108 protein-coding genes, 1 other RNA gene and 1 pseudogene (2 of these 110 cut by a window edge) are annotated in these 111,862 nt (G+C 68.3%); 57 read left to right on the forward strand and 53 right to left on the reverse strand.

The window, feature by feature from the left end; all coding sequences use genetic code 11:
• The 5 genes from ACZ6YV_RS23485 to ACZ6YV_RS23505 form a co-directional block, all read right to left on the reverse strand.
• Positions 1-1,151 carry the 5' portion of an acyltransferase family protein gene (locus ACZ6YV_RS23485; protein ID WP_465511651.1) on the reverse strand. The gene continues 175 nt to the left of window position 1, outside the view, so 1,151 of the gene's 1,326 nt are visible here — the first part of the coding sequence; its start codon is at positions 1,149-1,151; its stop codon lies off the left edge, out of view.
• Positions 1,152-1,244: 93 nt separating this feature from the next.
• Positions 1,245-1,496 (reverse strand): hypothetical protein, encoded by a 252-nt coding sequence (locus ACZ6YV_RS23490; RefSeq protein WP_465511652.1) that lies wholly within the window; start codon positions 1,494-1,496, stop codon positions 1,245-1,247.
• 81 nt (positions 1,497-1,577) lie between these two features.
• The gene (locus ACZ6YV_RS23495) at positions 1,578-2,219 is read right to left on the reverse strand and encodes a response regulator transcription factor (protein WP_378237523.1); all 642 of its coding nucleotides are present in this window, start codon (positions 2,217-2,219) and stop codon (positions 1,578-1,580) included.
• A 52-nt stretch (positions 2,220-2,271) separates the two neighbouring features.
• The gene (locus tag ACZ6YV_RS23500; RefSeq protein ID WP_465511653.1) at positions 2,272-3,411 is read right to left on the reverse strand and encodes a sensor histidine kinase; all 1,140 of its coding nucleotides are present in this window, start codon (positions 3,409-3,411) and stop codon (positions 2,272-2,274) included.
• On the reverse strand, positions 3,408-4,103 hold the full coding sequence (locus ACZ6YV_RS23505) for a sensor domain-containing protein (RefSeq protein ID WP_465511654.1): 696 nt from the start codon (positions 4,101-4,103) through the stop codon (positions 3,408-3,410). The genes ACZ6YV_RS23500 and ACZ6YV_RS23505 overlap by 4 nt, the downstream gene beginning before the upstream one ends.
• Positions 4,104-4,259: 156 nt before the next feature.
• On the opposite strand from ACZ6YV_RS23505, the gene ssrA reads away from it, so the two are divergent.
• From ssrA to ACZ6YV_RS23525, 4 genes are all read left to right on the forward strand, one after another.
• Positions 4,260-4,632: a transfer-messenger RNA gene (gene ssrA, locus ACZ6YV_RS23510) on the forward strand.
• A 123-nt stretch (positions 4,633-4,755) separates the two neighbouring features.
• On the forward strand, positions 4,756-5,781 hold the full coding sequence (locus ACZ6YV_RS23515; protein WP_465511655.1) for a type IV toxin-antitoxin system AbiEi family antitoxin: 1,026 nt from the start codon (positions 4,756-4,758) through the stop codon (positions 5,779-5,781).
• Positions 5,750-6,547: a nucleotidyl transferase AbiEii/AbiGii toxin family protein gene (locus tag ACZ6YV_RS23520; protein ID WP_465511656.1), complete on the forward strand. Its 798-nt coding sequence runs from the start codon at positions 5,750-5,752 to the stop codon at positions 6,545-6,547. The genes ACZ6YV_RS23515 and ACZ6YV_RS23520 overlap by 32 nt, the downstream gene beginning before the upstream one ends.
• 532 nt (positions 6,548-7,079) lie before the next feature.
• Positions 7,080-7,295 carry a hypothetical protein gene (locus ACZ6YV_RS23525; protein ID WP_093936178.1) on the forward strand — a complete coding sequence of 72 codons (216 nt, stop codon included), beginning with the start codon at positions 7,080-7,082 and terminating at the stop codon, positions 7,293-7,295.
• Here the strand turns inward: ACZ6YV_RS23525 and ACZ6YV_RS23530 are convergent.
• Positions 7,283-8,068 carry an IclR family transcriptional regulator gene (locus tag ACZ6YV_RS23530; protein ID WP_378237519.1) on the reverse strand — a complete coding sequence of 262 codons (786 nt, stop codon included), beginning with the start codon at positions 8,066-8,068 and terminating at the stop codon, positions 7,283-7,285. The genes ACZ6YV_RS23525 and ACZ6YV_RS23530 overlap by 13 nt on opposite strands.
• A gap of 348 nt (positions 8,069-8,416) precedes the next feature.
• On the opposite strand from ACZ6YV_RS23530, the gene hutH reads away from it, so the two are divergent.
• From hutH to hutI, 5 genes are read left to right on the forward strand one after another with little or no spacing between them, the layout of a single operon-like run.
• Entirely contained in the window at positions 8,417-9,943 is a 1,527-nt protein-coding gene (hutH, locus tag ACZ6YV_RS23535) for a histidine ammonia-lyase (protein ID WP_465511657.1), read from the forward strand.
• 4 nt (positions 9,944-9,947) lie between these two features.
• Positions 9,948-11,600 (forward strand): urocanate hydratase, encoded by a 1,653-nt coding sequence (hutU, locus tag ACZ6YV_RS23540; RefSeq protein ID WP_378237517.1) that lies wholly within the window; start codon positions 9,948-9,950, stop codon positions 11,598-11,600.
• Positions 11,597-12,793, forward strand: coding sequence for an allantoate amidohydrolase (locus ACZ6YV_RS23545; protein ID WP_465511658.1), 1,197 nt, complete (start codon positions 11,597-11,599; stop codon positions 12,791-12,793). Before hutU ends, ACZ6YV_RS23545 begins: the two co-directional genes overlap by 4 nt.
• Positions 12,790-14,094: a formimidoylglutamate deiminase gene (locus ACZ6YV_RS23550; RefSeq protein WP_465511659.1), complete on the forward strand. Its 1,305-nt coding sequence runs from the start codon at positions 12,790-12,792 to the stop codon at positions 14,092-14,094. Before ACZ6YV_RS23545 ends, ACZ6YV_RS23550 begins: the two co-directional genes overlap by 4 nt.
• A complete protein-coding gene (gene hutI, locus ACZ6YV_RS23555) occupies positions 14,082-15,248 on the forward strand; it encodes an imidazolonepropionase (RefSeq protein WP_465511660.1) in 1,167 nt (388 codons plus the stop codon). Before ACZ6YV_RS23550 ends, hutI begins: the two co-directional genes overlap by 13 nt.
• A 25-nt stretch (positions 15,249-15,273) precedes the next feature.
• Here hutI and ACZ6YV_RS23560 read toward each other — a convergent pair whose 3' ends face one another.
• Together ACZ6YV_RS23560 and ACZ6YV_RS23565 are read right to left on the reverse strand one after the other, a co-directional pair.
• The gene (locus ACZ6YV_RS23560) at positions 15,274-16,032 is read right to left on the reverse strand and encodes a hypothetical protein (protein WP_465511661.1); all 759 of its coding nucleotides are present in this window, start codon (positions 16,030-16,032) and stop codon (positions 15,274-15,276) included.
• Positions 16,029-16,238, reverse strand: coding sequence for a hypothetical protein (locus ACZ6YV_RS23565; protein ID WP_378237511.1), 210 nt, complete (start codon positions 16,236-16,238; stop codon positions 16,029-16,031). Before ACZ6YV_RS23565 ends, ACZ6YV_RS23560 begins: the two co-directional genes overlap by 4 nt.
• Positions 16,239-16,345: 107 nt before the next feature.
• Between ACZ6YV_RS23565 and ACZ6YV_RS23570 the strand changes: the two are divergent.
• Positions 16,346-17,967, forward strand: a pseudogene (locus tag ACZ6YV_RS23570) (sensor histidine kinase).
• Positions 17,942-18,616 (forward strand): response regulator transcription factor, encoded by a 675-nt coding sequence (locus ACZ6YV_RS23575; protein WP_465511662.1) that lies wholly within the window; start codon positions 17,942-17,944, stop codon positions 18,614-18,616. Before ACZ6YV_RS23570 ends, ACZ6YV_RS23575 begins: the two are co-directional and overlap by 26 nt.
• Here the strand turns inward: ACZ6YV_RS23575 and ACZ6YV_RS23580 are convergent.
• Positions 18,561-19,682, reverse strand: a complete 1,122-nt coding sequence (locus ACZ6YV_RS23580; RefSeq protein WP_465511663.1) for an FAD-dependent monooxygenase — start codon at positions 19,680-19,682, stop codon at positions 18,561-18,563. The genes ACZ6YV_RS23575 and ACZ6YV_RS23580 overlap by 56 nt on opposite strands.
• Positions 19,683-19,725: 43 nt before the next feature.
• On the opposite strand from ACZ6YV_RS23580, the gene ACZ6YV_RS23585 reads away from it, so the two are divergent.
• On the forward strand, positions 19,726-20,271 hold the full coding sequence (locus ACZ6YV_RS23585) for a TetR/AcrR family transcriptional regulator (RefSeq protein WP_465511664.1): 546 nt from the start codon (positions 19,726-19,728) through the stop codon (positions 20,269-20,271).
• Positions 20,272-20,609: 338 nt separating this feature from the next.
• Here ACZ6YV_RS23585 and ACZ6YV_RS23590 read toward each other — a convergent pair whose 3' ends face one another.
• From ACZ6YV_RS23590 to ACZ6YV_RS23600, 3 genes are read right to left on the reverse strand one after another with little or no spacing between them, the layout of a single operon-like run.
• On the reverse strand, positions 20,610-21,356 hold the full coding sequence (locus ACZ6YV_RS23590) for an ABC transporter permease (protein WP_465511665.1): 747 nt from the start codon (positions 21,354-21,356) through the stop codon (positions 20,610-20,612).
• On the reverse strand, positions 21,353-22,396 hold the full coding sequence (locus ACZ6YV_RS23595) for an alpha/beta hydrolase family protein (protein WP_465511666.1): 1,044 nt from the start codon (positions 22,394-22,396) through the stop codon (positions 21,353-21,355). The genes ACZ6YV_RS23590 and ACZ6YV_RS23595 overlap by 4 nt, the downstream gene beginning before the upstream one ends.
• The gene (locus tag ACZ6YV_RS23600; RefSeq protein WP_465511667.1) at positions 22,393-23,310 is read right to left on the reverse strand and encodes an ABC transporter ATP-binding protein; all 918 of its coding nucleotides are present in this window, start codon (positions 23,308-23,310) and stop codon (positions 22,393-22,395) included. Before ACZ6YV_RS23600 ends, ACZ6YV_RS23595 begins: the two co-directional genes overlap by 4 nt.
• A gap of 136 nt (positions 23,311-23,446) precedes the next feature.
• On the opposite strand from ACZ6YV_RS23600, the gene ACZ6YV_RS23605 reads away from it, so the two are divergent.
• A complete protein-coding gene (locus ACZ6YV_RS23605) occupies positions 23,447-24,235 on the forward strand; it encodes an ion transporter (RefSeq protein WP_465511668.1) in 789 nt (262 codons plus the stop codon).
• Between the two features lie 4 nt (positions 24,236-24,239).
• Here the strand turns inward: ACZ6YV_RS23605 and hrpB are convergent, their stop codons facing one another.
• A complete protein-coding gene (gene hrpB, locus ACZ6YV_RS23610) occupies positions 24,240-26,630 on the reverse strand; it encodes an ATP-dependent helicase HrpB (RefSeq protein WP_465511669.1) in 2,391 nt (796 codons plus the stop codon).
• The gene (locus ACZ6YV_RS23615; RefSeq protein ID WP_465511670.1) at positions 26,627-27,454 is read right to left on the reverse strand and encodes a glutamate ABC transporter substrate-binding protein; all 828 of its coding nucleotides are present in this window, start codon (positions 27,452-27,454) and stop codon (positions 26,627-26,629) included. Before ACZ6YV_RS23615 ends, hrpB begins: the two co-directional genes overlap by 4 nt.
• Before the next feature lie 91 nt (positions 27,455-27,545).
• Here ACZ6YV_RS23615 and ACZ6YV_RS23620 point away from each other — a divergent pair, with 91 nt between their 5' ends.
• Both ACZ6YV_RS23620 and ACZ6YV_RS23625 read left to right on the forward strand, forming a co-directional pair.
• Positions 27,546-28,034 carry a MauE/DoxX family redox-associated membrane protein gene (locus ACZ6YV_RS23620; RefSeq protein ID WP_465511851.1) on the forward strand — a complete coding sequence of 163 codons (489 nt, stop codon included), beginning with the start codon at positions 27,546-27,548 and terminating at the stop codon, positions 28,032-28,034.
• Positions 28,035-28,036: 2 nt separating this feature from the next.
• A complete protein-coding gene (locus ACZ6YV_RS23625; RefSeq protein ID WP_465511671.1) occupies positions 28,037-28,831 on the forward strand; it encodes a DsbA family protein in 795 nt (264 codons plus the stop codon).
• 322 nt (positions 28,832-29,153) lie between these two features.
• Here ACZ6YV_RS23625 and ACZ6YV_RS23630 read toward each other — a convergent pair whose 3' ends face one another.
• Positions 29,154-30,038, reverse strand: a complete 885-nt coding sequence (locus ACZ6YV_RS23630) for a LysR family transcriptional regulator (protein ID WP_465511672.1) — start codon at positions 30,036-30,038, stop codon at positions 29,154-29,156.
• A gap of 131 nt (positions 30,039-30,169) precedes the next feature.
• Here ACZ6YV_RS23630 and ACZ6YV_RS23635 point away from each other — a divergent pair, with 131 nt between their 5' ends.
• Both ACZ6YV_RS23635 and ACZ6YV_RS23640 read left to right on the forward strand, forming a co-directional pair.
• Complete coding sequence (locus ACZ6YV_RS23635; RefSeq protein WP_465511673.1) at positions 30,170-31,999, forward strand: glycoside hydrolase family 3 protein; 1,830 nt, start codon at positions 30,170-30,172, stop codon at positions 31,997-31,999.
• 3 nt (positions 32,000-32,002) lie between these two features.
• A complete protein-coding gene (locus tag ACZ6YV_RS23640; protein ID WP_465511674.1) occupies positions 32,003-32,824 on the forward strand; it encodes a ThuA domain-containing protein in 822 nt (273 codons plus the stop codon).
• On the opposite strand, the gene ACZ6YV_RS23645 is transcribed toward ACZ6YV_RS23640, so the two are convergent.
• From ACZ6YV_RS23645 to ACZ6YV_RS23655, 3 genes are all read right to left on the reverse strand, one after another.
• Positions 32,775-33,050, reverse strand: a complete 276-nt coding sequence (locus tag ACZ6YV_RS23645; protein ID WP_465511675.1) for an anthrone oxygenase family protein — start codon at positions 33,048-33,050, stop codon at positions 32,775-32,777. The genes ACZ6YV_RS23640 and ACZ6YV_RS23645 overlap by 50 nt on opposite strands.
• 139 nt (positions 33,051-33,189) lie before the next feature.
• Positions 33,190-33,888 carry an RraA family protein gene (locus ACZ6YV_RS23650; protein ID WP_465511676.1) on the reverse strand — a complete coding sequence of 233 codons (699 nt, stop codon included), beginning with the start codon at positions 33,886-33,888 and terminating at the stop codon, positions 33,190-33,192.
• A gap of 9 nt (positions 33,889-33,897) precedes the next feature.
• Positions 33,898-34,851 carry a hypothetical protein gene (locus ACZ6YV_RS23655; RefSeq protein WP_465511677.1) on the reverse strand — a complete coding sequence of 318 codons (954 nt, stop codon included), beginning with the start codon at positions 34,849-34,851 and terminating at the stop codon, positions 33,898-33,900.
• A gap of 181 nt (positions 34,852-35,032) precedes the next feature.
• On the opposite strand from ACZ6YV_RS23655, the gene ACZ6YV_RS23660 reads away from it, so the two are divergent.
• From ACZ6YV_RS23660 to ACZ6YV_RS23680, 5 genes are read left to right on the forward strand one after another with little or no spacing between them, the layout of a single operon-like run.
• Positions 35,033-36,226 (forward strand): lipid-transfer protein, encoded by a 1,194-nt coding sequence (locus tag ACZ6YV_RS23660; RefSeq protein WP_465511678.1) that lies wholly within the window; start codon positions 35,033-35,035, stop codon positions 36,224-36,226.
• A gap of 20 nt (positions 36,227-36,246) precedes the next feature.
• Complete coding sequence (locus ACZ6YV_RS23665; RefSeq protein WP_465511679.1) at positions 36,247-36,678, forward strand: type II toxin-antitoxin system Rv0910 family toxin; 432 nt, start codon at positions 36,247-36,249, stop codon at positions 36,676-36,678.
• Positions 36,675-37,520 (forward strand): MaoC/PaaZ C-terminal domain-containing protein, encoded by an 846-nt coding sequence (locus tag ACZ6YV_RS23670; protein ID WP_465511680.1) that lies wholly within the window; start codon positions 36,675-36,677, stop codon positions 37,518-37,520. The genes ACZ6YV_RS23665 and ACZ6YV_RS23670 overlap by 4 nt, the downstream gene beginning before the upstream one ends.
• A 10-nt stretch (positions 37,521-37,530) precedes the next feature.
• Entirely contained in the window at positions 37,531-38,400 is an 870-nt protein-coding gene (locus tag ACZ6YV_RS23675; RefSeq protein ID WP_465511681.1) for an SDR family oxidoreductase, read from the forward strand.
• The gene (locus ACZ6YV_RS23680) at positions 38,397-39,617 is read left to right on the forward strand and encodes an acyl-CoA dehydrogenase family protein (RefSeq protein WP_465511682.1); all 1,221 of its coding nucleotides are present in this window, start codon (positions 38,397-38,399) and stop codon (positions 39,615-39,617) included. Before ACZ6YV_RS23675 ends, ACZ6YV_RS23680 begins: the two co-directional genes overlap by 4 nt.
• Before the next feature lie 254 nt (positions 39,618-39,871).
• Here the strand turns inward: ACZ6YV_RS23680 and ACZ6YV_RS23685 are convergent, their stop codons facing one another.
• A complete protein-coding gene (locus ACZ6YV_RS23685; protein ID WP_465511683.1) occupies positions 39,872-42,358 on the reverse strand; it encodes a DNA gyrase/topoisomerase IV subunit A in 2,487 nt (828 codons plus the stop codon).
• Between the two features lie 29 nt (positions 42,359-42,387).
• The gene (locus tag ACZ6YV_RS23690) at positions 42,388-44,439 is read right to left on the reverse strand and encodes a DNA gyrase/topoisomerase IV subunit B (protein ID WP_465511684.1); all 2,052 of its coding nucleotides are present in this window, start codon (positions 44,437-44,439) and stop codon (positions 42,388-42,390) included.
• A gap of 278 nt (positions 44,440-44,717) precedes the next feature.
• Between ACZ6YV_RS23690 and ACZ6YV_RS23695 the strand changes: the two genes are divergently transcribed.
• Positions 44,718-45,611, forward strand: a complete 894-nt coding sequence (locus ACZ6YV_RS23695) for a hypothetical protein (protein ID WP_465511685.1) — start codon at positions 44,718-44,720, stop codon at positions 45,609-45,611.
• On the opposite strand, the gene ACZ6YV_RS23700 is transcribed toward ACZ6YV_RS23695, so the two are convergent.
• Entirely contained in the window at positions 45,595-47,019 is a 1,425-nt protein-coding gene (locus ACZ6YV_RS23700) for a glycoside hydrolase family 76 protein (protein ID WP_465511686.1), read from the reverse strand. The two genes, ACZ6YV_RS23695 and ACZ6YV_RS23700, sit on opposite strands and share 17 nt — an antisense overlap.
• A gap of 135 nt (positions 47,020-47,154) precedes the next feature.
• On the opposite strand from ACZ6YV_RS23700, the gene ACZ6YV_RS23705 reads away from it, so the two are divergent.
• Both ACZ6YV_RS23705 and ACZ6YV_RS23710 read left to right on the forward strand, forming a co-directional pair.
• Positions 47,155-48,252: an LLM class flavin-dependent oxidoreductase gene (locus tag ACZ6YV_RS23705; RefSeq protein WP_465511687.1), complete on the forward strand. Its 1,098-nt coding sequence runs from the start codon at positions 47,155-47,157 to the stop codon at positions 48,250-48,252.
• Positions 48,249-48,827 carry an FMN reductase gene (locus ACZ6YV_RS23710; protein ID WP_465511688.1) on the forward strand — a complete coding sequence of 193 codons (579 nt, stop codon included), beginning with the start codon at positions 48,249-48,251 and terminating at the stop codon, positions 48,825-48,827. Before ACZ6YV_RS23705 ends, ACZ6YV_RS23710 begins: the two co-directional genes overlap by 4 nt.
• A 268-nt stretch (positions 48,828-49,095) precedes the next feature.
• On the opposite strand, the gene ACZ6YV_RS23715 is transcribed toward ACZ6YV_RS23710, so the two are convergent.
• Complete coding sequence (locus ACZ6YV_RS23715) at positions 49,096-49,437, reverse strand: YciI family protein (protein ID WP_378237485.1); 342 nt, start codon at positions 49,435-49,437, stop codon at positions 49,096-49,098.
• Positions 49,437-50,666 carry an MFS transporter gene (locus tag ACZ6YV_RS23720; protein ID WP_465511689.1) on the reverse strand — a complete coding sequence of 410 codons (1,230 nt, stop codon included), beginning with the start codon at positions 50,664-50,666 and terminating at the stop codon, positions 49,437-49,439. Before ACZ6YV_RS23720 ends, ACZ6YV_RS23715 begins: the two co-directional genes overlap by 1 nt.
• 146 nt (positions 50,667-50,812) lie before the next feature.
• On the opposite strand from ACZ6YV_RS23720, the gene ACZ6YV_RS23725 reads away from it, so the two are divergent.
• The 3 genes from ACZ6YV_RS23725 (at position 50,813) to ACZ6YV_RS23735 (ending at position 52,868) form a co-directional block, all read left to right on the forward strand.
• Positions 50,813-51,226 (forward strand): PGPGW domain-containing protein, encoded by a 414-nt coding sequence (locus ACZ6YV_RS23725; RefSeq protein ID WP_465511690.1) that lies wholly within the window; start codon positions 50,813-50,815, stop codon positions 51,224-51,226.
• Positions 51,227-51,246: 20 nt separating this feature from the next.
• Positions 51,247-51,924 (forward strand): TetR/AcrR family transcriptional regulator, encoded by a 678-nt coding sequence (locus ACZ6YV_RS23730; protein WP_465511691.1) that lies wholly within the window; start codon positions 51,247-51,249, stop codon positions 51,922-51,924.
• 86 nt (positions 51,925-52,010) lie between these two features.
• Positions 52,011-52,868 (forward strand): oxidoreductase, encoded by an 858-nt coding sequence (locus ACZ6YV_RS23735; protein WP_465511692.1) that lies wholly within the window; start codon positions 52,011-52,013, stop codon positions 52,866-52,868.
• A 59-nt stretch (positions 52,869-52,927) separates the two neighbouring features.
• On the opposite strand, the gene ACZ6YV_RS23740 is transcribed toward ACZ6YV_RS23735, so the two are convergent.
• Together ACZ6YV_RS23740 and ACZ6YV_RS23745 are read right to left on the reverse strand one after the other, a co-directional pair.
• Positions 52,928-53,752 (reverse strand): ABC transporter permease, encoded by an 825-nt coding sequence (locus ACZ6YV_RS23740; protein WP_465511693.1) that lies wholly within the window; start codon positions 53,750-53,752, stop codon positions 52,928-52,930.
• On the reverse strand, positions 53,742-54,638 hold the full coding sequence (locus tag ACZ6YV_RS23745) for an ABC transporter ATP-binding protein (protein ID WP_465511694.1): 897 nt from the start codon (positions 54,636-54,638) through the stop codon (positions 53,742-53,744). The genes ACZ6YV_RS23740 and ACZ6YV_RS23745 overlap by 11 nt, the downstream gene beginning before the upstream one ends.
• 155 nt (positions 54,639-54,793) lie before the next feature.
• Here ACZ6YV_RS23745 and ACZ6YV_RS23750 point away from each other — a divergent pair, with 155 nt between their 5' ends.
• Positions 54,794-55,252: a hypothetical protein gene (locus ACZ6YV_RS23750; protein ID WP_465511695.1), complete on the forward strand. Its 459-nt coding sequence runs from the start codon at positions 54,794-54,796 to the stop codon at positions 55,250-55,252.
• A gap of 7 nt (positions 55,253-55,259) precedes the next feature.
• Here ACZ6YV_RS23750 and ACZ6YV_RS23755 read toward each other — a convergent pair whose 3' ends face one another.
• Positions 55,260-55,568, reverse strand: a complete 309-nt coding sequence (locus tag ACZ6YV_RS23755; protein WP_465511696.1) for a hypothetical protein — start codon at positions 55,566-55,568, stop codon at positions 55,260-55,262.
• Positions 55,558-56,181 (reverse strand): hypothetical protein, encoded by a 624-nt coding sequence (locus ACZ6YV_RS23760; RefSeq protein ID WP_465511697.1) that lies wholly within the window; start codon positions 56,179-56,181, stop codon positions 55,558-55,560. Before ACZ6YV_RS23760 ends, ACZ6YV_RS23755 begins: the two co-directional genes overlap by 11 nt.
• A gap of 641 nt (positions 56,182-56,822) precedes the next feature.
• Here ACZ6YV_RS23760 and ACZ6YV_RS23765 point away from each other — a divergent pair.
• The 3 genes from ACZ6YV_RS23765 to ACZ6YV_RS23775 all read left to right on the forward strand — a co-directional run bounded on the left by ACZ6YV_RS23765 (position 56,823) and on the right by ACZ6YV_RS23775 (position 61,244).
• Entirely contained in the window at positions 56,823-59,435 is a 2,613-nt protein-coding gene (locus tag ACZ6YV_RS23765) for a CHAT domain-containing protein (RefSeq protein ID WP_465511698.1), read from the forward strand.
• A gap of 236 nt (positions 59,436-59,671) precedes the next feature.
• Positions 59,672-60,187 carry a lytic polysaccharide monooxygenase auxiliary activity family 9 protein gene (locus ACZ6YV_RS23770; RefSeq protein ID WP_465511699.1) on the forward strand — a complete coding sequence of 172 codons (516 nt, stop codon included), beginning with the start codon at positions 59,672-59,674 and terminating at the stop codon, positions 60,185-60,187.
• A gap of 109 nt (positions 60,188-60,296) precedes the next feature.
• The gene (locus ACZ6YV_RS23775) at positions 60,297-61,244 is read left to right on the forward strand and encodes a DNA polymerase domain-containing protein (RefSeq protein WP_465511700.1); all 948 of its coding nucleotides are present in this window, start codon (positions 60,297-60,299) and stop codon (positions 61,242-61,244) included.
• Here ACZ6YV_RS23775 and ACZ6YV_RS23780 read toward each other — a convergent pair.
• From ACZ6YV_RS23780 to ACZ6YV_RS23790, 3 genes are all read right to left on the reverse strand, one after another.
• Complete coding sequence (locus ACZ6YV_RS23780; RefSeq protein ID WP_465511701.1) at positions 61,241-61,834, reverse strand: AAA family ATPase; 594 nt, start codon at positions 61,832-61,834, stop codon at positions 61,241-61,243. The genes ACZ6YV_RS23775 and ACZ6YV_RS23780 overlap by 4 nt on opposite strands.
• Positions 61,835-61,900: 66 nt before the next feature.
• Positions 61,901-62,566: a DUF998 domain-containing protein gene (locus ACZ6YV_RS23785; RefSeq protein WP_465511702.1), complete on the reverse strand. Its 666-nt coding sequence runs from the start codon at positions 62,564-62,566 to the stop codon at positions 61,901-61,903.
• Positions 62,567-62,676: 110 nt separating this feature from the next.
• Entirely contained in the window at positions 62,677-63,828 is a 1,152-nt protein-coding gene (locus ACZ6YV_RS23790) for a beta-ketoacyl synthase N-terminal-like domain-containing protein (RefSeq protein WP_465511703.1), read from the reverse strand.
• A 389-nt stretch (positions 63,829-64,217) separates the two neighbouring features.
• Between ACZ6YV_RS23790 and ACZ6YV_RS23795 the strand changes: the two genes are divergently transcribed.
• The 3 genes from ACZ6YV_RS23795 (at position 64,218) to ACZ6YV_RS23805 (ending at position 68,874) form a co-directional block, all read left to right on the forward strand.
• Positions 64,218-66,539 (forward strand): putative bifunctional diguanylate cyclase/phosphodiesterase, encoded by a 2,322-nt coding sequence (locus ACZ6YV_RS23795; protein ID WP_465511704.1) that lies wholly within the window; start codon positions 64,218-64,220, stop codon positions 66,537-66,539.
• A gap of 130 nt (positions 66,540-66,669) precedes the next feature.
• The gene (locus ACZ6YV_RS23800) at positions 66,670-67,251 is read left to right on the forward strand and encodes an Rv1733c family protein (protein ID WP_465511705.1); all 582 of its coding nucleotides are present in this window, start codon (positions 66,670-66,672) and stop codon (positions 67,249-67,251) included.
• An 84-nt stretch (positions 67,252-67,335) separates the two neighbouring features.
• Complete coding sequence (locus tag ACZ6YV_RS23805) at positions 67,336-68,874, forward strand: recombinase family protein (protein WP_465511706.1); 1,539 nt, start codon at positions 67,336-67,338, stop codon at positions 68,872-68,874.
• A 34-nt stretch (positions 68,875-68,908) separates the two neighbouring features.
• Here the strand turns inward: ACZ6YV_RS23805 and ACZ6YV_RS23810 are convergent, their stop codons facing one another.
• Entirely contained in the window at positions 68,909-70,909 is a 2,001-nt protein-coding gene (locus tag ACZ6YV_RS23810) for an ATP-binding protein (RefSeq protein ID WP_465511707.1), read from the reverse strand.
• A 279-nt stretch (positions 70,910-71,188) separates the two neighbouring features.
• On the opposite strand from ACZ6YV_RS23810, the gene ACZ6YV_RS23815 reads away from it, so the two are divergent.
• On the forward strand, positions 71,189-71,419 hold the full coding sequence (locus tag ACZ6YV_RS23815) for a hypothetical protein (RefSeq protein ID WP_465511708.1): 231 nt from the start codon (positions 71,189-71,191) through the stop codon (positions 71,417-71,419).
• Positions 71,420-71,628: 209 nt separating this feature from the next.
• On the opposite strand, the gene ACZ6YV_RS23820 is transcribed toward ACZ6YV_RS23815, so the two are convergent.
• The 4 genes from ACZ6YV_RS23820 to ACZ6YV_RS23835 are packed head-to-tail and all read right to left on the reverse strand — an operon-like array spanning position 71,629 to position 74,652.
• Positions 71,629-73,806: an FtsK/SpoIIIE domain-containing protein gene (locus tag ACZ6YV_RS23820; RefSeq protein ID WP_465511709.1), complete on the reverse strand. Its 2,178-nt coding sequence runs from the start codon at positions 73,804-73,806 to the stop codon at positions 71,629-71,631.
• Positions 73,803-74,132, reverse strand: coding sequence for a hypothetical protein (locus ACZ6YV_RS23825; RefSeq protein ID WP_465511710.1), 330 nt, complete (start codon positions 74,130-74,132; stop codon positions 73,803-73,805). Before ACZ6YV_RS23825 ends, ACZ6YV_RS23820 begins: the two co-directional genes overlap by 4 nt.
• Positions 74,129-74,461, reverse strand: coding sequence for a WhiB family transcriptional regulator (locus tag ACZ6YV_RS23830; protein WP_465511711.1), 333 nt, complete (start codon positions 74,459-74,461; stop codon positions 74,129-74,131). The genes ACZ6YV_RS23825 and ACZ6YV_RS23830 overlap by 4 nt, the downstream gene beginning before the upstream one ends.
• The gene (locus ACZ6YV_RS23835; protein ID WP_465511712.1) at positions 74,458-74,652 is read right to left on the reverse strand and encodes a helix-turn-helix domain-containing protein; all 195 of its coding nucleotides are present in this window, start codon (positions 74,650-74,652) and stop codon (positions 74,458-74,460) included. The genes ACZ6YV_RS23830 and ACZ6YV_RS23835 overlap by 4 nt, the downstream gene beginning before the upstream one ends.
• Positions 74,653-74,819: 167 nt before the next feature.
• On the opposite strand from ACZ6YV_RS23835, the gene ACZ6YV_RS23840 reads away from it, so the two are divergent.
• Positions 74,820-75,206 carry an XRE family transcriptional regulator gene (locus ACZ6YV_RS23840; protein ID WP_465511713.1) on the forward strand — a complete coding sequence of 129 codons (387 nt, stop codon included), beginning with the start codon at positions 74,820-74,822 and terminating at the stop codon, positions 75,204-75,206.
• A 174-nt stretch (positions 75,207-75,380) separates the two neighbouring features.
• Complete coding sequence (locus ACZ6YV_RS23845; protein ID WP_465511714.1) at positions 75,381-76,514, forward strand: tetratricopeptide repeat protein; 1,134 nt, start codon at positions 75,381-75,383, stop codon at positions 76,512-76,514.
• Here the strand turns inward: ACZ6YV_RS23845 and ACZ6YV_RS23850 are convergent.
• Together ACZ6YV_RS23850 and ACZ6YV_RS23855 are read right to left on the reverse strand one after the other, a co-directional pair.
• Positions 76,500-77,048 (reverse strand): NUDIX hydrolase, encoded by a 549-nt coding sequence (locus tag ACZ6YV_RS23850; RefSeq protein WP_465511715.1) that lies wholly within the window; start codon positions 77,046-77,048, stop codon positions 76,500-76,502. The two genes, ACZ6YV_RS23845 and ACZ6YV_RS23850, sit on opposite strands and share 15 nt — an antisense overlap.
• A gap of 10 nt (positions 77,049-77,058) precedes the next feature.
• On the reverse strand, positions 77,059-78,261 hold the full coding sequence (locus ACZ6YV_RS23855) for a hypothetical protein (RefSeq protein WP_465511716.1): 1,203 nt from the start codon (positions 78,259-78,261) through the stop codon (positions 77,059-77,061).
• Between the two features lie 147 nt (positions 78,262-78,408).
• Between ACZ6YV_RS23855 and ACZ6YV_RS23860 the strand changes: the two genes are divergently transcribed.
• The 5 genes from ACZ6YV_RS23860 (at position 78,409) to ACZ6YV_RS23880 (ending at position 81,315) form a co-directional block, all read left to right on the forward strand.
• Positions 78,409-78,873 (forward strand): hypothetical protein, encoded by a 465-nt coding sequence (locus tag ACZ6YV_RS23860; RefSeq protein ID WP_465511717.1) that lies wholly within the window; start codon positions 78,409-78,411, stop codon positions 78,871-78,873.
• A 501-nt stretch (positions 78,874-79,374) separates the two neighbouring features.
• Entirely contained in the window at positions 79,375-79,773 is a 399-nt protein-coding gene (locus tag ACZ6YV_RS23865) for a transcriptional regulator (protein WP_465511718.1), read from the forward strand.
• On the forward strand, positions 79,770-80,096 hold the full coding sequence (locus ACZ6YV_RS23870) for a helix-turn-helix domain-containing protein (RefSeq protein WP_465511719.1): 327 nt from the start codon (positions 79,770-79,772) through the stop codon (positions 80,094-80,096). The genes ACZ6YV_RS23865 and ACZ6YV_RS23870 overlap by 4 nt, the downstream gene beginning before the upstream one ends.
• A 291-nt stretch (positions 80,097-80,387) precedes the next feature.
• Complete coding sequence (locus ACZ6YV_RS23875) at positions 80,388-80,951, forward strand: TetR/AcrR family transcriptional regulator (protein WP_465511720.1); 564 nt, start codon at positions 80,388-80,390, stop codon at positions 80,949-80,951.
• 1 nt (position 80,952) lies between these two features.
• Entirely contained in the window at positions 80,953-81,315 is a 363-nt protein-coding gene (locus tag ACZ6YV_RS23880; RefSeq protein ID WP_465511721.1) for a tautomerase family protein, read from the forward strand.
• Here ACZ6YV_RS23880 and ACZ6YV_RS23885 read toward each other — a convergent pair whose 3' ends face one another.
• Complete coding sequence (locus ACZ6YV_RS23885) at positions 81,316-82,029, reverse strand: CDP-alcohol phosphatidyltransferase family protein (protein ID WP_465511722.1); 714 nt, start codon at positions 82,027-82,029, stop codon at positions 81,316-81,318.
• A gap of 60 nt (positions 82,030-82,089) precedes the next feature.
• Between ACZ6YV_RS23885 and ACZ6YV_RS23890 the strand changes: the two genes are divergently transcribed.
• From ACZ6YV_RS23890 to ribA, 6 genes are read left to right on the forward strand one after another with little or no spacing between them, the layout of a single operon-like run.
• Complete coding sequence (locus tag ACZ6YV_RS23890) at positions 82,090-83,070, forward strand: zinc-dependent alcohol dehydrogenase (RefSeq protein ID WP_465511723.1); 981 nt, start codon at positions 82,090-82,092, stop codon at positions 83,068-83,070.
• Between the two features lie 20 nt (positions 83,071-83,090).
• Positions 83,091-83,489, forward strand: coding sequence for a 6-pyruvoyl trahydropterin synthase family protein (locus ACZ6YV_RS23895; RefSeq protein ID WP_465511724.1), 399 nt, complete (start codon positions 83,091-83,093; stop codon positions 83,487-83,489).
• Positions 83,486-84,553: a glycosyltransferase family 4 protein gene (locus tag ACZ6YV_RS23900; protein WP_465511725.1), complete on the forward strand. Its 1,068-nt coding sequence runs from the start codon at positions 83,486-83,488 to the stop codon at positions 84,551-84,553. The genes ACZ6YV_RS23895 and ACZ6YV_RS23900 overlap by 4 nt, the downstream gene beginning before the upstream one ends.
• Positions 84,550-85,368 (forward strand): class I SAM-dependent methyltransferase, encoded by an 819-nt coding sequence (locus tag ACZ6YV_RS23905; protein ID WP_465511726.1) that lies wholly within the window; start codon positions 84,550-84,552, stop codon positions 85,366-85,368. The genes ACZ6YV_RS23900 and ACZ6YV_RS23905 overlap by 4 nt, the downstream gene beginning before the upstream one ends.
• Positions 85,365-86,351 carry a lysylphosphatidylglycerol synthase transmembrane domain-containing protein gene (locus tag ACZ6YV_RS23910; protein ID WP_465511727.1) on the forward strand — a complete coding sequence of 329 codons (987 nt, stop codon included), beginning with the start codon at positions 85,365-85,367 and terminating at the stop codon, positions 86,349-86,351. The genes ACZ6YV_RS23905 and ACZ6YV_RS23910 overlap by 4 nt, the downstream gene beginning before the upstream one ends.
• Positions 86,348-86,992 carry a GTP cyclohydrolase II gene (gene ribA, locus ACZ6YV_RS23915; protein WP_465511728.1) on the forward strand — a complete coding sequence of 215 codons (645 nt, stop codon included), beginning with the start codon at positions 86,348-86,350 and terminating at the stop codon, positions 86,990-86,992. Before ACZ6YV_RS23910 ends, ribA begins: the two co-directional genes overlap by 4 nt.
• On the opposite strand, the gene ACZ6YV_RS23920 is transcribed toward ribA, so the two are convergent.
• Positions 86,948-87,643, reverse strand: coding sequence for a creatininase family protein (locus ACZ6YV_RS23920; RefSeq protein ID WP_465511729.1), 696 nt, complete (start codon positions 87,641-87,643; stop codon positions 86,948-86,950). The two genes, ribA and ACZ6YV_RS23920, sit on opposite strands and share 45 nt — an antisense overlap.
• A gap of 17 nt (positions 87,644-87,660) precedes the next feature.
• Between ACZ6YV_RS23920 and ACZ6YV_RS23925 the strand changes: the two genes are divergently transcribed.
• From ACZ6YV_RS23925 to ACZ6YV_RS23940, 4 genes are all read left to right on the forward strand, one after another.
• Positions 87,661-88,449 (forward strand): inositol monophosphatase family protein, encoded by a 789-nt coding sequence (locus ACZ6YV_RS23925; RefSeq protein WP_465511730.1) that lies wholly within the window; start codon positions 87,661-87,663, stop codon positions 88,447-88,449.
• A gap of 80 nt (positions 88,450-88,529) precedes the next feature.
• Positions 88,530-89,624 carry a glycosyltransferase family 4 protein gene (locus ACZ6YV_RS23930; protein WP_465511731.1) on the forward strand — a complete coding sequence of 365 codons (1,095 nt, stop codon included), beginning with the start codon at positions 88,530-88,532 and terminating at the stop codon, positions 89,622-89,624.
• Between the two features lie 55 nt (positions 89,625-89,679).
• Positions 89,680-90,417, forward strand: coding sequence for an N-acetyltransferase (locus ACZ6YV_RS23935; protein WP_465511732.1), 738 nt, complete (start codon positions 89,680-89,682; stop codon positions 90,415-90,417).
• Positions 90,418-90,496: 79 nt separating this feature from the next.
• A complete protein-coding gene (locus tag ACZ6YV_RS23940) occupies positions 90,497-91,390 on the forward strand; it encodes an NAD(P)-dependent oxidoreductase (protein ID WP_465511733.1) in 894 nt (297 codons plus the stop codon).
• A gap of 219 nt (positions 91,391-91,609) precedes the next feature.
• On the opposite strand, the gene ACZ6YV_RS23945 is transcribed toward ACZ6YV_RS23940, so the two are convergent.
• From ACZ6YV_RS23945 to ACZ6YV_RS23990, 10 genes are all read right to left on the reverse strand, one after another.
• The gene (locus ACZ6YV_RS23945; protein ID WP_465511734.1) at positions 91,610-92,575 is read right to left on the reverse strand and encodes an LLM class flavin-dependent oxidoreductase; all 966 of its coding nucleotides are present in this window, start codon (positions 92,573-92,575) and stop codon (positions 91,610-91,612) included.
• Positions 92,576-92,591: 16 nt separating this feature from the next.
• Positions 92,592-94,514, reverse strand: coding sequence for a GTP-binding protein (locus ACZ6YV_RS23950; RefSeq protein ID WP_465511735.1), 1,923 nt, complete (start codon positions 94,512-94,514; stop codon positions 92,592-92,594).
• A gap of 177 nt (positions 94,515-94,691) precedes the next feature.
• On the reverse strand, positions 94,692-96,134 hold the full coding sequence (locus ACZ6YV_RS23955; RefSeq protein ID WP_465511736.1) for a glycoside hydrolase family 3 protein: 1,443 nt from the start codon (positions 96,132-96,134) through the stop codon (positions 94,692-94,694).
• 3 nt (positions 96,135-96,137) lie between these two features.
• Positions 96,138-96,968, reverse strand: a complete 831-nt coding sequence (locus ACZ6YV_RS23960; RefSeq protein WP_378237444.1) for a carbohydrate ABC transporter permease — start codon at positions 96,966-96,968, stop codon at positions 96,138-96,140.
• Positions 96,965-97,951, reverse strand: coding sequence for a carbohydrate ABC transporter permease (locus tag ACZ6YV_RS23965; protein ID WP_465511737.1), 987 nt, complete (start codon positions 97,949-97,951; stop codon positions 96,965-96,967). Before ACZ6YV_RS23965 ends, ACZ6YV_RS23960 begins: the two co-directional genes overlap by 4 nt.
• Positions 97,948-99,240 (reverse strand): extracellular solute-binding protein, encoded by a 1,293-nt coding sequence (locus ACZ6YV_RS23970; protein WP_465511738.1) that lies wholly within the window; start codon positions 99,238-99,240, stop codon positions 97,948-97,950. The genes ACZ6YV_RS23965 and ACZ6YV_RS23970 overlap by 4 nt, the downstream gene beginning before the upstream one ends.
• A 298-nt stretch (positions 99,241-99,538) precedes the next feature.
• Positions 99,539-99,961, reverse strand: a complete 423-nt coding sequence (locus ACZ6YV_RS23975) for a DoxX family protein (RefSeq protein ID WP_465511739.1) — start codon at positions 99,959-99,961, stop codon at positions 99,539-99,541.
• A 307-nt stretch (positions 99,962-100,268) separates the two neighbouring features.
• Entirely contained in the window at positions 100,269-100,580 is a 312-nt protein-coding gene (locus ACZ6YV_RS23980; protein WP_465511740.1) for a hypothetical protein, read from the reverse strand.
• Between the two features lie 117 nt (positions 100,581-100,697).
• Complete coding sequence (locus ACZ6YV_RS23985; protein ID WP_465511741.1) at positions 100,698-102,752, reverse strand: hypothetical protein; 2,055 nt, start codon at positions 102,750-102,752, stop codon at positions 100,698-100,700.
• Between the two features lie 78 nt (positions 102,753-102,830).
• The gene (locus tag ACZ6YV_RS23990; protein ID WP_465511742.1) at positions 102,831-103,628 is read right to left on the reverse strand and encodes a thioesterase family protein; all 798 of its coding nucleotides are present in this window, start codon (positions 103,626-103,628) and stop codon (positions 102,831-102,833) included.
• Positions 103,629-103,686: 58 nt separating this feature from the next.
• On the opposite strand from ACZ6YV_RS23990, the gene ACZ6YV_RS23995 reads away from it, so the two are divergent.
• Positions 103,687-104,382, forward strand: coding sequence for a TetR/AcrR family transcriptional regulator (locus tag ACZ6YV_RS23995; protein ID WP_465511743.1), 696 nt, complete (start codon positions 103,687-103,689; stop codon positions 104,380-104,382).
• A gap of 9 nt (positions 104,383-104,391) precedes the next feature.
• The gene (locus ACZ6YV_RS24000) at positions 104,392-105,597 is read left to right on the forward strand and encodes a PP2C family protein-serine/threonine phosphatase (RefSeq protein ID WP_465511744.1); all 1,206 of its coding nucleotides are present in this window, start codon (positions 104,392-104,394) and stop codon (positions 105,595-105,597) included.
• A 1-nt stretch (position 105,598) separates the two neighbouring features.
• On the opposite strand, the gene ACZ6YV_RS24005 is transcribed toward ACZ6YV_RS24000, so the two are convergent.
• Entirely contained in the window at positions 105,599-105,961 is a 363-nt protein-coding gene (locus ACZ6YV_RS24005; protein WP_465511745.1) for a YdeI/OmpD-associated family protein, read from the reverse strand.
• A gap of 90 nt (positions 105,962-106,051) precedes the next feature.
• Between ACZ6YV_RS24005 and ACZ6YV_RS24010 the strand changes: the two genes are divergently transcribed.
• Positions 106,052-106,414 carry an arsenate reductase family protein gene (locus ACZ6YV_RS24010; protein ID WP_465511746.1) on the forward strand — a complete coding sequence of 121 codons (363 nt, stop codon included), beginning with the start codon at positions 106,052-106,054 and terminating at the stop codon, positions 106,412-106,414.
• A 51-nt stretch (positions 106,415-106,465) separates the two neighbouring features.
• Here ACZ6YV_RS24010 and ACZ6YV_RS24015 read toward each other — a convergent pair whose 3' ends face one another.
• A complete protein-coding gene (locus ACZ6YV_RS24015) occupies positions 106,466-107,647 on the reverse strand; it encodes an MFS transporter (RefSeq protein ID WP_465511747.1) in 1,182 nt (393 codons plus the stop codon).
• A gap of 75 nt (positions 107,648-107,722) precedes the next feature.
• On the opposite strand from ACZ6YV_RS24015, the gene ACZ6YV_RS24020 reads away from it, so the two are divergent.
• Positions 107,723-108,265, forward strand: a complete 543-nt coding sequence (locus ACZ6YV_RS24020) for an ArsR/SmtB family transcription factor (RefSeq protein ID WP_465511748.1) — start codon at positions 107,723-107,725, stop codon at positions 108,263-108,265.
• 3 nt (positions 108,266-108,268) lie between these two features.
• On the opposite strand, the gene ACZ6YV_RS24025 is transcribed toward ACZ6YV_RS24020, so the two are convergent.
• Together ACZ6YV_RS24025 and ACZ6YV_RS24030 are read right to left on the reverse strand one after the other, a co-directional pair.
• Positions 108,269-111,316 (reverse strand): AfsR/SARP family transcriptional regulator, encoded by a 3,048-nt coding sequence (locus ACZ6YV_RS24025; RefSeq protein ID WP_465511749.1) that lies wholly within the window; start codon positions 111,314-111,316, stop codon positions 108,269-108,271.
• A gap of 252 nt (positions 111,317-111,568) precedes the next feature.
• Positions 111,569-111,862 carry the 3' end of an epoxide hydrolase family protein gene (locus tag ACZ6YV_RS24030; protein ID WP_465511750.1) on the reverse strand. 864 nt of this gene lie beyond the right edge of the window, so 294 of the gene's 1,158 nt are visible here — the last part of the coding sequence; the start codon falls outside the window, past its right edge — the gene reads right to left on this strand; its stop codon occupies positions 111,569-111,571.

Raw genomic sequence — 111,862 nt, forward strand, 5'->3', positions numbered from 1 at the left:
GCCAGTCCGAGCAGGCCGCCGGCGATCGCCAGCCCGGCCAGCACGAGCTGAGGCGTCTGCGCGGTCGAGGCCGGGCCGGAGGCCTGCGTTTCGAAGCGGGCGAAGAGCCGCAGGAGACCGAGGAGCACCAGCCCGCAGGCGCCGAGCCAGGCCGGGACCATCGTCAGCCACAGCACGGAACCCGGTTCGGGGGTCTCGTAACCCAGGCCGTAGACCGTGACACCGGAGACGACGATCAGCGCCGGCATGTGCCACAGGTAGACACTCATGAACCGCGGGCCGATCCACTTCAGGGCGGCGTCGAGGTTCGGACGGGCGGCCAGGGCGTTCAGCTGCGGTTTGAAGGCCAGCAGGAGCCCGATCTGGCCGATCGCGAGGAAGGCCAGCAGCACGGTGGGCGGGCTCATGTTCGAAACCGGGGCGCCCGGCATGCCGATCATGCTGGCCGGGTACGGGCCGAAGGCGACCATCAGCGCCGTGATGCCGAAACCGGCGCCCGCCATGCCCAGCGCGGCGTTGCGGCTCAGTGAGCCGAGGCGGCCCTGCGTGTAGTGGAAACCGAGCTGGTGCACGGCCATCCAGACGAAGATCGCGTTCGCGAAACCGATCAGGCCGAGGTCGTTGAAGCGGGCGACGTCGACGAGGACGGCCGCGGCCAGCATCACGAGCGGGACTTTCAGGCCCCAGCGGCGATGCGCGGCGGCCAGCATCGGGGTGAGCAGCACGGTGAGCACGTACACGGCCAGGAACCACAGCAGCTGGGCGGCGATCGCGCCGCCGACCTGCAGCGGCTGCTCCGGGATGCCCATCCCGCGCAGGATGTCCGGGACGAACAGCCAGACGGCCACCAGTGGCAGCACCGGGATCATCAGCCGCTTGAGGCGGGCCGCGAGCCAGGAGCGGGAACTTTCCGCGCGGCCCAAGGAGATCAGGTTCGCCGCGCCGCCTGCGAAGAACACGAGAGGCATTACTTGACTGAGCCAGGTGATGACCCACCAGCCGGGCGTCGCGAGGGCGTTCCCCGTGTTGAGGTGGCCGTCGGCGTAGGAGAGCACGGGCATGCCCCAGTGCTGGACGACGACCGCGAGGATCGCGACCGCTCGGACGATGTCCAGGAACCTGTCCCGGCCCTGTTTCTGGCTCGTGTGCATGGGAAGAAGCCTGGTGCTTTCCAGGCTCGGAAACAGCAGTGCGGGCCGCCGTATCGGTCTTCCGGTTTTCGCCCGCCGAAGGTGGAGTTTTCCCTACCCCACACCGTCGGGTTCGGGCTCCGGCCGCGGCGCGGGCTCCGGAACCTGGGCCTGGCACAGCCGGAACTCCCAGCAGTCGTCCTCGGCGCGGCCGAGTTCGTACCGGGTTTCGATCTTCGGCCCGTCGTGGAGATGGACGTGCTTGAGGACGGTGCCGGCGACCGGCTCGGTGTCACCGAGCTCCTGGACGCGTCCGTCGAGGGGCCCGCCGAAGAAGCGGACGCTGTGGGAGGTCCGGTCGGTCATAGGGCCTCCTCGGTTCGGCTCGTCACTCACTGACAGTCTGCCCATGTTAGGTGAGTGACGGCTTCGCCACCAAGAGCTACTTCAGCGTCCTAAGTAAGTGAGGACCGCGCGGACCCGGCGGTGTTCCACGGAACTCGCTTCGAGGCCGAGCTTCGAGAAGATGTTGCCGATGTGCTTCTCGACCGCGCCGTGCGAGACGACGAGAGAGTTCGCGATCGCGGTGTTCGACAAGCCCTGCGCCATCAGCCCCAGCACTTCGGACTCGCGGGCGGTGAGCGCGTCGAGAGGGTTCTTGCGGCCACGGGCCATCAGCTGCGCGATGACGTCCGGATCGATGGCCGTGCCACCACCGGCGACACGCTTGACCGCGTCGAGGAAGTCGCTGACGTCGGCGACGCGTTCCTTGAGCAGGTAACCGACTCCGCCCGCGCCGCCGGACAGCAGCTCGACGGCGTAGCTCTCCTCGACGTACTGGGAAAGCACGAGAACGGGAAGGCCGGGAACGGCCTCACGGGCTCCCAGCGCCGCGCGCAGGCCTTCGTCGGTGAAGGTGGGAGGCATCCGCACGTCGACGATCGCGAGATCCGGCCGGTGCTCCTTGACGGCGCCGAGCAGGTCGTCGCCGTTGTCCACGGCGGCGACGGTCTCGATGTTCTCGTCGGCGAGCAGGCGGATCACCCCCGCCCGCAACAGCACAGCGTCTTCGGCGATGACGACCCGCATCCTGCCCCCAGGTTCGTGAGTGAACGGCAGGGCCTATTCACTCACGAACGGGTCACCATTGACACGGCAGGTCCGCGCGAATCACCGTCGGGCCACCGGGCGGGCTGACGACGGTGATCACGCCGTCGATCGTGGCCGCCCGGTCGGCGAGCCCGGCGAGCCCGCCACCTGGCCGGACTTCGGCGCCGCCGTGCCCGTTGTCGGTGATCTCGACGATCACCATCGCGTCGGTGCGCCACACCTTCACGCCCGCTTCGGTCGCGCCCGAATGCTTCGCGATGTTCGTCAGCGTCTCGCCGACGATGAAGTACGCCGTCGTCTCGACCGCGGCGGGCGGTCGCGGTTCGACGTCCACCTCGACGTCGACGTGGATCGGCGACTTGGCGGCCTGCGCGGACAGCGCCGCGTCGAGGCCGCGGTCGCCGAGCACGGCCGGGTAGATGCCGCGGGCGAGGTCGCGCAGTTCCGACACCGCGAGCTTGGCGTCGAGGTGCGCTTCGTCGATCAGTTCGCGCACGGCGTCGGGGTCCTGGTCGAACTTCGACTTCGCGCGGCCCAGGCTCATCGCGACGGCGACCAGGCGCTGCTGGGCGCCGTCGTGCAGGTCGCGTTCGATGCGGCGGCGTTCGGCCTCGGCGGCGTCGACACCGCGAGCCCGCGACGCCTGCAGCCGCTCGGCCTTCTGCTCCAGCTTCTGGGTGCGGTTCGGGCCGAGCAGCGAGAACGCCAGGTTGCCGTGCAGCCAGCCGACCCACGGGGTCACCCAGATCGCCATCGGCAGCAGCACGATCGACGCGATCGCGATCGGGAGCTCCACGCAGGCCAGCGGGAACGCCAGCATCAGGTAGGCGAGGTCGCGCCAGGTCGTCGGGTCGGTCAGCCGGGTCAGCCAGCGCTTGACCAGCGAGAGCCCTTCGAGGGGGAGACGTTCGACCGGCTCCAGCGGAGTTTCGAGCATCTTCCGTGCCCAGCCCCGCTCGCGGTCGGCGGACCAGCGGATGAAGTTGGTCGTGGCCATGAGGATCGGGAAGCCGACCCACACCACCGCCGTCGCGATGCCGACCGACAGGCCCACGATGATCAAAACGAACTGGAGCAGCCGGAACAAGAAGCTGACGAACATGTAGACGATGGTCCGCAACGGCCGCGGCCGCGGAATCTGCACTTGCTGTACCTGCTGGTCGATCGTCATCCGCGCACCGTGCTCATCGTCGGAACCTCGCCCCATGAATCCTCCAGACGGCGACGCTGGGCATGGGTCGGCCCGAGCAGCGCCGTCGCCAGCCGGGCGTGCAGCCCCGCCAGCGCCTTCGTCAACGCTACCGAGAGCGCGACGCACAACACGCCGAGAGCCGCCCACGGCAGCGCCGAGACCGTCGAGTCGACGGTGAACCACGCGTTTTCCCAGGTCGGGAAGCGATACTCGCCATTCGGCAGGAAGCGGTAGTAGATCGGCAGGCCGGCGAGGCCGAGACTGGTCGACCAGAACACCGTGACCAGGACGAACTCGACGATTCCGAGCGGGAAGAGCACCAAGAAGTAGCTGAGGTCGCGCCAGGTCGAGCCGTCCCGCAGCCGTGCCTTCCAGCGCACGGACTGGCCGGCGGCGGGCAACGGGAGGTACGGCAGGTCGATGTAGCGGTCGAGCAGCGCGTACACCCTGGCACGCTCCATCCTGGCCGCCCCGCGGACCGACAGGATCACCAGCGCGAGGATCGGCAGCCCGATCCAGACGATCGCCGTGCCGATCCCCGCCCAGATGAACGCCATCAGGAGCGCGAACGCGCACACGCCCATCGGCAGGTTCATCAGCAGGTAGACCAGCGAGCCGCCGAACGACGGATCGGACCTGCTCAGCTCCCGCTCGGCCGCTAGCGAACTCATGGTCGTGCTCCTCTCCGAGGTCGATGGGACAAGCATCGTCTCCGGGAGGGGGCGGCGACATGGTGCCCGCGGGCATCCCGCAGGTGGGGCTAGCCCCACCTGCGGGATTAACCCGGTTGCCGACCGCGTTATGATGTAGAGGTTGTATCCCACCAAGGGGGTGAACGGTTTCGACTTTGGACGTTGAATCAGGAGAAGCGTGCCGGTGCAGGCGAGAGACCACCGTAAGCGTCATCGCAAACCAATAAGCGCCGAGCCTAAGAGCCAGCGCGAGTTCGCCCTTGCTGCCTAAGCAGTAGAGCAACTCTGTCGGTCCGGGGTCGCCTCCGACCCGGTCACCGGCATCAGCTAGGAGGCTTACCGTCACACTCGGCTACGGAGTGTGGTTGGGAATCAAACAGTGGCTGGGCTCGTCACTTCAGCTTGTTCGCGTGACTGAAGGGGCCAAGTAGAGACATAGCGGACTGCGCACGGAGAAGTCCTGGTGATACGCCAGAGGACCCGGGTTCAATTCCCGGCACCTCCACTGGTCGAACGGCGAGTGCTCGTACCGAGCACTCGCCGTTTCTCGTTTCTTGACCCGGCTGGGTTGCGGTGAAGGCGGCGACGTGTTCAAAATATGGTCATGTTCAATTCAAATGAACATCCAGGCTTGCTGAACGAGGGCTTGTCCGCCGAAGCGCGCTCTCGGCTCCAGGAGCTGGGGCTCCGGGTCGACGTGCTCGGAACCGAAGTACGGGCACAGGGGCATCAGGTGGATGCCCTCGTAAAGCTCACGACGGAATCCGGCGCTGCCCGGACCTACGGGGTCGAGATCAAGCAGCGGATGACCGCGGAACTGGCCACGGCGGTCCACTTCCCGTCGGCCCCACCGCCGTTGCTGTTCACCACGTACCTCAGTGAACCGGTCGCCGAGCGGCTGCGTGCCCGGAGGATCGACTACGTGGACACCGCGGGCAACGCCCACCTCGCCTGGGCTGACGTCCTGATCGATGTCCGGGGCCGTCGCAAGCCGGCCGTACCCGCAGGGCGCCCTTCGCCGCGAGGAGCGGGAGCTTTCGGCAGGGCAGGCCTTCAGGTCCTGTTCGTCCTCCTCAGCTGGCCGGAGACGGCCGCCTTTCCCTACCGTCGGTTGGCCGAGATGAGCGGTGCGTCGCTCGGTACGGTCAAGACGGTCATCGATGAGCTCGCCGGTGCCGGCTACCTGTACGAACGTGGGAACGAGCGGCGGCTTGCCCGCGGAGCCGAGCTGCTCGACCGATGGTCGGAGGCCTACTCGATCACCCTGGACGCCGCGCTGGCACTCGGCGACTTCGCCGCGGCCGACCTTTCGTGGTGGCGCAACGCGGAAGCCGATCTGCTTTCCCAGGGGGTCCAGGTGGGCGGGGAAGCCGGGGCGAGCCTGCTCGACTCGCATTTGCGGCCTGCCTCGCTCACCCTTTACGCCACCGGGCTGCCGGTGCGGCTCATCGGCCTGCATCGCCTGGCCCGGGCGGAAAACAAAGGCAACGTGTATTTCCGGACCCGGTTCTGGCGGGCACCTGAACCGGAGTCGTGGATCGTGCCGTCCCCTCTGATTTACGCGGACCTGTTGGCCTCGGGGGATCCGCGTCAGCGTGAACACGGAGACCGGATCAGGAGCGGCGATGATCGACTTAAGCGCATCGACCGAACCTGATCTCCTTCTCGCCGCGAGAGTGCCGGCCCGGGTGGATGCCATCGCCCGTGCCGTGGCGGTCGACTACCTCGTGGTCGGGGCGACGGCACGCACGATCCTGTCGATCGGGCTGGTCGGCGGCGTGCCTGAACGGGCCACCGAGGACATCGACATCGCCGCCGCGATGGGTACCTGGGACGACTTCGAACAGTTCGTGAGCCGGCTGGAACGGCACGGCGGGAGCGCGCATTCTTTTCTGGTGGAAGGCGTCGAGGTCGATGTACTGCCCTACGGCGGCATCGAGGACGAAGACCGGACCATCCTCTGGCCCGACGACCATCGCATGAATGTCCGCGGACTGAGCGAAGCCGTGGCGTCGGCCGAGTCGGTGCTCCTGCCGGGTGGACTCGTCATCAAGGTCCCCGCGGTGCCGGCGCTGGCTTTGCTCAAGCTGCTGACGTGGTGGGATCGGAGTGTCGAGACTACGCGCGACGCCATCGATCTCGGGACGATGATCGGCTGGTACTCATCGGGGCCGTACTTGGATCGGCTCTATGGCGAGGAACTCGAAATTCTCGAGCGGAACAGCTATGACCCTGCGCTTGCGGGAGCCTGGCTGCTCGGTTCGCACATGCCCGGTCTGCTGGATCCCGAGGGGATCGCGGTACTGCTCGGCATAGTCGGCGACGACGATGTGCTGGGCCGGTTGGCCAACGATGCTCGCCTCCCCCGTGGGCCGGACCTCGTAGGCGCGCTTGCTGACGGCGTCAAGGAAGCGGTTTCCTGAGCGCGATGGACGTAGGCTCGGGCCATGTGGCTTCCTGTGCATCAATGGGGCTGCTCCTCTTCAGCTCGTCGGAGGACCCTCGCGAGGTTTTCGACGCGTTCTTCCCGTTCGTGGGTGCGCCGCTGCCCATCTGGTGCCGGGAACCTCGCGGCGCGGCGTCCCCACGCCCTGATCGGGATTCGATCGCCGGGAGCCGTGAAATCGCCGCTCGATGTGCTGGCCGCGGCGGATTTCTGATGCTCGCGATCATCGCCGGACTACGAGGCCATCGCCGCCGCGATCACGGAGGAGGACCGGTGCCGCCTGCGGCATCGTCGTGGGGATGGAGCATTTGGTGGCAGACACGAGTGCGCCGTTCAATACCTGAATCGAGTCCTACTTGAATCACGGAGAGTAGCAAAATCTAGATCATTTTCGTCTCAATTCACCCGCGCCGGGAACTGCCGCGGGGTGGGATGTCATGCTGAGTGTCCGACCATGGCCCTCTATCGAAACGACCCCGAGTCGACGGAGGGCCGGAAGAAGGTGGCAGATGACCTGGGCTAGGCATTCCAGTCGTCCCGACCCCGCTGAAGACCAGAGCCGGATGGCCGGTGTGCGTGCGGAAGAAGAAGTCCGCCTCACCCTGCAGAACGGCAGAGCCGCAAGGACCGTCGCCGGGCACGCCTCGGACGCCATCGACTGTGCGGAACTGCTGGCCATGCTCGGGCTCGAGGGAGTCCAGAAGAAGCACGTTCAGCGCACCTGACCCCCGATCCTCGTGGTCAGTTCGGCCGCGGTCAGGCGGACCTCTTCGGCCAGTTCAGGCCAAGTTTCCTCGCAACCCTCAGCCCCCGGGCAGAGGTGGCGGAGGGTCACGCTGATCGCGGCCATCGGCCGGCCGCCGTGGTCGAAGACCGGGCAGGCCACCGAGGCGAATCCTTCGGTGACATGGCCGTCTTCGACCGCCCAGCCGAGCCTGCCCTCCGCGTTCAGTGTGCGGCGCAGTTCGGCGAGGGTGCGCGGGCCGCGGCCGGTGCGCAGGACGAACGCCGACGCCGCCGGGAAGAGCGCGCGCACGTGCGGCGACGGCAGGTGCCTCAGCATCGCCCTGCCTGATGCCGTCAGCTGACCCGGCAGCCGGACACCGACCTCGGTGACCAGGGTTTCCGGGCGCGTGGGGCGCTCTTTGACCAGGTAGAGCGACTCGTTGCCGTGCAGCACGCCGAGATGCGCGGTGTGGCCGACGCGGTCGGCGAGCTTGCGCAGCAGCGGGACCGCGAGCCGTTCCAGCGGATCGTGCCGCAGGTAGGCCGAGCCGAGCTCGAACGCGGCGATCCCGAGGCCGTACCGGCGCTCGGCGGGCAGATGCGCCACGAAACCGGCGGCCTCCAGCTCGGCGAGCAGGTGATACGTCGTCGAACGCGGGAGGCCGAGTTCGCGCGCGATCGCGGCCGCCGACACCGGGCCCGGCCGGGCGGCGAGGGCGCGAAGGATGCCGAGGCCGCGTCGCAGAGCTGGGACTTCGCTGCTCTCACCCATGCAGACCTCCTGTTCGCCCGGACCCCGGGGGAGCAGGGGACCTTTGCTCTCACTTCTCTCAATGTCGAGACAAGTGAGAGCAAAGGTCCCCTGCTCTCTTTTTGCGGTTCAGTGCGGTGACCGTGTGGATTTCTGGTCATCTGACGCACCAAAATCCACACAGTCAGTGCCCATCGCTACGCGGAGTACAGGGTGTGTGGATTTAGGGACACTCAACGTCCCTAAATCCACACACCCCCCTCGCGATAGCAAAGGTCCCTTGCTCCCCTCCAGGGTAGGTCTTGGATACCAGACACAACCACCGGTTGGGGCCGCCCACCAGCGGGCATGGCGTTGTCCAATGGGGCTATGCCGGAAACCGTACTTCTGGGGTCCGAACCGCTTCGGCCCGAACAGGTCGTCGCGGTCGCCCGTGACCACTCGCCCGTCGCGGTCAGCGAAGCGGCCGAGAAGAACCTCGCCGCGACGCGTCAGCACATCGACAACCTCGCCCACGCCGAGACGCCGACGTACGGCGTTTCGACGGGCTTCGGTGCGCTCGCCACCAGGCACATCCCGCTCGAGCGCCGTACCGCGCTGCAGCGGTCCCTGATCCGTTCGCACGCGGCGGGCGCGGGCCCGGTCGTCGAGATCGAGGTCGTGCGCGCGCTGATGCTGTTGCGTCTCCGCACCCTCACCAGCGGGTACACCGGCGTCCGCCCGGGGACCGCGCAAGCGCTTGCGGCCCTGCTCAACGCCGGGATCACCCCGCTCGTCCACGAGTACGGCTCCCTCGGCTGCTCCGGCGACCTCGCGCCGTTGGCCGCTGTCGCGCTCGCGCTGATGGGGGAGGGCGAAGTCGCGTACAACGGCGAAGTCGTCCAGGCCGCTGTAGCGCTGAAGCATGCCGGGATCGAGCCTGTCGTTCTCGCGGAGAAGGAGGGCCTCGCCCTCACGAACGGGACCGACGGCATGCTCGGCATGCTCCTGCTGGCCGCCGCCGACCTGCGCAGGCTTTTCGACACCGCCGACATCACCGCCGCGATGAGCGTCGAAGCGCTCCTCGGCACCGATCGCGCCTTCGCCGCCGACCTCCAGGCTCTGCGCCCGCACCCCGGACAGGCCCGAAGCGCCCACCGCATGTGGACCGCGCTTCAGGACTCGAAGATCGTCGAGAGCCACCGCGGACCGGACTGCAACCGGGTCCAGGACGCCTACTCGCTCCGCTGCTCGCCCCAGGTGCACGGCGGCGCACGGGACAGCCTCACGCACGCGGAACTCGTCGCCGAGCGTGAGCTCCACTCCGCCGTCGACAACCCGGTAGTGTTGCCCGACGGCCGCGTCGAGTCCAACGGCAACTTCCACGGCGCCCCGGTCGCGTACGTGCTCGACTTCCTCGCCATCCCGCTCGCGGACGTCGCGAGCATCGCCGAGCGCCGCACCGACCGCATGCTCGACAAGGCCCGTTCGCACGGCCTGCCGCCGTTCCTCGCGTTCGACCCCGGCGTCGATTCCGGCCACATGATCGCCCAGTACACGCAGGCCGCCGTGGTCAGCGAGCTCAAGCGCCTCGCGGTGCCGGCGTCGGTCGATTCGATCCCGAGCAGCGCCATGCAGGAGGACCACGTCTCCATGGGCTGGTCCGCCGCGCGCAAGCTGCGCAAGGCCGTCGAGGGGCTCAACACCGTCCTCGCCATCGAACTGCTCACCGCCGCGCGGGCACTCGACATGCGCGCGCCCCTGGTCCCGTCGCCGGTCACCGGCCGGGTCCGGGATCTCGTCCGCACCAAGGTCGAGGGCCCCGGCCCCGACCGTCATCTGGCGCCGGAGATCGCCGCCGCCGAAGAACTCGTCGCGTCGGGTGCCGTCCTCGCCGCGGCCCAACTGGAGGTCTGAGCCCATGACCCGCACGGTCCGTGCCGCCCGAGGCACCACGCTCACCGCGAAGAACTGGCAGACCGAAGCCGCGTTGCGGATGTTCCACAACAACCTCGACCCCGAGGTCGCCGAGCGCCCGGAAGACCTGGTCGTCTACGGCGGTACCGGCAAGGCCGCCCGCAACTGGGCCAGCTTCGACGCGATCACCCGCGAGCTGACCACTTTGGACAGTGACGAGACGTTGCTCGTCCAGTCCGGCAAGCCGGTCGGCGTGTTCCGCACGCACGAATGGGCGCCGCGCGTGCTCATCGCGAACTCCAACCTCGTCGGCGACTGGGCGACGTGGCCGGAATTCCGCCGTCTCGAAGCGCAGGGCCTGACCATGTACGGCCAGATGACCGCGGGGTCCTGGATCTACATCGGCACGCAGGGAATCCTGCAGGGCACTTACGAGACCTTCGCCGCCGTCGCGAAGAAGCGGTTCGGAGGCACCCTCAAGGGCACGCTCACCGTCACGGCGGGCCTCGGTGGCATGGGCGGCGCGCAGCCGCTGGCCGTCACGATGAACGACGGTGTCGCGCTCGTCATCGAATGCGACCCGCAGCGTGCCCACCGCCGCGTCGAGACTCGCTACCTCGACGAGGTCGCCGACGACCTCGACGACGCGATCCGCCGCGTGGAAGCCGCCAAGAAGGAGAAGCGCGCGCTGTCCGTCGGTGTGGTCGGCAACGCCGCCGAGGTGCTGCCCGAACTGCTGCGCCGCGGCGTCGAAGTCGACATCGTCACCGACCAGACCTCCGCGCACGACCCGCTTTCCTACCTGCCCAAGGGCATCGGCGTCGACGAGTGGCAGGACTACGCGGACAAGAAGCCCGACGAGTTCACCGAGCGGGCCCGTGAGTCGATGGCGGAGCACGTCGAAGCGATGCTCGGCTTCCTCGACAAGGGCGCCGAGGTCTTCGACTACGGCAACTCCCTGCGGGGAGAGGCGAAACTCGGCGGCTGTGAGCGCGCGTTCGACTTCCCGGGGTTCGTGCCCGCCTACATCCGCCCGCTGTTCTGCGAGGGCAACGGCCCGTTCCGCTGGGCGGCGCTGTCGGGTGACCCCGAGGACATCGCGGCCACCGACCGCGCGATGCTGGAACTGTTCCCGGAGAACGAATCCCTCGCGCGCTGGATCAAACTGGCAGGCGAGCGCGTCGCCTTCCAAGGGCTTCCGTCGCGGATCTGCTGGCTCGGCTACGGCGAGCGGCACCTCGCGGGCCTGCGGTTCAACGAAATGGTCGCCAGCGGCGAACTGAAGGCGCCTGTCGTCATCGGCCGCGACCACCTCGACTCGGGAAGTGTCGCTTCGCCGTACCGCGAGACCGAGGGCATGGCCGACGGCTCCGACGCGATCGCCGACTGGCCGTTGCTGAACGCGCTGGTCAACACCTCCTCGGGCGCCAGCTGGGTGTCGATCCACCACGGCGGCGGCGTCGGCATGGGCCGCTCCATCCACGCGGGCCAGGTCAGCGTGGCCGACGGAACCCTGCTGGCCGCGCAGAAACTCGAGCGCGTCCTCACCAACGACCCGGGCATGGGCGTCATCCGGCACGTCGACGCCGGTTACGACAGCGCCGCCGAGGTCGCCGACGAGCGCGGCGTGCGCGTGCCCATGCGGGACGCCGAGTGACCGCGTCCTCGCTGCTGGCGGAGATCTCGGACGTCGGCCGCGACCCGAAGCGCGGCGGCTACTCCCGTCACGCCTTCGACGCGGCCGAAACCGAGCTGCGCGCGTGGTTCGTCGAACGCGCCGGACGGCTGGGGCTGGGCGTCGAGACCGACCGCAACGGCAACATCTGGGCCTGGTGGGGTACGCCCGGTGCGGACGCCGTCGTCACCGGGAGCCACCTCGACTCGGTTCCCGGCGGTGGCGCCTTCGACGGCCCGCTCGGCGTCGCGAGCGCGCTCGACGCGGTGGAAATCCTGCAGGACAAGGGATTCCGCCCCGCCAAGCCGTTCGCCGTCGTGGTCTTCGCGGAAGAGGAAGGCGGCCGCTTCGGCGTGCCGTGCCTCGGTTCGCGGCTGCTGACCGGGACCATCGACGCGGACAAAGCACGCGGACTGCGTGACCCGGAAGGTGTCACTTTCGCCGAAGCGGCGGCGAAATCCGGCCTCGATGCCGAGCACGTCGGCCGGGACTCCGAGCGCCTCGGCCTGATCGGACGGTTCCTCGAACTGCACGTCGAGCAGGGGCGAGGGCTGATCGACCTCGGCTCGCCGGTCGCCGTCGGCAACACGGTCATCGCGCACGGCCGATGGCGTTTCTCCTTCCAGGGCCAGGGAAACCACGCCGGCGCGACCTTGATCGGCGACCGCCGTGACCCGATGATCCCGGCGGCCGAGACCGTCCTCGCCGTGCGGAAACTGGCCAGGGCGACAGCCGACGCCAGGGCGACGGTCGGCAGGCTGGTGCCGGTGCCGGGCGGGACCAACGTCATCGCGTCCACTGTGGACCTTTGGCTGGACGCGCGGGTGCCGGGCACGGATACGCCCGAACTGGTCGCGGAGATCGCGAAGCTGGCCGAAGAAGCCGCTGGTCAGGAGGGCTGCCGGGTCGAGGTGACCAGGGAGTCTTACTCGGACGACGTCATCTTCGACGACGCGCTGCGCCGCGACCTGGGTACCTGGCTGGGCGGGCCGCCGGAGCTGCCGACCGGGGCCGGGCACGACGCGGCGATCCTCGCCGGATTCGTCCCGTCCGGGATGCTCTATGTGCGTAATCCAACCGGGATCAGTCATTCCCCGGAGGAGTTCTCCGAGGCCGACGACGTCGACCACGGTGCCCGTGCGCTCGCGGATGTCCTGGAAAAACTGTCGACATGACGACATATTGGTGCGAGCGGGCCTGGCTGCCGGACGGGATCGCCGATGCCGTCCGGATCGAGGTCGGCGGCGGGAAGATCACTTCCGTGGCCGCGAACGCGCCCAGCGAAGGAACCGTCCTGAATGGACTGACCTTGCCGGGCTTCGCCAACGGTCACTCGCACGCGTTCCATCGCGCGCTGCGCGGCCGGACGCATCATGACCGCGGGACCTTCTGGACGTGGCGCGAGCGGATGTACTCGCTCGCGTCGCGGCTGGAGCCGGACTCGTATTACCGCCTGGCGCGCGGGGTCTACGCCGAGATGGTGCTGGCCGGGTATACGAGTGTCGGCGAGTTCCACTACCTGCACCACGCGCCGGGCGGAAAGCCTTACGCCGAGCCGAACGCGATGGGCGAGGCGCTGCGGCAGGCCGCCGCGGACGCCGGGATCCGGCTCACTCTCCTCGACACGTGCTACCTGGCGGGCGGCATCGGCCTGGAACCCGACGAGGTGCAGCAGCGGTTCTCCGACGGTTCCGCTACGAACTGGGCGCAACGAGTCGGCGAACTGCGTGAAGGGGAGACGTTCCGGGTGGGCGGCGCGATCCATTCGGTGCGTGCCGTTCCCGAAGATCAACTGTCCGAAGTGGACAGCGGGACGCCCGAGGATCGGCCGCTGCACATCCACCTTTCCGAGCAGCGGGCCGAGAACGAGCAGTGCATGGCGGCCTATCACTGGACTCCGACGGGGCTGCTCTGGGACAACGGCGTACTCACCGAACGGCTCACCGCTGTGCACGCGACGCACCTGACAGCGGGCGACGTCAAATGGCTCGGTGAGGCGCGAAGCCGTGCATGCTTCTGCCCGACGACCGAGCGGGATCTCGGCGACGGGATCGGCCCGGCGCGGACGTTGCTGGACGCGGGGGTGCGGCTGTCCCTCGGCAGCGACAGCAACGCGGTCGTCGACGCGTTCGAGGAGACCCGGGCGCTGGAACTGAACGAGCGGCTCGCCAGCGAGCGGCGCGGCCGGTTCACCGCGGAGGAACTGCTCGCGGCGGCGACGGATCACGGCGCCGTCGGCTGGGACGAGGTCGGCGAACTGGCTCCGGGCGCGGGCGCGGACCTGGTAACGGTCGGCCTGGGTTCGGTGCGGACCGCCGGGATCGAGCCGTCGGGGGTCGTCTTCGCCGCTTCCGGCGCGGACGTCCGGGACGTCGTCGTCGCCGGTCGTGAGATCGTCCGCGACGGCGTGCATCAGCTGATCGACCGGCCGGAAACGGTCTTGGCCAAGGAGATCGAGGCATTGTGGCAGTCCTGATCACGGGTATCGGCGAGCTCACCACGAACGACGCCGAGCTGGGCAAACTCCGCGACGCGGCCGTCGTCATCGAGGGCGAAAAGATCGCGTGGGTGGGCTCGGCGGCGGACGCGCCCGACGCGGACGAGAGGATCGACGTCGAGGGCCGCGCGGTGCTGCCCGGCTGGGTGGACAGCCACACGCACCTCGTCTTCGCCGGGGACCGGACGGCCGAGTTCGAGGCGCGGATGGCCGGGAAGGCGTACAGCGCCGGGGGCATCGCGGTCACCGTCGACGCGACGCGGTCGGCTTCCGACGAGCAGCTGGCGGCGAACCTGCGGCGTCACGTAGACGAAGCGGCGAAGCAGGGCACGACGTGCCTGGAGACGAAGACCGGGTACGGGCTCAACGTCGAAGACGAGGTGCGTTCGGCACGGATCGCCGCCGGTGTGGCCGACGAGGTCACGTTCCTCGGCGCGCACCTGGTGCCGCCGGGCGCGGACGCGGAGTCCTATGTGGACCTGGTGTGCGGCGACATGCTCGACGCCGTGGCGCCGATCGTGCGGTGGGCGGACGTGTTCTGCGAGACCGGCGCGTTCGACGAGGCGCAGTCCGGGCGGGTGCTGAAGGCGGCGCGGGAACGCGGCCTCGGGCTGCGGGTGCACGGGAACCAGCTGGGGGAGGGGCCCGGCGTGCGGCTCGCCGTCGAGCTGGGGGCGGCGAGTGTCGACCACTGCACGTACCTGAGCGAAGCGGACGTCGAGGCCCTCGCCGCTTCGGACACTGTCGCGACCCTGCTGCCCGCGTGCGACCTTTCGACCAGGCAGCCGTTGGCGCCGGCGCGGCGGCTGCTGGACGCGGGGGCGACGGTCGCGCTGGCCAGCAACGCGAACCCGGGCAGCTCGTACACGACGTCGATGGCGTTCTGCGTCACGACCGCGGTGCTGCAGATGCGGATGACGATCGACGAAGCGGTGTGGTCGGCGACGGCGGGCGGCGCTCGCGCGCTACGGCGCGACGATGTCGGCTTCGTGCGGCCAGGGGCGCGAGCCGACCTTCAGGTGCTGGAGGCGCCTTCGGCGACACACCTCGCGTACCGGCCCGGGGTGCCGCTGACGGCCGCTGTTTGGCGGCGCGGAGAGCTGCTGACCAGCGGTTTCGCGTCAAAGCGATAGCAAAGGTCCCTTGCTCCCCCTGCGGTCAGGAGGCTTGGTCGAGGGTCTCTTCGACGCGTTCGCGCAGCGCGGGCGGGAGTTCGCCGAGCAGGTGGGACCACTGCGCGACTCGCTTCTCGCTCAGGTGGGTGAGCAAGTCGAGCACCGGCGCCCACAGGTCCTCGTCGGCGGCCGCGACCTGCAGGAGGCCGCGGAACCGGGCTTCGGAGAGCAGCCCGAGGACGTGATCGATCCGGCTCTTGTCGTCGAGGACGAACGCGATCCGGATCAGCGCCTCGTCGCCGATGACGCCGAGGGCCCGGCGCACCGTCGGATCGGGCAGGTGGCCGACGAACCGGCCGACGGTGATCCAGTCCTCGCGGCGCACCAGTTCCCCGGCGACCGCGACGACGGTGTCGAGCGGGATGCGCGCGATGATCGCGCTCGCCCGGCGCGGGTCCAGTTCGGCCGCGACGTCGGACAGGAACTGCGGCTTCAGCCGCTTCGCGACGTCGACGCCCCTGGAGGCGTCCACGAGCCCGGCGATCCGCGCGCACAGAAGCGGGCCGAAGACCTTCTCGGCGATCTTCGCGAGGATCGGGCTCGGGACAAGCTTGCTCGCCATCGCCATCCGCTCGAGGGCGGCGAGGTTGGCGTCGAACAGCGTGTCCGTGACCTGCTCGCGGAACGCCTGAAGCTCCGTCGCGTCCACGCTCTCCAGGTAGGAGAGCCGTTCGGGGGCGGTGCCGAGGACGCGGGCGAGTTTGAGGATCTCCGCCTGCGAAGCGAAGTTTTCGGTGGTCACAGGCCCACTACCTTGCGGATGGTGCCGCGCAGAAGCGCGGGTACGTACCTCAGGCCCTCTTCGCCCGCTTCGGCCAAGGCTTTGGCCTGGCGGTGGCGCGCATCGCGCAACGCGTCGGAGAGGTCCTGTTTTTCGTTGTCGGCCAGCGCTTCGATGCCTGCCGGGACAGGACCGCCTAGCTGGCCGGTGAGTGTGCGCTCGGCCATGGTCGATCATCATGCCTCATGAATCCGGCGGAGACCCGATGATCGGGGGACCTTTACTTTCGTCCATGGCGGACCGTTCGGCGCGACTTGTAGCGTCCAAGCCTGTGATGGACGTTGAGGAACCCGTGCGGCGCGGGCGGCGGCTGGTCATGGACGTCGCCTTGTGGCTCGGGCTCTGCGGCTGGGTGGTCATCGACGCCGGGTCCAGCACGCGGCCGTGGGAACTGGTCGCCGGGCTCACCGCGACCACCGCCGCGATCGCGGTTTCGCGCCGGTATCCGCTGGTCTCACTCGGGATCGCGATGGTCGCCAGCTTCGTCGTCATGGGCAGCTTCGGCGGCCGGGTGCCGATCTGGGAAGGGTTCGTCCTGGTCGCGGTGAGCTACCTCGCCGGGTACCGGCAGCCGGTCGCGAAGCCGATGTTGCGCCTCTTCACCGTCGTTTCCGTGATCGCGGTCCCCGTCGCGCTGGTGTGGAGCAAGGACGGGTTCGCGTCCTGGGGTGCCCTGCTCGGTGTCCTGGTCTTCGCGTCGGTGACGCCGTGGCTGATGGGCCGGTACATCCGGCAACGCGAGGACATGGCGCGCGACGGCTGGCGCCGCGCCGAGGAGATGGAGAGCCGCCAGCGGCTCGTCGCCGACCGCGCGCGGCTGCGCGAGCGCACCCGGATCGCGAGCGACATGCACGACTCGCTGGGGCACGAGCTGAGTCTCATCGCGGTGCGCGCGGCGGCGCTGGAGGTCGCGGGCGGGCTCGACGAGCCTCAGCGGCAGGCCGCGGGCGAGCTGCGGCAGAGCGCCGCGACAGCGACCGAGCGGCTGCGCGAGATCATCGGGGTACTGCGCGAGGACGACGCGCCGACCGAACCGGTGCACGAGAGCATCGACGACCTGCTCGACCGCACCCGCGCCTCCGGCGTGCTGATCGATTCCTCCGTGGACGGCCCGGTGGACGGTGAGCCGCGGATGGTCGACCGCGCCGCGTATCGCGTGGTCCAGGAATCGGTCACGAACGTGGTGAAGCACGCTCCCGGTGCCGCCGTCACCGTCCGCGTCGTGCGTTCGGCGGGACGGACGGACGTCGTGGTCACCAACGCCGCGCCTCCCGCGGGGCCGCTGCCGGGAAGGACTTCGGGCAAACGCGGGCTGATCGGCCTTCGCGAGCGGGTCCGGCTGGTCGGCGGGACGCTGCGGGCGGGCCCCCACGGCGGCGGATTCGAGGTCAGCGCGACTTTGCCGCACGACGCGGCGCCCTCGGAGGAATCGCCGGAGAGCCAGGCAGCGATGGACGCCGAGGTGGGGCAGTCGGTTTCGGCCAGGGAACTGGAACGCGCCCGCCGCGACGTTCGGCGCAGCCTGATCCAGGCGGTCGTCGTGCCGATCGGGCTCTTCGGCGTGGTGGTCGCCATCAGCGGGAGCGTGTTCCTCGTCCAGTGGTACGGCTCCGTGCTCGCAGGTGCGGACTACGAGCGCATTTCGCCGGGTCAGACGAGGGAGGAGATCGCGCGTGTCCTGCCCGGCGGGCAGCGGATCGCGCGGCCGCGTCAGGTGGAGCCGCCGGTGCCCGCCGGGGCGATATGCGAGTACTACGGCACCGAGCGCACCGTGTTCAACTTGAACTACGAGGCCTACCGGCTGTGCTTCACCGCCGGGAAACTCGTGTCGAAGGACTTGATCAGTGAAGACGAGTAAAGGGGGACCCGGATGATCCGGGTGGTGCTGGCCGATGACGAGGCGATGATCCGCGCCGGAGTGTCGGCGATCCTGGCGGCGGACGCCGGGATCGAAGTGGTCGCGGAGGCCGAGAACGGCAGTGCCGCCATCGAGCAGGCGCGCGCGACCAGGCCGGATGTCGTGCTGCTCGACATCCGGATGCCGGTCATGGACGGGCTGAAGGCCGCCGAGGAGATCCGGCGGCTGCTGCCCGAGATCGGCGTGATCATGCTGACCACGTTCGGCGAGGACGCCTACATCGAGCGCGCGCTGGGCCTCGGCGCGAGCGGATTCCTGCTGAAATCCGGTGATCCCCGCGAACTGCTCGCGGGGATCCACGCTGTCGCCGGTGGAGCGGCCTTCCTCTCGCCGAAGGTCGCGCAGCGGGTCATCGCCCGGTTCTCCGGCAACCAGGTGTCCCGTGCCGAAGAGGCGAAGACGCTGATCGGCAAGCTGACGCCGCGTGAGCAGGAAGTGCTGGCACTCCTGGGTTCCGGACTGTCCAATGCGGACATCGCGGCGAAGCTGTTCGTCGTCGAGGGCACGGTGAAGGCTTACGTGAGCACCATCCTCAACCGGCTCGGCGCGCGGAACCGGGTGCAGGCGGCGATCACGGCGTACGAGGCGGGACTGGTCGGCGGGGAACGGGAGGAGTCCAGCCGCTGACGCCGGCGCCGATGCGGGCGGTGAGCGTGCCGGGGAGCAGGCGGAACACGCCGTTGCGGACGGCCACGGCGAGCGGGTTCCGCAGCTGTGGCCCGATTTTCCCGGCCTGGATCGAGGCTTTGACCACGCCCTGGCTGCGCGGGCGGCGCTGTTCGTCGTAGCTCTTCAGCGCCGCGTCGACGTCTTCGGTGGTGCTGAGCGCGGCGGCGAGCACGACCCCGTCTTCGATCGCCTGGCAACCGCCCTGGCCGAGGAAGGGAGGCATCGCGTGGGCCGCGTCGCCGAGAAGGGCGACGCGGCCCTTCACGTATGAGGGCAGGGGAGTGCCGAGCAGGTGGAGATCGTGGTGGAGCAGCGTCTCGGGCGTTGTCGCGTCGATGAGCTCGGGAATGGGTGCGTGCCAGCCGCCGAAGCGCTCCTTTAGGTACGACTTCGGGTCTTCGTGCCGGATTCCGGCTTCGGTGACGTAGCTGGCCCACCAGTAGACGCGGCCGTCGTGCAACGGGATGACGCCGATCTCGGCGCCGTCGTCCCAGCTCGTGCTGAGCTCGACAGGGTGGGGGAGGGTGGTCACCGCTCGGAAGGCCGTGCTGCCGCTGTAAACCGGTTCGGGATGCCACGGCCACAGCTGCTTCCGGACGCCGCTGTGGATTCCGTCGGCGGCGACGATGACGTCCGCGTCGAGATCGTCGAGGCCGGTGACCTCCGTGCCGGTGCGGACGCGGCCCGCGGGCAGCGCGTCGCGGAGTGCGCCGATCAGGTCGGCGCGGTGGATGGCGGCGAGCGGACGGCCGTGGTGACGGCGGAACGCCTCGGCGTCCCACCGGGTGATGCGGCGGCCTTCACGGTCGTGGAGCCCGCCTGACGACTGTTCCTGCAGGGTGGCGAGGTGGATGTCCAGTGTTTCGAGTGAGCGCAGGGCGTTCGGCCACAGGGAGATGCCGGCGCCGGCGGCGGTGAGTTCCGGGGCTCGTTCCAGGACGGTGACCTCCCAGCCGATGCCGTGCAGCCCGATGGCCGCTGTCAGTCCGCCGATTCCTCCGCCGACCACGATCGCTTTGCGCATGTCGACCTCCTCTACATGTGTAGAGTACTACTACACTTGTAGAGTGCGAAAGGCGACGATCGGGGACGCGGCCATCGAAGTGATCGCGGCCGAAGGAATGCGGGGGCTGACGCATCGCGCGGTCGACAAGTTCGCCGGGCTGCCGTCGGGTTCGACCTCGTACTACGCGCGGACGCGGGCCGCGCTGCTGGAACTCGCGATCTCGCGGATGGTCGAACTCGACGACGTCACGCTCGATCCGCCGCCCGGCGGACTGGCCGAGTACGTGGCGGGGTTCGCCCACGCGGCGATCACGGGCGGGCGGACGCGGATGCTCGCGCGGTACGAATTCGCGCTGGAGGCGACGCGGCGGTCGGAGCTGCGCGAGGCCTACGACCGCGGGGGGCTGGTCATCCGGCGGCGGTGTGCCGAGGTGCTGGCCGACCGCGGCTCGGCGGAGCCGGAGCGGCACGCGCGGGTGCTCGTCGCTTGGCTGGACGGGACGATCTTCGACGCGATCGCCGGGACGGGGTCGCTGCGGCCGCCGGATCTCGCGGAGCTGACGCGGGGGGCACGGGAGGTGCTGGCGGGGCTCGGGGTGGCGGGGTAGCGGGGGACCTTTGGTATCGCGTGAGGCGCTGACCTGCGGAAAGAGAGCAAGGGACCTTTGCTCTCGCCGGGGGCTTTCGCGTGACTGGAGGGACGGCTCGTGTGAGCAGATGGACGACACGTGTGTCCAGGCGGACGACTCGCTGCGAGATCTGGCCGCGCGCATGTCGTGAAGGGTCCCTTTGAGACGCTCAACGTCCTGAAGGGCCCCTTTGAGACAAGCGTTCTGGCCTCAGCCGACCTCGTCTAGGGGGCTGACCTGCGGAAAGAGCAAGGGACCTTTGCTCTCGCTTCTCTCAATGTTGAGACAAGCGAGAGCAAAGGTCCCTTGCTACCCCCTCAGGCGTCGCGGCGCCGGAGGACGGTGGAGCCGGCGGCGAGACCGGCCGCCGCCCAAGCCGTACAGAGCGCGATGCCGACCCAGGGCGCGTAGGGCGCGACGCCGCCGAAGATGGGGTTCGGCTCCCCTGAAGTGATCATCGCGTTGACACCCGCGAAGCCGGGGAAGTAGTTCACGAGGTCTTCGCCACCCAGCGAACCGGCGAACATCGGGATCATCACCAGCAGCACGAACGCCGTCACGAGCGTCCCCGCCGTGCTCCGCAGCGCCGTCCCCAGGCCGAGACACAGCAGGCCCAGCAGGGCGAAGTAGCCGCCCATGCCCGCCGCGGTGGTGAGGACGTCGCCCACCGACGAATCCCTCGCCGGGATCAGCGGCGCCGAGATCGCCACGCCGACGAGCGTGTTCAGGACGCCGTAGCCGAACAGCACCGGCACCAGGACGGCGGACTTCGCGGCGAGAACCCGGTTCCGCGCCGGGACCCACTGCAGGGTCGAGCGGATGCTGCCGCTGGCGTATTCGCTCGTGATGAACAGCGCCGCCAGCGCGACGACGGCGAACTGCGTGAGGTAGAAGGCCGCCCCGGTCACCACGGCGTGCGGGGCCATCGAGCGTTCGACGCCCGCGTTCGCGGCCAGGCCCACCGCGCCGGAGTAGGCGAGCATCAGCAGGACGCCGCTGATCAGGCACCACCAGGTCGACCGGACCGACCAGAACTTCGTCCATTCCGAGGAGACCGCGTTCATCGTGCGCTCCACTTCTTGAAGAAGCCGGTCAGCTCGTCGCGGAAGAACTTCAGCGCCTTCACCGAATCGATCGAGCCGTACTGGTTCTCGACCTCGGCCGGCGGGATGTGCGGCCGCAGGCCCAGCTGGTCGACCAGGATCGCCGCGTCGGTCACCGACGAGTGACCACTGTCCTTGACCAGGAAGTCCTTCTTCGGCCCGGTGAGCCGCGGCCAGGTCGCCGTCCAGGAATCGCGGTAGTACTTCTCGCCGGTCGGGCTGGTCAGCAGCAGGAACGGCCGGTCGAGCGAAACGGTGCCGAAGAACGGGCCGTCGACGTTCACGCCCGCCTTGATCCGCGGATCGGCGACCATCGAAGCGGCTGTCGCCGAGCCTCCGGCGGAGTGACCGGCCATCCCGATCTTCCCGGCGTCGATCGACCAGCGCCGGTCCCTCAGCAGGGTGTCGACGACGAACGAGGTGTCGATCGCGCGGTTCGCGATCGCGGCGGGCCACGGGTCGGGCTGCTGTCCACAAGCGACACACTGACGCAGCCCGTCGGGGAACTCGGTCGCCCAGGCTTCGTAGGCATGATCGACCCCGGCGACCACGAAACCTTGTGAGGCAAGGTGTTCCGCCACCGAGGTCAGGGTGATCCGGTTGTTGCCCGCGCCCGGCGACAGCACCACCAGAGGACGTCGTCCGGGCAGGGTAGGCGCGTTCTCCCGCGAGTGGACCCGCACCTTGCTCAGCGTGTCCGGCGGCAGGTCGAGTTTCCGCCCGGCGACCGCCGCCGCGGACTCCGCTTTGGTCATGTACAAGGGCGCGCGCCCGATCGGGACAGCCGGGTACCAGACGTTGACCATCAGCTCGCGCCGCTTCTCGGGCACCCAGGGATCGGCTCGTTGCTGATCGGTGAGGTGCAGCGTGCGCAGCCCGATCGGGAGCGGGCCACCCGGCGCGGGCAGCGACAAAGCCGGTGCCGCCGGTGCGGCCGACGCGACAGCCGGCGCACCCAGCAGGCCCGCGATCACCGCTGCCGAGACCATGAGTGACTTCATGCCGCGACTCCCGTTCCGTATTCGACCGACGAAGCGGTCAGTTCCATGTAGGCCTGTTCGAGTGAGGCGGTCCGCTCCGCCAGTTCGTGCACGCGGATCCCGAGTTCGTGCACGGTGTCGCCGACGCGGTGCACGGGAAGGTCGTGCACGAGCAGTTCGTCCCGGTCGGTTTCCGTGGTCGCGCCGAGGGCACGGAGACGCTGTTCGAGCGCCCGCAGTTCGACGGGAACGGGCACCCGCACCGCGACCGAAGTCCGCGAATTACCCGCGATGAATTCGTCGACCGGCGCGTCGGCCAGCAGTTTTCCCTTGCCGATGATGACCAGTCTGTCCGCGGTCAGCTGCATTTCGCTCATCAGATGGCTCGACACGAACACCGTGCGGCCCTCCGCGGCGAGCGACCGCATCAGGTGCCGTACCCAGCGGACGCCGTCGGGGTCGAGGCCGTTGACCGGCTCGTCGAACATCAGCACGCGCGGGTCGCCCAGCAGCGCGCCCGCGATGCCGAGCCGCTGCCCCATGCCGAGGGAGAACGTCCCGGCGCGTTTGCCCGCGACGTCGGTGAGCCCGACAGTCGCGAGCACCTCGTCCACCCGGCTGTCCGGGATCCCGTTGCTGCGCGCCATCGCCAGGAGATGCTTGCCCGCGCTCCGGCCGGGGTGCAGTGCCTTGGCCTCCAGCAGCGCGCCGACCTCGCGCAGCGGGTGCCGCAGGTCCGCGTACTTCGTGCCGTCGATGTGGACCTCGCCCGCGCTCGGCGTGTCGAGCCCGAGCGTCATCCGCATGGTCGTCGACTTGCCCGCACCGTTGGGACCGAGGAAGCCGGTCACCTTGCCCGGCTCGACGGCGAAGGTCAGCCCGTCGACCACCGTCTTCTCGCCGTAGCGCTTCGTGAGTCCTCGAAGCGTGATCATCCGCGTCCTCCTTCGTGGTCCTTTGAGTCTTCAATGAGGAGGCCCCCGCGGACATTGACCCGAAGTCATCGGCCCACCCTTACTTTCGGCAGGTGCCGCTCGGCACGAGTCACCGCGGAAAGGCAGAATCGGCGCCATGACCACCCGCGAACAACGGCGCGTGAATCCGCTCGACCTGGTGATGCTCGTCCTCGCCGTGTTCTCCGTCGGGCTGCTCGTCTACGTGACGTTCTTCCCGCATTCGGACGAGACGGCGCATACCGTCTTCATCATCGACACGACGGTGTGCGGGATCTTCGCGCTGGAATTCCTGTGGCGGTGGCGGCGCAACGGCTGGGAGAAGTGGTTCCCGCTGCGCAACTGGTACGAAATCCTCGGCATGATCCCCATCGCGCATCCGGCGCTGCGCGGGTTCCGGCTGCTGCGGGTCCTGGTCGTGCTCATCCGGCTCGCGCGCACGGCGGACCGCGCGTTCGGGGAACGGTTCACGCAGCGGCTGGTCGAACGGCTTTCGCGGCCGATCGTGCTGGCGATCAAGAAGCCGATCACGATCGCGGTGCTCGACGAGGTCGTCAAGGTGCTGGAAACCGGGAACTACCCGCAGAACCTCGCGCGCTCACTCGGCGACAACCAGTCGCTGTTGCGCGGGATCATCGCCGAGAAACTCAAGAACGACCCGCAGGCGGGACGGCTTTCGAAGCTGCCGTTCCACGACGAGGTGGTGCGCTCGGTGATCGACACCGCGATGCGGGTGATCCTCGAGGTGCTGACGGACCCGCGGATCGACGAGTTCTTCGCGCACGTGGTGCGGGAGAACCGAGAGCAGATCCGGAGCGCGGTGCAACTGGGGCTGAACGAGCGGGAGGACGACGAGGAGCTGGCGTCGAAACTGCCGACCCGGCCTCAGCACCAGCTGATGGACTGAGCGGTCACGACCCGCCGCGCCGCGCGGTCCGTCGCGTGGGCGCGGCGCTCAGCGGGTCTTCGGGCCAGGGGTGCTTCGGGTAGCGTCCGCGGAGATCGGCGCGCACGGCCGCGTAACCGTTGCGCCAGAACGACTCCAGATCGGCGGTGACAGCGGCGGGCCGTCCGGCGGGCGAGAGCAGGTGCAGTACGACGGGCACGCCCGCCAGCTCCGGCGTCGTGAGCCACCCGAAGGTCTCCTGCAGTTTCACGGCCAGCACCGGCTGCTCACCCGAGTAGTCGACGCGGATCCGTGAACCCGTCGGTACCTCCAGCCGGTCCGGCGCCAGTTCGTCCAGCCGCGAAGCTTCGGGCCAGGGCATCAGCCCGCGCAGCGCGGCACCCGCGTCCAGTGAGGCCAGGTCCGACCGGCGGCGGGCGGTGCCGAGGTCGAGCCATGAGTCCAAAGTGGACAGCAAGGCGGCATCGGAGACGGCGGGCCACGGCGAGCCCAGCACCCGATGCAGGAAGGACAGCCGATCGCGCAGTCGCCGCCCGTCTTCCGACCACCGCAGCAGGCCGAGCCCTTCGGCGCGCAAGCCGTCCAGCAGCGCGGCGCGGATCGCGTCCGGCGCGGGCGAGCGCAACGGCTTCTCCGACAGCACGATCGCCCCGAGCCGCCGCACCGAACGCGCCACGACATCACCCGAAGACCAGTGCACCTCGTCCTTCGAGGACACCAGATTCGGGGCCGCGCGGACGGCGAGGTCCTCGTCCGCGGGCGCGGCCAGCCGGATGATGCCCTGCGCGCGGCCGGGATCCCGGGTCGCTTCGGCCACCGCCAGCCATTCGACGTCGGCCAGCCCGCTGCCGCGCGGCAGTTCCGCCGCCGTCCCACCGGCCATCAGGTACACCGGCGTCCCCGTGGACCGCCGTCGCGCGAGCCGCTCGGGATGCGCCAGCGCCACGACCAGCGCCGGATCGGCCGCGCCGCCGCCGTCGGGCACCAGCTTGGAAAGCCTGCGCACGTCGGACTTCCAGCGCTCGTCGCCCCGCACCCGCCGCAGTTCGGCTTCGAGGTCGGTCAGCGAGCCGCCGCTGTCCAGCAGCGCGACGACCTCGGCCGCCGAACGCGCGTTGGTCCGCGCCGCGCCGTCCAGCAACGCGCGCGCCAGCCGAGGATGCAGGCCCAGACCGGCCATTTTCCGGCCGCGCTCGGTCACTGTCCCGTCTTCGTTTGTCGCCCCGAGCGTGGTCAGCAACGCGCGACCGGCGGCCAGCGCGCCTTCACCCGGCGGATCCCACCAGGCGAGGCCGGAACCGTCCGGAGTGGACCAGCACGCGAGTTCGAGCGCGAAACGCGCCAGCTCCGCCGTCCTGATCTCGGGCTCGGGGTACGCGGGAAGCGAACCCTGCTCGTGTGCCGCCCAGCACCGGTAGACGCGTCCCGGCGCCTCGCGTCCGGCGCGGCCGGCGCGCTGGTCCGCGACCGCGGCCGAAACCCGGACCGTCGCCAGCCCCGGCAGGCCGCGCCGATGATCGACCCTGGGCACCCGGGACAGCCCGCAGTCCACCACCGCGCGGACGCCCGGCACGGTCAGGCTGGACTCGGCGACCGACGTCGAGAGCACCACCCGGCGGCGGGCACGCGGGCGCAGTGCGTCGTCCTGGGCCACCGCCGAAAGCCGCCCGTGCAGCGGCAGCACGTCGGCGTCCAGGCCGTTGAGCAGCCCGCTCACCCTGGCGATCTCTCCCGCGCCAGGAAGGAAAGCGAGCACGTCGCCGTCCCCTTCGGACAGTGCTTTGTGGATCGCGCGGACCACGGTCGCCTCGATCCGCTCGCCGCGCGTGGGCGGGGAGTACGCGACGTCGACAGGGTAAGTCCGTGCCTGCGCGGTGATCACCGGCGCGTCCCCGAGCAGGGCCGCCAGCCGCCCGGCGGCCACGGTGGCGGACGTCGCGAGCAGGCGCAGATCGTCCCGCAGCCCGGCGCGAACGTCCAGCAGCAACGCGAGCAGCAGGTCCGCGTCGAGGTGGCGTTCGTGGCATTCGTCGAGCAGGACGGTCGAAACCCCGGCCAGTTCGGGATCGCCCTGCACCCGCCGGACTAGGAGCCCCGAAGTGACCACTTCGATGCGCGTCGAAGAAGACACCTTCCGGTCGCCTCGGACCGAGTAGCCGACCGTCTCACCGACCCGTTCGCCGAGCAGGGACGCCATCCGCGCCGCCGCGGCGCGCGCGGCCAGCCGCCTCGGTTCGGCGACGATCACCCGGCCTTCGCCGTTGTCCAGCGCGAGCGGCACCAGGGTGGTCTTACCGGTGCCAGGGGGCGCGACGAGCACCGCGGTGCCATGGGCGTCGAGAGCGGCTTCGAGTTCGGGCAGGACGGCGCGAACCGGCAGATCGGGAAGGGTCACTGCTCGGTGACCTGCGGCGGAGGCGGGATCCGGTAGCCGGACGGGCCGATGTTGCGGTTCAGCGATTCGAGCCACTCCCCCGACGAGATCATCTTCTGGATGGCCCTGGCCACCGCCGCCCGCCCCTCGATGTCGTCCTTGCGGATGCCGACGCCGTATTTCTCCTTCGAGAACGGCTTGCCGACCACCCTCAGCAACTCCGGGTTCTGCGCCACGTAACCGGCCAGGATGACGTCGTCGGTGGTCACCGCGTCCACCTGTCCGGCGAGCAGCGCCGTGACGCAGTCCTGGTAGCGCGGGTACTCGACGAGCTGGACGGCCTGGGCGAACTTGTCCCGCACCTGCTCGGCCGAGGTGGTGCCGCCCACGGCGCACAGCTTGCGGCCGTTCAGGTTCTCGGGACCGGTGATGTCTGTCGACCGGAGGCGGACGAGCAGGTCCTGGCCGGTGTCGAAGTAAGGGCCGGCGAAGGCGACCATCTGCTTGCGTTTCTCGGTGATCGAGTAGGTCGCCACCATCAGATCCGTGATCCCGGAGGTGATGTCCGTCTCGCGCGACGACGGCTTGCTGTCGTGCCAGGTGATGTGATCCTCGTCCACGCCCAATTCACCGGCGATGTACTTCGCCACGTCGACGTCGAAGCCGACGTACCGGCCGTCGACCGTCCGATGGGAGAGGCCCGGCTGGTCGAAGCGGATCCCGATGGTGAGCTCGTTGAACGCGACGGCGCGCGCGACGAGGGAATCCGACGGACCGGCTTCTTTGCCGCAGGCCGTCGCTGTGACCAGCATCAAACACGCCACCAGCAGGGCGCGTCCCCTCATCGGGTGCCTCCGTCCGCCGCCTCACGTTGTTCTCAGGGTTGACGGCTAGCCTAAGCCCGTGCGTAGACCGCCCCAAGTCGTACTCGACGCCGTGGGCACACTCGCCCGGCTCGGACTGGCCGCCGTGTGGTTGATTTCCGGAGCGCTGAAGATCAGCGATCCGGGACAGACTTACATCGCGGTGCAGGCTTTCGCTGTCCTGCCGGACGGGTTCGTGCGCCCGGTCGCGATCGGGATGCCGCTCGTCGAACTGGCGCTCGGCCTGTTCCTGCTCGCCGGGTTCGTGACCCGGTGGGCGTCGGTGCTGTCGGTGCTGCTGCTCGCGGTGCTCATCGCCGCCATCGCCCAATCGTGGGCGCGCGGGCTGAGCATCGACTGCGGCTGCTTCGGCGGTGGCGGTCAGATCGCCGCGGATCAGACGCAGTATCCGCAGGAGATCGCCAGGGACTTCGGGTTCGCGCTGCTCGGGGTCTGGCTGATCGTGCGGCCGCGGACCTGGCTGTCGGTGGACGGCTGGCTCGGGAACTCCGGGGGCCCCGCCGACGACGACTATGTGGGTATCGCTGAAGGGAACGAATAATCGTGGGTGGAGCTGAGCGCAACGCTCGGAAACGCAAGCAGGAGCAGACGGCGGCGCGCTCGGTGGCGCAGGCCAGGGGCGTCGCGGGCGGAGACAAGAAGAAGGTCGTCGCGATCACCGTCGCGGTGGTCGTGCTCGCCGCGCTGGTGATCGGTGGCGTGCTCTGGACGACGTCCAGCAAGAACTCCACCGAGGGCAAGGACATCGCGCCACAGGCGGGCACCTGGGCGCCCGGTGTCGTCGAGAAGCGCGACGGAGCCGTCGTGACCGCGGGCAAACCCGAGGCCACGAAGACCGTCGACGTCTACGCCGACTTCCTGTGCCCGATCTGCAAGCAGTTCGAAGAGACGTTCAAGGACAAGCTCCACGAGCAGGTGAACAACGGGACGCTGACGATCCGGTACCACATGCTGCCGATGCTCAACCAGCGTTCCGACCCGCCGGGGTACTCGCTGGACTCGGCCAACGCCTCGCTCGCCGCGGCCGACGCGGGCAAGTTCCTCGCCTTCCACGACGCGCTGTTCAAGGACCAGCCGCAGGAGGGCGCGCGCGGATTCGACAAGGCGCAGCTGATCAAGCTCGGCCAGGACGTCGGCATCACCGGCCCGGCCTTCGCGACGGCGATCAACACCGGCGTCTACGAGCAGCAGATCCAGGACGCGTACAAGAAGATCTCCACGGATCCGTCGCTGCAGCAGGACTTCGGGCAGGGCCCCGGTTTCGGCACGCCGACCGTGGCCGTGAACGGGCAGGTCGTGAAGCTGGAGCAGGACTGGGTGGAGAAGGCCCTCGGGTAGCTCTCCTTTTTCGGGACTCGCGTGAAGGCCCCCTTCCCTCGGTTCAGCCGAGGGAAGGGGGCCTTCACGCAGCTCGGGGCTGGTTTTGGGCGGCAGGCGATAGCAAAGGTCCCTTGCTCCTCCCGCAGGTGGGCGCCGCATTCAGAGGACGAAATGCGGACCTGCGGGCCTCGGGTGCCTGCTTGCTCGCGGGTACGGCGGTGATGTCCCCAATGTGGCGTTGGGGGCGTCCAGCGTCCCCAACGCCACATTCGGGACGTTGAACGCGAGTAAGTGCCCGGCCCCGGTGAAGTGCGCATTTAGAGGACGAAATGCGGGGGAGTCAGGGAAGCGAAGCGGAGGCGACGGACGCGAAGGCCTGTACGCGGGCTGTCTCGGCGGAGCACGGCCAGACGAGGCCCCACGCGACGTCGGGTGAGCCGGTGAAGGGCACGAAGCGGATTCGCGGGTGGCTGAAGTACTCCTGGGCGTGCGCGGCGAGCGGGCAGATGCCGGAGTCTGCCGCGATCGCGGCGAGCAGTTCCTGGAACGTCGCGAACGGGGTGCCTCGGGTCACGGGATGCCCGGCCGGCGTCAGCCATTGGCGCGGTTCCTCGACCCAGTACGGCTCCGGCGGATGCGCCGCGCGGAGGACGGTGTCGCGGGCGAGGTCGTCGAGGGTCACCGACTTCCGTCGCGCGAAAGGGTGTTTCGACGACACCGCGAGCACCATCGGTTCGGTGTGGACGGCCGGTCCGGTGACGAGGTCGGGTTCGCCGACCGGGAGCAGGGTCACCAGCACGTCGATCTCACCCGAGCGCAGCATCGACGCCGGATCGGCGAAATCGGCCTCGCGGATGAGCAGTTCCGTGTCCGGGTAGCGCTGCCGGAAGCGGTCGAGCAGGCCCTCGGTCAGATCGGCGACGCCGGGTGCCTCGAAGCCCAGCCGCAGCACGCCGCCGATCCCGCGTCCCGCCGTGATCGCGCGGTCGATGCCTTCGTGCAGCGCGCGGTAGGCGGGGCCGAGGTCGTCCCGCAGCCGGTTGCCGATCGGCGTGAGCTGGACCCGCCTGCTGGTGCGGGCGAACAGCGGTGCGCCGATCCGCCGCTCCACCTGTTTGATCGACTGGCTCACCCGTGCCTGCGAGACGTGCAGCCGTTCCGCGGTGCGGCCGAAATGCAGTTCGTCGGCCAGCACCAAGAAGATCTCTATGTCCCGCAGTTCCATAATCTCCAGGTTATCGATTCGGGCCGGTGTCGGTCATCGGGAACCGTCTTTTTTGCAGGTCTAGACCATAGAACCTCCGTCATGCGTTAATTCAAGCCTTGAACTTACGCCTGGTGTCGAGGAGGACCCGGATGCGGAGATTCACACTGGGGATACTGACCGCCGCGCTCGTGCTGGGGTCGCACACCCCGGCACTGGCCGGAAACGGCCCCGCTTACCGGGACGCCTGGCGGCCGGTGAAGGTCCGCGTGGCCGATCTGCTGTCGCGCATGACCCTCGACGAGAAGATCGGCCAGATGACGCAGGCCGAACGCCTCGGCATCAAGGCGCCCGGCGACGTCACCAAGGGAATGCTCGGCTCCCTGCTCTCCGGCGGCAGTTCCCAGCCGACCCCGAACAACGCGGCCATCTGGGCCGACATGTACGACGGCTTCCAGAAGGAAGCGCTCGCCACCCGGCTCGGCATTCCGCTGATCTACGGCGTCGACGCCGTCCACGGGCACAACGGGCTCTACGGCGCCACCGTCTTCCCGCACAACATCGGCCTCGGCGCGACGCGCGATCCCGCGCTGGTCGAGAAGATCGGCCGCGCGACAGCCGAAGAGGTGTCGGGCACCGGGATCGACTGGAACTTCGCGCCGTGCCTGTGCGTCGCCCGCAACGACCGGTGGGGCCGGACGTACGAATCCTTCGGCGAGGTACCGGAAATCGCGTCCTCGATGACGACGGCCATCGACGGCATGCAGGGCCGTTCGCTGTCCGCGCCGGGCTCGGTCCTCGCGACCGCGAAGCACTACATCGGCGACGGCGGCACGACCGGCGGCGACGATCAGGGCGAGACCGACATCAGCGAAGCCGAACTCCGTGCGGTGCACCTGCCGCCGTTCCGCGAGGCCGTCCGCCGTGGCGTCGGTTCGGTGATGATCTCCTACAGCAGCTGGAACGGCCTCAAGATGCACGCCGGTTCCTACCTGATCAACGACGTGCTCAAGGGCGAGCTCAAGTTCTCCGGGATCGTGATCTCGGACTACAACGGCATCGACCAGATCGACCGGCAGCCGGGCTTCACCCCGGCCGAGGTCACCGCGTCGATCAACGCCGGCATCGACATGGTGATGGTGCCCTTCGAGTATCAGAAGTTCATGGACACGCTGAAGGCCGAGGTCCTCGCCGGGCGGGTCACGCCGTCGCGGATCGACGACGCGAACCGGCGCATCCTGACGAAGAAGTTCGAACTGGGCCTGTTCGAACGGCCGCTGACCGACCGCCGGTTCCTCAAGACCGTCGGCAGCGACGAACACCGCGCCCTCGCGCGGCAGGCCGTCCGCGAATCGCAGGTGCTGCTGAAGAACGAGAACCGGGTGCTGCCACTGGACAAGTCGCGCAACCGGATCTTCGTCGCGGGCAAGAGCGCCGACGACATCGGCAACCAGAGCGGCGGCTGGACGGTCGGCTGGCAGGGCAAGAGCGGCCCGGTCACCGAGGGAACGACCATCCTGCAAGGGATCCGGCACACCGCGAAACCGTCGTCCACGGTCGCTTTCGACAAGGACGCGCACGGGATCGACAAGTCCTACGACGTCGCTGTCGCGGTGGTGGGGGAGACGCCGTACGCCGAAGGCCGCGGTGACAAGCCCGAGGGAATGGGGCTCGACGCCGAAGATCTGGCGACCTTGAAGCGGCTTCAGGACAGCGGAGTCCCGACCGTGGTCGTGCTCGTTTCCGGGCGGCCGCTGGACATCGCCCAGCAGCTACCGGCATGGGACGGGCTGATCGCGTCGTGGCTGCCCGGCTCGGAGGGCCAAGGCGTCGCGGACGTGCTCTTCGGCGATCACAACCCCACCGGCAAGTTGCCGGTGACGTGGATGCGCAGCGCTGACCAGCAGCCGATCAACGTCGGTGATGGAAAGTCCGGGCTGTTCCCGTTCGGGTTCGGCCTTCGCTATCGGCACGGGTGGTGAGGTATGAGGAAATTCGCGGTCCGGCTCGCTCTGCTGTTCGTTTCGTGTCTCGCGCTGGCATTGGCGCCTGTCGCGGCACAAGCGGCACCCGCGTTCAAAGTGCTGGCCTTCTACAACGGCACGTACGACGCGGCGCACATCAGTTTCGTCAAGGAAGCCAACCAGTGGTTCCCGAAAACCGCGTCGCAGAACAACTTCAGCTACACCGCGACCAACAACTGGAATCAGCTGAATTCGCTGCAGCCCTCGCAGTACCAGGTCGTGCTGTTCCTCGACGACCTGCCGCAGACCTCGGCGCAGCGTTCGGGCTTCGAGCGCTACATGAACGCGGGCGGCGCGTTCTTCGGTTTCCACGTGGCGGCCTTCAACACCAATCCGTCCGCCTGGGACTGGTACCACAACAGATTCCTCGGCACGGGCGGCTTCAAGTCCAACACCTGGGGCCCGACGACGGCGACGCTGAAGGTGGAGAACAAGCCCCATCCCTCGACCACGCGGCTGCCCGCGACGTTCACCTCTTCGGTGAGCGAGTGGTACGCCTGGAACAACGACCTGCGCAAGAACCCGGACATCAAGATCCTCGCGTCGGTGGACCCGGTGAGCTTCCCGCTGGGGACCGACCCGAACCAGTCCTGGTACAGCGGGTACTACCCGATTCTCTGGACCAACAACAAGTACAAGATGCTGTACGCCAACTTCGGGCACAACAAGATGAACTACGAGACGAACCAGCCGCTTTCGTCGACCTTCGCCAGTGAGGTGCAGAACCGGTTCGTCATCGACGGGCTGCTGTGGCTCGGCGGAAAGCAACTCGCACGAGGATGAGCAGGGCCAGCCGGGCCAGATTCGCGCGATGCCATTTCTTGGCGAGCTCTTCGCGCCGGATCTGGTCCGGCTGTTCTTTCGGCAACGTCAGGTTGACCGACCGGACGAGGTGGACCGTGATGCCGGTGGCGGCGGCCGTGCCCACGGCGGCGGTGACGATCGCCCGGCGGTCGCCGTCGTCACGCCAGCCGCCCGCCAGCGCGACCGCCGTCGAGGCGATCGTCACCGGCGCCACCGGGATGAAGTAGCGAGCAGGGCTGCCCGGCGCGAGGAGCCCGGGGGACCGGTCGCCGAGATACCAAAGGTCCCTTGCTCTCTTTCCGCAGGTCAGGGGCCACGGCGATAGCAAAGGTCCCCTGCTCCCCCTACTCCTCGATGGCGCCGCCGACCGCCCGCAGGTGCTCCCGGAACGTCAGCGAAGGCGACTTCGCGCGCTCCGCGAGGAAGTCGGCGAAGCGGACCTGCGCGCGAAGTGACTCTCCGGAGCGGATCCGCTCAGCCTGGAGGCGTTCTGTGTCGCGGATGGCCTCGGCGCGATTCAGGACCTCGTCCGCCCGGTCGGCCGCGACGAACAGGACGCCGTCGTCGTCACCGAACACGAGGTCGTCCCGCGTCACCGTCCACTCCCCGACGACGGCCGAGTCGAGCGCGCCGTCCGGGCGGGCGGAGACCGAGAGCGGGCCGGTCGGGATCGAGCCGAGACTGAACACCGGCAGCCCGATCTTCTTGATGTCGGCGGTGTCGCGATGCAGCCCCCAGATGACGACGCCGCCCAGGCCCGCCGATTGCGCTTCGAGCGCAGCGAGGTCGCCGACGCAGCTTTCGTCGAGCCTGCCGCGGTTGTCGACGACCAGGATGTCCCCGGGCGCGGCGGTTTCGTACGCCTCCAGGAAGACGTCGACGCTGCCGACGTGCCGGGCGGGGGAGACCCGCCCGGCCACCCGCCCGCCGGGCACGACCGCGTGCGTCCCGGCGGGCGCGCAGCGGACCGGGACGCCGGCGCGGACGCAGCCGTCGGTCAGATGCGCGGTGGTCAGCAGCGCGAACCGCTCGTCGAGATCCATGCCCCGACTTTAGCCACGGCGCCACACCACCGGGATACCGTCGTAGCCGCCGCCCTCCAGCGTTCCGGCGATCTCGCCGTTGTCGCCAACGACGGTGCCGTACGCGCCGACAGGGGCGGGGAGCGTCGTCACCGGGCCGCCCGGGGACCACGCTGTGGGGGTCCTCGGCGAAATCCATCCCGTGACCAGCCCGGACCCGTTGAGCGCCATCGTGGACATGTTGTCCGGGACCTCTTCGGAGGTGTCGAACGCCGTCCAGAGCCGGTCGCCCAGCTGGGTCGAGGCCAGCACCTTCCCGTTCCGGATCGCGATCCCGCGTGATTCGCGGAGACCCTCCGGGAGCACGAGTTGCCGCAGCACTCCGTCCTTCCAGAGCCAGGTGCCACCGAACTGCTCGTTCAGCAAGATGGTGCCGTCCTGGTCGATGTCGACGGGGGTGAGCAGCGGCGGGACGTCCAGCAGCACCGGGTGCGCGTGGTCGCCGGACGGCCAGAAAGCGGCGGTGGAGCCGTAGCGGATGTCGTTGAACACCGTGCCGACGACGTCGCCGCGGTCGTTCGTGCCGAGAGCTTGCGAGTTGTAGTAGCCCGCCACCTTCCCCAGGAACTGGAATCCGCCGTTCTCGAAGGCGAAGGCGTGCTTGCCCGGGTAGCGGCTCCCGTCCGGGTAGTAGACGGCGTTGCCGAGGACCGAACCGGACGCGTTCTCGTCCACCGCTTCGACCGAGAGGTAGCCCGCCGGGATGCCGTGGTCCGCGAAGGTCCCGCCATCCCAGGTGATCAGCTTCCCGTCGGCTGTCCCCGCGTAGCCCCCGGCACCGTTCGTGGCGGCCACCCGTGCGATGCCGCTGCCGCCGGGCGGGAGCGGCAGGTAACTCATCGTCCAATCGCTCGCCGACGCCGTCCCCGCTGACAGCAGTCCGGCGGCGACGGTCGCGGCCAGGACCAAGCTCGTCCGTTTCATCGAAACCCCCTGTTAGTGGTGTTCGCCCTGTTTAACGGGGGTGCGGCCGCCTCGTCTGCGTCACCTGACACTCAGCGTGCGATGGATAACATCCGTTCAGGAATGTATGTAAGGGGTTGATAAATACAGTCCTGTCTGTATCTTCAGTTTCAGCAGCGACCCGGCAACGACAAGGAGCGTCGTGGTGGCCAACAAGGTGTACGTCGTCGGCGTGGGCATGACGAAGTTCGAGAAGCCCGGACGCCGCGAGGACTGGGACTACCCGCAGATGGCCAAGGAATCCGGGACCAAGGCGCTCTCCGACGCCGGGATCTCCTTCGACGAGGTGAAGCAGGCTTACGTCGGCTACGTCTACGGCGAGTCGACCTCGGGACAGCGCGCGGTCTACGAGCTGGGCATGACCGGGATCCCGGTGGTCAACGTCAACAACAACTGCTCGACCGGGTCGACCGCGCTGTACCTGGCCGCGGAGGCGATCCGGGGTGGCCGCGCGGACTGCGCGCTCGCGCTCGGGTTCGAGAAGATGCAGCCGGGTTCGCTCGGCTCGACCTACGACGACCGCGAGCAGCCGATGGGCAGGCATCTCCAGGCGCTCGCGGAGATCTCCGAGGTGCTCTTCCCGCCGGCGCCGTGGATGTTCGGCGCGGCCGGCCGCGAGCACATGAAGACCTACGGCACCACCGCCGAGCACTTCGCCAAGATCGGCGAGAAGAACCATCGGCACTCGGTGAACAACCCGTACGCGCAGTTCCAGGAAAGCTATTCGCTGCAGGACATCCTCGACTCGCGGATGATCTACGACCCGCTCACGAAGCTCCAGTGCTCCCCGACTTCGGACGGTTCGGGCGCGGCGATCCTCGCCAGCGAGTCCTTTGTGGACTCGCACGGCCTCGCCGGGCAAGCCGTCGAGATCGTCGGACAGGCGATGACCACCGACTTCGCCAGCACCTTCGACGGGACCGCGAAGAACATCATCGGCCACGACATGAACGTCCAGGCCTCGCGCCAGGTGTACGACCAGGCGGGGCTGGGGCCGGAGGAGTTCCAGGTCATCGAGCTGCACGACTGCTTCTCCGCCAACGAGCTCCTGCTCTACGAAGCGCTGGGACTCTGCGCCGAGGGCGAAGCGGGGAAGCTCGTCGACTCCGGGGCGACCACCTACGGCGGCCAGTGGGTCGTCAACCCGTCCGGCGGGCTGATCTCCAAGGGGCACCCGCTCGGCGCCACCGGCCTCGCGCAGTGCGCCGAGCTGACCTGGCAGCTGCGCGGGACCGCCGACAAACGCCAGGTCGACGGCGTCGAAGCCGCGCTGCAGCACAACATCGGACTCGGCGGCGCCGCCGTCGTCACCGCCTACCAGCGCGCCGAGCGCTGATCTCACCGAAAGGAACAACCATGGGCAAGATCAGTGCCTCCGTCGAACTCCCCGCGGTGCCCGACAAGGTCTGGGCGGAGTTCTCCAACCCCAACAACTTCGAGAAGTGGCTGACCATCCACACCAAGTGGAAGGGCGAGGTCCCGGCCGAGTTCTCCAAGGGGGCGCAGGCCACCGAGGTCGTCACGATGCTCGGGATGCCGAACACGATCACCTGGACCGTCGACGAGTTCGAGGCGCCCTCGAAGCTGGCGATCTCCGGGACCGGGATGGCCGGGGTGAAGGTCAAGTTCGAGCTGTCGGTGGAGGCGTCCGGCGACGGCTCGCTGGCCAGCATCAACGCGGAGTTCGCCGGCCAGATGATCGTCGGCGCGCTCGGCAAGGCCGTCGAGAAGGACGGCAAGAAGAACCTCGACGCCTCGCTGGAGAACTTCAAGGCGCTGGTCGCGTGACCGACGAGCGGTTCGATCCCGGCGGGCTCGGCAAGTGGACCGACGAGTCCCGGTTCGAGGTGACCCGCGAGCGGCTGATCGAGTACGCGAAGGCCACCAACGACCCGATCCCGGCGCATCTCGCCGGGGATGTCGCGAGCCCGGTGTTCGCGATCGTGCCGGTGTTCGAGTCGCTGATGGAACCCGCGCTGGAGGTCGTGCCGGTCGGGTTGTTCGGCCGGATCGTGCACGGGGAGCAGGAATTCCGTTTCCACCGCCCGATCCGGCCCGGCGACAAGCTCGTGTCGCGGGCGCGGATGACCGGCTACGAAGGCCTGTCGAACGGCACGCGCGGCACCATCCACCTCGAATGCCGGACCGAGGACGGCGACCTGGTCAACGAGCAGTACGTGACGTTGTTCGTGCGCGGGTTCGACACCGATGAGACGCGGGGTGAACTCGGGCCGGAGCACAAGTTCGACGACTCACTGCGTTCACAGGCGCCGGTGGCGAAGGTGAACCAGCACGTCGACGACGACCAGACGTACCGCTACGCGCCCGCCGCCGGCGATCCGATGCCGATCCATCTCGACGAAGAGGTCGCGAAGGATTCGGGACTGCCGGGGATCATCGCGCACGGCCTGTGCACCATGGCGTTCACGTCGTGGGCCCTGCTGACCGAGGTCGCCGGATCCGAGGTGGACAGGCTGAAGCGGTTCGCCGTCCGGTTCGCCAAACCGGTCCTGCCCGGGCAAGACCTGACAACGCACGTCTGGCGCGCGGACGCCGGGAGCTACGCGTTCGAAACCACCGTCGGCGAAACCGTCGTGCTCAAGGACGGTCTCGCGGAATTCGCGGAGTAGGAGCAAAGCCATGGGAGCACTCGACGGACGGGTCGCCGTCATCACCGGCGCCGGACGCGGGATCGGCCGCGAGCACGCGCTGCTGTTCGCACGAGAAGGCGCGAGCGTCGTGGTCAACGACCTCGGCGGGGCGAACGACGGAAGCGGGGCCGACGTCGGCCCGGCGCAGGAGGTCGCCGACGAGATCCGCGCGGCGGGCGGGAAGGCCGTGGCGAACACGGCCAACGTCGCCGACTGGGCGGGGGCCGCCGAGCTGGTGAACCAGGCGGTGGACGAGTTCGGCAGGCTCGACGTCGTCGTGAACAACGCGGGCATTCTGCGGGACGCTTTCCTTGCCGGGCTTGAAGAATCCCAGTGGGACTCCGTGATCGCGGTGCACCTCAAGGGGCACGCGGCGGTGCTGCGGCACGCGGCCGCGTACTGGAAGACGGCGAGCAAGGCGGGCGAGCGGGTGGCGGGCTCGGTGGTCAACACCGCGTCGGCCTCCGGGGTCACGCTGCCGAACGCGGGACAGGCGAACTACGGCGCGGCGAAGGCGGGGATCGCCGCGCTGACGCTGGTCGCCGCCGAGGAACTGGAACGCTACGGCGTGCGGGTCAACGCGATCGCGCCGATCGCGCGCACCCGGCTCACGCTGGCGACGCCGGGCATGGGCGCGATCTTCGCCCAAGAGGTCGAGGAAGGGGAGTTCGACGCGTTCTCCCCGGCCAACATCTCGCCGCTGGTCGCCTACCTCGCGACCGAGAAGTGCCCGATCACCGGCAAGGTGTTCGCGGTGCAGGGCGGCGCGATCTCGGAACTCGCGGGCTGGCACGACGTCAAGGTGATCGAGACCGAGGAAGCCTGGGAGATCGACGACATCGCGGCGAGGCTGCCGTGATCGAGTGGTCCGAGACCGAACTGCTGATCCGGGACGCGATCCGCGAGTTCGTCGACAAGGAGATCCGGCCGCATGTCGACGAGCTCGAAAGCGGGACGCTGCCGCCGTACGACCTTATCCGCAAGATGTTCGCCGCCTTCGGCATCGACGCGCTCGCGCGGGAATCGGTGACGAAGCTGTTGTCCAAAGAGCGCAGCTCCGGTGGCGGAGGCTTGGCTTTCGGTGGGCAGGAAGCGATGGCGCTCATCGCGGTGAGCGAGCTGGCCGGGGTCAGCCTCGGCATCGTCGCCTCGCTCGGCGTGAGCATCGGGCTGACCGCGCAGACGATCCTGACGAAGGGCACGCAGGCGCAGAAGGAACGGTGGCTGCCCGAGCTCGCGACGTTCGAGAAGGTCGGCGCGTGGGCGATCACCGAACCCGACTCCGGCTCGGACGCTTTCGGCGGGATGAAGACGTCGGTGCGGCGCGACGGTGACGAGTACGTCCTCAAGGGACAGAAGACGTTCATCACCAACGGGCCGTACGCCGACACGATCATCGTCTACGCGAAGCTCGACGAAGGCAACGGCGCCGCCGTCCGGGATCGCAAGGTGCTGACGTTCGTGCTGGACAAGGGCATGCCGGGGCTCACGCAGGGCAAGCCGTTCAAGAAGATGGGCATGATGTCGTCGCCGACCGGCGAGCTGTTCTTCAGCGACGTCCGGCTCGGGCGGGACAGGCTGCTCGGCGAATCCGAGACCGGGCGTGACGGCGACAGCAAGGCCGAGGTGAAGTCCGGGTTCGCCGTCGAGCGGATCGGGGTCGCGGCGCTGGCGCTCGGGATCATCAACGAATGCCACCGGCTCTGCGTGGACTACGCGAAGAACCGGAAGCTGTGGGGCCAGGAGATCGGGCGGTTCCAGCTGATCCAGCTCAAGCTGGCGAAGATGGAGGTCGCGCGGATCAACGTGCAGAACATGGTGTTCCAGCTGATCGAGACGCTGCGCGCGGGCAAGATGCCGACGCTGGCCGAGGCTTCGGCGATGAAGCTGTACTCGTCGGAGGCGGCCACCGAGGTCGCGATGGAGGCCGTGCAGCTGTTCGGCGGGAACGGGTACATGGCGGAGTACCGGGTGGAGCAGCTGGCGCGGGACGCGAAGTCGCTGATGATCTACGCGGGAAGCAACGAGATCCAGGTGACCCACATCGCGAAGGGCCTGCTGGGCCGCCGCGTTTAGTCCTCTGAATGCGGTGGGCGCGAGGGCAGGGAGAGCAAGGGACCTTTGCTATCGCGTTGGGGTCCGGGGCTGCCCGCCGCCTGCTGACGACACGGGTGACCAGACGGCCGACACGGGTGTCTGGACGGACGACACGCGTGATTGGGGCCGGAACTCGCGTGATTGGGGCCGGAACTCGCGTGATTGGGGCCGGAACTCGGGAGTTCCGGCCCCAATCACGCGTGTGACGGGTCTGATCACGCGTGTGACGGGGGTCAGTCGCGTTCGATGAGGTGGCCGACGACCTCGGGGCCCGGGTGGGCGTGGCCGGAGCCGTCGCGGCGCGGGTCGACTTCGGGCAGTTCCACGGGGTCGCCGTTGCGGCCGGCACCGGCCGGGCGCGGCCCGATCCAGCCGACGACCAGCCGCGTCTCGCCCTTGAGGAACCGCTGTGCGCGGACACCGCCGGTCGCGCGGCCCTTCGCCGGGTACTCGTTGAACGGCGTCACCTTCACGCTCGCGCCGGTCGCGGTGACGACCATCGGCTCGCCGTGTTCGGCGTCGTCGGTCCGGATCGCGCCGAAGAAGACCACTTCCGCCTCACCGCGCACGACCATCCCGGCCATGCCGCCGCCCTTGAGACCCTGCGGCCTCACCAGCGAAGCGGCGTAGCGCAGCAGGGACGCTTCGGACGACAGGAACGCCAGCGTCTCGTTGCCGTCGGTGAGCCAGGTGGCGCCCACGACCTCGTCGCCGTCCTTCAGGCTGATCACGTCGAACTCGTCCGAGCGGACCGGCCATTCCGGCGCGCAGACCTTCACGACGCCGTGCTTCGTGCCGAGCGCGAGACCCGGGGAACCGGTGGCCTGCTCGCCGAGCGGCGCCACGCCGATGACGCGCTCGCCCTTCTCCAGCGGCACTAGTTCCTTCGCGGCCATTCCGCCGCGCAGCGACACGGTGCCCGCCTGTTCGGGCAGCACCGGCAACGGCAGCACGTCGGTCTTGAACGCGCGGCCGCGATTGGTCACCAGCAGCACCTGCCCGCGTGCGGTCGAGTGCACGACGGCGGCCACCGAGTCGTGTTTGACGCGGCCGTTGCGGCGCCGCACTTCCGACGACTCCTCCGATTCCGCCGCGGTCCGCGCGACCAGCCCGGTGGCCGAAAGGATCACCTGGCACGGGTCGTCGGTGACCTCCAGCGGACCCGACGGCTTCGACGCGGCGAGGACCTCCTTGAGGTCGCCGTCGATCAGCGCGGTGCGGCGTTCGGTGGGGGAGTCCTTGGCGACCTTGGCCAGCTCGGCCGAGACGACCTTCTTCAGCACCGACTCGTCGTCGAGGATCTTCGACAGCTCGGCGATCTCCTCGCGCAGCTTGTCCTGCTCGGCTTCGAGCTCGATCCGGTCGTACTTGGTGAGCCGACGCAGCGGCGTGTCCAGGATGTACGTCGCCTGGATCTCCGAGAGCTTGAACCGCTTCATCAGGCCGTCCTTCGCGGCCGCGGCGTTCTCGCTCTCGCGGATCAGCTTGATCACCTTGTCGATGTTGAGCAAGGCGGCCAGCAGGCCTTCGACCAGGTGCAGGCGCTCTTCGCGCTTGCGGCGGCGGTAACGCGTGCGGCGGGTGACGACCTCGTAGCGGTGGCTGAGGAAGACCTCCAGCAGCGCCTTGAGCCCCAGCGTCTGCGGCTGCCCGTCCACCAGCACCAGGTTGTTGATGCCGAAGGACTGCTCCAGCGGCGTCAGCCGGTACAGGTCCGCCAGCAGCGCCTGCGGGTTCACGCCGACCTTGCATTCGACGACCAGCCGCGTGCCGTTCTCGCGGTCGGTGAGGTCCTTGACGTCGGCGATCCCGGTCAGCCGCTTGGACTTGTTGACCTCGTCGGTGATCTTCTCGATCACCTTCTCCGGGCCGACGCCGTACGGCAGTTCGGTGACGGTGATCGCCTGACGGCCGCGGCTGCCCTCCAGCGGCCCGGTCTCGGCGCTGGCGCGCATGCGCACCACCCCGCGGCCGGTCTCGTAGGCGCGGCGGACCTCGTCGAGGCCCAGCAGCGAACCGCCGGTGGGCAGATCCGGGCCCGGGACGAACTCCATCAGCTTGTCGAGGGTGGCCGTCGGGTGGTTGATCAGCCACCGCGCCGCGCCGATGACCTCGGTCAGGTTGTGCGGGATCATGTTGGTCGCCATCCCGACCGCGATCCCGGAAGTGCCGTTGACCAGCAGGTTCGGGAACGCCGCGGGCAGCACCGACGGCTCTTCGAGCGAACCGTCGTAGTTCGGCCGGAAGTCGACGGTGTCCTCGCCGAGTTCGCCGACCAGCAGCATCGCTTCCGGGGACAGCCGCGCCTCGGTGTACCGCGAGGCGGCCGGGCCGTCGTCGGGGGAGCCGAAGTTGCCGTGCCCGTCGACCAACGGGACGTTGAGCGAGAAGTCCTGCGCGAGCCGGACCATGGCGTCGTAGATCGCCGTGTCGCCGTGCGGGTGGTACTTGCCCATCACGTCGCCGACCACGCGGGACGACTTCACGTACGCGTGCGTCGGCCGGTAGCCGTTCTCGTTCATCGAGTACATGATCCGGCGGTGCACCGGCTTCAGCCCGTCCCGCGCGTCCGGGAGCGCCCGCGAGTGGATGACCGAGTAGGCGTACTCCAGGTACGAGTCCTCGATCTCCGTCTTCAGCGAGTTGTCGAAGACGTTCGCGCCGGGCCTGTCGAACGCTGACGGGTCGACCTTGGTGGTGGTGCCCTTACGGCGTGCCATTGCTCAAAGCTCCTTGAATAGCAACGAAATCAGGCGTCGATGGCTTCGCGGTCGACCCGGTCGGAAGAGGCGACCAGCCAGTTGCGGCGCGGTTCGACCTTCTCGCCCATCAACAGTTCGAGCGCGTTCTCCGCGGCTTCGACGTCGTCGAGGGTGATCCGGCGGACCGAGCGGGTGGCCGGGTTCATCGTGGTGTCCCACAGTTCGTCGGCGTCCATCTCGCCGAGGCCCTTGAACCGCGGCACCGGCGTGACGATCTGCTTGCCCGCGCGCTCCAGCGCCGCGAACTTGGTCTCCATCTCCTTCTGGGTGAAGGTGAAGTGGGTTTCCGGGTTGCGGCCCTTGGTGACCAGTTTGTGCAGCGGCGGCATCGCGGCGTAGAGCCTGCCGTCCTCGATCACCGGCCGCATGTACTTGGCGAACAGCGTGATCAGCAGCGTCCGGATGTGCGAACCGTCGACGTCCGCGTCGGCCATCAGGATCACCCGGCCGTAGCGCATGGTCGTCAGGTCGAACGTACGCCCGCTGCCCGCGCCGAGCACCTGCACGATCGAGGCGATCTCGGCGTTCTTCAGGGTGTCGCCGAGCGACGCCTTCTGGACGTTGAGGATCTTGCCGCGCAAGGGAAGCAGCGCCTGGTACTCCGAAACGCGCGCCATCCGCGCCGAACCGAGCGCGCTGTCACCCTCGACGAGGAACAGTTCGCTGCGGGCGACGCCGGTGGTGCGGCAGTCGACCAGCTTCGGCGGCATGGCCGCGCCTTCGAGCGCGGTCTTGCGCCGGGCGGCGTCCTTCTGCTGCTTCTGGGTGAGACGGACGCGTGCCGCGTCGACCACCTTCTGCAGCACGACCTTGGCCTCGGACTTGGTCTTGCGCTCTTCGGTCCAGGCACGGATGTGCTTGTCGACGATGCCCTGGATGACGCGGGTGATGCCGGCGGTGGACAGCTCGTCCTTGGTCTGCGAGGTGAACTGCGGCTCCGGCAGCCGGACGTGGACGACCGCCGTCATGCCTTCGAGGACGTCCTCGACCGTCGGCATGTCCTCCTTGGGCTTGAGCAGTCCGCGGGTCTTGGAAATGGCGTCCTGCAAGGACTTCAGCACCGCGCGGTCGAAGCCGCGGCGGTGGGTGCCGCCGTGCACGTTGCGGATGGTGTTGGTGAAGCACTCCACCGTGCGCTCGTAGCCGGTGCCCCAGCGGAGCGCGACCTCGATCTCCGCGTGACGCTCCACATTGGACTGCATGACACCGCTGGCGTCGGCGGCGTTCTCCTTGTACGTGCCCTCGCCGTTGATGATCAGCGTGCCGCAGACGGGTTTCTCGCTGTCCGGGGCGAGGAAGTCGACCATGTCGCCGAGGCCGTTGGGGAAGTGGAAGGTCTCTTCGCTGATCGAGTCGTCGACCGCGGTGCGCAGCACGTACGTGACGCCCGGGACCAGGAACGCGGTGTTGCGCATCTTCGCGCGGACGCCTTCGACGTCGAGCGCGGCGCCTGTCTCGAAGTAGCGCGAGTCGTACCAGTACCGGATCGACGTGCCGCCGCGCTCGCCGCGCTTCATCTTCCCGGTGATGTTCAGCCCGGACTTGCGGGTGAACTTGGCCTTCGGGCCCGGCCCGTCGAACACGCCGGGCACGCCGTGCGCGAACGACATCTGGTGGACCTTGCCCTCTTGCTTCACCGTGACGTCGAAGCGGTGCGAGAGCGCGTTCACCGCCGAAGCGCCGACGCCGTGCAGGCCGCCGGAGGTCTTGTAGCCCGAGCCGCCGAACTTGCCGCCGGCGTGCAGCCTGGTCAGCACGAGCTCGACACCGGACAAACCGGATTTGGCGTGCGTGCCGGTGGGGATGCCGCGGCCGTCGTCGTCGACCTGGACACTGCCGTCGGCGTGCAGGGTGACCACGATCTTCGCGGCGTGACCCGCCACACCTTCATCGGTCGAGTTGTCCACGACCTCGGAGAACAGGTGGTTGATGCCGCGGCTGTCGGTGGAGCCGATGTACATCCCGGGGCGCTTGCGGACCGCTTCCAGACCCTCGAGATGCGTCAGGTCGTCGGCCCCGTACAGGGTCTCAGCAGTCACTGGGTACTTCTCCTGGAGTCGTGGCTCGCGAACTGGCTCGTGACGGTGGCGTTCAACGCGACACCGTACTGGAGGATATCCGTCCCCTCCGACAGCTTCCTCTTCAGAAGCACCCGGGTGTGGCGGACCACCCGTCCCGATGACCGGGTCACGGCTGGGGAAAGCTGCTTTCTCGCGCCTCGGACGAGGCGTTATCGTTTCCGGTGTCACAGGGTGACGGGGGGAAGAAGGTGGCCGTCGGATTCGGTCCCACACGCGTATCGACCGTACGGCGCGTCGTGAGTCTCTGGTATTTCGTGGCGGTCGTCGGGTCGCTCGGTGTACTCGCGCCTTTGCCGTTCGTGCACGCCGCCCTGCGGCTGCGCCGGGCCGTCGTGTGGCTGTACGTACTGGCCTACGCCGTGGTGTCCGGCGTGATGCTCTACGCGCTCGCGCGGGCGGGCGAGAAGGACAACACGGAGATCGCGTTCGGCTACCTCTGGTTCTTCGGCACGATCCTGTTCGTCACCGTGTCCTGCGTCCACCTCGCCCTGCTGCGGAAGAAGATCCTCTACCCGCCGCCGACGGTGTGGGTGGAGTCCGGCATGCACTGCGGGCTGTTCTCGATCGACATCGCCGGGTTCGGCCAGGTCGGGCGCAGCAGCGAGACCTTCGTCCAGGTCCGGAGAATGCTCTTCGGCCTGCTGTCCAGCGCCTTCGAGGCCAGCGGGATCGCCTGGGAAGTCTGCCTGAAACGCGACACCGGGGACGGCATGATCGTCGTCGTCCCGCCGCATTTCCCGAAGTTCAGGCTGCTGTTCCCGCTGCTTTCGCGGCTGGCGGCGGACCTGGCCCAGTACAACGTGGTCACCGCGCCCGGCCTGCGGATCCGGGTGCGGGTGGCGATCCACGCCGGGGAGATCACGGTCGACGAGTACGGCGTGACGGGACGGCCGAAGGTGCTGCTCGCCCGGCTGCTCGATTCGCGGGTGCTGCGGGGCGCGCTCGCCGAGGCGCCGGACGGGTCACCCATGGTGGTGCTCGTCTCCGACCGGTTCCACGAGGACGTCCAGGACCAGGGCGGCCCCGGTCTCGACACGATGAGCTACCGGCAGGTGCTCGTGCACGAGAAAGAGACCGAGGTCCGCGCCTGGCTGCACGTCCCGGATCCGGTGCTCAGAGGGCTGCCGTGAGGACCTCCAGCGCGCTGTGCTGACGGGCGGCGTCGACCTTGTCGACCGGCCCCGCCCAGCGCAGGCCGTGCTGATCGAGCGACGTGCGGTTGTTCGCGATCGTCGAATTCGCTTGGCGGGTCAGGTAAGCGCGGTACGGCCTGCCCGGCAGCGCCCGGTCCAGCTCGCCGAGACCGCGGGCGTACGCGCCCTTGAACGACGGCCCGTCCGCTCCGCAGTCGCCGGACTCGCACGGGTCGCGCAGGATCCCGTTCGAGTGCAGCAGCGAGGTCGTGGTGGCGGCGTCGGCGAGCCGGCGGGCGCGGGTGAGGAGGGCGGCGTCACCGGTCGCGCGGTTCAGTTCGACGAGCGCGCCGAGGACGATGCCCTGGTTGTAACTCCAGACGGCCTGCCCGTTGTTGGCGCAGGAGGCGTTCAGGCCGTCGTTGACCAGGTTGTTCCCGTTGATCATGCCGCTCGCCCGGAACCAGTCCCAGACCTCGCGCGCCCTGGCGAGCTGGAGTGTGTCGCCGGGGAGACGGTTGTGCAGTGACGCGGCGACCTTGACGTACAGCTCGTTGGTGACGGCGTTCTTGTACGTCTTCGCCGTCGACCACCAGAGACCGCCGCCGCAGGTCCCGTCGCGGTAGGAGTACATGTAGTCCGCCGCGATGACGGCGGTGTCGAGGTAGCGGCGGTCCTTGGTCAGGTCGTAGGCGCGGATCCAGGCGAGCGTCCACCAGCCGGTGTCGTCGATGTACTCGTTGGTGAAGTTGTTGCCACGATTGCGGTCGAAGGTGTTGGCGATGGCGTAGCGGTAGTTCTGCGAGCCGGTGCGGATGCTGTAGTCGAGGATGGCGGTGAGCGCGTTCGCCGAGTTCCACCAGCCCGTGGTCTGCCAGAGTCCGGTGCCGTTGTCGTAGAACTGCATGAGCGCGGTGGCCGCGGCTTCGGTGCGGTTGTTCGCGGCGACCGTGGTGCGGAACCACGGCGTGCAGGCGATTTCCGGCCGGTTGCCCGCCTTCCCGCAGGCGCGCAGGGCGCCGAAACGGTGGGTGGCGGGGTCGTCGGCGTTGAACATCAGGGTCCGCCGGCCGCGTTGTCCGGCGGGGATCTTCGTGTCGCCGATCCGGCTGTCGGCGGACCACGTGCGGCCGCCGTCGAAGGAGCGGTCGAGCCAGAGTTCGTCGCCGGGGTCGCCGTCGGCGATGCTGCCCCAGCCCATGTCGTCGCCGTCGGAGAGGTGCAGCGTGATGCCCCGGCCCCAGACCGTCGCGGTGCTGGGTCTTCTTTCGCCGACGGCCAGCGCGGGGTCGCGGCTGTCGCAGTACTTGGCGCAGATAGTCGCCGAGACGGCGGGTTCGGGAGTGGTGGCGGCCGGCGTGAGAGCGAATGTCAACGTTGTCACAAGCAGGGAAGCGATCCACATGGATCCGAGTGTGAGGGCGGCCACTTTCCGGGCCGATCAAGTCACCCTTTCGGCCTGCGTCGATGGTCTGGAATACTTCTTGCGCGCATGAGGTTGAACGCTCAAGCAATAACAACCCGGCTTAGGGAGCAGGTCATGCAGTTCGGAATCTTCACGGTGGGCGATGTGACGACCGACCCGACCACCGGGGAGGCGCCCAGCGAGTACGAGCGGATCAAGGCGATGGTGCGGATCGCGCTCAAGGCCGAAGAGGTCGGCCTCGACGTCTTCGCGACCGGCGAGCACCACAACCCGCCCTTCGTGCCCTCTTCGCCGACGACGATGCTCGGCTACATCGCCGCGCAGACGTCGAAGCTGATTCTTTCCACCTCGACCACGCTGATCACCACGAACGACCCGGTGAAGATCGCCGAGGACTTCGCGATGCTGCAGCACCTCGCCGACGGCCGCGTCGACCTGATGATGGGCCGCGGCAACACCGGCCCCGTGTACCCGTGGTTCGGGAAGGACATCCGGCAGGGGATCCCCCTCGCGATCGAGAACTACCACCTGCTGCACCGGTTGTGGCGCGAGGACGTGGTCAGCTGGTCCGGCAAGTTCCGGACGCCGCTGCAGGAGTTCACCTCGACCCCGCGGCCGCTCGACGGTGTCCCGCCGTTCGTGTGGCACGGTTCGATCCGCAGCCCGGAGATCGCGGAACAGGCCGCCTACTACGGCGACGGGTTCTTCGCGAATCACATCTTCTGGCCGAAGGAGCACTTCCAGGCGCTGATCGACCTGTACCGCGAGCGGTACGAGCACTACGGGCACGGCAAGGCGGACCAGGCGATCGTCGGCCTCGGCGGCCAGGTGTTCCTGCGGCCGAAGTCGCAGGACGCGGTGCGGGAGTTCCGGCCGTACTTCGACAACGCGCCGGTGTACGGGCACGGGCCGTCGCTGGAGGAGTTCACCGAGCAGACGCCGCTGACCGTCGGCAGCCCGCAAGAGGTGATCGACAAGACGCTGACCTTCCGCGAACACTTCGGCGACTACCAGCGTCAGCTGTTCCTGCTGGACCACGCCGGGCTGCCGTTGAAGACCGTGCTGGAGCAGCTCGACCTGCTGGGTGAGCACGTGATCCCGGTGCTGCGTAAGGAACTTGACTCGCTTCGCCCCGCTCACGTGCCTGAGGCTCCTACGCACGCTTCGCTTCTTTCGGGGGCTTCGGTGTCTTCTTCGGAGGTGACGGTATGACGACGATCGCTGTGGTGACCGCGGGGTTGAGCCAGCCGTCCTCGACGCGGCTGCTCGCGGACAAACTGGCCGCGGCGGTTTCCTCCGCGCTGCCGGACGTGAAGATCGAGGTGATCGAACTCCGCGACCTCGCCCTCGACGTCACGAAGAACATGCTGACCGGGTTTCCTTCCCCGGCCCTGCGCGCGGCCATCGACACGGTGACCGCCGCGGACGGCCTGATCGCCGTGACGCCGGTGTTCACCGCGTCGTACAGCGGGCTGTTCAAGTCGTTCTTCGACGTGCTGGACCAGAAGGCGCTCGACGGGAAGCCGGTGCTGATCGGCGCCACCGGCGGGACCGAACGGCACTCGCTGGTGCTCGACTTCGCGCTGCGTCCGCTCTTCGCCTACCTTCGCGCCGAGCCTGTCGCGACGGCGGTGTACGCGGCTTCGTCGGACTGGGCTTCTCCGGGGGATCTCGATACGCGGGCTTCGCGGGCTGGGCGAGAGTTCGCTGCTCGGCTGTCGTCGGCGCCGGTGGTGGCTCCGAGCAGCGGTTTCGTGCCGTTTGAGCAGTTGTTGGGCGGTGGGTGAAGGGAGCGGGGGACCTTTGCTATCGCCTGGCGGGGCGTGCGGCGGTGACGCGTCGGTACAGCGGGTCGTGAGTGGTAAGTCGCGTTCTAACGACACTTGCCACTCACGACCAACCCGACCCACTCGGTGCCGCCGCCCTGGTCGCCTCAAGTACGTGAAGGACCCCTTCATTGCGCTAGGCGCAATGAAGGGGTCCTTCACGTACTTGGGAAGGCGTGAAGGTCGAGTTTCCTCGGCTGAGCGTAGGCAAGGAGGCCTTCACGGAGAGTCAGGGCGTCGGCCAGATCGGCCGGATCTCGATGGTCGCGAACTTCGTGACCGGATGCTTCGACGCGACCTCGATCGCCTCGTCGAGGTCGGCGCACTCGATCAGGTCGTAGCCGAGGATCTGTTCCTTCGTCTCCGCGAACGGCCCGTCCGAGACGAGCAGGTCGCCGTCGCGGTGGCGCACGGTGGTCGCGGTGGCCGTCGACCGGAGCCTGCTGCCGGACAACCGCACTCCGCGCGCGGTCATCTCGTCGACCCACGCCTGGGTCTTTTCGTCGAGCGGGTCGTCGCAGCCGTCCGCGCCGGGGTGAGGGCTCCCGCAGATCAGCAACATGTAGCGCATCAGTCCTCCATCGCCAGGGCTTTTTCGGGCCGCAGCGCCGAAAGAGCGATTGCCAGGCCCAGTGCCGCGAAGCAGGCGGCGACCACGAATCCCATGCGGAAGCCTCCGGTCACGGCTTCCGCCGACGTCGCGGTACCGGTGACGGCCACCGACACGGCCGAGGCTACCGAGACACCGAGCGCGCCGCCGACTTGGAAGGCGGCGGTGTTGATGCCGGACGCGAGCCCGGTGTCCCCGGCGTCGACGCCGCCCAGCGCGGCCATCGGCGCGGCGACGGTGGCCGCGCCCAGCCCGAGCCCGAAGGCGGCGAGGCCGGGCAGGAGATCCGTCAGGTAGGAGCCGTCCGGCGAGATACCGGCCAGCGTCAGGCAGCCGGCGCCGAGCAGTACCGTGCCCACGGCGGCCAGGCCACGGACGCCGATCCTGGGGATCAGCGCGTGCCCGCCGTACGCCCCGACGACCGCCATCACCGGCAGCACCGCCGTCGCGACGCCGAACAGCAGCGGCGAATAGCCGAGTATCTCCTGCGCATAGCGCGAAATCAGGAACGAGACCGCGAAAGCGCCCATCGCGCTGGTGAGCATCACCAGGTTGCCGCCGGTGAGCATCCGCGACGAGAAGATCCGCAGGGGGATCAGCGGCGCTCCGCGTCGTGAAGCGTCGCGGCTTTCGGAGAGCAGGACCGGCGTGGCCACGAGCAGCACGAGCGCGACCGGGATGTTCAGGAAGAACACCCACTCCCAGCCGAGCGCCCGCGTCAGCGCCCCGCCGATCAGCAGCGCCGCCGTGGCGCCGAAGCCGCCGACGCCCGACCAAGCGGCGAGCGCCTTGGTGCGTTCACCGTCGTCGGTGAAGGTCGTCATCACCAGCGAAAGCGCGCTCGGCGCCATCAGCGCGGCCGAAATCCCCTGGAGGACCCGAGCGGCGATCAGCACGTCGTCGCTCCAGGCGAATCCGCACCACAGCGAGGAGAGCAGGAACAGCAGCGTGCCCGCCGAGAACGTCCGGCGGCGGCCGAGCAGGTCCGCGGCGCGGCCGGCGGGCAGGAGCAGGAGACCGAAACTCAGCAGGTACGCGCTGAGCACCCAATGTGTCCCGCCGCCGTCGAAACCGAGGTCCCGTTCGATCGACGGCACCGCCAGCACGACGATCTGCGAGTCCAGGATGACCATGAAGTTGGCCGTGCAGAGCAGGGCCAGCGCTCGCCATCGGCGCGGGTCGGGGTGCATGCGTGCCTCCGTCCTTCGGTGGGTGGTTCACCCACCGACGAACGGCTGCTCCCGGAACAGACAGGTCCGGCGAAGAGTTTTCAGATCGGGCGGGACCAGCGCGTTCCCGGCACAATCGGTCAGGGGAACAACGGCGAGGAGAAGACGTGGGCATCGGAAAACCCGTGAGGCAGGTGCTGATCCTGATCGCGGGAGTCATTCTCCTGCTGGTCGGCATCGCGCTGCTCGTGCTGCCCGGACCCGGCTTGCTGCTGGTGCTCGCGGGTCTGCTCGTGCTGGCTTCGGAGTTCCCCGCGGTGGAGAAGTACGTCGATCCCATCCGCGACAGGGCGATGAAGGCGGCCGAGGACAGCGTCTCGTCCCCGCTGCGTATCGCGGGTTCGGTGCTGGCCGGGCTGTGCCTGCTGGCCGCGGGCGTGGTCTGGGGACTCGTGCCCGGTCTGCCGCTCGCCGGCTGGAGCACCGGTTCGAGCCTGATCCTGTCCGGGCTCATCCTGTTCGCACTGCTGATCTGGAGCTACCAGCGGGTGCAGGCACGAAGGGCCGCGAACGCCGAATAACAGCCGGGTGGTCTGGTACCGTGCGGCGCGTGTCCTCCGACTTCCAGCGCGCGCGGCGGCCGGAACAGGTGGAGGCCCGGCGCGCGGCGATCCTCGGCGTGGCGCGCGAACTCCTGGCCGAGCGGCCCGTCTCCCGGATCAGCCTGCGGGAACTGAGCGACAGGGTCGGCCTGGCGAAGTCGAACGTGCTGCGGTACTTCGACAGCCGCGAGGCGATCTTCCTGGAAGTCCTCGACGCGGTCTGGGTCGCGTGGCTCGACGAGCTCGAAGACGAGCTGGGCGCGCTTGAGAACGCTGATTACGAGCGCGTCGCGACAGTCATCGCGACGTCGATCTCGCGGCAACGCCTGCTGTGCGAGCTGATCAGCACGATGGCCGCGGTGCTCGAACGCAACATCTCCGTGGAGACCGCCCGGACGTTCAAGAGCCGGGCGGCCGAACGGACCGAACGGCTCGGCGACGTCGTCCGCGCCCGGGTCCCGTTGGACGCCCGAGCCGCCGGACACTTCGCGAAGGCCGTCTTCATCCTCGTCGCGGGACTGTGGCCCTACGCGAACCCTGGCGAGGCGGTGGCGACGGTCCTGGCCGAACGGGGAGCACCCGCCGGCCACGAGATGTTCGTCGACGGGCTGACCGAAGGACTGGCGAACCAGCTGGTCGGCCTGGCTGTTCGCGCAGGTCAGAGCCCCGGGCGATAGCAAAGGTCCCTTGCTCCCTTCCCTCGCGAGCCGGACCGGCCGGATCTGCTTAAGGTGAGCGCAACCCACTCGTACAAGGAGCGATCATGAGCCCAGGCGGCACCCACACCCTCGGCGATCTCACCGTGAGCCGGATGGGCTACGGCGCCATGCGGCTGTCCGGCCCCGGCATCTGGGGACCGCCGAGCGACCGCGACGGCGCGCTCGCCGTCCTCCGCGAAGCTGTCGAGCTGGGTGTGACCCACATCGACACCAGCGACTTCTACGGTCCGCACACGACCAACGAGCTGATCCGCGAGGCACTGCACCCGTACGCGGACGGCCTGCACGTCGTCACGAAGGTCGGCGCGAAGCGGACTCCGGACAAGGGCTGGCCTGCGGCGCTTTCGCGCGAGGAGCTGACCTCGGCGGTCCACGACAACCTGCGCAACCTCGGCGTCGACGTGCTCGACGTCGTCAACCTGCGGCTCGCGGGGGAGCACGGGGTCTTCCCGATCCCGGTTTCGGTAGCGGAGCCGTTCGAGGTCCTCGCCGAGCTTCAGCAGCAGGGCCTGATCCGGCACCTCGGCCTGAGCCACGTCTCGGCGGAGCAGGTCAAGGAAGCCCGCTCGATCGCGCCGGTCGTCTGCGTGCAGAACGAGTACAACGTCGCGAACCGCGCCAACGACGGCCTGCTCGACGCCCTCGCGGCCATCAACATCCCGTTCGTGCCGTACTTCCCGCTCGGCGGGTTCACGCCGCTGCAGTCCGGCGTGCTGGACGACTGCGCCCGTCGCGTCGACGCGACGCCGATGCAGGTCGCGCTCGCGTGGCTGCTCCAGCGGTCGCCGAACATGCTGCTGATCCCGGGGACGTCGTCGGTGTCGCACCTGCGGGAGAACGTCGCCGCCGCGGAACTGGAACTGCCCAAGGACGTCATCGCCGACCTCGACGCCCTCGCCTAGCGGTCCGTGAAGGCCTCCTTCACTACCCTCAAAGTAGGGAAGGAGGCCTTCACGGATCTTCAGAGGACATCCCGGCGCCGCAGCAGCCAGCCGCCGAGAACGGCGAAGACCACCAGGTACCCGGCCACCACCAGCGTCGCCTGCGAAGCACCGACGAGGGCCCCGATCCCCGGCGTCGCGCCCGAAGCGCCGAGCGACGCGGCCAGCGAGCCGGCGTTGGCTCCCGGCAGGGCCAGCTGGACGGTGTTCACCCAGTCGAGAAGCGGGGCCGCGACCCCGAACAGCAGGTTCTGGACCACCAGCAGCCACACCAGGCCGAGCCCGATCGGCAGCGCCACCCCGCGCATCGCGATCGCGAGCGCCGCGCCGAAAGCCGCCCAGGTCATCGCGATCAGCCAGCCCGCGCCGATTCCCGTCAGCAGCGAGCCGAACTCGGGCCAGTCCGTCGGCTGGCCCTCCGAGGAAGCGATGATCGCGCTCGTGACCGCGCCGGTCGCGAAGGTCGTCAGCACGATCGTCAGGGTCGCGACGGCCAGCGCGAACAACTTTCCACTGTAGACAGTCAGCCGCGAAGGACCCTGTGTCAGCACGGTCTTCCACGTGCTCCAGCCGTATTCGCCGCCGACGGCCAGCACCCCGATCACGAGCATGATCGCCCCGAGGAACACCGGCAGCCCGCCGATCGAGTTGCCGACCAGGTTCGACGGCATGGTCGCCGCCAGCCCGCGATCCGTGCCGGGCGCCCCGCTCGGCGAGCCTGCCGCGCCCGCGAGCGGCAGCAGGTAGGTGAAGGTCAGGCCGAGCACGACCGCGATCCCCAGCATGAACCAGTTGGCCGGACGCCGGACGAGTTTCGCCAGCTCGGCGGTGCAGCTACCCCACATGACTTGCCACCTCTCCGGTGAGCTCGAAGAAGACCTGTTCCAGATCCCGTTCGCGGACGTGCAGTTCGCGCACCGCGATCCCTTCCGTGACGAGTTCGCGGTTCAGCCACGACGCGCGCTCCGGGGCGACCGTCAGATCGAGCCCGGTCCCGCTCGCCCGCACGTTCTCCGCGCCGATCCAGCGCCGCGTCAGCTCGGCGGCGCGCAGGTTCTCGTCGGTTTCGATGTGCAGCACCGTGCCGCCGCGGAGTTCGGCCACCGTGTTCTCCGCGACCAGCCTGCCGCGGGAGACGACGCCGACCCGGTCGCAGATCTGCTGGACCTCGCCCAGCAGATGGCTCGACAGCAGCACGGTGCAGCCTTCCGCGCCGAGCCGCCGGATCAGCACGCGCATGTCGGCCATCCCCGCCGGGTCGAGGCCGTTGGTCGGCTCGTCGAGGATCAGCAGCCGCGGATCCTTCAGCAACGCCGCCGCGACACCCAGCCGCTGCTTCATGCCGAGGGAGTAGGTCGAGTACCGGTCCTTGCCGCGATCGGCGAGGTCGACCATCGCGAGCACTTCGCCGACGCGGAGCGGGTCCGTTCCGCTGTAGGAGGCCAGCACCTTGAGGTTGTCCGCGCCGGACAGGTACGGGTAGAACCCGGGGGATTCGATCAGCGCGCCGACCTCGCCGAGCGCGCCGGGCGGTCTGCCGAACAGCCGCACGCTGCCGGAAGTCGGCCGGACCAGGCCCAGCAGCATCCGCAACGTCGTCGTCTTGCCCGCGCCGTTCGGGCCGAGGAAGCCGTAGATCTCGCCGGGCAGCACGGTCAGCTTCATCCGGTCGACGGCGAGGTGCTCGCCGTACCGTTTCGTGAGTTCGTCTGTGTCCACGGGAAGGTTCATGGTGACGAATGGTGGCGCGGGAGAGGCCCTCGCCACATCCGTTCCCAAGCGGCACCCGGCGTACGTCACCGGACGTAGGAGATGGCCGGAATCCTGTGATATCCGTCGAAAACACCGGTACCGGGCACCGGGGTGCGGATCATAGGCTCGGCGGCGTGTCCAAAGTTCTCTTGATCATCCACGTACTCGCCGCCGTCATCGCGATCGGTCCGGTCACCGTCGCGGCCAGCATGTTCCCCGCCGCCGCCCGGAAGGCGTTCGCCGAACCGGGTTCCGGGCTGTCCGTACTGCGCTTGCTGAACCGGATCTGCCGCGTCTACGCGATTCTCGGTCTGGCGGTGCCGTTCTTCGGACTGGCGACGGCGGGGAGCATGCGGGTGTTCGGCGACCTGTGGGTGATCGTGTCGATCGTGCTCACCGCCGCGGCCACCGGTGTGCTGGCGCTGCTGGTCCTTCCCGGGCAGAACGCCATTCTCGCGGCGCTGGACACCGAGCCGCCGTCGGAACCGGTCACGGCGGGCCGCGTGGCGATGTACACCGGGATGTTCAACCTGCTCTGGGCCGTGGTGACGGTGCTGATGATCGTACGACCCGGATCGACCACCGGCGCGTGAAGAGCTCTTAGGACTTCAGCAACTGATTGAAGAACGACCGGTAGCGGCGCAACGCGATCCGGAGGTCTTCGGTGGCCGGTTCACCCTGGCTCCAGGCGGATTCCAGGTCCTTCTTGTGGTCCGCGAAGGTCGTGGCCAGGTTCTGGATCACGACGGCGACGAGTTCGTCGGCCTCCTTGACCGCCCGCTGCGGATCGTCCACAAAGGCCGTCTGGATGCCCTGCCAGCTGTCGCGGAACCGTTCGACGTCGGTGACGGCGAACAGGGTCTGCTCACTGTCCTCGGTGGATTCTTCCCGGACGGGCTCAGCGCTCACCAAGTCCTCGGTGCCCAGAGGCCTGCTTTCCGTGTCCTCGGTTCCCAGAGGCCTGCTTTCCATGATCTTCCACTCCTTCGTCACCGTCGGTCAACAGATCTTCGAACACCTCGCGGTAGTGCTTCATCGCCCCGCGCATGTCCTCAGTGGACATCTCGGATTCCCTGTGGTTCTCCAGGGTTTCGTGTCCGGCGCGATAGTGCCGCAACGCGTTCGCGTGCCGGACGGACAGATCCGCGAGCTGCTGGTCGTACCCTTCGGTCGGGTAACCGCGCTCGGCCATCAGGGAGACCAGTACCCGGTCCGCCTCGACGACGGCGCCGGACGGTCGGTCGACGAACTGTTCCTGGATCAGTGCCCATTCCTGCGCGTACCGGTCCCTTGTGGACGACGGCAGCGGCCGGATGTCGAGATCCGAATGGCGTTTCACCCGCGAGGAAAGCTCACGTTCGGCCTCCCTCGGGCTTTCGTGTTCCTTGACGGCCCGGTCGTATTCGGGCCCGAACGTCTCTCGTAATCGCCGCCTGCGCTGCCCCTCGATGACGAACCAAACGGCCGCGCCCACTACCAAGATCGCGGCGGCGACGATGATGATGACCAACCATGTTGGCATCGCTATCTCCTCCGGATTTTTGCCGGTCAACCCCCGACCGGTCGTGAGTTCCCCGGCGTTTGTCGGCGGAAACCCTTGTGTCGCAAGAAGTTTTGGATCTTAGGCCGGATGGCGCAGCGAAACGATCTCGATCCGTCGCCTTCGCGGAGGGTGGCGTAAGCCCCTATCGGCCATTTGGTGCAGGTCGTAAGGCTCGCTAACTAGACGTCCCTCTTTTGGGTGCCGCCGATGACTCAGTGTAGGTAAAAACTCCCGATCATTGCTCCGTTGTGGCACTATTGCCCCGTTCGCAGGAAGAGGGCCTGCGCGCAGAGGGGGCCGCCGTAATGGGGCTGCCTGGTAAGACAGAGAAAGATCAGCAGGGGAGGAGATCGTCAAATGTCGACGCCTACGGACGTCAAGGACCCCATCGGTGAGGAGGAGCCGGTCGACCCGGTTCTGCCCAAGCCTGACCTGCAACAACACGAACACAGCCCGGACTGTGATCACTTTCGTGACAAGCTGCTGGAATGCTCGGGCGGCTGTATCCAGACCCCGCCTCCGACGCCTTGACCGCGTGAGTTGAAAGACTTGAACCGCCCGTCAGGGTATTCCCTGGCGGGCGGCGGTCTTTCGGCTACCGACTGTGCTGTCATAGATCAGTGGTCGTAACAGAACTCGGGATGGCCGAGGCCATCGAAAAGGCGCGTGCCCTGCAACGGGCAGGGGTCGACGCGGTCTGCTCGGCGCGGCCGCGCGAAGGTTTGAAGCTGCTCCATCAGGGAATGTCGGTTCTCGACTCGGTGGAACCGGCGCTCGAAGGCGACCGATCGGAGTGGCTCGCCGCGCGGATCCGCCTCACGAACTCGCTGGTCGCGCTCGGCGCGGAAACCGGTGGGGAGGTCGCCGCCGGGCTGGCCGAACTGGACGAGGTCCGGTCGCTGCTCGCCGACGTCGGGGATCTGAAGCTGCGGGCGGAACTGAGTGGTGCCATCGACCACAACTACGGGCTCCTGCTGATGGCGGTGGGGCAGAACGAAGACGGCATCGCCTACTTCGATTCTTCGATCCACAGTAAGGAATTCGTTCTCGCCTCGGCGCAGGATCCGATTCCCGTACTTCATCCGTACCTGGGAACGATGATCACGCGCGGCCTGGCGTACACGCGGTTGGGCGCCGTCGGCCGGGCTCGTGAGGATCTGGCTCGTGCCATGGACATCGCGGAGAAGTACGAACTGCGGTTCCAGGCGGCCGACGTCCGTCGTCCGCTCGGTTCGCTCGAACTACGGGTCGGGAACGTTCCTGCCGCTCTCCGGCTGTACGAGGAGAGCGAACGGATCTATCGGGCCCTCGACCAAGAGGTGCATCCACTTCTGCGGCTGGACCAGGCTCAAGCGTTGCTGGCCGCGGGCCTGGCGGACGAGGCGGCCCGGCATCTCGACGAGGTACTGGAGGTCATGCGCGCGCAGAGCAGCGCCACCCGCGATCTCGCCGACGTGGAGTTGTACCGCGCGTCGGCGGCGCTGATGAGCGACGACCTCGAACTCGCGCGCGGCTACGCGGCCTCGGCGCGGCGAAGGATGCTGCGCTGGGGATGTCAGACCTGCGTGGCCAACGCGACCATCGTCGGTCTCCGTGCCGACGTCCGGGATGCCTTGCGCACCAACGAGATCCCGCTCACCCTGACCGCTCGCGCGCTGCGCGCGGCGAACGGGATGCCGATGCCGCGGCTCGCCGATCAGGCCGCGCTGGCGCGCATGCTGGCCGTCCGGGTCGAGCTGCGGAAGGGAAAACGCAAGCGTGCGGCCGAGTTGCTCGACAGGATCCCGCGTCCGGGGCGGCTGACCTCCGTCGATCATCGGATGCTGCGAAGACTTTGCCGCGCGGAACTCGCGATCTCGGAGGGGAACAAGACCAGGGCACTGGCGGAGATCCGGGCCGGGCTCACCGAACTCGACCGGGTCCGCGACCGGATGGGCGGCCTCGAGCTGGTGTCCGGGACGGCGTTGCACGGCCGGGAGCTGGCGGATCTGGCCGTCAAGATCGTGCTCGAACGTGCGGATGCTGCCCGGTTGTTCGCCTGGACGGAGCGGACCCGCGCGCAGAGCTACCGGTACGAACCCCTCGCGGCGACGGATCCGGAGCTCGCCGAGCGGGTCGGCGAGGTCCGGGGTCTCGACCAGGCGATCCACCAGGCGCAGCACGAAGGACATTCGACGGCGGCCCTGCGCGCGAAACACGCCGAGCGGCTGCGCGAGGCGCATCGGCTCGGGTGGCACGCCGGACGCTGGGGCAAGCCGCGGCCGATCGCGCGCCTCGCGGAGGTCGCCGAGCGGCTGGGCGAACGCGCGCTGGTGAGTTTCGCGTACTCCGAGGACGACCTGGTGGCGGTGGTCGTCGCGGGCGGGCGATGCGAACTGGTGCGGCTCGGTTCGGCGGCGCGGGCGGCGGAGTCCGCGCGGATGCTGAACGTCGATCTCGACGCCCTCGCCCCGGATCAGCTGCCGGCGCCACTGGTCCAGTCGGTCCTCGGTTCGGCGCGGAAACAGGCGGAACGGCTCGACATCCAGCTGATCCGGCCGCTGGAAGGGCTGCTCGGGGACCGCGGCCTGGTCGTCGTGCCGACAGGTCCGTTGTACGCCGTCCCTTGGGGTGTCCTGCCCGCGCTGCGGTCGCGGCCCATCGTCGTCGCCCCGTCGGCGACGGCGTGGCTGGGCGCGGAACGTGCGACGGTGCCCAGCGCGCGGAAGGTCGTGCTCGTCCGCGGTCCGGGTCTCGTGGGCACCAGGGGAGAGCTGGAAAAGCTCGCCACGCACTACCAGGACGCGCATACGTTGACCGGGCCCGACGCGACAGTGTCTTCCGTGCTGCGCGCGCTGGACGGCGCGAAGCTCGCGCACATCGCCGCGCACGGCGCGCACGAACCCGAGAACGCCTTGTTCTCCCGGCTGGAACTGGCGGACGGGGCGCTCTTCGCGCACGAGATGGCCGGGCTCGCGCAACCGCCGTCGCAGGTCGTCTTCGCGGCGTGCGAACTGGCGCTGAACCGGATCCGGCCCGGCGACGAAGTCCTCGGTTTCGCCAGCGCGCTGCTCGCGAGCGGTTCGCGGACGGTGATCGCCCCGTTGAGCCGAGTCGGTGACGAGGCCGCGGCGGCCGCGATGGACGACTACCACCGCGGACTCGCCGAAGGGGCCGGACCGGCGACGGCGTTGGCGGACACCATCGCCGTTGATCCGTTCCGGCGACCGTTCGTCTGTTTGGGTGCGGGCTGAACGTACGGCTTGACAACACCTGTTCGATCTTCACGACTCCAAGTGCCCGGTTGGTTACTCTTGACCGAGTCGTCTGAACCAATTATGGTCTAGACCACATTCGCCTGCTCGGCGCATTGGGCGGATGTGGTCCCAACCTTCATTGGTTTTCGCTCGCTGTGGCCCAGGAACCTCGAGTCTGCGGACGGTTCCCCGACCGGGTCAGCGGCGGGTGTAGAGATGGGAAAGGGGTAGACATGAGCTTCAAACGACGGCTTTTGACCCTGACGGCAGGTGCGGCAATGGTGCCGGCGGTTCTGGTCGCGATCCCGGCGGGAACCGCCAGCGCGCACGGTTACGTTTCCTCGCCCGCCAGCAGGCAGGCACAGTGCGCCCAGAGCACCGTTTCCTGTGGTGACATCAAATGGGAACCGCAAAGCGTCGAGGGCCCCAAGGGGCTCATGAGCTGTAACGGCGGTGTCGGCCGTTTCGCGGACCTCAACAATGACAGCAAGGGCTGGAAGGTGCACTCCATCGGGCGCACCACCCAGTTCCGGTGGACGCTGACGGCTCGCCACCGCACCAGCACGTGGGAGTACTTCGTCGACGGCGCGAAGGTCGCCACCGTCAACGACAACGGCGCGACTCCGGGTGCGACGGTCACGCACAGCGTGAACCTGCAGCAGAGCGGGCGGCACAAGATCCTCGCCCGCTGGAACGTCTACGACACGGCGAACGCGTTCTACGCGTGTATTGACGCCAACATCAGTTAGGCGCCGGCATCAGTTAGTTGTCAGCATCAGTAGGTGCCAGGCTCGTGAGTGGTAATGACGGTTCTAACCGTCATTACCACTCACGAGTTTTTTGTGCCAGGCTCACCCCATGAGCGATGACGAGCGCGACGGGGTCAAGCTGACCAACCTCGACCAGCCGTTGTTCGAGGGCGCGACCAAACGCGATCTCGTGGACTACCTGGACGCCGTCGCGGGCCGTCTCCTCCCGGTACTGGAGAACAGGCCGCTGTCGGTGATCCGCATCCTGCGCGGCCAGGGCCCGTTCATGCAGAAGAATCTGCCGAAGTACACGCCTCCCTGGGTGAAGCGGCACGGGATGTGGGCGGAGACGTCGAAACGGCAGGTGTCGTACGCGCTCTGCGACGACCGCCGCACGCTGCTGTGGTTCGCGAACCAGCGCGCCGTCGAGTACCACCCGACGTTGATGACGGCGGACGCGGACGCGGGCCCGACCCATCTCGTCCTGGACCTCGACCCGCCCGCGGGAGACGACTTCGCGCATGTCGTGAAGGCCGCGGAACTGGTGCGGCAGGCCCTTTCCGACACCGGGCTCGCCGGTGCGGTGAAGACCAGTGGCTCCAAGGGAGTGCACATCTTCGTCCCGCTGGTGCCGGGGCAGGGCTTCGAGGACGTCGCGGCCGCGACCCGCGCGCTCGCCGCCCGCGCGGAGCAGGTCGACCCGTCGGTCGCGACGACCGCGTACATCGTGGAAGACCGCGAGGGGAAGGTGTACCTCGACTCGACGCGGGCGGGCGGGAACACGGTCGCGGCGGCGTACAGCCCGCGGTTGCGGCCGGGACTGCCGGTGTCGTTCCCGGTGGCCTGGGACGAGCTGAGCTCCGTCCTCCCCGCCGACTTCACCGTCTACACGGCGCCGGACCTGCTGGGGGACAAGGATCCTTGGGCCGAGGCGATGCCGTCGCCGCAGACGTTGCCCGCCGACCTCGTCGAACAGGGACACACGATCCCCGTCGCCCGCGTCGTGGCGATGCACGAAGGGAAGCGCCGGGCGCGGTTGCGCGCCCAGGAAGGCTAGGCGGCGCGCCGCTCGGCAGGGAGGAGCCGGACTCTTCCCGGCTCCTCGTCGATGACGAACCGCAGCGCCCCGGTGACTTCGCGGGTCACCATCCGGGCGCTGTGCCAGCCTGCCGGAACCCAGCCGGAGCGCAGCGCACGGCGCACCTTCTCGGCCCTTTTGACGTGGCGGGCGAACGAATGCCGCCGGATGACGCGCCCGCGCGCGACTTGGCCGGCGCGAGCGTCCTCCGGGGAGACGTCGAGCCACAGCAGCCGGACCGGGCGGCGGCTCAGCAGGCCGAGCAGGGCCAGCAGCCCGCGGGTGGTCGCGCGGGTCGACGGCTCGTGCACGACCAGCGGTCCGCCGTCCGCCAGCGCGGCCCGGACGACCCGCGCGCGGTGCCACCCGTGGACCAGCGGCCGGTAGTACCGGTACGGCAGCGCGGCGGGCAGCCGTTCGCGCAGCCGCGCGCGGACCTGGTCGGAATCGAGCACCGGCAGTGCGCCGGTCGCCGCCCGGGACAGCAAGGTGGTCTTGCCCGCCCCGGGAATCCCCGCGACCACCAGCAGATCGCGGCGGCCCAGCTGGAGTGCGATGCGATCGGTCATAAGGCCTCAACGACCCGGCCGATGATAAAGGTTCCTTTACCTTGATCGCCTCGGCTCCGGCACTGGTCAGACCGTCACGGTCGCCCCCGGTGTCACGGTCCGGTCCGGCAGCAGCGTCCCGCCCTTGGTCAGCCACGCGACGCCGAACGCGAAAATCGCGATCGATTCCAGCCACAACGCCGGGTAGAACGACTTCGTCAGGTCGTCGAAAACGAGGCTGCAGACCACGATCAAGGCCAGGCACACCAGCATGATCACACCGGAGGTGACGTACAGCCGGTTCCGTTCGGGTTTGCGGGCGCCGGGGATCTCCTGATCCGACCTGGTGAACAGCACGATGCAGAAGAACGCCAAGGTGAGGAAGAAGACCGCGGCGAAGACGAGGTGCAGCCTGCCGACGAACACGTCCGTGCTGTCGCCGTTCGACGGCGTGGTGGGGAAGAGCGCCACCCCGACCGCGGCCACCGCCGCGATGTTGCCGGCGATGTCGTCGATCCGCCCGTAACCCCGATAGGACAACAGGAAGACGCCGATGGCGCACATGACGCCGACCCAGACGTCGCGCATTCCCGAGTAGTAGTACCCGCTGATCGAGTTGAGCAGGCCGCCGCCGTCGACGAACAGCTTCCCGAAGATCAGCACGAAGGGCAGCCCGATCCCGAGGAAACCTATGGCGCGCCGCAAGAACAGGTAGTTACGGACGAGATTGTCGGATGCAGTTCGCGCGCTCATGATCGCCTCCGTGCTCAGTGCGTTGTCGCTACTCGGGAGTATCGACCACATGAGCACGGTAAATGACACTTCGTGACGACGTTGAGACCGTGTGTTATCGAATTGGTCGGCTACGCGGTCTCCAGCACGACCGAGGTGACGTAACCGCCCATCCCGATCGACGTCTTGACGGTGAGCCCGTTTTCCGGCCGGGACGGTCCTTCCATCAGCTGCGGATGCCCGTCGGCGACCGGTTTCGGCGCCGGGATCAGATCCCGCTCCGCCGCCAGGCAGCTCGCCGCGATCTCGGTCAGCGCGCTGCTCGACTGGCTGTGCCCGGTCAGCGGCTTGATCGAGTAGATCTGGGTGCTGCGGGGGAAGAGCGTCTCGAGGATCCGGGATTCCGTGCGGTGACAGAGTTTCGTGCCGGTTCCGTGCGCGTTGACGTAGCGGATGTCCGAGGCGGAGACGTGCGCGTTCTCCAGTCCCTCGGTCACCGCCGCGATCGCTGTCGTCGGGTCGGGGTCGAGGGCCATCGCGTTGTGCGCTTCGTGGGTCATGGCGCCGCCGAGCACTGTCGCGTACGCATCGGTCTTCTGCCGTGTCAGCACTATCGCGACCGCGGCCTCGGAGAAGGTGAAGCCCATGGTGCCCTCTTGGAAAGGACGGCACGCCTCGAGCGGCGGCACGTCGGTGATGGCCACTCCGCAGTGCACGAAGTTGCGGACCACCGGCCTGGTCGCGGACAGATCCGTGGTGAGCACCACGACGTCGTCGGCCATTCCCGCGTCCAGCCACATCTTCGCGGTGAGGGTCGCGGCACTGCCTGTCGCGCACATGGCGGACGTGGTCATCGACGGGCCGCGGAAGCCGAACTCCGACATGAGCGCGGCGATCGGGGTCGAGGGCATCATGCCGATGAACTCGCGCCGGTACATGAGCTGGTCGCCCATCTCCGTGAGCCTGTCCCAGCTCCGCAGGTCTTCCCGGACGCCGCCGGCGATGACGCCGACCCGCCGTCCGGGTGACCAGCCCCGTGAGCCGGCGTCTTCGATCGCTTCGCGTGCCGCCGCGAGCAAAGCGCGGGCGTGCAGGCTGCCGTCCCTGGATCTGCCGCCCTCGGCCACGTGTGCGACCCAGCCCGGCAGATCCGGGGTCTCCCCGTAGCCTTCGGTGAACTGGGCGCAGGGGACACCACTGGCGAGGCCCTCCCACAGCGGTTCGCGCCCCCAGCCGTAGGCGGTTACGGCGCCGATGCCGCAGATGTCTGTTTTGCTCCGCACGTGTTTCCCTTCAACTACATTCAGTCAACGCTGGGGTGGAATAGCCGCACCGATCAGCTGTCCGGGGAGGACGGCTACGTCGATTTAGTGATCTAATCGGAAGCTACATCAGTCGAGTAGGGGGTTTGGATCAGATGGATCCTGACGATCTCGACGGTGGGACTCCCGACACCCACCGGCCCTCGGATCAGGATTCCTCGCCAGCGAACGGCGCCGCGACCCGCACGGTGGGAAAACCCGACCGGCATGCTTCGCTCGTCCGTCTGCTGACCGAGTTGTCCGCCGAGAGGGATCACCGCGGTGACCCCGCACTTGCTTTTCTCGGTCATGGGTACCGCCTTTTGGAGCAAAACTCCGACGGCGGCACATTGGGTACGCAATATCTCACGATGGTCGAGGCGAGCCCTTACGGGATCTGCGTCCATCAGCGCGGCAAAATCGTGTTCGTGAACTCCGCCGCGATGCGGTTCGTCGGCGCGAAGGTGTCGACGGAGATCATCGGGACGCACATCACAGACCTGGTCGCCGCCGGTTCGCAGGACGCGCTGCTGGCGCGGATCGGTTCGCTGGCCTCGCCCGGCTCGTTCAGTGAACCGACGGAAATGACGCTGCGGACCCTGGACGGCCGCGGCGTCACCGTCGAATCGCAGGCTGTGCTGACGACCTGGGAGGGCGAACCCGCCTACCAGGTGATCATGCGCGATCTGACCATGCAGAAGGCGGCCGAGGCAGGGCTGCGGTTTCAGGCCGCGCTGGTCGGGCACGCGAGCGACGCGATCATCGCGACCTCGCCCGACGGGCTGGTGACGAGCTGGAATCCGGCGGCCGAGGCCGTCTACGGACACGAACTCGACCAGGTCATCGGTGTCCCGGTGGCCGAGGTCGTCGGCGCGCCGATGAGTCCGCGGCAGGTCGTCGCGGCGGGCGGTGTCGTGCAGGCGACGCATTTCAGCGCCGACGGTACGGCGCTGGCGGTGCGCGTCTCCGCGGCCGAGATGTTCGACGGCTACGTGCTGCTGTGCGCCGACGAGACCGCGCAGCGCCGGGCCGAGGCCGAATTCGCCACCGTCGTCGAAACGCTCGACGAAGGCGTGTTGGTAGTCGGGCCCGGTGGGCGGATCGAGCTGGCGAACTCCGCGGCGCACCGGATCTCCGGTGTCCCGGCGGGCTCCCTGGTCGGCCTGGAGAGCCGGACGCTGCGGCTGCACGACGAACACGGCGTCCCGGTGCCCGTCGAGGATCTGCCGTCCGCGCGCGTGCGGCGTTCCGGGAAGGTCGAGACCGGGCGGGTCGTGCAGGTGCGGCGCCGCGACGGTGCGCACAGGTGGCTTTCGCTGACCTCCGGTCCGCTGATGGCGCCGGGGCAGAGCGTGCCCTCGGTGCTGACGTCCTTCGCCGACATCACCGAACGGCGGGCGATCAGCGAGCGGCTGGCCTACGAGGCCGCCCACGACCCGCTGACCAGGCTCGCGAACCGCACGCTCGCGCTGAACCGGCTGCGCCTCACGATCGCCGATCCGGCGCGCACGACCACCGTGATGTTCATCGACCTCGACAAGTTCAAGATCATCAACGACTCGCTCGGTCATACCGTCGGCGACCAGGTGCTGCGCATCATCGGCGACCGGCTGCGAGCCGCCGCCGGACCTTCGGATCTGGTCGGGCGGCTCGGCGGGGATGAGTTCCTGGTCATCACCACCGGTTATACCGAAGCCGCCGAGGTACGGGCGCTGGCCGATCACCTTCAGCGGCATCTCGCCGAATCGCTCACGGTGCACGGCCGAGAACTGCATATAAATACGAGTATCGGAATAGTGATCGCAGAACCCGGCGATACCCGCAGTGCCGATGAATTGCTGGAAGACGCCGATCTGGCGATGTATCAGGCCAAAACATTCGGCCCAGGCCGGTACGCGTTCTATGCGCCGATCATGCGAAAGAAAGCGCAGGACCGATTCATTCTGGAGCAGGATCTGCGGAACGCCGTCGCGGAAGGCCTGGTCGAGACCGTTTATCAGCCCGTCGTCGATTTGCGGACCGGCGACATGGTCGCGGTGAAGGCGAAGTCCAGTTGGGATCACCCCGTCCGGGGACCGATCGATCCGGCCGAATTGGCCGAGATCGCCGACGACGGCGATCTTTTGACGGTCATCGGCGCGGAGGTCCTTGCCAAGGCCGCCGGCGAGATCGCGCGATGGCGTGCCGATCATGGTGTGCACTGTAATGTGAATGTGAGCCTTTCGGTCCGCCAACTGGGCGATCCCACGTTGCTACAGGTGGTTCAGACAACTCTGGAGGAAGCGGGGCTGGGACCGCAGGACCTGAGCCTCGACGTCGACGAAACGGCGCTGAAGGACGCGGCCGACGCTGTCGACGCGCTGCGGAAGACCGGGGTCCGGGTGACCGCGGAACGGTTCGGCGCCGGGTACTCCTCGCTCGCCCAATTGTGCCGCCTCGATCTGAACGTGATCGAAATCGACCGGTCGTTCGTGGCCGACCTCGGGAAGTCGACCGACGCCGAGCCGATCGTCGCCGGGATCATGGCGATGGCGCACGCCGTCGACCTCGTGGTGGTCGCCGAGGGAGTCGAGACCGCGCGGCAACTGAAGGTGCTGCACGAACTCGGCTGCGATTGGGCGAAAGGGCCACTGGTGGCGCCGCCTGGTCCTGTGGAGGACCTGAAGCCCGCGTACGCGCACGTCGTGCGGTGAACCGGGCGGCCGCCGCGTACGTGATCCCGGGTGAGAACGTTCCTCGCCGCTGACGGGACCAAAGCCTCCTATCACTCCGGCTCTTCGCGACGCAGTCTTGTCGGTGGGGAACCGGTGAAGGAGGCCCGTCGTGTCGCTTCTGTTCCTGTGGCGCCGGATTCATCCCGGCCGGAATCCGCTCGCCCGGCTCTCCGACCGGATCGAGGGAGTGATCCTCCTCGGCAGTGTCCTGGCGGCGCTGCTGGGTGTCCCGCTGGCCGCGGCGGCCGGCTCGGAGGCCTACGCGACGACGATGGCGCGCTCGGCTTTGGAGACGGCTACTCGTCATTCGACGACCGCTTTTCTGCTCGAAGACGCTCCGCCGGCGCGCATCGGCGTCGACGGGACTCCTTCGATGGAGACCGCTCGTGTCCCGGCGCGCTGGGTGTTGGCGGACGGCACGGTTCAGGAGGGGCCGGCCACCGCCGATCTCGGCGCTACGGCGGGTGACGGGGTGACCGTGTGGCTCGACGAGTCCGACGCCGTCGTCGCTCCGCCGGTGATGCCGCTGGACGCGACCAGCACGGGGGTCGGCGTCGGGGTGGGGGTGTGGCTGATCGCGGCGACGGTGCTGGCTTCGGGGTATCTGATCGCTTCGCGCCTGCTGAACCGGGCGCGGCGGGCGGCCTGGGACCGGGACTGGGAGCGGTTCGGGCAGGACTCGCGGCCCTGAGGTTGCCGCGTGCGGAGGTCGGGGTGGTCGTGAGTGGCAAGTCGCGTTCTAGCGAACCCTTATTTGTTGACCTACGGTTCTCGTATGGGTGCCGACAGGGAAGCTACCGACAACATAACCGCTGGTAACGCGGGTCGACGGCCTGTGTACGACTCGTATGCACGGCTGTCGCGGGTGCCGGAAACGGGCGAGCTAGAGAAGATCGAGACCCAGCACGCCGACAACGGCAAAGTGATCGAGCGATTGGGCGGCGTGCTGGGCCTGACACTTGACGACGGCATGTCTGCTTGGCGCAAGGGCGCAAAGCGGCAGGGCTGGGAACGACTGTTGGCCCGGCTGGAATCGGGCGAGTCAGACGGGGTGTGTGTCTGGCACGTGGACCGGTTGTTTCGCCAGCCGAAAGACTTAGAACGACTGATCGAACTTGGCGACTCTGGATACAAGGTCGCGTCGGCGCACGGGGCGCGTGATCTGTCGGACCCAAACGACCGTTTCATTCTGCGGATCGAAGTCGCCCACGCTGCCCGTTCGTCTGATGACACCCAGCGCCGCACTAAGCGCCGGTTCGATGTACTGCGGCGAAAGGGCGTCGCTCATCCTGGACCAAGGCCGTTCGGGTTTCCCGGAATGGAGCGTCGCCCGCTGGGTGAAAACCCCACGAAAAACGAACGGGTTGAGGTTCCAGCGACGCAGGTAGCGGCAGAGCGGGCGGCCGTCGCTGAGGCTGTTAGCCCCCTGCTTGCAGGGGCGACCGATTGCGCGAAGTTGGCGCGGAAATGGAACGCCGCTGGACTGCGCACCTCGACCGGCCGGGACTTCATCAGCCAGACCGTCAAAGATGTGCTGCTTCGACCACGCAATGCCGGACTGGTCGAGTACGGCGGCGAGGTCGTGGGCCGCATGGATGGCGCCCCGATCATCGATCCGACCGACTTCGAGCGACTGCGGGCGCTGTTCGCGGGACGGCGGCGAGGCAGGGTCGCGAGCGACCGCTACGCAGGGTCAGGAATCCTGCGGTGCGGCCGGTGTGGGAATAGGCTCTACGGCCGTCCACACTCAGGCATCTACAAAGACACTGGGGAGAAGCGACGTCAGTACGCGTGTCTGACGTCGCGTCGTGGCTGCGGAAAGGTCGCAGCGGATGCGCGGCACATCGATGCCGAACTGCGCCGATTCGTGATGACCCGACTATCTGATCCCCGGTTCGCGGCAGCGATCAGCGCTGCATACGCAAAGGTGGGCTCGCGCCTGGCCGAGCTCGACGCACTGATCGCCGAGTGCGACAAAGTCCACGAAGCACTGTCGGAGCGATTAGGGCGTCGCGAAATGAGCCTGGCTGCCTTCGACCGTGCGAACGCGCCACTACTGGAAGACCTCGCTAGGTACACCGCCGAACGTGATCAATTATCGGGTGATCGGCTCGACGTTCCAGTCACGGTGCAAAGCAAGGCAATTGTCGGTGCGGAATGGGACGCGGGCGGGGTCCCGGAGCGACGAGCAATGTTGCGCCGCGCAGTCGGTGACTGGCGCCTGGTTCTAAACCCGGCACCTGCGTCTGGGCGTAAAGCGTTCGACCGCACCCGGTTGCGTCCGGTCAAGCCGGACTCAACTGCCGCGCGCTAGTCGCCTGGCTGCACGCGGCACGCCTGAGCGACACTTACGCCGCAGGCCCAGCTTCCCGCTTACCATCGTCTTCGATTGCTTGAAACTTTGTCGGCAAGGCGGCCGAATGTACCTTACGTAAGTAGTGCAGAGACTCCTCAATAGTTGGGTCGTCATCCAAGGAGTCCTTGAAGAATTTCAATCTTGTTTTGTTATCATCGATAATGTCACGCCAGGTTCTAACGTAGGCAGCCACGCTTGGCGAGTCTTCCGATTCCTTGTTTGGCTTCAGGAAAAGGCCGGGGATCGTTGAATTCTCGTGAATCTCTCGCCTTGCGATCCTGTCTACACTCCGACCTATGAGCAGGAAATCCCAATGCGCAGAAGGATCCGAGAACCTCGGGTCATCCAGAATGGTGTTGCAGTAGTCTTTTACTTGGTCAAGGTGATCCCGTTTGAGCTCAAGGCTGGGATCCTTTAATTCGATCACTAAGTGTCGCACCCTTTCGTGCTCTTGTGCCATGACGGCCAGATGCAAATCGAGGCGACCGAGTCTTCCATCAGGCTGACGAACAGGCCTTAGATTACTTGGAATATTCAGACCGGACAATCTAAGATGGGAGCGAAGTGCTTCCGTTAAGCCACGCTCACTCCTCATGTAATTGTATTGCTCACCGAAGATCCACAGCTCACCTTCCACGATCTTGTGAAGGTTGTCTCGCTCATTAAATACTTTTGAATCTTCCGGATGATGGACGATGTGATCTAAGGCAAGAAGAAAACGATTTCTATCCGCGATACTCGACGCGGCCTTGATGATACTTCGCATCGAAACCGACCTGATCAACCTTGTTAGGTTGTCACGATCAACCACCGGCAAGGAAACTATTTCATGCAAAATCTCAAGAAGGTGTCCAGGTTCGTGCTGTAGCGAGTTTTGCAGCAAGGCAAGCGTAAGTTCGGCCGCATCTAAATCTTCCGCAATGTGCCCACTCAGAGTTCCCGAGACTATCGCAAACAGTTCGCGCTCAACCCTGTCCGCCTCGCCTTTTGGCGCCCCTGTGTAGGGATAGATGCCATCCTTTTTCCATTGCGCCAGGCGCTCTTTTCGCCTTGATCGGCGAAGATCGGAGAAGTAGCGCTGAATTTCAGAGTGAACATCGCTGACTACCTCGCGCACTGGACTGGGCGCCATGTCGCCCAGGTTGACTTGGGTGCGATGGGTATCAACTTTATCCCATGTGACGTAGGCGGAGTAATTGAACTGCTTCTCCAGTTCGCGCACGCCTTGTTCAATAAGTCCTCGCCCTTCGGACTTTGAGTAGTAGATAACGCGACGCTTAATAGTTTCCCACTGAATTAGGCGGATCCTATACGTCTCTTTGCCCGTCTCTGCAATAACACTTCTTGACCATGAATAGTCCGACCTGACGTGCTTCTTTGCTTCGAGCGGCTTTCCAAGATAGATGATCTCAAGTGTTGGCTCATCAAGGAGTATCGGGGCAAAAGCGGCCGTGAGCGTGTCGCGAGCACTTTGCAATTCTAGTCGCTTGCCGCGCTTCTGATCGTCAAATTCAGATGAAACGACAGTGCCGGTGTGTTCTTGATCGTCGCGTGCAGCAATATCGAATTCAAAGTTCCTGAGGTTTCGGGAATCACCTTTGATATCAACGCTTACCGGATTTCCGGCGATATCTACACTTCGACTGAACCAGCGAACGTTCTGACCTAGGGCAAATGCCCTGAGGCGACCTTCGCCCTTGCTTCCGTGTAGCTCTCGCATCTTATTGCGCGTCTTTGTTAAATTTGCCTTCCAGGAACCACCAAGGCGTCCAAATGTACTTTTAACCTCATCGGGCAGGATACCGTGCCCATTGTCACTTACGGAGACGCGCTGGATTCCGCCGAGCTGATTCCGTTCGACAGACACTTCAACACGCGTTGCTTCGGCGTCCAGCGCGTTCCATATCAGTTCGACAACCGCGCGCGCAGGGTCATTCTCGCGAACAAGCCGCTTAACGTGGTCGTCGGTAGCCTCTAGCGACAACGAGTCCATCTCAAGATCCTAGTTCACTATTCAGCTTACGGTTGGCTTCGTAGCAAGAGCGTGACTCTGCGCGACCACTCTCCGCAGTCGATCGGAGACGCTGTGCTCCCAAATGCGCGCGCCTCTCCCTCATAACTATGAGTCGCTCGCTGCCCATGATTGTTTCATCTGCCAGCCCTCCACCTGATCGGATGCGACCCTGTCACCTGTGTGATGGCCACGCGGGTCGCCACTGGAACAGACTGTGAAGAGGTAAGCTTTTATCCTACTTCTTGGAAGGGAGCACAGATGGCCGTCGACGAGACCCTCCCGCGCTTGAACGAGCTACTGAAGGATGCTCGCGCGATCGTCGAGTACGCAGAAGAGGCCAAGCGGCACTACCAGGCAGGCGACGTCCAGAGTGCAGTGGATGTCATAGGCCTCGCTCCGTACAAGGTCAATCAGACTAGTTCAGACCTGAACGGCCTACTTAAGTACTTTGAATCTCAAGGCAAACTTCCAGGCCGTGGCCAGGACTGAGGCGCCAGCGCTCCATCCTGCGCCCGGTCCATTCCCGGGAGTAAATGCTCTAGCTGGGTGGCGCGCTGTCGTGGCGGAGATTGGCAATCTCACGGAGGATGACCGCAACGGCCGCGATATCTGCGTCGGACATTGGAGGCATTGTCGCGCACACCTCCTGCCAGTAGGCGTCAGACTCCGCGTCGGCCGACTTCGCCTCGTGTGTGTGCTCAGCCGTCATCCGGCGCCACCTCGGGCATTTGGAGACGCAAAACAGCGGCTCGGATGTCTGCGGTGAAGTAGCCGCGCATCTGTCGGTTCTTCCCGTCTGCGCCCGGCACTCGGTTGCGTTCCGGTCGGCACCCGTGCTCACCCATATGCTGCCCGAACACGGTGGGCTCGACCTCTAGAGCATCGACCAGTTCTGACGTTGGTATGAACTCCCTCCCGCCATCAAGGTCGTTATCGAGGTAGGCGACGACAGACGCGAGCGGTTCCGGTAGCTCCACGACGTCCGCCGGGGCCGGTGTCCGCGCGGTGGCGGCTCCCACGCCGATCGCGCGAGCGACGGCGGCGTGATCGAGCGCGGGTGTGGTGTCCTGCCCTGTGGCGTGTCCGGACAGTGTCCCGGCGGCCTCGCGCAGGGCGCGGCCTTGCTGGCAGATGGCCTGCCAATCTTCGTTCGGCATGTAGTAGGTGCGGACCGTCATCGCGAGCACGTCAGCCCCGGCGGCAGTGTCCCCGTCCGGTCGCAAGATGCCCACGCCCTTGTGCGATGGGAGGAGACGACTGGAGTCGTAGCCCCGGGTGTTCATCTGCTCTCCGAGCACGATGTTGGAGTCTCGCCAGTCCATCACCCGCAGGGCGAACCGTGAGCCGAGTACCGCGCGCAGACCGGACGGGATGGTCTTGGAGTCCGGCCGTTGCGTGGCGAGGACAAGCACGATTCCGGCGGCTGGTCCTTTCTTCGCCAGCCAGGTCAGTAACTCGCCGATGTACTCGCCCGCAGGAACCTTCTTTCCTTGCACGACAACAGGTGTCCGGTCTTCTAGCGGTAGCTGAACTTCATCGATGATGATCGCGGTGATCGGCATGTTCAGGGTCTTGTCCCGGGACATGTCCGGGGTGACTTTGGATTCCGGGCATGTCAGGTCGTCGAGATCCCGCATCCGCCGGTATCGGCCTTGGACCTCCGCGACCAGCTCAACGAGCCAGTCCACTAGCGATAGGACGTGTTCGGGTTCGTCGCCGGACATGAACCGATGTGCCAGTTGACCGGCGGCGTCCCAGTCCTTTCCTCCCTTGAAGTCCGCCACATATAGCCGGACCCATGCGTCCAGGACCAGGCCTGCTGCGACGAGGCGTGCCGCGAATGTTTTGCCCTGCCTAGGAATGGCACCGATCAGAAGCGACGTCCACACCAACGGCAGATCAATCCGCCGATCTCGTGCGTCACGACCGAACGGCACCGCCCGCCACGCATCCCATCGCGTCGCACCGAGAAGGGGAGTTCGCAACGGAGGGGACGCGTACGGGTCCTCATCCGCGACCCACATGGACACTCGCCCGGCGTGCCCGCCGTTGCCCCGAACACGTTCCACGATGAGCTGTACCTCATCGACCGCCAGCGCCGACGCGAGCGCTTCGCGGTTCTTCACCACGTCGGCCGCCTTGCGCGTGGCCGGAAGGTCGACCGTGATCGCCCAGCCATCGCCGATCCGGTGCGCTCGCTCCACCAGGCGCAGGCTCTCGTCCTTTCCGATCAGCTTCGCGTCCCGGAACGCGTCCACCAGGACTTGCGGGTCCATCGTCCACGTCAGCGAGCGCGGTCCCGCCAGCGCCGGTTTACGGCCCGGGCTGCCGTCCTTACGGCGACCGAGGATCGCCAAGGCCACCGATGCGGCGGCCCCGGCGATCCATAGTGGATCGCTCCCGTACACGAGGTGGACTACCGCGACGGCGACCGCCGTCACGGCGAGTACGGCGCCGGTGACCTTCCACCGGAACAGAGTCAGTTCACGGATATCCGTGAACTTGTCGGCAAGCTTGTCCGACTCTTCGGCCGCTGTGCGGTAGTCCCGCACCGTGACCCACGTGCGCCACCACCGGGCACCGGCCACGGCACCGCGTACGACCGCGCGGAGGTACCGCCACGGCGACTTCAGCACCGCCACAACGGCGTCCTTCGCAGCCTGGACCGCCTGCGGCTTGCTCTTCAGCCACAACGGCACCCGAGGCGAATGCAGCCACCACCACACCAACCGGCGCCGAACCGTCCGGCCGCGAGGCTGCGGCAACGTGTCATCGATCAGCTCAGCGTCGAGCACTGGCCCGGCGTGTTCCAGCTCCCGTGAACCCTTGCGAGCTAAGGCAGACTTGCCGTTCACGGTCTTGTCGTCAGCGTTCATCGGCGGCCACCACCACGGGGTGTGGTGTCCAGCGACGTCACCGTGAGCGCGCGAGTCAGCACGTGTGCCGCGATCAAGTCCGGCACTGCGAGCACCACGAGCAGCAGCGTTGGATTGCCGGGGTGGGTGATCACCAGCCACTGGACGCCCACGAACGCGGCGCCCGTGAACAGGACGCGTCCGGCGAGCGAGACGACCCGGGCGCCTGCCCTGGCAGCGTCGGCCGCTTGCCGTGCTTTCCGGGCGCTGAACCGCCACACCGCGAACAGGACCAGCAGGACACCGACCCCGGCGAGGATCTGTGTCGGCGTGAGGTTGACCGTCATCGCACCTCACCGCCCCGGCTGCGACGCCAGACCGGATACAGGGCGCGCCGATCGGTGTCCGGCAACGTGCCCCACACTCCGACCGTGTTCGCTCCGGCCGTCCGCAGGTCGAGTTCAAGGCACTCCTCGATCACCGGGCATCCCGCGCACAGTCGTGCGGCTAGCTCCCGGTCTGGCGGGTCGTCTCCGGTCAGTTCCGGCATGTCGGCCCTGTCGAACGCCCAGAAACACAGGCCGTCCCTGGTCACCGCTTCGGCTAGTACGTCGTCCGGGACGCTGGCGTAGCGGTCAAGCCGGGCGGTCATCTCCGTGTATTCGTCGTGGTTCATCGCGCACCGCCGTCGAGGACGCGCCGGAGTGCGGCGGCCGGAATCACCAGCCGGGAGCGGCGCCGGACCAGGGGCAGTACACCGAGCCGGATAGCGCGGTGGATCTGGTCGCGGTCGACGCCCAGAATCCACGCCGCATCCGCTACCGAGTAGAACGCCGGAGCACCGGCGTTGTGGGTTGTCTTTTTCATCAGAATGGAGTCCTAACGTGAGAACGATGATTTAGTCGCGAAAAGAGAGCTGATTTAGTCGCACAAGGGCGTGAGAATGGCCCGAATGAGCGCTGCGGCCCGTCGCCGGCGCCGCGGAAACGCTTTAAGCGCTAATGTCGGCGCTGAGGCGGACCACGGAGGAATGGGTGTCGGAAGATTGGGCGGCGGTCGCGAAGGCCATCAACGAGCGCGTGAGCGAACTCGGATGGAAGCAACGCGAACTGGCCGAGCGCTCGCAGGTTTCGCAGGCGATCGTCCGCGAAATCCAGAACCACACTGTCGAGCGCAAGCGCAGTGATCGCACGCTTGAAGCGCTCGCGCTGGCCCTTGGTCTGCACCCACAACACCTGCTGGCCGTCCTGCATGGACGGATACCGCCAGCGTTGGGACAACCTCGTGAGGACATGGAAGACGCGGTATCGGCCCGGCTGGCAGTGATCGAACGGCGGTTGTCCGAGATCACCGATCAGCTTGCCGATCTGCGGACCGACGTCGCCGAACTGGTCAGCCGTGACAGGAATTCCGACGTGTAGCGGGAATTCTGTTTCCCGGTCGGCCCGAGTGGTCGTCCGGCGAGGATTCGTGTCGTGTGTCATGCCTCTAAGAAACGGCATTTCATCGGCCCCCGGGAGCGGGCACCGGATGACACGACCTGTGTTATCCCGTGTTATTTTCGCAGGTCATCGCGCGCCTATGGGTGTTATCTCATGACGTCGAAAAGCCTCTTGCAGGCTGCGCGCCATGCGCTCGGATGGGGCCAGGAAAAGCTCGCGCGGGCTATCAATGACCGCTGTCCGGGGCGTGATCTGCCCGTGCTCCCGGTCGCGAGCAGGAAGACCGAAATATCGCGATGGGAAAACGGGCGCATCGTGCCGGAAGCGCCGATGCGCGCGATCCTGCGAGAGATCTACGGCAGAACCAACGGTGAGCTTGGATTCCCGGACGAGAGTGCCGACAGCGGCATCGGCGAGGAGCTCGCCGAACGGCTCGTCATCGCTAGCCGCGTCGACTCCCAGACCATCGCGTTGTTCCGGCAAGAGGTCGACGGCGTCAGACACGCTGACCGGAGGTTCGGTTCCGCCGCACGTCTTGAACGACTGCGAGGGCAGATCACCGAGGTAGAAGACCTGCTACGGCACACCCTGTTGCGCCGTGACCGTGCGCCACTGGCCGGTGTCCTCACCGAAGCGTCCACACTGGCCGGTTGGAACGCGCTCGACATCGGCTCGCTCGCGCAAGCGTGGACACACTACGAACGCGCCAAGTCGGCCGCCCTGGAATCCGGATCATCGGCATTGCTGGCCCACGCGACCGCTGAACAGGCATTCGTCCTGATCGACGCGGGCAACGTCGATGACGCCCTGTCTCTGTTCGCCGAAGCACGCGAGATCGGCCAGCGAGCACCGCGCCTGCTGCGCGCATGGCTCGCCGCAGCGGAAGGCGAGGGATACGCGCGTGCCGGAAACGATGGTGATGCCCGCCGGGCGTTCGATGAGGCAGACGCGCTACGTCCTTCCGAGGTCGTGCACCCGGAGTTGCCGTTCCTGTTTCTCGGTGGCACGCATCTCGACCGCTGGCGGGGCAACGCACTCGTCTTGCTCGGCGATCCACAAGCGATCGCCCAGCTTGAAGGACTGGCCGACGGAATACAGCCGTCGTTCGTCCGCGCAAGCGCGTCGATCTACGTCGATCTTGCCCTTGCCTACAGCGCGGTCGGTGACCGCGAAGCGGCCCGCACCTACGCTCAGCAGGCGCGGCGGATCATCTCGCAAGTCGGATCTGTCCGGCTGCGACGACGGCTTGAAGGTCTCGTGTTGCCGGGTGACTCACGTACGGCGTGAGTTGAGGTAGTACAGCAGGGACACCAGCGTGCCCGACCCCAAAAGCTCTTGCCGCTGCGCAAGCTCGTTAACCCGCGACAGCGGCACCCACTCGATTCGCCCGACTTCTTCGGTGTCTGTCGGGTCGCCGATGTGCTCCGCGTCGCGCCATAGGTACACGTCGACCGGTGCGGTTACCTGTCCCGGCAACGGCTCGAAGCTCACCAGGTGTTCGGGCTCGCCAACCGGGCGCCAGCCGCTTTCCTCCGCCGCTTCCCGCGCGGCAGTGTTGGCGGAGTCGTCCCCGTCGTCGACCATGCCGCCAAGCAGTTCATAGCCCCACTGCTCGGTGGCGAACCGATAGCGCCACAACATGAGCGCTTCGTCTCGGTCGTTCACGATGAGCGCTATGGCGATCCGCGCGAGGTGTACGACGTGGTAGTCCCACCGCTCGCCATTCGGCGCTTCCACGTCGGTCAGCCCGACCTTGACCCACCGGTTGTCGTAGACCAGCCGCTCACCGAACGTCTTCCACGACCCATGTTCGTCAGCCACGCCGGGCAGCCTACGGCCTGCTGGCCCGTCCCGGTTGCACTGTGTCGGAACTCTTGAGCGACGACCGAAGGTGGTCGATTCGTCGCTGCTGACGTGCCGAACCGATCTCGGCTGCTAGGACGGCTGCGCGGTCTGCGTGTAGTCGGCCCTGCTCACGTTCGCCCATGGCTGAGAACGCGGTTGCCAAGTCGACGCGCAAGCCCGTCTCGGCGCGAGTGAACGTCGGGTCAAGGCGGCTGAGTGCCGAAGACAGCACGTCGACGGCTTCCGGTTCGCCGACGCGTGCAAGAGCGTGGCCGCGCCACCGGGCGAGGTGCACGGGGTCAAGAACCACGTAAGGCCCGTCCGGAGTGGACGCGTCAGAGGGCAGCAAGGATGCTGCGCGGTCGAACGCGCGCAAGCTCTCCGAACGCTGCCCGTGCGCGGCGAGCGCTTCGCCATAGGCGGCCGCAAGCCAAGAGCGCAACAACCTTCCCGTAGCCCGGCGAGCGCGCTGCTCAGTCGTTCGCAGCAGCTCGACGGCGGTCGCCGTCTCGTTCACCTCGATCAGTACGAAGGCTTGTTCGGCCGCACTGTGTACCTCGAACGCCACGTCCTCGGATTCGTGGGCTGATTCCTTGGCGCGTTCGTAGTGTTGCCACGATTCGGCGACGGCCCCCATGTCCAGGGCTTGCCATCCGGCGAGGGTGCCGAACTCGGCAAGCAGCGCCGCGAGTTCGGTCCGGGTGTCCGGCGTCAGACTGTGCGACCGCAGACGCACTACCTGCCGGATCTTGGTCGCCACCTCATCGTGCGCGACCGCCGCACCCAATTGCCGATCAAGACGACGTACCGCCGTCAGTTGCTCGTGCAGCAAGGCAAGGACTTCGGTATTCACGCGTCGCGCGGCGCTGAGCATCTGCCGTAGTTCCTGCTCCCCGGTCTCAACCGAGCGAACCATGTCCGGCGGCGACAGCAGCTCATCGATAGTGAGCCCAAGCATCCGTTCAAGCAGGCGAGCGGTTGCCGGGCGCGGACGGACCCGCGAACCGTCCCGGTTCCGTCCCGCCACAAGCCGTTTCAGGTTGCGTTCACTGACCGTTCCCGCTTCTCCGAAGTTCCGCGCGAACTCTTCGGCCGCCCTGACGAACTCGGCGTGAGTCTCGCTTCTCTCGCGCAGCTTCTGTTCGAGCACCGTTCGCGGCGGCGACTCGTGCACCTCATCGGCTGCCATCCCGCGCCCCTCTCCGGTCGTCGCCACCTCGAATGTCCCCGCTTTGGCCTCTCCGTGGCCTCGCGATGAAATGAGCGCACGAGAGATATTGATTTCACATCATACAACTCATTATGGCTGGTCAGCCGGTAGGTAGCGGAGGCAACCGTGAGCGACGTAGCGCGGCAGGGACAGCGCGCCGAACTGTTCGTCTGTTGGCACCGAAGTCAACACGATGGGCTGGACCACGCGGTCACGGATGAGGAGTTCTACCAGGCCCGTGAAGCGGAGTCCGGCGGCCGGTACGAGGCGCTGTGCGGTCATGTGGTGCTGGCAGTGTCGATGCTCGAACCTTCCGGCCGTCCCTGCGAGGGCTGTCACGCGTTCCTGAAAGCAAGGTCAACACTGCCGACCGTTGAGCAGCGCATGACACCGACGCGTCATCGCAAACCGGTCGCGTGGCGTCGACTGCTCCGCAGGCCAAAACCTGCGACCGCCCCGACCCTCATCCCTCGTCAGCGGCGACCGCTGGCATCGGAATGGGATGGCCGCACCAACGTTCCGGTGGAGACGGGCAGCGCACCGACCGCGCCCGTCTCCACCGGACGCCACGCGTTGCGGGAGACGCGATGACAGTCCGACTGTTCTTCGGCCGTCCGCGTCCCGGAACGGTGGGCGAGTCCCGCCGGGTGGTGCACGTGTTCGAGGTGCCGGACACCGACACCGTGCCGGACAGCCTGAGCGCGTTGTGCGGGGAAGAGTTCGGCCCCGGCGTCCTGGAACGACTCGACGCGCCCCGGGGGATGCCGTGCGAATCCTGCTTGCGCCGTACCCCCACGCCAGCCCATGGGCAGCCCGGGGACTCGGCGACACAAGAGATCGAGCGATCAATTGAGCAGGCCGCGCAATTTGCCAGTGACACCGGTCAGACACGTCTCGTATCGGGCCTAGATAACGCCAGCTCGGGCGGGCGTGACGGGTCTTGCGTGTGCCCGTCACACCCGTCACACCTTCATTTTCGCTGGTCAGCGGGCGGAAAACCTGTCACAGGCGGCGTGACGCCGTGACGGGCCTCCCTGACGAGGTGACAGACCGAAACCCCAAGCCTCCAACTCAGGAGATGCCGCCTAAATCATGAGCGAGATCGAGCACGACGCACCGCGCTTCCTCAGGGCATCCGACCACGCGGCGGATCTCGACTCGGCGTTTATGCAACCAGTCCGGCTGTTGATCGCGACGATGCTGGCAGACACGGAATGGCGTGACTACGCCGTCATCTTCGACACCATGAACATGACATCAGGCGGTCTGTCGGCCCAGCTCCGGAACCTCCGCAAACGTGGCTACGTGGAGACTCGCCGAGAAGGTGCAAGCTCCTTCTGGCGCCTAACCGAGCTTGGCCAGGAATGCCTCGTCTGTCACCTGGAAGCCATACGTGACGTCCTCGCAAGAGCTGGAGACATCCTTGCGGCGACCCGTCGCGGCAGTCTCCAGCTCCAAGCGGGGCAGCTCGCCAGAAGTGCAGCTACATGACGCTAACCGGACCGGAACACGACGTCGCTCGCGAGACGATTGCCAACCTCGTCTCCCGGTACGCGGACGGCGCGACCATCGAGAGCCTGTCTCGGCAGTTCACCCTCAGCTATCGGAAAGTCCGAACGCTGCTGCTGAACTCCGGAGTGATCTTGCGACCTCCGAAGATTCCCCTACCACCGGCCCCGCCCGGTTTGGCTAATGCTTACCGAGATGGGCGCTCGATCCGGCAGCTAGCCGCGAAACACGGCATGAGCTACAACCAAACCCGCAGGATCCTGCTTGCTGAAGGGGTACAGCTCCGCCCACGTGGGCGGAGCTGACCAGCGATCCAACCAGTACCCGCAGGTCACATGTAGGTCAACAAATGCGGGTTCGCTCTAACGACACTTGCCACTCACGACCACCCCGACCCCCTCGGTACCGCCGCCCTGTTCGCCTGAGGTCCTTCACGGACCCTCCGGCCCGCCACCTGCCGCATTCAAGGGACGAAACGTGTTCTGGGACGGCGCGCGAGGACCTGACCTGCGGGTTCGCGGGAAAGTGATAGCAAAGGTCCCTTGCTCCCGCCGCCCAGAGTTGTCTCTGTACCTACTAGTATGTACGGTTGGAGTGTGGACAAGAGGGAACAGCTCATCGAGAGCACTCGCGAACTCCTGTGGGAGCGCGGGTACGTCGGCACCAGCCCGAAGGCGATCCAGGAGCGCTCCGGCGCCGGCCAGGGCAGCATGTACCACCACTTCCAGGGCAAGTCCGGGCTCGCGCTCGCCGCGATCGGCCGCAACGCCGAAGACCTGCGCGCCAGGGCGGAGGCCGAGTTCGCCGGGCCGGGCACGGTCGTCGAGCGGATCACGGTCTACCTGCGCCGCGAGCGCGCGGTCCTCAAGGGCTGCCCGGTCGGCAAGCTCACCCAGGATCCCGAAGTGATGGCCGACGCGGACCTGCGAAAGCCGGTCGAGGAGACCTTCGGCTGGCTCACCGGGCGCCTCGCCGAGCTGCTCGAAGAGGGCCGCGAGAAAGGCGAACTAGACGCTTCGCTTGACCCCACCGCCACGGCGACCGCGCTGGTCGCGGTCCTGCAGGGCGGCTACGTCCTCGCCCGCGCCGCCGGATCCCCGGACGTGTTCGCGAAAGCCGTCGACGGCGCCCTCGGCCTGCTCGCCACCAAGGAGAACTGACATGCCCTTCGTCCGCATCGACGCCGTCGGGACCGAAAAGCTCGAAGCCCTCGGCAACGCCGTCCACGACGCGATGGTCGAAACGCTCGGCATCCCGGCCGACGACCGCTTCCAGGTCCTCAACGGCCGGAGCACCCTGAAATACGACGACTACCTGGGGATCCACCGGGACGAAGGGATCGTGTTCGTCGCGATCACCATGCGGCCCGGCCGCACCGGCGAGCAGAAGAAGTCGCTGTACCGGCGGATCGCGGAGCTCGCCGAGCAGTATGCGGGGACCGAGCCGCGGAACGTGCTCGTCACGATCACCGAGACCGATCTGGTCAACTGGTCGTTCGGGAACGGCGAAGCGCAGTACGCCTGATCACGCGACGTCGGCCGCGACGCGGCGAGTGCCACTGAAGGCGTGCTGTTCCAGCAGCCACCACGTGTCGCGGCCGAAAGACCAGGTCAGCAGCCCCAGTGCGCCCAGCGTGACCACGAAACCGGCCCAGAGCGGCAGCACCGTCGAAGCCACCGCGACCAGCACGATGCCCTGCACCGCCGCGACCGTCTTGCGCGCCATACTCGGCGGCAGCGGCGTGTTCAGCCACGGCCACAGCCTGCTCGCGGCGACGAAGGCGTAGCGCATCGCGCCGATCGTGAGCACCCACGGGCCCAGCGACTGCGCGACGACCACGCTCAGGATCAGGATCAGATACGCGTCGACCTCCATGTCGAAGCGCGCCCCGAGCGGCGACGCCGTCCCGGTGCGGCGCGCGACCTGGCCGTCGACGGCGTCCAGGGCGAGGGCGACCGACGCGATGACGACCATCGTGACGATCTCCCGGCCGGCGGTGTCCACCACGAGCGCGGTCACGCAGCCGACCAGCGCGGAGCGGGCGAGCGTGACGGCGTCGGCCGGGCCGAGGGAGCGCGCGGTGCTCCGGTTCAGCCCGTAGGTCAGGAATCCGCCCACGGCGATGCCGTAGGCCGCGCCGGCGAGCCAGCCCAGCGGGCCCAGCCCGGCGACGGCGTCCAGCGTCCCCAGCAACGCCAGCTGGACGAGGACCCCCAGGAAGATACCGGGGTTGATCACGAGGCCTCCTCGTTATGGTGACGGCGACCCCGTCTCCAGGGTCCGGCATGAGAGGACACGATGGAACGCGCCTTCTGGTTCAGTGGTTCCGGCGGCGGTGAGCTCAGGCCGGTCACGCTCCCTCCGATCGGCGACGACGAGGTGCTTGTCCGCACCCTGTGCTCCGGCGTGAGCCGGGGCACCGAGACGCTCGTCTTCCGCGGCGAGGTCCCGGCCAGTCAACGAACGGCCATGCGCGCGCCGTTCCAGGAGGGTGACTTCCCGGGGCCCGTGAAGTACGGCTACCTCAATGTCGGCGTGGTCGAACGTGGTCCGGAGGATCTCGTCGGGCAAGTCGTTTTCTGCCTTTATCCACACCAGACGCGTTACGTCGTCCCGGCGTCGGCCGTCACGCCGGTGCCGCACGGCGTGCCGCCGGAACGCGCGATCCTCGCCGGGACGATCGAAACAGCGGTCAACGCCGTGTGGGACGCGGCGCCGAAGCTCGGCGACCGGATCGCCGTGGTCGGCGCCGGCATGGTCGGCAGCAGCGTGGCGAAACTGCTGGCGGGCTTCCCGGCGACCCGCGTGCAGCTGATCGACGTCGACCCGGAGCGCGCGAAGGTCGCCGAAGCGCTCGGAGTCGACTTCTCGACACCGGAGGACGCGCTGGGCGACTGCGACCTCGTCGTGCACGCCAGCGCGAGCGAAGCGGGGCTCGCGCGTTCGCTGGAACTGCTCGCGCCGGAGGGCGAGGTCATCGAGCTGAGCTGGTACGGCGACCGCCGGATCAGCGTCCCGCTCGGCGAGAACTTCCACTCACGACGGCTGACGATCCGCGGCAGCCAGGTCGGCATGGTCTCGCCCGCGCGCCGCACGAACCGAAGCTATCGCGACCGCTTGGCTCTCTCTTTGCAAATTTTGTCGGACCCCGTCTTTAGTGTGCTGGTCAGCGGGGAATGCAGGTTCCATGAACTACCGGACGTCCTGCCGCGTCTGGCCGCGAATGAACCAGGAACGCTCTGCCTCCGTGTCACCTATCAGATGGAGGACACGCGTTAGGGCACGACCCGGGAGGTCCGTTGTTCAGTATCACCGTCCGAGACCACGTCATGGTGGCCCACAGCTTCCGCGGCGAGGTCTTCGGGCCAGCGCAGAAACTGCACGGCGCGACCTTCGTGGTGGACGCGACGTTCCGCCGGGCCGCGCTGGACGCCGACAACATCGTCGTCGACATCGGCAAGGCGACCGAAGAGCTCAAAGCGGCGCTCGCCGACCTGAACTACCGCAACCTCGACGACGTGCCCGAGTTCGCCGGGATCAACACCTCGACCGAGTTCCTCGCCAAGGTGATCACCGACAGGCTCGCCGAACGCGTCCACACGGGAGCGCTCGGCGAAGGGGCGCGCGGGCTCGAGGGGATCACCGTCTCGCTGCACGAATCCCATGTCGCGTGGGCGAGTTACGAGCGTGCGCTGTGAACGGCCTCCCGGTCGTCCTGCCCGGTGACATCGACGACCCGAGCGCCCCCAGCGGCGGGAACGTCTACGACAGACGGCTGTGCGACGGCCTCGTCGCGGCGGGTGTGGAGGTCCACGAGATCGCCGTGCGCGGGAACTGGCCGCGGCCCGACACCGAAGCGCGCAAGGTGCTGGAGCGCAAGCTCGCCGGCCTGCCCACCGGCGCGACGGTCCTGCTCGACGGACTGGTGGCCTGCGGAGTGCCCGAGGTGATCGTGCCCGCGGCGCAGCGGTTGTCGATCGCGGTGCTGGTGCACCTCCCGCTGGCCGACGAGACGGGACTTTCGCCCTCTCTCGCCGCCGACCTCGACAGGCGGGAGCGGGAGACGCTCGGCGCTGTCGAGGCCGTGGTCGTGACCAGCGACTGGGCGGCGCGGCGGCTGATCGAGCACCACGATCTCGCCCCGCATCGCGTGCGCGTGGTGCCGCCCGGAGTCGACAGGGCCGAACTCGCTTCCGGGAGTCCGGACGGGACGCACCTGGTCTGTGTCGCCAACGTGACGCCACGCAAGGGCCAAGGCCTGCTCGCGGACGCGCTGAAGTCGCTCACGGATCTCCCGTGGAGCTGTGAATGCGTCGGCGCCATCCGCCGCGAGACCCGCTACGTCGAACGCCTGCGGCGGCACACTCTCGGCGATCGATTCACGCTCGCCGGTCCCCGGTCCGGCGAAGCACTCGAAGCGACGTACGCGGCCGCAGACCTCCTCGTGCTGCCTTCGCGCGCGGAGACCTACGGCATGGTCGTCACCGAGGCGCTCGCTCGCGGCATTCCCGTGCTGGTGACCGCCGTCGACGCCCTGCCGGACACGCTCGGCCAGTCTCCTGACGGCAGTGTGCCCGGGCTGCTCGTCCCGGGTGAGGACGTCAACGCACTGGCCACGGCCCTTCGCCGCTGGCTCACCGAGCCTGAACTGCGTGACCGGCTTCGCGCCTCCGCACGCCTTCGCCGCGAGATGCTGACCGGCTGGGACGCGACGGCCCGCGGCATCGCCGCCGTACTGCTGAGCGAAAGGACGGCGGCATGACCAAGTTCGCCCCGAGCTGGCTTCAGTTGCGGGAAGACGCCGACGCCGCCGCCCGCGCGACCGAGCTGATCGAGCCGGTGCGCACGTTCCTGCGGGGACAGGACGAAGTCGTCGTCCGGGACCTCGGCTGCGGCACCGGATCGCTCGGCCGCTGGCTCGCCCGGCGGCTGCCCGGACGGCAGCGCTGGATCCTGCACGACCGCGACACCGATCTGCTCACTCACGCGCTGGCCCGCACCAGCCGTCCGGAGCACGCTTTGGACGGCAGCGAGGTCACCGTCGTCACCGAACAGCGTGACATCATCGAACTGCGCGCCGAAGACCTCGCCGGGACCTCGCTCGTGGCGGCGTCGGCGCTGCTCGACCTGCTCACCGCCGAGGAGATGTCCCGCCTGGCCGAGGCCTGTGTCGAGGCCCGATGCGCGGTCCTGTTCACGTTGAGCGTTTCGGGCCGGGTCGTGCTGGCGCCCCAGGACAAGTTCGACGTCGAGATCTCCGACGCCTTCAACGCGCACCAGCGCCGGGTGACCAACGGCCGGTGGCTGCTCGGCCCGGACGCGGTGGACGTCGCGGCCGGTGTCTTCGAACGGCTCGGCGCCACCGTGCGGCGCGCCCCGAGCCCGTGGCTGCTCGGGGCGGATCAGGCCGCGCTGACCGCGGAATGGCTCACCGGCTGGGTCGGCGCCGCCTGCGAGCAGTGCCCGGAGCTTTCGGCCGACGGTGACGTCTACCTGCGGTGGCGGCTCGCGCAGTGCGCGGCGGGCGAGCTGAACGCGACGATCCAGCACGAAGACCTCCTGGTGGTGCCGTCGTGAAGCGCTTCTGGCCTTGGCTGCGGATCCTCGGCGCGCTCGGCATCCTCGGGGTGCTCGTCTGGCAGCTGGGCACGAGGGCGTTCCTGGACGGACTGCGCGAAGTCGACGCGGGCGGTGTCGCCGCCGCACTCGGGATCGGTTTCGCCACCACGGTTTTCAGCGCCTGGCGCTGGTGCCTGGTCGCGCGGCGGCTCAGTCTGGAGCTGTCGTTGCCCAGCGCCGTCGGCCAGTACTACCGCGCGCTGTTCCTCAACGGTGTCCTGCCGGCGGGCGTGCTCGGCGACGTCGATCGCGCCGTACAGCACGGCCGCGGCGCCGGTGACGTCCTGCGCGGCGTCCGCGCGGTGGTGCTGGAGCGGACGGCCGGGCAGATCGTGGTGATCGGCGCGTCGGTCGCCGTCGTGCTCAGCACGCCTTCCGTGGTGCCGCCGCCGATCGACGGGGTCGTCACGGGCGCCGGGATCGTGGTCGTCGTGCTCGCTTTCGCGGCTGTCGTCACCGGGATGACGGCGGGGAAACACTGGATCCACAGTGGATCGAAGTGGCGGCGCGGGTTCGCCGTCACCCTCGCCGACGTCCGGCTGGGTCTGCTGACCAAGGAGACCTGGCCCGGCGTGAGCCTGCTTTCGGTGGCCACCCTGGCCGGGCACCTCACCCTGTTCGTCGTCGCCGCGCGAGCGGCCGGGGTCACCGCGCCGGTCGGGGAACTGCTACCGCTGATGATCCTCGCCCTGCTCGCGATGGGGCTGCCGCTGAACATCGGCGGCTGGGGCCCGCGCGAAGGCGTGTGCGCGCTGCTGTTCGGCGCGGCGGGCCTCGGTTCGGCGCAGGGCGTCACCGTGGCCGTCGTCTACGGCGTGCTCGCGCTCGTCTCCAGCCTTCCCGGCGCCGTCGTGCTGCTCGCCGGCTCCCTCAAGACCCGTACAACTGCCGCACCGCGCAGCGCGGCGAGGACACCCGTAAAGACAGGAGACACGCGATGACCGTCGAGAGAGTCGTAGAGACCAGGCTGCCGACCCACTACGGCGTCTTCCGCGCGTACGGATACCTGGACGCCGACGGCACCGAGCAGATGGCGCTGGTGCACGGCGACATCGCGGGCTTCGACACGCTGGCGCGGGTCCATTCGGAATGCCTGACCGGCGACGTCTTCAGCTCGATGCACTGCGAATGCGGAGACCAGCTGGCCGCGGCCTTGCGGGCGATCGTCGAGGAGGGCGCCGGGGTTCTCGTGTACGCCCAGGGACACGAAGGACGCGGCATCGGCCTGCTCGCGAAACTGAAGGCGATGCGGCTACAGGACGAAGGGCTCGACACCGTCGAGGCCAACATCGCGCTCGGGCTGCCGGTGGACGCGCGCGACTACCGGGCGGCGGCGGCGATCCTGACCGACCTCGGGGTGCGTTCGGTGCGGCTGCTGTCCAACAACCCGACGAAGGTCCACCAGCTGAAGCTGCACGGCGTGCGGATCAGCGAGCGGGTGCCGCTGCTGGTGACGCCGAACGACGAGAACCTGCGGTACCTGCGGACGAAACAGGAGCGGATGCACCACTTCCTGCCGCATCTGGACGTGATCGACTCAAGCGAGCACCGCCAGGGTCTTCCTGAAGCTCTCCACCAGTGACTCCAGCACCAGCCGCCCCTTCTCCGCGGTCGCCAGCGAAGGCCGTCCCACCACACCGGACTCCGAGTACGGCCGAAGCCCGACGGTGAGCAGGTGCCGCCTGTCGTCGGCCAGGTGGTCCGCCTCCTCGAAACCGGGCCGGACGAGCGACGGATGGGCGTGCAGCAAAAGGGAAGTCTCCAGTTCCCCGGCGTGCATGTCGCTGTCCAGCGACGTCTCCAGCCCGGCCGCGTCGTGCGCCGCCTGCCAGCCTTCGACACCGGGGAAGAGCGCCATCGGCGACGCCGACTCCTGGACCACATTGGACAGCACGTAGTTGCCGCCGTGCGCGTTCACCAGCACCAGTTTCGGCACCCCGGACCGGCGCAGCGACGCGGCGACGTCGTTCACCACGGCGTACAGCGTCGCGGCCGAGATGCTGACCGTCCCCGCCCAGTCCGCGTGTTCGTGCGAGCAGCCGATCGTGACCGGCGGGAGCCGCAGCACCGGATACGCCGAGGCGAGCGCGTCGGCGATCGTCGTCGCGATCACCGCGTCGGTGGCGAGCGGGAGATGCGCGCCGTGCTGTTCGAAACTGCCGACAGGCAGCACCGCGACGTCGGCGCCCCGGGCACGTTCGTCGGCCGTCGTGGCCGTCGGAAACAGGTTCACCGGGCTACGGTACCCAGATGACCGACCACGCCGCATTGTTGTCCGTCGCCCGCGAGGCCGTCGCCAAGGCGACTGGGATCATCCACTCGATGACGTCGTTTTCCGTTGCCGCCAAGGGTGATCGCGACATGGTGACCGACGTCGACCTCGCCGTCGAGGACGCCGTCCGCGAATTCCTGGCGCGCGAGACCCCGGAGATCGGCATCCTCGGCGAGGAACGCGGGCACGAGGGAAACAAGGACCTGTGGTGGGCGCTCGACCCGGTCGACGGCACGGCCAACTTCGCGCGCGGCATCCCGCTGTGCGGTGTTTCGCTCGGCCTCGTCGACGGCCTGAAGAGCACGGTCGCGGCGATCTCCCTGCCCTTCCTCGATGTCACCTACACCGCTGTCGAAGGCCAGGGGGCGTACGCGGGCGAAGAGCGTCTCGAAGCTTCGAAAGCGACGGAACTGTCCGACGCGATCGTGAGCATCGGCGACTTCGCGGTCGGTGAGGGCGCGGAGGTCAAGAACCGGGTCCGGATGGCGTTGCTGGCCGAACTCGGCGGCCGTGTGCAGCGGGTCCGCTTCCTCGGCTCCGCGGCGATCGACCTGGCCTGGGTCGCGCACGGCAAACTCGACGCGAGCGTCATCCTCGCCAACAAACCGTGGGACACGATGGCGGGGGTCCTGCTGGTGCGCGAGGCCGGGGGACTGGTCGTCGACACCGCCGGCGGCGATCACACGGTGCGCTCGGCGGCCACCATCGCGGTCGGCGCCGGACTGCGCGACGACATCGTGGCGGCGATCGCCCGCGTCGGCGGGTGAAAAGTTTGTCACCCACGAGATGAACCGGGCGGGCGCCGGATCCGTGTCCCCTGGTAAGGCGCCCGCATCTGGAGGTAACCGTGTTCACCTCGAATGTCCGCGTGACCGAACCGGTCGTCTTCGTCCTGCCGGGGGACGCCGAGGACACCAGCGGTGAGTACGACCGCCGCATGTGCCAGAACCTCCCGGCCACCGGTCTCCCCCTGCTCGAACTGCCGATCGCCGGTACCTGGCCGATGCCGGGGCCGTTGTCCCGGTCGAGACTGGCCCGTTCGCTCGCCGCGCTGCCCGACCACACCGTCGTCCTGATCGACGGCACGGTCGCCTGCGGGGTCCCGGAGATCGTGGTCCCGCACACCCGGCGGCTGCGGCTGGCCGTCTTGGTCCACCAGCCGCTCGCCGAAGACCCCGCGCTCGACCCGGCGCAGGCCGCCGAACTCGACGCGTGCGAACGGGAGACCCTGCGGCTGGCGGGCATGGTCGTGGCGACCGGGCCGTGGCTCGCGCGGCAGCTGATCGACAGGCACGACCTTGATCCCACCCGCGTCTACGTCGCGACACCCGGCACGGACGCGGCCCCGCTCGCCGCCGGCGCCGACGGCGTCTCCCGGCTGCTCTGTCTCGCCCCGATGACCGCGCGCCACGGCCAGGACGTGCTCATCCGGGCGCTCTCGACGGTCGACGAACTGGCGTTCAAATGCGTGTTCGCCGGGGCGACGCACCACGATCCCGCCTACGTCGACGAACTGCGCTGGACGGTCGAACGGCTCGGGCTCGGTTCCCGCATCAGCCTCATCCGGCCGCCGGAAGACCTCGACCTGGTCTACGACGGCGCGGATCTGCTCGTCCTGCCCACTCGCGGCGGTACGTCCGGACTGGTCGTCGCCGAGGCGCTGGCGCGCGGGATCCCCGTGGTGACCACCGATACCGCCGGCGCGCACGACGCGCTCGGCACGGCGCCCGGCGGCGGTGTCCCCGGCATGCTGGTGCCGCCGAACAACCCGGCGGCGCTCGCGACGGCGTTGCTGCGCTGGTCGCTCGACGCCGAACTCCGCCATTCGCTGCGGACGTCGGCGCTCGCGCGGAGCAGTGCCCTGGAGGAATGGGACGTGGCCGCGGGCAGGCTCACCGACGTTCTTTCCCGGCTGCAGACCACGCCGCGCCAGCTCGCTTGATCATCGCCCGGAAGCAGCTATCGCCGGTGATGATCGGCTCGGTTGACTTGGCGGCATGCGAATCGTCGATCTTGCGTCCCGTCCCGATCTTCTCGATCCAGCGCTGAATCTCGGCGACGTCGGCGGTGAGTTCATCTACGCCGGGTTCAGCGGCAAGATGATCACCCCGGAACGGTTCCTGCGGCACTGGGCCCGGTACTTCCTGATCGCGCTGGACGACGACGGCGTGCCGATCGCGCGGGCGCTGTCGGTTCCGCTGACCTACCCCGCCGAAGACCGCCCGGAGCTGCCGGAACACGGCTGGGACGAGGCGATCCAGTGGGCCGCGCAGGACCTCATGGACGGCCGCGCGCCGGACACGCTGTGCGCGCTCGAAGTCGTCGTGGCGCCGCACCTGCGGGGGACCGGCCTGTCCACGCCGATGCTGAAGGCGCTGAAGGCGCGCGCGGCCGAGACGGGGCTGAAGCGGCTGATCGTCTCGGTGCGCCCGATCGGAAAGGAGGACGAGCCGGACGTGCCCATGGAGTCCTACGCCGTCCGGCGCCGCGAAGACGGGCTGCTCGCCGACCGCTGGCTGCGTACTCACGAACGGCTGGGCGCGCGACTGATCAAGGTCTGCCCGTTCGCCGTGACCATTTCGGGCTCGATCGCGGACTGGCGGAAGTGGGCCGGTGTCGAACTCGCCGACGGCGACAACGTGATCCCCGGCGGGATCGCGCCGGTGCACGCGAACGTCGAGCGGGACTGCGGGGTCTACGTGGAGGCGAACGTGTGGATGGAGCACCCGTTCTGATCGAGCCGTTCCTCGCGAATTCCGGCGGGATCGTCTCAAGGGCCACGCCGTCGCCCGGCCGTGCCGCACAGTGGATCCCATGGACATCTCGCGAGTCGGTTTCGCCGGACTGGGCAGCATGGGCGAGCCGATGGCACTGAACCTGGGGCGGGCCGGGATCCCGTTGCTCGTGTGGAATCGCACCCAGGGTAAGGCGGACCGGGTGGCCGAGGCCGTCGACGACGTGGCCGAACTCTTCGCACGGTGCGAAGTCGTGATCCTGATGCTCAAGGACGCGGCCGCCGTCGACGCCGTCCTCGACCGCGGTGGGCCCGCGTTCGCCGGGCGGGTGGCCGGTCGCACGATCGTCCACATGGGGACGACGGCCCCCGGCCATTCCCGTGCGCTGGAGTCCGAGCTGGTGGCGGCCGGGGCGAGGTACGTCGAAGCACCGGTTTCCGGCTCACGGGTCCCGGCCGAGGCCGGTGAGCTGGTCGCCATGCTCGCGGGCGACCCCGGCGCGATCGAGGACGTCCGGGAGCTGTTCGGGCCGTTGTGCCGGGAAACCGTGGACTGCGGGCCGGTGCCCAACGGGCTCCTGATGAAGCTCGCGGTCAACGTGCACCTCACCGCGGTCGTGACGAGCCTGGCCGAGACCGTGCACTTCGCCCGCGGGCACGGACTCGACCTCGGCCTGCTCGCCGGGGTGCTCGGGGCGGGACAGCTGGCCAGCCCGATCCTGCGGGTCAAGGCACCGAAGCTGGCCGACGAGGATTTCGCGCCGCAGGCGTCGATCGCGAACGTCCTGGCCAACGTCGAGCTGATCGCGGCGGCGGCCGAGGACGCGGGCCTCACGCTGCCGCTGATCGACGCCGCCCGCGCCCTCTACGCCGAGACGGCGCGGCTCGGTTTCGGCGCGGAGGACATGGTCGCCGTCGTCAAGGCACTCGAAGCCCGGCCCAGCCCCGCGTGCTCGAAGCCGGAACTCGCGTGATCAGACCCGGAACTCGCGTGCTCGAAGCCGGAACTCGCGTGCTTGGAGGCGGAACTCGCGTGCTTGAGGCCGGAACTCGCCGCACATCCGAGTGCGGCGTCCAGTCACGTGAGTTCCGGCCCCAGTCACGTGAGTTCCGGCCCCAATCACGCGAGTCACGTTCCCAATCACGCGAGTCACGCCTTCGGGCACCGCGAACGGGCTCGTCTTGTCTCGCGGTCAGCCGCGCAGGGCCGCGGCGATCCGGCCCGCCGCGGCGAAGGACTCCTCCTCCGGCTCGCCGAGCAAGGGGAGCAGGATGACGGATTCGGTCCCGGCCGCGTACAGCGCGCGGATCCGCTCGACACACTGGTCGAGCGTGCCGCTGACGCTCAGCCTGTCGATCCATTCCGGACGCAGGCGCCGGGCCAGCTCCACCCGGTCGTCACCCGCGGCGGCGACCTCGGCCAGCAGTTCGGCGCCGAAGTCCAGCGGCTTCAGTGCCGGGCCGGAGTCCGGCCCGATCGCGGACGCGACGTCGGCCCGCACCCGCTCGCGGGCCCGCTCGGGGTCGTCGTCGAGGGCCAGCCAGTTGTAGGCGGCGATCGTGTGGCTCTCGACGCCGATGAGGTCCCGCGTCGCGCGGACGTACTCCGGTGTCGCCGGTTCGGCCAGGAGTGTCCCGTCGGCCGCCCGGCCCGCCGCCGCGAGGGACTTCGGGCCGCGGACGCCGGCGATGAGCTTCGGCGGGACCGCGGGCGGGAACTCCAGTTCGACCTCGTCGAGCCGGACATGCTTGCCCTCGAAGGAAACGCGCTCACCCGCGAGCAGCCGCCGGATGACCGTCAGCGTCTCCTCGAACGCGGCCAGCGCCGAGGGCGGCCACGCGTCGATCTGCCGCATCCAGCTCGGCACACCGTGTCCGAATCCGGCGATGAGGCGCCCCGGGTGCAGCTCCGCCAGCGCCGCGATCTCCATCGCCGCGATGGCCGGGTTCCTGGCCACGGCGGGCATGATGCCGATGCCGACGGTGATCTTCTCGGTCGCCGCCAGCACCGTCGCCGCCGTGGCGATCCCGCCCGCGTAGAAGCAGTCTTCGACGATCCAGACCTCGTCGAGCCCCTCTTGCTCCGCACAGCGGGCCAGCGCTGTCAGCCGGGAGGCGGGCAGTTCGCGCGGGATCCTGACCCCGAGCCGTGAAACCATGACGTTCTCCGTTCCTTCATACGCGCCGCAGCACGCGTAACAGATATTCCTTGCGGTCCAACGGATTGTGGTCGGTCCTCGATCGTGACGGCGCTGCTCCCCGGACGGGCCGGTAGCCATGGAAAGCGGTCTCCAGCGTGCCTTCTCCCCGGGTCGCCGAGGGCAGGAGCTGGTGCACCTCATGGATTTTCGCGGCCGGGATCTCGCCGTCGAGTTCCGCTGTCCCGCCATTCGTGAGCGCCGCATTCGGGACGGCACGCGCGTGCGCCAGCAGCGCGGTAACCGGGCCGAGCGTGTCGGCCGGGGCCTGGAGGGTGAACCGGTGCATCGGCTCGTGCACGGTCGTCCCGGCCTCGCGCAGTGCCGCCATCAGCACCAGCGGGGTCAGGGCGCGAAAGTCGCCCGCGGTGCTGGACATACTCTTGTCGAAGGTGCCGTGGGCGTGGCTTTGTCTGGCGTGGTAGCCGGAACGTGTCATCGTCACCACACAGTCGAGCACCTCCCAGCCGTGGACGCCTTCGCGCAGCGTCTCCTTCACCGTGTCCTCCACGGCCTTGACGAAGGAGTACGGCATCGAGCCGAGTTCGACCTCCAGCCGGAACGAGATCCCGCTCCCTGGCGGCCCTGGCTCGACGCGCAGCCCGACAGTCGCCAGAAAGGGATTGGGCGCCTTGTCGATGAGTTCGGCGGCCGATCCGGTGCCGGAGACGTGTTCGACGCAGATCGTGGTCGTCTCGCTGAACGCGACATCGATGCCGTACTCGTCCGCGAGCGTCGCCTGAATGACTTCCTTCTGCACTTCTCCGTACAGCGAAACGGAAGTCTCCTGCCGGACCTCGTCGTGCCGCAGGCCGATCAGCGGATCTTGTTCGGTCAGCCGGGTGAGCGCCTGGTGCAGGGGACCGCGATCGGCCGGGTGTACCGGGGAGACCACGGTTTCCAGCGTCGGCGGCGAGAACAAGGCCCGGGGCACGTCCTCGGGCCGGGTCCCGAGGACGTCGCCGATCCGGACGTCGAGCCCCGACAGCTTCGCGATCTGCCCGGCCTCGGCCGTTCCCGACGGGACGGCCGAGCCGTTGGCGAACACGCTGATCGCGGTGACCTTACCTTCGCCGTCACCGAGCGGGACCTTGTCGCGGACGGCGACGCTGCCGGAGAACAGTCGTACGTAAGCGATCTTTTCGCCGCCCGGAGCGCGCTCGACCTTGAACACCGTGCCGGACAGGGGTCCATCGACGTCGTTTTCCTTGGCGGGCAACAGGTTCTCGATGCCGTCGCGGAGTGCGTCGATACCGGCGCCGGTGATCGCCGATCCGAAGTAGACCGGATAGGCGAGCCCTTCGGACACCTTCGCGGCGAACTCGGCATGGAGCCGTGACGGCGTGAACTCGTCCGGGTCGGTGAGATACCCGGTCAGGAAGTCCTCGTCGAGTGCCGCCAGCAGGTCGACCACCCGGTCAGGTGGCATGGGGTCCATCGCGACGACCGAGGGCGTGAGTCTTTCGGCTATTTCCCGGAACACGCGGTCCGGGTCGGCGCCACGGCGGTCCAGTTTGTTCACGAACAGCAGCACCGGGAGGCCCAGCCGTCGCAGGGTTCGCATCAGGACGCGGGTCTGCGCCTGGACGCCTTCGACCGCCGACAGCACCAGGACGGCGCCGTCGAGCACACCGAGCGCGCGTTCGACCTCGGCGATGAAATCGGGGTGACCGGGGGTGTCGATCAGGTTGACGGTGACGTCGCCGACGGAGAACGACACCACGGCCGCCTTGATGGTGATGCCGCGGGCGCGTTCGAGCGCCAGCGTGTCCGTCTGGGTGCTGCCGTCATCGACGCTGCCCAGCTCGCCGATGATCCCGGCGGTGTGCAACAGCCGCTCTGTCAGGCTCGTCTTCCCGGCGTCAACATGCGCCAGGATCCCCAGGTTGAGGGTCTTCACGAGGTGTCTTGTCCTTGAGGTAGGCGGAAATTACCCGTGGGAAGGACGCGGACACCGGCAAGACGATCATCTCCTAGGTCCAGTCGACTACAGCACTCTCGCGTCAGTGCCGCAACTGAAATACGTGAAGGCCCCCTTCATTGCGTCTAGCGCGATGAAGGGGGCCTTCACGTACTTTCAGGCCAGGTATTCCGCGGCGGCGCGGAGGCTGACGTAGGACCCGCTGAACGTGTCGATCCGCGGGCCCTCGGTGTCCGGGCCCGGTGCGCCGGTCTCGACGCGGATGTAGTCCACGCCCGACTCCCGGAGCCAGCTCAGGAACTCGCGGACCTCGGGGTGCCGGTGCGCCTCACGCGTCACGACGACGAGGTCGCGCGCGCCCTGGGCGGCTTCGATCGCGGTCGCGATCCCGTCCGCGCCGACCTTGACCGCGCGGGTGCCGGGCACGAGTTCGGTCAGATGCGAGCCGAGCCCCCACGGCATCGGACCGGCCGCGATGATCGGCTCGGTCTCGATGTCGATCACCAGCGGCGGCCCGTCCAGCTTCGGTGTGCCCTGGATCCGCAGCGCCTTGCGCGCCGCCTCCAGGCCGAGCCGGTGGTCGACCGGCGAGATCGGCGTCGACGCCGGGGGAGTGCCCAGCGCGGCGACCCGCTCCGACGCCTCGGCCAGCCGCTCCAGCGGCAGCTCACCGGACTTGACCGCGGCCGCGATGACCGCGGCGATCTGGTTCAGCTCGTCCTCTTCGAACGACACACCGCCGAGGCAGAGCGCGTCGGCACCGGCGATCAACGCCTTCACCGACGCCCGGCCGACGCCCTCGGTCTTGCCGAGTTCGCCCGCGATGGCACCCATGTCGAGCGCGTCGGTGATCACCGCGCCGGTGAAGCCGAGTTCACCGCGCAGGACGTCGGTGAGCGCCTTCGGGTTGAGCGTGGCCGGCAGGTCACCCCAGGCGCGCACGACGAGGTGCCCGGTCATCACCGCGCGCACCCCCGCCGCGATCGCCGCCTTGAACGGGACGAGTTCGATCTCGTGCAGTTCCGCTTCGGTTCTCGGCAGCACCGGCAGCGCGTGGTGCGAATCGTCGGTCGCCGCCCCGTGCCCGGGGAAGTGCTTGGCCGACGCGGCCACGCCGTACTTCTGCATCCCGGTGATGTACGCCGCGACGTGCGGCGACGCCTTCACCGGGTCCGAACCGAACGCCCGGACCCCGATGGAGGGATCCTCCGCCGCCAGGGTCAGGTCCGCGCACGGGGCGAAGTTGATCGTCACCCCGCAGGCGGCCAGCCGTTCACCGAGCGACGCGGCGACCGACGCCGTCAGCTCGACGTCGTCCGCGGCGCCGAGTGCGAGTGGCCCCGGGATGAACGAGCCGGTGGCGACGTCGAGCCGGGTGACGTCACCGCCCTCTTCGTCGATGCCGATGAGCACGCCGGGCCGTTCCGCCCGCAGCTGCGCGCTGAGCGCGGCCACCTGCTCGTCGTCGACCACGTTGCGGCCGAACAGGATCACGCCGCCGAGACCGTCGGCCACCTTGCGGCGCAGCCAATCCGGAGCGGTGGTGCCGTCGAAGCCCGATACGAGAACGGATGCGGCGAGCTTTTCCGGTGAAGACAAGGATTACCCCTTCACTGCGCCTGCGGTCAGATTGGACACGAGCTTGCGCTGAACGAGAATGAAGAACACCAGTGCGGGCACGGCGTAGATGACCGACGCCGCCATGATCCCGCCCCAGTCCACGGAGAACGCCGTGCGGAACGAGGACAGCCACACCGGCAGTGTCTGCTTGTTCTGGTCGCGCATGAACACGAACGCGAACAGGAACTCGTTCCACGCGGTGATGAAGCTGAACACCGACGTGGTCACCAGTCCCGGCGCGAGCAGCGGCAGCGTGACCCGGCGGAAGGCACCCGCCCGGCTGCAGCCGTCGATCATCGCGGCCTCTTCGAGGTCGTACGGGATGCCGTTGACGAAGCCGTAGAGCATCCAGCACGTGAAGGGCAGCGTCGCGGCGAAGTACACCAGCAGCAGCGAAGGCAGCTGGTTGAGCAGCCCGGCGTCGCGCATCAGCAGGTACATCGGGATCAGCAGCGCCTCGAACGGGGCGAGCTGGGCGATCAGCACCAGCAACAGGAAGCCCTTGCGACCGCGGAAACGCATGCGGGACAAGGGAACCGCCGCCAGCACACCCGCGACGAGCGAGCACAGCACCGCGCCGAGCGTGACGATCAGGCTGTTGGCGAGGTACGTGGTGAACCCGGGCTTGGTCAGCGCCGAGACGAAGTTGTCGAGCGTCGCCGCGGACGGGATCAGGTCGTAGTCCGGGGACAGGACCTGGCCCGGCGTCTTCAGCGAGGACGTGATCATCCAGTACGTCGGGAAGACGAACAGGAGGGCCACGACCACGCCGAACGCGCCGAGGCCGATCCGCTGTGTCAGGGACTTCTTCATGACAGGTCGGCCTCCTTCGTGCGCACCAGCAGCTGGACGTACCGGGCGGTGAGCAGGATCAGCACGAGCATCATCAGCAGGGCGGCGGTCGCCGCGAGGCCGAAGTGGTTGCCCGCGAGGCCCTTGAGGTACATGTAGACCGGCAGCGTCGTGCTGGCGCCGTCCGGCCCGCCTTGGCGGATCGCCCAGACCTGGGCGAACAACTTGAAGTCCCACAGGACCGACAGGAACGTGACCATGGTCAGGATCGGCCGGATCGCCGGCCAGCTGACCGCCCAGAACGCCTGCCAGCCGTTGGCGCCGTCGATGCCCGCGGCCTCGTACTGCTCCTTCGGGACGCCGAGGAGCCCGGCGTAGAGCGTGAACGCCACGAACGGCACCGCCTGCCACACGACCAGCAGGCCGATGACGGTCAGGGTGCTCGGGCCGGTGGAGAACCAGGAATGCCCGATGAAGCCCTCGAAACCGAGTTTCGCGAGCGTCTTGTTCAGGATCCCGTACTGCTGGTCGAAGATCCACTGGAAGACCGTGGTCGTCGCGACCACCGGCGTCGCCCACGCGAGGATCAGCGCGACCTGCAGGATCACCCGGACCACCGGGTTGAGGTGTCGCATCAGCAGCGCCATGAACAGCGCGAGCAGCAGGGTGATGATCACGACCGAGGCGGTGAACACCAGGGTGCGGACCGTGATCTCCCAGAATTCGGGGTCGGAAAGGATCGCGGAGAAGTTCTCGAACCCGACCCAGACCATGTCTCCGGAGACCAGCTCACGGAGGTCGAGCTTGCGGAAACTGATCCCGATCAGCTGCATCGTCGGCCAGCCCAGCAGGACCAGGATCGCGACCAGCGCCGGAAGGATCAGCAGGTACGGCGCCGTCCGTTCGCCGAGACGGAGACGCCGATTGGACTTCGGGGGCTTGATGCGCGGCGAAGCCGGCGGGGTGGCCCCCGCCGGCGTCGTCACATCTTTGGTCGTGGTCATCCGCCGATGAGCTTGTCGAGCGCTGCGTTGGCGTCGGCGGTCGCCTGGTCGAGCGTCTTCGTTCCGGTCAGGTAGGCGGTCAGCATGTCCTTGATCGGGTTCTGACCGGACTCGACGTCACCCCACTTGGGGCTGGTCGGGACGGCACGGCCGTTCTTGGAAGCCTCGGCCATGACCTTGGTGAGCGGGTTCGCGTCGAGCGCGGACACGTCGGTCGAGGTACCGGGGACGTAACCGGCCTTGGCCAGCTCGGTCTGGTACTTCGGGGTGGAGAACAGCTTGACGTAGTCCTTGGCCGCGGCCGCGTTCTTGCTGTTGGCCGGGATGACCAGGTTCGAACCACCGAGGAAGACCGGGGCCGACTTGTCGGCGGCCTTGCCCGGGATCGCGAAGGCGCCCGACTTCTCCTTGATCGTCGGGTCGGTCTTCGCCGCGGTGTCGGCCTCACCCGGGACACCGATCATCATCGCGACCTTGCCCGCGCCGTAGATGCCGGCCTGCTGCGGGGTGGCCTCGTCGGCGTCCTTCGGGGCCTTGGTGCCCGAAGCGTCGGTGAGCTGCTTGTAGAACTCGAGCCCGGCCTTGGCCTGCGCGGAGTCCAGGGTCGCCTTGAAGGACTTCCCGTTGGCCTGCGCGATGTCGCCGCCCTCGTCCCAGATGAACGACAGCAGCTCGTACCAGTTCTGGCCCGGCTGGTAGAGGGCCTGGAACTCGGGGTCGCTGCCGAACTTGGCCTTGAGCTTGGTGATCGCGTCGAGCCACTCCGCGCGCGTCTTCGGCGTCGCGGTGATGCCCGCCTGCTCGAACATGTCCTTGCGGTAGATGACCTCACGGTTGGCCGCGTAGAACGGGACACCGTAGGTCTTGCCGTCGAACTCGCCCGAAGCCTTGAGGCCCTGCAGCCACTGCGCGCCGTTGAAGTCGCCCACGCTCGAGGTGAGGTCGGCGAGCACGCCCTGGTTCGCGAACGCGGGGGTCTGGGTGTTGCCCAGCTCGATCACGTCCGGCGGGTTGTCACTGGCCAGCGCGGTGGTCAGCTTCTGCTGGATGCCGTTCCACTGCTGGATCTCGTACTTGACCTTGACGCCGGGGTGCGCGTCTTCGAATTCCTTGTGGAGCGAGTTCGTCAGAGATTCCGGGGCGGTCCCGGTCATGAGCCAGACCGTGAGCGAGCCGTTCGAGGCCGGAGCGCTCGAATTCGTGCTGTCGCCACTGCCGGAACCGGCGCAGCCCGCCGTCGCGAGGGTGATGGCGGCGGCGCCCGCAGCCATCTTGAGCCAGCGCTTCACTCGTGCCGTCCTTTCGATGCCCGGCCACTGTGCCGGGCTCCCACAAAATGGTGTAGACCAATGTCGGCAGCGTGGTACGTACCACTCCGACTGTCAAGCGGGTGGCCGGTTCGTTGTAAACGAGCCGCAATCTTTCACCTTGAGTGAGCGGATGATCACGCTCATGTGGATATTTCGCGGTCCACGTCAGACGCTTGCCAGGCGCGCTGACATGCGGTTTCTAGTTGACTGTTCCGGTGATCGGTGCATTCGGACGGTCATCGTTGCGCCGATCGGTGCAACGGGGCCTCGCGTTCGGCTAGCGGTAGTCCTCGTCGTCTTCGGGAGGCTCGATGCCGAAGAGCGCGCGGGTCTGATCTTGGAGGAACCACGCCAGCGTCGCGGTGAAGATCAGCAGGATCAGCGGGAGGACCGGGCCGCCGTTGGTCAGGATGAACAGTTCGGTGACGCTCGCGCCCACCATGACGCCCGCCAGCAGCAGCGCCGACGGCCCGCCGAAACGGGGGACGAGCAGCCCGATCGCGCCGCCGACCTCGAGGACGCCGGTGACGTACCGCAGCCACTGTCCGAGGCCGATCTCGGCGAAGGTCTGTTCGGTGTGGCCGCCCGCGAACAGCAGGTAGCCGCTGTAGAGGAACTCGGCGGCAAGCGCGACGCGCACGACCCACAGCGCGATCAAGCCGATGGGCAGGCTTCGGATACCGCTGGTTCCTCCGGACATGGCACGGATCCTTCTCCGGCCCGCGAGGGGTGGCAAGGCCGCGTTCAGAGGGCTGCTTGCGAGGATGGCCCGCGGGCGGTGCCAGGGTGGCGGTGAGGCGTCGGTACCGGTGGTCGTGAGTGGCGATTCGGGTTATTGAGGGGTAGGGCAAACGTGTCGTGGTCGCGCCCCCTGCCCCCCCTGCCGCCACCCCCCTGAAGTACGTGATGGCCCCCTTCATTGCGCTAGGCGCAATGAAGGGGGCCATCACGTACTGGGGAAGGTGTGAAGGTCGAGTTTCCTCGGCTGAGCCGAGGGGCAGGAGCCTTCATGGACCTGCCACCCGGCTCGCGTCGTGCACGTACCGGACGTGCCGGATGCCCCCGCCGAGCCGGGACGCGGCTTCGACGAAGATGTCGTCGATCTGGCTGGTGAAGGTCTGGAACTGGCCGACGAGCTGCCCGTACCGATCCGCCTGCGTGTTTCCGCGGACGTAAAGCGCCTGAACGCGTTTTCCGCTGACGCCGTCACCGTCGCAGACCGCCGAGGCCGGAGCCGCGGTCGCGACGGGGGCAGGCAAGGAAATGACGCCGAGCGCCAACACCGCGCCCGCCACGAGTCTGAGGAATCTTCTGGTCATGCCGAACCGCCTTTTCATCGCGGGGGATGAGGCATCCGGATGCAGTGAAGAGGTCTGGACCGGCAGGAATCATAAGCAGCTCAAGGTGGGCATGTCACTGACAGAACAGGACACACGTCACTTTTGTTCACCGAGGAGTATCTGTTCGAGCAACAGGTCGACATCGCGGGCGGACTCGGCTTCGCCTATCCGGTGGAAGGTTTCGGCGGCGCGGAGCGCGCGGCGGGCGGCTTCCCGGATCCGGCCCGCGGCGCTGAGCACGTGGGCGGCCACGTGATCGAGCTGCGCGACGAGATGCTCCCTGGCGGGAGCGGTTTCGGTTTCCACGGCGTGCACGGCGGTTTCCGCGGCGTCGAGTGCGGTCAGCGCCGCGTCGAGGTCGCCGGACCGCAGCCGGGAAAGCGTCGCGGCGTTGCGGCAGGTGGCGGCCACGTAGCCGCCGCCGATCGCCACGGCCGCGTCGGCGGCCCGCGCGTAGAAGTCGGCGGCGTTCGCGCCGTAGCCGAGCAGATCCAGTTGTTCGGCGGCGGCCATGCTCACCGAGATGTAGGAGTGCCCGGTGTCGCCCGACTCCTCGAGGATTTCGGCGAGGACGGCGTATTCGTTGAAGGCGCGCGAAGATTCGCCGAGCGCGCGGTAGCTGTCGGCGTACATCCACCGGCAGCGGTGCCCCCAGTCCGGTAGTCCGGCGAGCAGGTCGATGGTGCGGGGCGCGACGTCGAGCACCTCGTCGTAGCGGCCGGCGCCGTGCAGCGCGGTGACGAGGACGTACCAGTGTTCCGCGGTGTCCTTGCCTTTCGACACGGCGACTCCGAGGGACGCGTAGGCGTCTTCGACGGCTTCGGCGAACCGGCCGGTGCCGATCAGGGACAGCGCCCGGAGATGACGGAGATGCCCGCGCAACCGTTCCGGACCGCCGACGGGCAGCGTCGACAGCAGGTGCTCCACGAAGACGTCCAATTCGTCGAGCGATCCCGTGCGCTCATAGGCGATCCGGACCTGTTCGACAGCCTCGACTGCTTTCTCGCCGACGTTTCCGACGATGAAGGCGTCCGTCGCCGCCTGCGCGCGTTCCAGTGTGGTCAACGGATCTTCGCCGTCGCCGTTCCGCAGCGACGCCTCCAGACACAGAAGAGTGCCGTGCAGCAAGGGATCGCCCGCTTCACGAGCTCGTTCGGCTCCCCTTTGCAAGGCCTCGTACGCCTCGGGAGTGCGGCCCTGTCCGGAAAGCACGTGTGCCAGCCAGTATTCGCCCCAGCAGGCCGCGCTGTCGTCGGCCCCGGCCCGCAACCGCGCCGCGGCCACCGTCGTCAGCGCGACCCCGGTCTCGGCCTGGTCGTCGAAGACGAGCCACAGGCCGAGCCAGCATTGGTTGAGGAGGAACCGGACTTCGTCGCCGTGCCGCCGGAACCCGGTGGCCGCGCGGCGCAGCCGTTCCTCGGTGTCGCCGTCCTGGAAGAAGATCGCGCGCAATTCGGCCAGCCGCGGGGCGATCCCGTCCGGGATGGTGCCGATCGCGGCGAGGCAGGCCCGCGCCTCGTCGGGCTCGCAGCGGTGGTTGTGGATTTCGGCACGGGTGACGAGTTCCTCCGCCGACAGGCCCGGCGGAGGCAGGATCGGGACCCGGGGAAGCGCGGAAGGCAGGAGCGGGACGAATTCCGCGACCGGGTTCGCGGCCATCTTCCGTTCGACGTGCGCGGTGAAGTACCCGTGGGGATCGCGCTCGTCGAGCTCCTCCGCCTCGACCAGCGCCGCCGCCCGCATCCGCCGGTGGAGCAGCTTCAGGGAAAGCCCGTCGTACGGACCGTCGAGGACGAACGGGATCTCGCCGTATCCGGTTTCTGTCAACCGCCGGGTGAGCAGCGCCGCCGAAGCGAAGAACTCCAGCCTGCCGACGGCTTCCGAGTGGTCGCCGACACCGTCCAAAAGCGACAGAAGATCGAGACCGGTGTGCTCGTTGCCGGTGAGCGCGCAGAACTCCAGCCGCGAAGCGTGGTCGCCGTAGCGGTCCGGGGCTCCGGACGAGGCCCTGGTCACCCACCGATAGGTCGACGCGGCTTCGGCGTGCTTGCCCGCGGCCGCCAGCGGCACCAGGGTCCGGCAGAGCCGGGTGATCTCGGCCCCGTCCCCGTCGGAGCCGTCCGCGTCCGCGCGGCGTGGTTCCACTTCCATGGTCCTGCCCCCAGAACAATGACGTCGACGCCGGATCTTAACGCCCGGAGTTCCGTCATGGCCCCGCTTTCGGGTGGTTCAGGGGACCCGGACGGCCGCAATCTGGGTGGCTTGCCCGATCAACCTGTTCTTTTCGTCCCAAAGCTCCGCGACCTCGTCCATCCGGTCGCCGCCGACCTCGCCGGCCCGCATCCGCACCCGGACCGGGCCCGGGGCCGGGAGTCCGCGCAGGTACGCGGTGAACTGGACGGTCGGCGCCCAGCCCGCGATGCCGAGGTCGTAGGAGATCGGGGGGACCGGGTCGAGCGCCACGAGCAGGCTCGCCGGGTCCCAGTCGGTGCCGTCGGCGAGCCGAAGCCAGGACGAGATGACACCTTTTCGGGACGGCTGTCCCACCGCGAAGCCCGCCGCGGCCGGGTCGATCCGCTGCTCGACGACGTCCATCAGGCCGATGCGGAAGCCGCCACCGCCGTCGGCGGGCACGGGCAGGCAGTCCTGCTCCGGCGGGATCTCGACCGGGTCCACTCCGGACCACCACGCGTCGCCTTCGGCCAGGACGCCCTGGGTGATCAGGGCCTCGGTGCAGGGCACGCCGTTCTGGCTCAGTCGCGCGCGCAGCTGGGACAGGCCGCGGCCTTCGCGCAGCACCTCGACCTCGACGACCGCGGGACCGGGTTCCGGCGCCACCGAGAACGAGCCGCTGATCGCGGTCAGATGCGGATGCGAGGAGACCTCTGCGGAGGCCCTGGCGAGCACGGCGAGCAGGTAGCCGCCGTGCAGCTTCGTGCCGATCGTCCACTGTGGATCAAGCTCGGTGTCGAATACCTGGCCGTCGCCCCGGCGGAGAAGGGCGGTCGCGGTCCGGAAGTGCGCCATGCCTCAAGCTGACATCGTCAAGTTGACGGTGTCAAGTCAAAGCTGGCAGCATCACGGCATGGGCGCGAAGCGGACGAAGGCGCGGCCGGGCGAAGGGGAGAAGCTGCGGGGCGAGATCCTGTCCGCCGCCGATGCCCTGCTCGGCGAGGCGGGGGACGACGAGGCGCTGACGCTGCGCGCCGTCGCGCGGCGGACCGGCGTCTCCACTCCGTCGGTTTACGCGCACTTCCCGAGCCGCGACGCTTTGCTGGAGGCCGTCTGTCTTCGGGTGTGGGACGAGCTCGCGCACCGGATGCGCGATCACGCCGCCGGGGTCGCCGACCCCATGCGCGCGCTCAGCCGCTGCGCGCGGGTGTACGCCAGGTTCGCCCTGGACCATCCGGTGCAGTACCGGGTACTCCTGATGCGCCCGTCCGCCGGTTCGTCTCCCGGCGCGGTCGCCTGTTTCCGGCATCTCGCGGACGCGACGGCCGCGTGCGTGCGCGCGGGCATCCTGCGCGGCGAACCGGAGGTCCTCGCGATGGGGCTCTGGTCGGCGATGCACGGCTGCGTGAGCCTGCTGATCGCCCAGCCGGGGTTCGACTGGCCGGAGGAACCCGAGGCGCTGATCGACACCGTCATCCGGATGGCCGGGCTCGGCACGGCGCTCGCCTGCCGGGTCCCGCGGGACGCGATCCCGCCGAGCGCCGAACTGGCCGCCGACCTGGATGAAATGGCGGCGGGCTGGGAGACGTCACACGATCGGACTGGTTAGGCTCAGCGCATGTCCGGGACATCGACGGCCGACGAACGGCTCCAGGTGCTCGAAGCCATCACCGACACCGCGCTGGGGCACCTCGGTCAAGACGTGGTGATGGCGAAGATCCTCGCCAGGGTGCGCGACGTGCTCGGGGTCGACACGGCCACGGTGCTGCGGCACGACCCGGACGCGCAACTGCTGCAGGCCATCGCCGCTTCCGGCATCGAGGAAGAGGTCTTCCAGGACGTCCGGATCGCCGTCGGCGCGGGCTTCGCGGGCCGGGTGGCCGCGGACCGGCGCCCGGTGATCCTCGACCACGTCGACGAGACCACCGTGGTCAACGCGCTCCTGCGGGAACGCGGGCTCCGCAGCCTGCTCGGCGTGCCGATGGTGGCCGGGGACGAGCTGATCGGCGTGCTGCACGTCGGGTCCGTCACGCCGCGCGAGTTCCCCGAAGCCGACGTCGAACTGCTGCGGCTGGTCGCCGCGCGGCTCGCGCTGGCGCTGCAGATCGACAACTCCACCACCGACCGCGCGGCCGCGGCGGCGCTGCAGCGGAGTCTGCTGCCGGGACGGCTGCCCGACATCGCCGGGATGAGGTTCTCCGCGCGCTACGTGCCGGGTACCGAACCCGGGGTCGGCGGTGACTGGTACGACCTGTTCCGATTGCCGGGCGACCGCCTCGGCATCGTGATGGGCGACGTCGCCGGGCACGGCCTCAACGCCGCCGTGATCATGGGGCGGATGCGCAGCGCGCTTCGCGCCTACGCGCTCGAATCGGACGACCCGGCGGAAGTCCTGTCCAAACTGGACCGGAAGGTCCAGCATTTCGAACCGGGGTCACTGGCCACCGTCGTGTACGGCCTGGTGCCCGCTTCACGGGACCGCGTGGCGATTTCGCTGGCGGGCCACCTGCCGCCGGTGCTCGCGGCGCCCGGTCGGCCGTCGGTGTTCGTCGACGTCCCGGTCGACCCGCCCATCGGGGTCACCGTGCCGAGGCGGCGAAGAACGGTGGTCGAACTGCCGCTCGGCGGCGTGCTCGCCTTCTACACCGATGGTCTGGTGGAGCGCCGGGAGCAGCTGATCGACATCGGCCTGCAGCGGCTGGCCGGAGTGGTCACCCCTGACCAGCCCGGCGTGGTGTGCGCGCGGGTGATGGCCGCGCTCGTCGGCGCGACGCCGGCGCAGGACGACATCGCCCTCCTCGTGGCACGGCGCGAACCGAACTGAGTCACCCTTCCGGATCCCAGCGGCCCTTCTCCTTCGCCGAGTCGATCGCCGCCTGACCCCGCTCGGTCATCAGCCCCTCGGCGATCAGGCGTGCGGCCCGCTCGCGGTTGATCCGGCTCCACGAACTCCGCGGGCGGCGCGGGGTGAACCGCAGCCGGGAACTGGTGGCGTCGTTCTTGCGGTGCAGCCCGTCGATCCAGCCGAAGCACAGGGCCTGCTCCATCGCCTCGTGGATGCGGACGCTCGCGATCCCGCTGCCCTTGTGCCGGATGACCAGCCAGACCTCTTTCTCGGTACCGGCGTTCTCGGCCAGCCAGGCACGCCACTCGGCAGGGGTGGCGGCGGTGAAGGTGGGCTCGTCCATGACCGGGTTCCTCTCGTCGTAACGTCTGTGACCATCATCGGAACCAAAGTGCTCATCCAGTGAGCGCTTTTCGAAGGGAGGCTGTCTCGGATGGAGATCTGGGTGAACCCGGCGTGCTCCAAGTGCCGGTCGGCGGTGTCGATGCTCGACGAGGCGGGGGCCGAGTACACCGTGCGGAGGTACCTCGAGGAGCCGCCGACCGCGAAGGAACTGAAGGCCGTCCTCAAGCGGCTCGGACTCGAACCTTGGGACATCACCCGCACCGCCGAGGCGGTCGCGAAGGAACTCGGGCTGAAGACCTGGGGACGCACGCCCGTCGACCGCGACCGGTGGATCGACGCCCTGGTCACGCATCCGAAGCTGATCCAGCGGCCGATCATCACCGCCGACGACGGCACGACCGTCGTCGGGCGGACGCCTGAGGCCGTTCAGTCGGTGCTGCCCGGCTCTTGAGTGGCTGTGAGCGTTGGGCCTCGTGAGTGGTGAGGACGGTTCTAACCGTCCTCACCACTCACGAGGGGTGAGCAGCGCCAGCGCCAGGATCATCGCCGCCGCTCCCGCGAACACCGGCCGCAGCCCGACGACCTCCGCGAGCAGTCCGGCGGCGGCCGCACCCAGCGGCTTGGTGCCCCACGCGAGGAGCCGGTAGGCGCTGGTGACCCGTCCCAGCAGGTGGTCCGGGATGATCCGTTGCCGCAGCGAGACGACGATGACGTTCCACACCACGACCCCGGCCCCGCCGACGAAGAACACCGCGCCGATCGCGTACGGATTCGTGGTCACCGCCGGGATCCCGACGAGCGCGGCGCCGGTGAGCAGGCTGAGGACCAGGGCCCGGGAGCGCCCGAGCACGAGTTCGATCCGCTCGGCCGCGAACGACGCGGCGAAACTGCCGAGGGCGATGGCGGACAGCAGAAAACCGTAGGTCTGTTCCGTCAGGCCCATCGCGGACGGCGGGCCCACCGCGTAGAGCACGAAGACCGTGATCATGGCGCTCGTGGCGAAGTTGAACCCGCCGACCATGATCGCCGTGACCCGGAGAATCCGGTTCTCCCAGAGGAAACGCAGCCCTTCGGCGAGATCCGCGCGCACGCTCGTGCCGTGTGTCCGCTCGGCGCGGAACGAGCCGGGGACGAAGAAGAGCGCGACGACCGCGACGATCCAGAGCGCCGAGGGGGCCGCGAACGCGGCGAAAGCGCCCGCGGCGACCAGGAATCCGCCCAGCGGCGGGCCGGCGAACTCGTTCGCGGTCACTTCCGCGGCGTAGAGGCGGCTGTTGGCCCGCGTCAGCTGATCGCGGCCGACGACCTGGGGGAGCATCGCCTGCGCGGCCGTGTCGTGGATCGTTTCGGCGAGTCCGAGTCCCAACGCGACCACGTAGAGCAGCCAGATCGAGCCGAAGCCCAGCGCGATCGCCACCGCGAGCGCGCCGAGCAGGCCGGCACGGAACACGTTGGCGGTGAGCATCGCGCGACGGCGGTCGACGCGGTCGGTGAGCACCCCGGCGTGCAGGGCGAACAGCAGCCACGGCAAGGACGACACGAACGTCAGCCCCGCGATGAGCGCCGGCGACCGGGTGAACTGGATGGCCACCAGGCCGAGCGCGATCTTGACGATCCCGTCGGCCAGATTCGACAGCCCCGACGAACTCCACAGCCGCCAGTAGGCGGCCCCCAGTGAGGTCATCGATCGAGAATCGCACATCGATTGAGAAAACTCCATCGATGTATCTCTTCCCCACCGGTCGACTACGCTGCGGTCATGGACGATCAGGTCGCCGCCAGGGTCGCGGACCGGCGTCGCGAGGCGACGGCGCGCGAGGCCAAGGCGCTCGGTCATCCCCTGCGGCTGCGCATCCTCCGGCTCTGCGGCGAGCGGGAACTGACCAACAAGGAGATCGCCGACCGGCTCGGCAAGGATCCCGGCACCGTGCTCTACCACGTACGGCAGCTCGCCGAGGCCGGTCTGCTGGAGCAGGCGCCGGTGCGCACCGGTACGAGCGGCGCGCTCGAGAAGCCCTACCGCGGTGTCGGCAAGAGCTGGTGGCTGGACGGGCCGCTGAACGGCGAGGACGCCGACACCCGGTTCGGTCCCATCGAGGCGTTCCAGGACGAACTTCGTGAAGCAGGCCCCGGTTCGGTGCGGGTCGTCGAGCGGTTCGCGCTGCACCTCTCGCCGGAGGAGGTCACCGAACTCGACAACCGCATCCTCGACATCCTCGACGAGTACGTGGCCACCGATCAACAGCGGCTCGACAGGCCGTTGCTGAACGGGATCTTCCTGCTGCACCGCCTGGCCGAGTGAACCTCACGCCCGGCGGCTGAGTGCCCTGGCCCGCTCTTCGGGCAGCCGCCGTCCCCGTTTCGCGGCGAGCCGCACCGCCTGGCCGGCCAGTTCCCTCGCGGCTTCCGGCTCACCGAGGTCCAGCCGGGCGTGCGCGATCTCGGTGAGGGCGTCCGCCTCCAGCAGGAGCTGACCGTTCTCGCGAAGCGTGGCCAACGCCTTTTCGGCGTACCCCAACGCCTTCGCGGCGTCGCCGAGACTCCGGTGCGCGAAAGCGAGTCCGATCCGGACGGATCCCTGGCCGTAGCCCAGGCCGATGTCGGTGAACACCCGCAGTGCCTCGTGCAGTCCCTCGATCGCCTCCGCGTGCTCGCCACGCCGGTTCCGCACCGTCGCGATGACCTCCACGGCCGCCGCCTCGCCGCGCCGGTCGCCGATCTGCACGGAGCGGGCGTGGCATTCGACAGCGAGCGCCATCGCGACGTCGAGGCGGCCGGCGTCGCAATGGGTTTCCGCGAGGCAGTTCAGGGTCGCGGTCTCCCCGTAGCCGAGTCCGGCTTCGCGGGTGTAGGCGAGCACCTGTTCGTGGTCCGTGATGGCCTCGTCGAACCTGCCCAGCGCCCACAACGCGATCCCGCGGCCGTTGAGCGCGTGGAACGCGGCTTCCCGTTGCCCGGTTTCCTCGGCCAGTTTCAGGGACCTGTCGTGCCAGTCGACCGCCGTCCTCGGCCTGCCGGAGAAGGTGTGGATGACGCCGATGCAGTTCAACGCCAGCGTTTCCGCCCCGGTGTTGCCCGCCCGGCGGCTGACCGTGAGCGCCTGGCCGTGGAAGTGCAGCGCCTGCCTGGCCTTGCCCTGCTGGCTGGACGCGCGGCCGAGGTTGCGCAGCGCGTCGGTCTCCGCGTCGAGGTCCTCCAGCTCCCGCGCGGCCGCGAGCGCCTGGTGGAAGTGTTCGATGGCCCGGTCGTAGTCGCTGAGGTTGTGCGACATCTGCCCGAGGACGTCGAGCAGGGACAGCCGTGCCCGCACGTTGCCGCTCTCGGTCGCCGAGCGCAGGGCCGCCGTGCAGGTCGCGACCGCTTCCCGGGCGTGCCCGCTCGCCTGGAGGTAGCCGCGCAGCACGTCGATCAGCCGCCACGCGGCGGACTGGAACGCGGGATCCGTGGTGGCGCAGGCGATCGTGTCGACCAGGTTGTCCCGTTCGGTGTCCAGCCAGCGCAGCGCCGTGTGCTCGTCGAAGATCGGTGAGGCGGCGCCGGCGTAGAGCACGCGGGTCGCCGAGGCCGCGGTGTCCACATAGGACTCGATCAGCCGCGACAACGCCGCCAGCGAGGCCGCCTGCGGGTCTTCGGCGTGCCCGCGTTCGGCGGCGTACTCGCGGATGAGGTCGTGGAACTGGTAGCGGCCGGGTGCGGTCCGCTGCAGCAGGTTCGCCGCGGCCAGCCGGTCGAGGGCACGGCCGGTCTCCACCCGAGGCGCCCCGGCGACCGCGGCCGCCGCGGGGGCGCCGAAGTCCGGACCCGGTGTGCGGCCGAGCATCCGGAACAACGACCGGTCCGGTTCGGACAGCCGGAGATAGGACCGGTCGAAGGCGACCCGCACGGCCGAGGACGCGTCGCCGTCGATGGCCAGTTCCTCCAGCCGTCCCGAACGGGTCAGCTCGGCGGTGTACTCCGCGACGCCGCGGCCGGTGTCGGCGGCGAGGTTCGCCCCGGCGATCCGCAGCGCCAGCGGCAGATGCGCGCAGGCCGCGGCGAGGGCTCCGACGGCTTCGGGTTCGGCGGCCGTGCGTGCGGGCCCGAGCAGTTCGGCGAGCACCGCGCGTGACTCGTCCTCGGCGAGCACGCCGAGCGGCAGGTGCACGGCGCCCGGATTGACCGCGAGCCCGCGCAGGTCGTGGCGGCTGGTGATCAGCACGGCGCAGCCGGGCCGCCCCGGCAGCAGCGGCCGCACCTGGTCGACGTGCACCGCGTTGTCCAGCAGCAGCAACATCTTCTTGTCCGCCAGCACACTGCGGAACAGGGCTGCCTGCTCGGCGGGTTCGGCCGGGATCCGGTCCCGGTGCACGCCGAGCGCGCCGAGGAACCGGGTCAAGGCGGCCGACGGGTCGAGCGGTGGGCCGGCGGCGTAGCCCTGGAGGTTCACATACAGCTGGCCGTCCGGGAAGTGCGGCCGGAGCAGGTGCGCGACGTGCACCGCGAACGCTGTCTTCCCGACGCCCGGCGGTCCGGAGATCACGACGTTGCGCCCGGTCGCGGTGAGCGACAACCCGGCGAGTTCGGCGATCGGATCCGCCCGGCCGACGAACCGGTGGACGTCCGGCGGCAGCTGGCTGACCGGTTCCCTCGGGGGATCGGCGCCCTCGTCGAGGATCGCGGCGTGGAGGCGCCGCAACCGCGGCCCGGGCTCGATCCCCAGTTCGTCGGCGAACATCCGGCGCGTCGAGCGGTAGGTCTCCAGCGCGTCGGCGCGACGGCCGGAGCGGTCGAGTGCGGTGATGAGCTGCGCCCAGAACGTCTCCTGCCACGGATGTTCCTTGGTGAGCGTGATCAGCTCGGCGACCAGTTCGCGATGCCCGCCCGCTTCGAGTCCGGCCTCGATCCGGCGCTCCAGCGTGCGGAGGCGGTCTTCGTCGAGCTGTGCGGCTTCGTCACGCTGCAGGGATTCCGACGGGACGTCGCAGAGCGCCGGGCCGCGCCAGCACTCCAGCGCTTCGGCCAGCAGCGCGAGTTCCGTGGCGGAATCGCCCGCTTTGCCCGCTTCCCGGCCCGCTTCGGCCAGCCGCCGGTAGCGGAGGAGGTCCAGCTGCTCGGGCTCCAGGCGGATCCGGTAGCCGTCCTGGCGGGTTTCGATCAGCCCGTCGCCCAGCATCCGGCGCAGCCTCAGCGCGTAGACCTGCGTGCTCTTGCGGGCGGTGGACGGCTGGTCCTCACCCCAGAGCCGGTCCGCGAGCCGGTCCAGCGAGACCGTCGAGTTGGCCCGCACCAGCAGCGCCGCGAGCAGGACCCGCAGTTTGGGCCCGGCGATCGCCAGCGGCTTCCCATCACGGGTCACCTCGAGCGGGCCGAGCACGCCGAAACCGAAGCAGGAAATACGCGTTCACCTCCCGAAGCGTCAGATTACTGCTGTTGCCCACTTGAAACCGGGACCTGCCACGATCACCTCCGCGAGGCCACCCGATGGTCTCGATCAGGACGAGCCCGGGTGTACCTGGGGGTTACTCGGTCTTCGTCCGCTCGTGAGTGGTGACGACGGTTAGAACCGTCCTCACCACTCACGAGTCTGTTGGGCCACTCTGTTGGGCCACTCTGTTAGACCACTCTGTTAGGCCAGCTTGCGGAAGAAGTCCCGGAGATCACCCAGCAGCAGGTCCGGCGCGTCCTGCGTCGCCCAGTGGCTGCCGCGGTCGAACTCCTGCCACGACACGATGTTCGTGTGGTCCCGCTCGGCGAACCGGCGCAGCGGCCGGAAGTCGTAGGCGAAACTCGCCAGCCCGGTCGGCGCGGTCGTCGGCTCGGCCGGGTGCTCGGTGTGCTTGTCCTCGTAGTAGAACCGCGCCGCCGACGCCGCCGTGTTCGTCAGCCAGTACAGCGTGGCGTTGGTGAGCACGTGGTCGTC

This window comes from Amycolatopsis sp. NPDC102522, from assembly GCF_055584485.1.

Excerpts from the sequence above, each read along its gene's own strand:
- ACZ6YV_RS23995 (WP_465511743.1), top strand. The coding sequence starts at position 103,687 with ATGGGCGCGAAGCGGACGAAGGCGCGGCCGGGCGAAGGGGAGAAGCTG.
- ACZ6YV_RS24020 (WP_465511748.1), top strand. The coding sequence starts at position 107,723 with ATGGACGATCAGGTCGCCGCCAGGGTCGCGGACCGGCGTCGCGAGGCG.
- ACZ6YV_RS23835 (WP_465511712.1), bottom strand. The coding sequence starts at position 74,652 with ATGAAAAAGACAACCCACAACGCCGGTGCTCCGGCGTTCTACTCGGTA.
- ACZ6YV_RS23795 (WP_465511704.1), top strand. The coding sequence starts at position 64,218 with ATGGTCGAGGCGAGCCCTTACGGGATCTGCGTCCATCAGCGCGGCAAA.
- ACZ6YV_RS23780 (WP_465511701.1), bottom strand. The coding sequence starts at position 61,834 with ATGACCGATCGCATCGCACTCCAGCTGGGCCGCCGCGATCTGCTGGTG.
- ACZ6YV_RS23815 (WP_465511708.1), top strand. The coding sequence starts at position 71,189 with ATGGCCGTCGACGAGACCCTCCCGCGCTTGAACGAGCTACTGAAGGAT.
- ACZ6YV_RS23655 (WP_465511677.1), bottom strand. The coding sequence starts at position 34,851 with ATGAAACGGACGAGCTTGGTCCTGGCCGCGACCGTCGCCGCCGGACTG.
- ACZ6YV_RS23870 (WP_465511719.1), top strand. The coding sequence starts at position 79,770 with ATGACGCTAACCGGACCGGAACACGACGTCGCTCGCGAGACGATTGCC.
- ACZ6YV_RS23720 (WP_465511689.1), bottom strand. The coding sequence starts at position 50,666 with ATGCACCCCGACCCGCGCCGATGGCGAGCGCTGGCCCTGCTCTGCACG.
- ACZ6YV_RS23520 (WP_465511656.1), top strand. The coding sequence starts at position 5,750 with ATGATCGACTTAAGCGCATCGACCGAACCTGATCTCCTTCTCGCCGCG.
- ACZ6YV_RS23605 (WP_465511668.1), top strand. The coding sequence starts at position 23,447 with ATGACCACCCGCGAACAACGGCGCGTGAATCCGCTCGACCTGGTGATG.
- ACZ6YV_RS23495 (WP_378237523.1), bottom strand. The coding sequence starts at position 2,219 with ATGCGGGTCGTCATCGCCGAAGACGCTGTGCTGTTGCGGGCGGGGGTG.
- ACZ6YV_RS23830 (WP_465511711.1), bottom strand. The coding sequence starts at position 74,461 with ATGAACCACGACGAATACACGGAGATGACCGCCCGGCTTGACCGCTAC.
- ACZ6YV_RS23785 (WP_465511702.1), bottom strand. The coding sequence starts at position 62,566 with ATGAGCGCGCGAACTGCATCCGACAATCTCGTCCGTAACTACCTGTTC.
- ACZ6YV_RS23525 (WP_093936178.1), top strand. The coding sequence starts at position 7,080 with ATGACCTGGGCTAGGCATTCCAGTCGTCCCGACCCCGCTGAAGACCAG.
- ACZ6YV_RS23710 (WP_465511688.1), top strand. The coding sequence starts at position 48,249 with ATGACGACGATCGCTGTGGTGACCGCGGGGTTGAGCCAGCCGTCCTCG.
- ACZ6YV_RS24015 (WP_465511747.1), bottom strand. The coding sequence starts at position 107,647 with ATGACCTCACTGGGGGCCGCCTACTGGCGGCTGTGGAGTTCGTCGGGG.
- ACZ6YV_RS23650 (WP_465511676.1), bottom strand. The coding sequence starts at position 33,888 with ATGGATCTCGACGAGCGGTTCGCGCTGCTGACCACCGCGCATCTGACC.
- ACZ6YV_RS23745 (WP_465511694.1), bottom strand. The coding sequence starts at position 54,638 with ATGAACCTTCCCGTGGACACAGACGAACTCACGAAACGGTACGGCGAG.
- ACZ6YV_RS23640 (WP_465511674.1), top strand. The coding sequence starts at position 32,003 with ATGAGGAAATTCGCGGTCCGGCTCGCTCTGCTGTTCGTTTCGTGTCTC.
- ACZ6YV_RS23880 (WP_465511721.1), top strand. The coding sequence starts at position 80,953 with ATGCCCTTCGTCCGCATCGACGCCGTCGGGACCGAAAAGCTCGAAGCC.
- ACZ6YV_RS23760 (WP_465511697.1), bottom strand. The coding sequence starts at position 56,181 with ATGCCAACATGGTTGGTCATCATCATCGTCGCCGCCGCGATCTTGGTA.
- ACZ6YV_RS23705 (WP_465511687.1), top strand. The coding sequence starts at position 47,155 with ATGCAGTTCGGAATCTTCACGGTGGGCGATGTGACGACCGACCCGACC.
- ACZ6YV_RS23965 (WP_465511737.1), bottom strand. The coding sequence starts at position 97,951 with ATGACCACGACCAAAGATGTGACGACGCCGGCGGGGGCCACCCCGCCG.
- ACZ6YV_RS23530 (WP_378237519.1), bottom strand. The coding sequence starts at position 8,068 with ATGGGTGAGAGCAGCGAAGTCCCAGCTCTGCGACGCGGCCTCGGCATC.
- ACZ6YV_RS23865 (WP_465511718.1), top strand. The coding sequence starts at position 79,375 with ATGAGCGAGATCGAGCACGACGCACCGCGCTTCCTCAGGGCATCCGAC.
- ACZ6YV_RS23635 (WP_465511673.1), top strand. The coding sequence starts at position 30,170 with ATGCGGAGATTCACACTGGGGATACTGACCGCCGCGCTCGTGCTGGGG.
- ACZ6YV_RS23595 (WP_465511666.1), bottom strand. The coding sequence starts at position 22,396 with ATGAAGTCACTCATGGTCTCGGCAGCGGTGATCGCGGGCCTGCTGGGT.
- ACZ6YV_RS23960 (WP_378237444.1), bottom strand. The coding sequence starts at position 96,968 with ATGAAGAAGTCCCTGACACAGCGGATCGGCCTCGGCGCGTTCGGCGTG.
- ACZ6YV_RS23905 (WP_465511726.1), top strand. The coding sequence starts at position 84,550 with ATGACCAAGTTCGCCCCGAGCTGGCTTCAGTTGCGGGAAGACGCCGAC.
- ACZ6YV_RS23820 (WP_465511709.1), bottom strand. The coding sequence starts at position 73,806 with ATGAACGCTGACGACAAGACCGTGAACGGCAAGTCTGCCTTAGCTCGC.
- ACZ6YV_RS24000 (WP_465511744.1), top strand. The coding sequence starts at position 104,392 with ATGTCCGGGACATCGACGGCCGACGAACGGCTCCAGGTGCTCGAAGCC.
- ACZ6YV_RS23505 (WP_465511654.1), bottom strand. The coding sequence starts at position 4,103 with ATGAGTTCGCTAGCGGCCGAGCGGGAGCTGAGCAGGTCCGATCCGTCG.
- ACZ6YV_RS23600 (WP_465511667.1), bottom strand. The coding sequence starts at position 23,310 with ATGATCACGCTTCGAGGACTCACGAAGCGCTACGGCGAGAAGACGGTG.
- ACZ6YV_RS23890 (WP_465511723.1), top strand. The coding sequence starts at position 82,090 with ATGGAACGCGCCTTCTGGTTCAGTGGTTCCGGCGGCGGTGAGCTCAGG.
- hutU (WP_378237517.1), top strand. The coding sequence starts at position 9,948 with ATGACCCGCACGGTCCGTGCCGCCCGAGGCACCACGCTCACCGCGAAG.
- ACZ6YV_RS23615 (WP_465511670.1), bottom strand. The coding sequence starts at position 27,454 with ATGAGGGGACGCGCCCTGCTGGTGGCGTGTTTGATGCTGGTCACAGCG.
- ACZ6YV_RS23675 (WP_465511681.1), top strand. The coding sequence starts at position 37,531 with ATGGGAGCACTCGACGGACGGGTCGCCGTCATCACCGGCGCCGGACGC.
- ACZ6YV_RS23500 (WP_465511653.1), bottom strand. The coding sequence starts at position 3,411 with ATGACGATCGACCAGCAGGTACAGCAAGTGCAGATTCCGCGGCCGCGG.
- ACZ6YV_RS24005 (WP_465511745.1), bottom strand. The coding sequence starts at position 105,961 with ATGGACGAGCCCACCTTCACCGCCGCCACCCCTGCCGAGTGGCGTGCC.
- ribA (WP_465511728.1), top strand. The coding sequence starts at position 86,348 with ATGACCGTCGAGAGAGTCGTAGAGACCAGGCTGCCGACCCACTACGGC.
- ACZ6YV_RS23855 (WP_465511716.1), bottom strand. The coding sequence starts at position 78,261 with ATGGCAGCCGATGAGGTGCACGAGTCGCCGCCGCGAACGGTGCTCGAA.
- ACZ6YV_RS23825 (WP_465511710.1), bottom strand. The coding sequence starts at position 74,132 with ATGACGGTCAACCTCACGCCGACACAGATCCTCGCCGGGGTCGGTGTC.
- ACZ6YV_RS23805 (WP_465511706.1), top strand. The coding sequence starts at position 67,336 with ATGGGTGCCGACAGGGAAGCTACCGACAACATAACCGCTGGTAACGCG.
- ACZ6YV_RS23985 (WP_465511741.1), bottom strand. The coding sequence starts at position 102,752 with ATGGAAGTGGAACCACGCCGCGCGGACGCGGACGGCTCCGACGGGGAC.
- ACZ6YV_RS23580 (WP_465511663.1), bottom strand. The coding sequence starts at position 19,682 with ATGCGCAAAGCGATCGTGGTCGGCGGAGGAATCGGCGGACTGACAGCG.
- ACZ6YV_RS24010 (WP_465511746.1), top strand. The coding sequence starts at position 106,052 with ATGGAGATCTGGGTGAACCCGGCGTGCTCCAAGTGCCGGTCGGCGGTG.
- ACZ6YV_RS23665 (WP_465511679.1), top strand. The coding sequence starts at position 36,247 with ATGGGCAAGATCAGTGCCTCCGTCGAACTCCCCGCGGTGCCCGACAAG.
- ACZ6YV_RS23685 (WP_465511683.1), bottom strand. The coding sequence starts at position 42,358 with ATGGCACGCCGTAAGGGCACCACCACCAAGGTCGACCCGTCAGCGTTC.
- ACZ6YV_RS23925 (WP_465511730.1), top strand. The coding sequence starts at position 87,661 with ATGACCGACCACGCCGCATTGTTGTCCGTCGCCCGCGAGGCCGTCGCC.
- ACZ6YV_RS23550 (WP_465511659.1), top strand. The coding sequence starts at position 12,790 with ATGACGACATATTGGTGCGAGCGGGCCTGGCTGCCGGACGGGATCGCC.
- ACZ6YV_RS23770 (WP_465511699.1), top strand. The coding sequence starts at position 59,672 with ATGAGCTTCAAACGACGGCTTTTGACCCTGACGGCAGGTGCGGCAATG.
- ACZ6YV_RS23575 (WP_465511662.1), top strand. The coding sequence starts at position 17,942 with ATGATCCGGGTGGTGCTGGCCGATGACGAGGCGATGATCCGCGCCGGA.
- ACZ6YV_RS23935 (WP_465511732.1), top strand. The coding sequence starts at position 89,680 with ATGCGAATCGTCGATCTTGCGTCCCGTCCCGATCTTCTCGATCCAGCG.
- ACZ6YV_RS23775 (WP_465511700.1), top strand. The coding sequence starts at position 60,297 with ATGAGCGATGACGAGCGCGACGGGGTCAAGCTGACCAACCTCGACCAG.
- ACZ6YV_RS23845 (WP_465511714.1), top strand. The coding sequence starts at position 75,381 with ATGACGTCGAAAAGCCTCTTGCAGGCTGCGCGCCATGCGCTCGGATGG.
- ACZ6YV_RS23740 (WP_465511693.1), bottom strand. The coding sequence starts at position 53,752 with ATGTGGGGTAGCTGCACCGCCGAGCTGGCGAAACTCGTCCGGCGTCCG.
- hutH (WP_465511657.1), top strand. The coding sequence starts at position 8,417 with ATGCCGGAAACCGTACTTCTGGGGTCCGAACCGCTTCGGCCCGAACAG.
- ACZ6YV_RS23975 (WP_465511739.1), bottom strand. The coding sequence starts at position 99,961 with ATGTCCGGAGGAACCAGCGGTATCCGAAGCCTGCCCATCGGCTTGATC.
- ACZ6YV_RS23735 (WP_465511692.1), top strand. The coding sequence starts at position 52,011 with ATGAGCCCAGGCGGCACCCACACCCTCGGCGATCTCACCGTGAGCCGG.
- ACZ6YV_RS23630 (WP_465511672.1), bottom strand. The coding sequence starts at position 30,038 with ATGGAACTGCGGGACATAGAGATCTTCTTGGTGCTGGCCGACGAACTG.
- ACZ6YV_RS23990 (WP_465511742.1), bottom strand. The coding sequence starts at position 103,628 with ATGGCGCACTTCCGGACCGCGACCGCCCTTCTCCGCCGGGGCGACGGC.
- ACZ6YV_RS23700 (WP_465511686.1), bottom strand. The coding sequence starts at position 47,019 with ATGTGGATCGCTTCCCTGCTTGTGACAACGTTGACATTCGCTCTCACG.
- ACZ6YV_RS23565 (WP_378237511.1), bottom strand. The coding sequence starts at position 16,238 with ATGGCCGAGCGCACACTCACCGGCCAGCTAGGCGGTCCTGTCCCGGCA.
- ACZ6YV_RS23940 (WP_465511733.1), top strand. The coding sequence starts at position 90,497 with ATGGACATCTCGCGAGTCGGTTTCGCCGGACTGGGCAGCATGGGCGAG.
- ACZ6YV_RS23490 (WP_465511652.1), bottom strand. The coding sequence starts at position 1,496 with ATGACCGACCGGACCTCCCACAGCGTCCGCTTCTTCGGCGGGCCCCTC.
- ACZ6YV_RS23715 (WP_378237485.1), bottom strand. The coding sequence starts at position 49,437 with ATGCGCTACATGTTGCTGATCTGCGGGAGCCCTCACCCCGGCGCGGAC.
- ACZ6YV_RS23980 (WP_465511740.1), bottom strand. The coding sequence starts at position 100,580 with ATGACCAGAAGATTCCTCAGACTCGTGGCGGGCGCGGTGTTGGCGCTC.
- ACZ6YV_RS23590 (WP_465511665.1), bottom strand. The coding sequence starts at position 21,356 with ATGAACGCGGTCTCCTCGGAATGGACGAAGTTCTGGTCGGTCCGGTCG.
- ACZ6YV_RS23810 (WP_465511707.1), bottom strand. The coding sequence starts at position 70,909 with ATGGACTCGTTGTCGCTAGAGGCTACCGACGACCACGTTAAGCGGCTT.
- ACZ6YV_RS23945 (WP_465511734.1), bottom strand. The coding sequence starts at position 92,575 with ATGGTTTCACGGCTCGGGGTCAGGATCCCGCGCGAACTGCCCGCCTCC.